The sequence below is a fragment of the Streptomyces sp. CRCS-T-1 genome, assembly GCF_024442335.1.
Taxonomy (GTDB): Bacteria; Actinomycetota; Actinomycetes; order Streptomycetales; family Streptomycetaceae; genus Streptomyces; species Streptomyces koelreuteriae.
In genome coordinates this window covers 1,024,372-1,139,714 of sequence record NZ_CP101651.1, presented here as the reverse complement: position 1 = coordinate 1,139,714, position 115,343 = coordinate 1,024,372, and the positions used below count along the sequence as shown (strand labels likewise).

Below are 115,343 nucleotides of genomic sequence, written 5' to 3'. Positions count from 1 at the left end.
ACGGCCGCGACCGGCGCGGCACCCAACGCCCGCACCCTGCTCGCCATCGGCTCCTCCCTCTGTCTCTACGAGGCCGGCATGGCCCTCAACGACTGGGCGGACCGCGCCATCGACGCCGTCGAACGCCCACACCGCCCCCTTCCCTCCGGCCGCATCAGCCCGGCCGCCGCGCTCACGGCGGCCTGCGCCCTCACCGGCGCCGGACTGGCCCTGGCCTCCCGCGCCGGCCGCCCCGCCCTGGCCGTCGCCGCGCCCCTCGCGGCAACCGTCTGGGCGTACGACCTCGGCCTGAAGCACACCCCCGCGGGCCCCGTCGCCATGGCCGCGGCGCGTGGACTCGACCTGCTCCTGGGAGCCGCCGCGACGACCGGCCGCACCCGACCCGCACTCCCCTCAGCGGCCCTCCTCGGCACCCACACACTGGCCGTCACGACGGTCTCCCGCCAGGAAGCCCAGGGCGGTACGCCTCTGGCCCCCTTGGCGGCCCTCGTGACGACCGCCTTGCTGACCCGTGTGGTGACGCACCGCCCTTCGGAGCGCCGGGGGACAACCGCTCTTGGTCCTCTCGGGCCAGGAGCGACTCGGCCTCCAGGACCTGTGCTCGGCCGGAAGCCCGCGGCACACCTCAGTCCCGCGAGGCCGCGGCAGGAGAGCGGCATGGCGGTCACCACCGCGCTCGCGGCCGCCTACGTCGCGGCCACCGCCCGCCCCTACTTCCACGCCACGCTCAACCCCTCACCTCCCCTCACCCAACGGGCCGTCGGCGCCGGCGTCCGCGCCACGATCCCCCTTCAGGCCACCCTGACCGCCCGCTCCAAGGGCACGGCCACGGCCCTCCTCATCGCGGCCCTGGCCCCGCTGGGAGCGAGGTTCGCGAAGAAGGTGAGTGTGACGTGACTCCGGAGAACTCTCCTCTCGACCCCCACCAGCCGCTCCACCCCTCTCAGCCGCCCCAATCCCGTAAGCCTCTGCAACCCCTCCAGCCCCTCCGCTTCGGCTACGGCACCAACGGTCTGGCCGACCTCCGGCTCGACGACGCGCTCTCCCTCCTCGCCGATCTCGGCTACGACGGCGTCGGGCTGACCCTCGACCACATGCACCTCGACCCCCTCGCCCCCGACCTCGCCGCCCGCACCCGACGGGTCGCCCGGCGGCTGGACGCGCTCGGCCTGGGTGTCACGGTGGAGACGGGCGCCCGCTATGTGCTCGACCCGCGCCGCAAGCACGGCCCCTCCCTCCTGGACCCGGACCCCGGCGACCGGGCGCGCCGGGCCGACCTCCTCGTCGCTGCCGTGCGGGTCGCCGCAGACCTCGGCGCCCACGCGGTCCACTGCTTCAGCGGCGTCCTCCCGGAGGGCACCGACCCGGACACCGCGTGGAAGCGTCTCGCAGACACCCTCACGCCCGTCCTGGACGCAGCCGCCTCCGCAGGCATCCCGCTCGCCGTCGAACCCGAACCAGGCCACCTCCTCGCCACCCTGGCCGACTTCCACCACCTTCGCCGCATACTCGGCGACCCCGAGCCGCTCGGTCTCACGCTCGATCTCGGCCACTGCCAGTGCCTCGAACCCCTCTCTCCCGCCGACTGCGTGCGCGCCGCCGCCCCCTGGCTGCGCCACGTCCAGATCGAGGACATGCGGCGCGGCGTCCACGAGCACCTCCCCTTCGGGGACGGGGAGATCGACTTCCCGCCGCTCCTGGCGGCCCTCGCCGCCACCGGCTACCAGGGCCTGACCGTCGTCGAGCTGCCCCGCCACTCCCATGCCGGGCCGCACTTCGCCGCCCACTCCCTCCCGTTCCTCCGCCACGCCGAGCAGGTCGCGGCCACCGCGTCGCCCCACCCCGCTCCGGCCCTCCAGCAGGCCGCGCCACCCCACGGCGCTCCCTCCGCCACCCCTGAAGGGAGCAGCAGATGACCCACCCCCGCGCCACGCCCGCGGCGAGAACCGAGAGCACCCAGGACGCCCCGAGCACCAGAACCCACACCGGCCGATCCACCCCCGGCACCGCCCTCACCACCCTCCCGTCACTTGCCGATCTCCACAGCGGCCTCATCACCCGACTCGACCCCGACGCCCGCACCTGGCTCGAGCACGCCCTCGACGAGGCCGCCGCCCACCCCGGCATCCACGGCCCCATTTCCCCCTGGGAGCTGCGTCTCGCCGAGGCCGGCCGCCGCTGCGGTGCCGAGCACGCCGACGCCGCCCGGGTGCTCGTCCTCCACGCGGCCCGCGCCGGTACCGACGCCCTGACCCGGGTGTACTTCCAGGGCACCGCCGACGAGCGCCGCGCCGTCCTGCACGCCCTGCCCCACCTCGTGTCCGGCCCCGGCGCCCTCCCGCTCGTCGAGGATGCCCTGCGCACCAACGACACCCGGCTCCTCACCGCCGCCGTCGGTCCGTACGCCGCCCGGCACCTGGCCGCGCACGACTGGCGCCACGCCGTGCTGAAGTGCCTGTTCACCGGCGTGCCCGTCGAGCACGTGGCCGACCTGCCCCGGCGCGCCCACGGCGACGGCGAACTCGCCCGCATGCTGGGCGACTACGCCGCCGAGCGCACCGCCGCCGGCCGCACCGTCCCCGAGGACCTGTATCGCGTCCTGGACCTGACCGAGTCCGTGACCCCGGCCCCCGGCACGGACCACCCCCACGGCAAGGAGTCCTGATGCGCATCTTCGACCCCCACATCCACATGACCTCCCGGACCACCGACGACTACGAGGCCATGTACGCCGCGGGCGTCCGCGCCGTCGTCGAGCCCTCCTTCTGGCTCGGCCAGCCCCGCACCTCGCCCGCCTCCTTCCGCGACTACTTCGACGCCCTGCTCGGCTGGGAGCCTTTCCGCGCCGCCCAGTACGGCATCGCGCACCACTGCACGATCGCCCTCAACCCCAAGGAGGCGAACGACCCGCGCTGCGCGCCCGTCCTCGACGAACTGCCCCGGTATCTCGTCAAGGACAACGTCGTGGCCGTCGGCGAGATCGGCTATGACTCGATGACCCCCGCCGAGGACACCGCCCTCGCCACGCAGCTCCAGCTCGCCGCCGACCACGGCCTGCCCGCCCTGGTCCACACCCCGCACCGCGACAAGCTCGCCGGACTGCGCCGCACCCTCGACGCCGTCCGGGAGTCCGCCCTGCCCCCCGAGCGCGTCCTGGTCGACCACCTCAACGAGACCACCGTCAAGGAGGCCAAGGACAGCGGCTGCTGGCTGGGCTTCTCCGTCTATCCGGACACCAAGATGGACGAGGAACGGATGATCGCGATCCTGCGCGCCTACGGCACCGAGCAGGTCCTGGTGAACTCCGCCGCCGACTGGGGAAAGAGCGACCCCCTCAAGACCCGCAAGGTCGGCGACCTGATGCTGGCCGAGGGCTTCACCGAGGACGACGTCGACCGGGTGCTGTGGCGCAACCCCGTCGCCTTCTACGGGCTGAGCGGCCGTCTGAACCTCGACGTCGCCGGCACGGAGCCCACCCATGAGGGCAACTCCATCCTCCGTGGCGCCCCGAAGGATCCGCACGAGCCGGATCCCGGCCCGGGAGGCGGCGACGAGCCGGCCCGCGTCCCCGTCGCGGAGGCGTGAACCATGCGCTTCCGCCACCCCGACGGTTCCACGGTCCACCTCGCCTACTGCACCAACGTCCACCCCGCCGAAACCCTCGACGGGGTCCTCGCCCAGCTCCGCGACCACTGCGAGCCCGTCCGCCGCCGACTGGGCCGCGACCGGCTCGGCATCGGGCTGTGGCTCGCCAAGGACGCCGCCCGGGTCCTCGTAAGCGACCCGTCCGCGCTGCGCGGCCTGCGCACCGAGCTCGACCGGCGCGGCCTCGAGGTCGTCACCCTCAACGGCTTCCCCTATGAGGGCTTCGGGGCCGAGGAGGTCAAATACCGCGTCTACAAGCCGGACTGGGCCGACCCGGAACGCCTCGACCACACCAGCGCTCTGGCCCGGGTCCTTGCGGGGCTCCTCCCCGACGACGTGGCCGAGGGCACCATCTCGACCCTGCCCCTCGCCTGGCGCACCGCGTACGACGACGAGCGCGCGGAGACCGCCCACACCGCCCTGCGCACCCTCGCCGAACGCCTCGACGCCATCGAGGAACTGACCGGGCGCTCCATCCGCGTCGGCCTGGAACCGGAACCCGGCTGCGTCGTCGAGACCACCCGCGACGCCATCGCCCCGCTCACCGCGATCGGCCACGACCGCATCGGCATCTGTGTCGACACCTGCCATCTCGCCACCTCCTTCGAAGATCCGGACACCGCCCTGGACGCCCTCACCGAGGCCCGTGTCCCCGTCGTCAAATCCCAGCTCTCCGCCGCCCTGCATGCCGAACACCCCCATCTGCCCGAGGTCCGCGAGGCTCTCGCCGCGTTCGCCGAACCCCGTTTCCTGCACCAGACCCGCACCGCCACCGCCGCGGGGCTGCGCGCCACCGACGACCTCGACGAGGCCCTGGCGGGCCACGCCCTGCCGGACGGCGCACCCTGGCGCGCCCACTTCCACGTCCCCCTGCACGCGGCCCCCGCCGCGCCCCTCACCTCCACACTTCCGGTCCTGAAGTCCGCACTGACCCGGCTCGTCGGCGGCTCGGCCCCGCTCACCCGCCACCTGGAGGTCGAGACCTACACCTGGCAGGCCCTCCCGTCCGAACTGCGCCCCCGGGGCCGCGCCCAGCTCACCGAGGGCATCGCCGCCGAACTCACCCTCGCCCGAGACCTGCTGACGGACCTCGGCCTGAAGGAGCTGCCGTGAGCACCCACGCTTCCGCCCCGGGCACCGGCCCTTCCGTCCCAGGCGCCGACGCCCCGGGCACCGGCCCTTCCGTCCCAGGCGCCGACGCCCCGGGCACCGCCCCATCTGCCCCGGGCATCCGCCCGACCCCGGCAGGCCCCACACCCCTCCTCGTCCTAGACGTCGTCGGCCTCACCCCCCGTCTCCTCGACCACATGCCCCGTCTCAAGGCGCTCGGCCAGTCCGGCTCCCGCGCCCCGCTGGGCACCGTCCTGCCCGCCGTCACCTGTGCCGCCCAGTCCACGTTCCTCACCGGCACCATGCCCTCGGAGCACGGCATCGTCGGCAACGGCTGGTACTTCCGCGAACTCGGCGATGTCCTCCTGTGGCGCCAGCACAACGGGCTCGTGGCCGGCGACAAGCTCTGGGACGCCGCCCGCCGTGCCCACCCCGGCTACACCGTCGCGAACATCTGCTGGTGGTACGCCATGGGCGCCGACACCGACTTCACCGTCACCCCCCGTCCGGTCTACTACGCCGACGGCCGCAAGGAACCCGACTGCTACACCCGGCCGGCCGCACTGCACGATGAACTCACCGAAAAGCTCGGCACGTTCCCCCTTTTCCATTTCTGGGGCCCCGGAGCCGACCTCGTCTCCAGCCGGTGGATCATCGACGCGACCCGCCATATCAACCGCACCCGGCACCCCGATCTGACGCTCTGCTACCTCCCTCACCTCGACTACGATCTGCAGCGCTTCGGCCCCGACGACCCGCGCTCCCTGAAGGCGGCCGCCGATCTGGACGCCGCCCTGGCCCCGCTCCTGGACGACGCCCGCGCCGAGGGCCGCACGGTCGTCGCGCTGTCCGAGTACGGCATCACCCGGGTGAGCCGGCCCGTCGACATCAACCGCGCTCTGCGCCGCGCCGGCCTGCTGGAAGTGCACACGCAGGAGGGCATGGAGTACCTCGACCCGATGGCGTCACGTGCCTTCGCGGTCGCCGACCACCAGATCTCCCATGTCTATGTGCGCCGCCCCGAGGACCTCGAAGCCACCCGGGCCGCCCTCGACGGACTGCCCGGCCTCGGCCAACTCCTCGACGACGAGGGCAAGAAGGCCCATCACCTCGACCATCCGCGCGCGGGAGAACTCGTTGCCGTGGCGGAAGCCGACGCCTGGTTCACGTACTACTACTGGCTCGACGACGCCCACGCGCCCGACTTCGCCCAGCTCGTCGAGATCCACCGCAAACCCGGCTACGACCCGGTCGAACTCTTCATGGATCCCCTCGACCCCTACGTCAAGGTCAAGGCGGCCACCGCACTGGCGCGCAAGAAACTCGGCATGCGCTACCGCATGGCGGTCGTGCCCCTGGACCCCTCACCTATTCGCGGCAGCCACGGCCGCCTCCCGGAGAGCGACGACGACGGTCCGCTCCTCATCTGCTCCACCCCCCGTGCTGTCGGTGACCGCGTCGCGGCCACCGATGTGAAGTCACTGCTGCTCGAACTCGCCGGTCTCGGCTGAGGAAAGAGCCTGAGTCCCGACTGGTCACAAGTGAAGCACTCACCACTGACAACGCCCCGCGATCACGAGGAGTTCCACGCATGAGCCGCTTCTCCCAGCCCGATCCCGAGCTCACCCACCGCCTCAGCAGACGCGGCATGCTCGGCGTGGCCGCCGGAGCCACCGCCGCCGCCCTGCTCGGCGCCGCGGCCCCCGCGACGGCCGCCACCGGCAGTGCGACCGCCACCACCGGCAACACAGGCGCCACCGGCACCGCGTCCGGAGCCAAGGGCCGGGGCCGCCCCGTCCTGCCGCCCGGCCGCCTCGGTATCCAGCTCTACAGCCTGCGCGACAAGGTCTCCACCCTCGGCTTCGGCCCCGTCTTCGCCGAGCTGGAGAGGTACGGCTACGACGAGGTCGAGTTCGCCGGCTACACCCAGGGCTCCGCGGGCCCCATCACGCTCGCCCAGCTCAAGCGGCTGGCCCGCAACCACGGCCTGAACCCGATCGGCAGCCATGTCGGCTACTACTCCAACGACCAGAACGCCTACACCTTCGCCCAGAACCTCACCAAGGTCCTCGACGACGCCCAGGCCCTCGGCCTCAAGCACATCGGCACGGCCTCGGGCCCGTTCCGCTACGGCTCCACCGTCGACGCCTGGAAGCGCGCCGCCGAGGACTTCAACACCTACGGCGCGGCGGCGAAGGCCCGGGGCATGAAGTTCTACCAGCACAACCACTCCGAGGAGTTCTCCTTCGCGACGGACAACCCCAAGGTCCGCCTCTACGACATCCTGCTCAAGGAGACCGACCCGGACCTCGTCTACCTGGAGATGGACATCTACTGGGCGTACGTCGGCCAGTTCCGCTTCTCCAAGCGGCCCGACGGCAAGCCTGCGCCCTTCGAACCGCTGAACTACGTCCTCAAGCGGCCGGACCGCTACCCGCTGTTCCATGTGAAGGACGGCGAGAGCGACCCGTCGAACCCCTACGGCTACAACATGACCGACGTGGGCGACGGCGACATCGACTACCAGCGCTTCATCTCCGCCGTCACCCGGCTGCGCGGCCACCGCATGGCCCACCACTGGCAGGCCGAGCACGACAACCCGGCCGAGTCGTTCACCTTCGCGCGCCGGTCCAGCGCGCACCTGCACTCCCTGAGAGAGAAGTGCTGAAAGCCGTAGTGGCATGAGGAGGCCCCTCCCGCATCGGGAGGGGCCTCCTCACGCGTGGGACGGCCAGCCCACGAGCCCTGTCCGGGCGCGTCACGATCAGGCCGTGTCCTCGCCGAGCGGTTGGGGATTGGGGACGACGCGGCTCTCTTCCTTGTCGCGTCCCGGCGGGGAGAGGAACAGGGCCACGCAGCCGGCGAAGAGCGAGATCGAGCCGGCCAGGATGAAGGCACCCGAGTGCCCCCAGGCACCGACGACCACGGCACCCATACCCGCGCCCAGACCGGAGACGAGCTTGGCGCTGTAGACCATGCCGTAGTTGGACGCGTTGTTGTTCTCGCCGAAGTAGTCCGCGGTGAGGGCCGCGAACATCGGGAAGATGGCGCCGCCTCCGAAGCCGGAGATCGCCGAGAAGATCAAGAACAGGGTCAGGTTCTTGCTGTCCGCCGACCAGAGGATGCCGAACTGGGCGAGGCCCAGGATGACGCACACGGCGAGCAGGCACCGCTTGCGGCCATAGAGGTCGGAGAGCCAGCCGATGACGCCGCGGCCGGTTCCGTTGACGATCGCCTTCAGGGACATGGCCGTGGCCACGATCCCGCCCGCGAACCCGGCCTCCTCGCCGATGTCCACCTGGAAGGCGATACCGAAGATGTTCACGCCGGACGTGCACGCCAGACAGAACCACATCAGGGCCACCCGGCCGGTCTTCCACGCCTCCTTGGGGGAGTACTGGTGGACCGCCGGCGGGTTCATCCGCAGCGAGCGGGCCGCACGCGGGTCGGCGGGCGGGTTCAGCGGGTCGATCGCCGAGGGCCACCAGTTCTTCGGCGGGTCCTTGAAGAAGTAGCCGGAGACCGCCACGATTCCGGCCAGGAACACGCCCACCGAGACCAGCACCCAGCGGAAGTTGGTCAGGTCCATGTAGCCGTTGAAGAGGAAGACGAAGGGCACCGAGCCGTAGGCGAAACCGCCGTTGACGAAGCCGGTCTTGCCACCCTTGCGCTCCGGATACCACTTGCCGACCATGTTGACGCAGGTGGCGTACACCATGCCCGCGCCCATGCCGCTGAACATGCTGAAGCCGATGTAGGCGAAGACGACGTGCGGCGCGAACGCCAGCGACAGATAGCCCAGCAGGGTGCCCGTCGCTCCGCACATCATCGCCCAGCGGGCCGGCAGCCTGCCGCTCTCACGCAGCTTGCCCGCCGGGAAGGCCACCGCGGCCTGGAAGAAGACCCAGACGGTCATCATCCAGAAGATGTGCATGCTGTTCCAGCTGTGCGCCGTGTGCAGGGTGTCCTCGGCGGACGCGAACGCGTACTCGGCGGAGGAGATGCCCATCATGCCGATCCAGGGCAGGATCACCATCCACTTGCGTTTGCGCCCCATGATGTCGATGTCGGACTCGCCGACGCGATAGACGCGTCCGTTCTTGTCGGTCAGCTCGCGATAGGCGGCGACCCGTGGAACGTCGGTGGTTGTCACGTGGATTGCACCCCTTGCGTCGAAAGATCTGGCCAGCGCCCCCTGTCCCATGCCTTTCGTGCGCGTACGGGTCCCGGGGCCGGCCGACGCGCACCGTCGGCCGGCCCCCGCTCCCTCACCTCATGTACCGCCCCCCAGCACCCCCGCCTCCCGCGCCCAGCGGTACTTGGCGCCGAGCACGGCCACCGGCTTCTCGGTCGTGTACGGGTACGCCACGACCCCGCGCTCGAAGAGGTACTGGCAGGCCTCCTCGACCTCCACATCGCCCGCGAGTGATGCCACGACGGGCTTCTCGATCCCGCGCTCCCGGAACTCGGCCACCACGCGCGCGGTGAGCTCCGCGAAGACCATCGGAGGAGTGACGATGGTGTGCCAGTAGCCGAGGACGAGCGCGTGGATGCGCGGGTCCTCCATGCCCAGCCGGATCGTCGCCTCGTACGTCGACGGCGGCTCGCCCCCGGTGATGTCCACCGGGTTGCCCGCGGCCCCGAAGGGCGGGATGAACTTCCGGAACGCCTCGTCCAGGTCGGGTGGGATCTCCATCAGCGACAGGCCGTTGTCCGTCACCGCGTCCGAGAGGAGCACGCCGCTGCCGCCGGCCCCCGTGATGATGACGACGTTGTCGCCCTGGGGGGCGGGAAGCACCGGCAACGCGCGCGCGTACTCCAGCATCTCGTTCAGCCCGGGGGCCCGGATGACCCCGGCCTGCCGCAGGATGTCGTCGTACACGGCGTCGTCGCCCGCCAGGGCACCGGTGTGCGAACCGGCCGCCTTCGCGCCTGCCGCCGTACGCCCCGCCTTGAGTACTACGACCGGCTTCTTCGGCACGGTCGCCCGCGCGGCCTCCACGAACGCGCGACCGTCCTTGAGGTCCTCCAGGTGCATCGCGATGCACTGGGTGTTGGGGTCCTCCCCGAACCACGTCAGCAGGTCGTCCTCGTCCAGGTCCGACTTGTTGCCGAGCCCGACGATCGCCGACACACCCGTCTTGGTGGTGCGGGCGAACCCCAGGATGGCCATCCCGATGCCGCCCGACTGCGACGTCAGAGCGACCCCGCCCTTGACGTCGTACGGCGTGCAGAACGTGGCGCAGAGGTCCTGCCAGGTGGAGTAGTAGCCGTAGATGTTCGGACCCAGCAGCCGTACGCCGTGCCGCTCGGCGATCTCCACGATCTCCGCCTGGAGTTCGTGCTCGCCGGTCTCGGCGAAGCCGGAGGGGATCAGCACGGCGTTCGGGATCTTCTTGCGTCCCACCTCCTCCAGGGCCGAGGCCACGAACTTGGCGGGGATCGCGAAGACCGCCACATCCACCTCACCGGGAACGTCCGTGACACTCTTGTACGCCTTGCGGCCCAGGATGTCATCGGCCTTGGGATTCACCGGGTGGATGTCCCCGGCGAAGCCCCCGTCGACGAGGTTGCGCATCACGGAGTTGCCGATCTTGCCCTGCTCGTTGGAGGCGCCGATCACGGCGACCGAGCTCGGCTGCATCAGCCGGCGCATGGACGTGAGGATCTCGTCCCTGGAGTACCGCCGGCGCGGCGGGGGCTGCGACTCGGCGAGGATCACCCGGATGTCGGCCGCGACGGCCCCCTCCGCCGTCGCGATCACCGGATTGAGGTCCACCTCGGCGATCTCCGGGAAGTCCGCGACGAGTTCGGACACCCGGCGGATCTGCTCGGCCACGGCCCACCGGTCCACACCCGCCTGGCCGCGCACCCCGCGCAGGATCTCCGCCGAGCGGATCGAGTCCAGCATCGACAGCGCCTCGTCGGCGTCCACCGGAGCGAGCCGGAAGGTGACGTCCTTCAGGACCTCGACGAGCACCCCGCCGAGCCCGAACGCGACCACCTTCCCGAACGTCGGGTCCGTGACCGCCCCGACGATGACCTCCTGCCCCTTCGGCAGCAGCTCCTGCACCTGCACACCGTCGATACGGGCAGCGGCGTCGTAGGCACGCGCGTTGTCGACAATGGTGTGGAACGCGGCCCGTACGTCCGCGGCGCCCTCGACGCCGACGACGACCCCGCCCGCGTCGGTCTTGTGCAGGATGTCCGGCGAGACGATCTTCATCACGACGGGCCCGCCGAAGCGCGCCGCGAACGCCACGGCCTCCTCGACGTCGGTCGCCAGCTCCTCGCCCGGTACGGCGATCCCGTACGCGTCGGCGATCACCTTGCCCTCGGGCGCCGTCAGCGCGGTCCGCCCCTCGGCCCGCACGGAGTCGAGGAGGCCGCGCACCCGCAGGAGGCGGTCTTCTGCCATCACGTCAGATCACTCCGTTCGACTTGAGCAGGCGTACTTCCTCGTCGCCGAGGCCGAGTTCGCCGACGTAGACCTCTTCGTTGTGCTCGCCGAGCAGCGGTGAACCGGTCACCTCGACGGGGGAGTCGGACAGCTTGAGCGGGCTGCCGACGGTCACGAACTCGCCCCGCTGCGGGTGCGGCACGGTGACGACCATCTCGTTGGCGACCAGCGACCGGTCCTCGATGATCTCCCGGGTGGACAGGATCGGTCCGCACGGGATGTTGTGCGCGTTGAGCCGCTCCAGCACCTCCCACTTGGGCAGCGTCGAGGACCACTCCTCGATCAGCTGGAACATCTTGTTCAGCTTGGGCAGCCGCGCCTCGGGCGTCGCCCACTCGGGGTCCTCGGCCAGTTCGGGCCGGCCGATGAGCTCGCTGATCGGCTGCCAGCCGACGGGCTGCACGATGACGTACACGTAGTCGTTCGGGCCGCCCGGCGCGCACTTGACCGCCCAGCCGGGCTGGCCGCCGCCGGACGCGTTTCCGGACCTGGGAACCTCCGTGCCGAAGTCGTCGTTGGGATATTCACGGAGCGGGCCATGGGCCAGCCGCTGCTGGTCCCTCAGCTTCACCCGGCAGAGGTTGAGGACGGCATGCTGCATGGCCACGTTGACCCGCTGACCGCGCCCGGTGTTCTCCCGCTGGAACAGCGCCGCGAGAATCCCCGCCACGGCGTGCACACCCGTCCCCGAGTCCCCGATCTGGGCTCCCGTCGCCAGCGGCGGCCCGTCCTCGAAACCGGTGGTCGACATCGACCCGCCCATGGCCTGCGCGACGACCTCGTACGCCTTGAACTTGGTGTACGGGCCTTCGCCGAACCCCTTGATGGAGGCATAGACGATCCGTGGATTGATCTCCTGGATGCGGTCCCAGGTGAAGCCCATCCGGTCGACCGCGCCCGGTCCGAAGTTCTCGACCATGACATCGGAGCGCCGGATCAGCTCGGTGAGGATCTCCTTGCCGCGTTCGGTCTTGGTGTTGAGGGTGATGCTCCGCTTGTTGCAGTTGAGCATCGTGAAGTACAGGGAGTCGACGTCCGGCAGGTCACGCAGCTGCTTGCGCGTGATGTCACCGGTCGGCGCCTCCAGCTTGACGACGTCCGCGCCGAGCCAGGCGAGCAGCTGGGTCGCGGAGGGCCCGGACTGGACGTGGGTCATGTCCAGGACGCGGATGCCTTCGAGGGCCTTGGTGGACGGAGCAGTCATCGGGGCACCTCACTTGTACATGGTCTGGTTCATGGTTCCGGGGGCGTACGCGTCGGGGTCGACCCAGACGTTGATCAGGGACGGCTTGCCGGACTCGCGGGCGCGCCGCAGGGCCGGGCCGATGTCGGCGGGGTCGCGGACCTCCTCGCCGTAACCGCCCAGCATCTGGGCGAACTTGTCGTAGTGGACGTCGCCGAGGGTGTTGCCGATCCGCTCGCGGTCCTTTCCGTACTTGGCGGACTGGCCGTAGCGGATCTGGTTCATGGAGGAGTTGTTGCCGACGATGCCGACGAAGGGGAGGTCGTAGCGGACGAGAGTCTCGAAGTCCCAGCCGGTGAGGGAGAACGCGCCGTCGCCGAAGAGCGCGACGACCTCCTTGTCGGGCCGCGCCTGCTTGGCCGCGAGCACGAAGGGGACGCCGACGCCGAGCGTGCCCAGGGGACCGGGGTCCATCCAGTGCCCGGGTGACTTGGGCTGCACGACCTGCCCGGAGAAGGTGACGATGTCGCCGCCGTCGCCGATGTAGATCGAGTCCTCGGTGAGGAAGTCGTTGATCTCGCTGACCAGGCGGTACGGGTGGATGGGCGAGGCGTCCGACCGCAGGCTCGGCAGCCGCTTCTCCAGAGCGGTCTGCTCGGCGGCGCGCAGTTCGTCCAGCCACTCCTTGCGCCTGGACGCACCGCCGTTGACGCGTCCGGAGGCCGCCTCGGTCACGGCTTTGAGCACCAGCCCGGCGTCGCCCACGATGCCGAGGTCGATGTCGCGGTTCTTGCCGACCGTGCGGTAGTCGAGGTCGATCTGCACGACGGTCGCCTCCGGCGAGAGGCGCTTGCCATAGCCCATGCGGAAGTCGAAGGGCGTGCCGACGATGACGATCACGTCGGCGTTGGAGAAGGCGTACCGGCGCGAGAGCTGGAAGTGGTGCGGGTCGCCGGGTGGGAGGGTGCCACGTCCGGCGCCGTTCATGTACGCCGGGATGTTCAGGGTGCGCACCAGGTCGATGGCCGATTCGGTGCCCCGGGTCGTCCACACCTGGCTGCCGAGCAGGATGGCCGGCTTCTCGGCGTGCACCAGCAGGTCGGCGAGCCTCTCGATCGCCTCGGGGTCACCGGACGAGCGGGTCGAGGCACGGTAGGCGCCGGACTGCGGCACCCGTGCCTTGGCCGCTGGCACCTTGGCGTCCAGTACATCGCGCGGGATCTCCAGGAAGGAGGGACCGGGCGCGCCGTGGAAGCACTCGCGGAACGCCATGGAGACCAGGTCCGCCGCACGCGCCGTGTCCGGCACGGTCGCGGCGAACTTGGTGATGGGGTTCATCATGTCGACGTGCGGCAGGTCCTGGAGGGACCCCATCTTGTGCTGGGTGAGGGCCCCCTGACCGCCGATCAGCAGCATGGGGGACTCGGCGCGGAAGGCGTTGGCGACGCCGGTGACGGCGTCGGTCGTGCCCGGTCCGGCGGTGACCACGGCGCAGCCGGGCTTGCCGGTGATGCGCGCGTAGCCGTCGGCGGCGTGGGCGGCGACCTGTTCGTGGCGTACGTCGACGACCTCGATGCCCTCGTCGACGCAGCCGTCGTAGATGTCGATGATGTGGCCGCCGCACAGCGTGTAGATGCGGTCGACCCCCTCGGCCTTCAGTGCCTTGGCTACGAGATGACCACCGGAAATCAGGTCCTGGGTGTCGTCGGGCATGGCGAAGTCCTGTCCCTTCGTAGGGGGTTGGAACGGCTCGCGGTACATTGCATACAGTCGACGAATACTGTATGAAGCTTGTTATCCCGCATCCGGTGGGTGGTGTCCAGGGGGCGTGCGGCACTTTCAGACAGGGAGCCGGAATGGACCTGTACGAACACCAGGCAAGGGAACTCTTCGAAGAACACGGCATCTTGGTGCCTCGGGCCGAGGTGACGGACTCGGCCAAGGAAGCCCGCGAGATCGCACGCCGCCTCGGCGGACGGGTCGTGGTCAAGGCGCAGGTGAAGACCGGAGGACGCGGCAAGGCGGGCGGTGTGAAGCTCGCCGCCGACCCGGCCGCCGCTGAGCTCACCGCCCGTCAGATCCTCGGCATGGACATCAAGGGCCACACGGTCGGAAAGGTGATGCTGGCCCAACCGGTCGACATCGATACCGAGTTCTACGTGTCCTATGTGCTCGACCGCGCGGCCGGCCGTTTCCTCGCGATCGCCTCGGCGGAAGGCGGCATGGACATAGAGGAGGTGGCGGCCCGTCGTCCGGAGGCCGTGGCCCGTATCCCCGTCGACCCCGCCGAGGGCGTCACCTCCGCGAAGGCGGGCGAGATCGCCCGGGCGGCCGGACTGCCGCCGCAGACCGTCGATGTCCTCGTACGTCTCTGGGACGTCCTGGTCCGCGAGGACGCCCTGCTCGTCGAGGTGAATCCGCTCGTCCGCACCCGACAGGGGCAGATCCTCGCCCTTGACGGCAAGGTCACCCTCGACGACAACGCCCGTTTCCGACAGGCGCGATGGGGTGCCGACGAAGGGGCACACGACGACGACATCGAGGCCGCAGCAGCCGCCAAGGGCCTCAACTACGTCAAGCTCGACGGCGAGGTCGGCATCATCGGCAACGGCGCCGGACTCGTCATGTCGACCCTGGACGTGGTCGCGGGCTGCGGCGCACGCCCCGCCAACTTCCTCGACATCGGCGGCGGAGCGAGCGCCCAGATCATGGCGGACGGACTGTCGCTGATCCTCTCCGACCCGGACGTGAAGTCCGTCTTCGTCAATGTCTTCGGCGGGATCACCGCCTGCGACGCGGTCGCCGACGGCATCGTCCGGGCCCTGGACACCGTCCACCTCACCAAGCCGCTCGTCGTGCGCCTCGACGGCAACAACGCGGCCCGGGGCCGTGCCGTCCTCGACGGGCACGCCCATCCGCTGGTCCAGCAGGTCACCACCATGGACGGCGCCGCCCGCCGCGCCGCCGAACTAGCCACCGCGGCCTGAGGAGAGGGAACGCCATGGCCATTTACCTCACCAAGGAGAGCAAGGTCCTCGTCCAGGGCATGACCGGCGGCGAGGGCATGAAGCACACCCGGCGGATGCTCGCGGCCGGCACGAACGTGGTCGGCGGCGTCAACCCCCGCAAAGCGGGCCGCACGGTCGACTTCGACGCCCGGGCTGTGCCGGTCTTCGGCTCCGTCGCCGACGGCATGCGTACGACCGGAGCGGACGTCACCGTCGTCTTCGTACCGCCCGCCTTCGCCAAGGCGGCCGTCGTCGAAGCCGCCGACGCGGGCATCGGCCTCGCGGTCGTCATCACCGAGGGCATCCCCGTCCACGACTCCGTCGCCTTCACCACGTACGCCAAGGAGAAGGGCACGCGAATCATCGGCCCCAACTGTCCGGGACTCATCACCCCCGGCCAGTCCAACGCGGGCATCATCCCGGCCGACATCACCAAGCCGGGCCGTATCGGCCTGGTCTCCAAGTCGGGCACGCTGACGTACCAGCTCATGTACGAGCTGCGCGACATCGGCTTCTCCACATGCGTCGGCATCGGCGGCGACCCGGTCGTCGGCACCACGCACATCGACTGCCTCGCCGCCTTCCAGGACGACCCCGACACCGAACTGATCGTCCTCATCGGTGAGATCGGCGGCGACGCGGAGGAACGCGCGGCGGCGTACATCCGCGAGCACGTCACCAAGCCGGTCGTCGGCTACATCGCCGGATTCACCGCGCCCGAGGGCAAGACCATGGGCCACGCGGGCGCGATCGTGTCCGGCTCGTCCGGCACCGCGCAGGCCAAGAAGGAGGCGCTGGAGGCGGTCGGGGTGAGCGTGGGAAGCACCCCGACCGAGACCGCGAAGCTGGTCCTCGCACGTCTCGACGGCCTCCCTCACAGCTGACATGAGCCCGCCCCCGACTGTGCACCGAGAGCGGAGCAACCCCATGCCACCCACCCTCACCCTCAAGTCCGGCACGTCCTGGCCCGACGCCTGGCGGCGCTGCCTCGCCGCCGCGCCCGAGGCCTTCCGCGACGACCGGGTCCTCAACCTCTGGAACTCCGCCTGGCAGGCTGACGGCAGGGTCCTGCCCGCCGTCAGCCCGGTCGACTGCAGCCCCATCGCCGGCCCGCCGCGCCTGGACGGGGCCACCGCCCGCCAGGCCGTGCGCGCCGCCCTCGACCAGCACCGAGCCTGGCGGCACGTCCCCCTGCCGGAGCGCAGGGCCCGCGTCGCCGCCACACTCGACGCCCTCACCGAACACCGCCGACTGCTCGCGCTCCTGCTCGTCTGGGAGATCGGCAAGCCCTGGCGCCTCGCCCAGGCGGACGTCGACCGGGCCATCGACGGGGTCCGCTGGTACGTCGACGGCATCGAACCGATGCTCGCCGGACGGGCCCCGCTGGACGGCCCCGTTTCCAACATCGCCAGCTGGAACTACCCGATGAGCGTGCTCGTTCACGCATTACTGGTACAGGCATTGGCAGGCAACGCGGTCATCGCCAAGACCCCGACCGACGGCGGTGTCGCCTGCCTGACCCTGGCCGGTGCGCTCGCCGCGCGCGAGGGGATCCCCCTGACCCTCGTCAGCGGCAGCGGAGGCGAGCTGTCCCAGGCGCTGGTGAGGGCGCCCGAGATCGGCTGCGTCTCCTTCGTCGGCGGCCGCGACACCGGCGCCGCGGTGGCCACGGCCGTCGCCGACCTCGGCAAACGACACGTACTCGAACAGGAAGGACTCAACACCTGGGGCATCTGGAACTACTCCGACTGGGACGCGCTCACCGCGCTGGTCCCGGGGCTCTTCGACTACGGCAAGCAGCGCTGCACGGCGTACCCGCGCTTCGTCGTCCAGCGGCACCTGTTCGACGCGTTCCTGGCGGCCTACCTCCCGGCGGTCCGTGACGTCAGGGTCGGGCACCCGCTCGCCGTCGAGAAGCCCGACGACCCGTACGCCGAGCTGGACTTCGGGCCGGTGATCAACGCCGCCAAGGCGAAGGAGCTCCAGGACCAGGTCGCCGAGGCGATCGAACGAGGCGCCGTGCCCCTGCACCGCGGCAGCCCGGCCGACGCCCGTTTCCTGCCCGGCCAGGACACCTCGGCCTACGTCCAGCCGGTCACCCTCCTCAACCCGCCCGCGTCCTCCCCGCTGCACCACGCGGAGCCGTTCGGCCCGGTCGACACCATCGTCCTGGTCGACACGGAGGCGGAGCTGCTCGCCGCCATGAACGCCTCGAACGGCGCGCTCGTGGCGACGCTGTCCACGGACGACCGGGCGACCTACGAGCGGCTCGCCCCGCACATCCGCGCCTTCAAGGTCGGCCATGGCCGGCCCCGCTCCCGCGGCGACCGCGACGAGCTGTTCGGCGGGCTCGGCGCGTCCTGGCGCGGCGCGTTCGTCGGCGGCGAGCTGCTGGTGCGCGCGGTGACACGCGGACCGGCGGGGGAGCGGCTGCCGGGCAACTTCCCGGAGTACCAGCTGCTGCCGTGAGGAGGGCGGTTGCGTCCGACGCCGGTTCGCCACGCGGGCAGGCACCGCGGGTTCCCGGCGTCGGACGTCTTCGAGGTGCCGGGGCAGCCGACGCCCGTCAGCCGATGCCCGTCAGCCGATGCCCTGCCGGTCCGGGCGCAGGGCGAACGCGCGGTCCGCGGGGGACGCTTCGGCCTGGTCGACCGCCTGGCGGAGCAGTTCGCGGTGGCGCAGCAGCGGCTCACGCCGTTCCGCCGGCACGAGCAGAAGCAGGTCGTCCAGTCCGGCCAGCATGCGCCGGGAGACCTGCGGGCTCCCGACGGCACACCCCCGTACCTCGGTGAACCCCAGATCCACCAGCTCGGTCCATCCCGGCACGGGCTGCACCAGCCGCACCGCACCGGCCCGGTCCCGGTGCAGGGCGGCGTCCAGCGGGCGTCGGCTCAGGGAGGCCAGGAACTGGATGATGCGGTCCAAGGCCTGGACGGCGGTCGTCGGGTCGTTGATCGCGGGCGACAGGGCGCGCAGCGCGATGTCGGACAACTGGCGCAAGCCGAAGCCGAGATCCTGGTGGTAGGTCCGCTCCACCCCGACCGAGGCCGTGTAGCGCAGCGCCCCGCGTGGCGGGGCCGGGCCGCCGTGGACGGCCAGTACGGGTGTACCGGGCACCACGAAGTCCCCGATCCGAGGGATCAGCCGCAGTACGACCCCGTGCTTGCGCGCCACCCGCACCAGCCGGGCGATGTGCACGTCCCGCAGCACACCCGCCCGGCCCTCGTGCGGAACCCACGCGGTCGCGGGACCGAGGAGCGCGGCGTCGTGCCCGTCGTGTCCGCCGGTCGGCACGGGCATCGAGGCGGCGACCCGGAAGGACTCCGTGGCGATCCGCGCGATGACATGGCTGATCCGCATCAGCCGCAGGGTGGTGTTCACGTACAGCACGAACAGGAACAGGCTCAGCGCGACCATGCAGAGCGTGAGGACCGACTGCACCAGTGGCACCGACGTCACGGCACGGGGATCGTCGGCGGTGTCGAAGGAGGTCAGGACCAGCAGGGTCAGCACGAAGGTCGCCAGGAACACCGCGAAGGTCGCCTTGGTGATCCGGCTCCGCACGAAGAGCCGCACCACGCGCGGGGTGAACTGCCCGCTCGCCATCTGCACGGCCACCAGCGAGATGCTGAAGACCACCCCGATGAAGGTCATCATCGCCGAGCCGACCGCGGTCACGACGGCCTTGGCGTCCTCCGCGAACCGCAGCAGCTCCTCGAGCGTCTCGTAGTCGCCGTCCTCCTGGAGCGCGTCGACGATGATCGTGTCGAGAACCTGCGCCCCCACCCAGACCACGAAGACGCTCGCCATGGCCAGGGTGGGAGCGAACCAGAACGTGTCCCGCAGATGCTCCCGGAGCGGCGACAGCGCACGCGGGCGGTGACCCGGAGCGGGGCTCTGCGTAACCATCCAGTCACTCATGGTGCGACCCTAGGGGTATCGGGCCGCGAGGTCCCGGACCCCCGCCAGGCGGACGGAAACGCAGGTGAAAGGCACTCCGAAACCTTGGTATTGTTGTCCATGTCGCCGCGGGGAGCACCCCTGGCCAGGCGGCAGACACCTTGTCCGGGTGGCGGAATGGCAGACGCGCTAGCTTGAGGTGCTAGTGCCCTTTATCGGGCGTGGGGGTTCAAGTCCCCCCTCGGACACAGACCAGCTCGGGCGGGTCGGGAGATTTCCCGGCCCGCCCGAGCTGTTTGTTCACTCCTTGTATCCCCGCAGCTTGCGGTACAGCGTCGCCCGGCCGATCCCCAGCGCGGCAGCCGCCCGCGCCTTGTTGCCGCCGTGACGGCGCAGCGCCTCCAGGATCGCGGCGCGCTCGGCGTGTTCCATCGGGCTGAGGGGCCGCGCGGCCGGGCCTTCGCGCACCGGGTCCGGGAGTTCGGCCCGGCGGACCGGGCCGAACATCCGCCGTTGCTCCGCCAGGGCCCGGACGACATGGGCCAGCTCGGTGACGTTCCCGGGCCACGGGTACAGCTCGAGCGCGCGCAGGGCGTCCAGGGTCCAGGTCAGCGGGGGCTGTCCGGGTGTCGGCCGGGGCGCGAGGACAGGCAGCAGTTCCCGGATGTCCTCGGGGCGTTCCCGCAGCGGGGGCAGGGTCACCGAGCGGGCGGACAGCTTGTCCAGCAGTCGCTGCAGGCAGGGGCCGACCTGGGCGCCGGGCGTGTAGGTGACCAGGACGCGCGTGTCGGGATGCGTGTCGAGCAGGGAGTTGAGGGCGGCCACGCCCGGCTGTGCGAGGCGCTCGGCGTGCCGCAGGAGGAGTGGCCGGTCGGCCTGCCACGCGGCCAGGGCCTCGTCGAGGCCGGTGTCCCGCGCCGCGTCGGCGACCCGGACAGCGCCTTCACCGAGCGAATCGAGCGAGCCGGGCGGACCAGACAGGCCGGGCAGGCCACGCAGGCCCAGCAGCTCCCGAGCCAGCGCGGACTTGCCGGTTCCGCGCTCGCCGGTCAGCAGCAGCGGCTCCGGGGAGCGCGCCAGTTCGACCGCACGTGCGACCGCGTGCCGCCAGGGGACCGAGGAACCCGTGAGAGTGACGGGAGGGCGGGGCGAGGCCGGCGTCGACGGCGGGGAATCGCCGAGCCGTTCCAGGACGGCGACGATCCCGAGGACCGTACCGTCGTCCAGGCGCACGGGCGTGATCCGGGCGGTGTATCCGAGGCCCTCGGTGACGGCTGCCGCTTCCACGGCGGTGTCCCCGCGCCGCGCGCTGACCGCCGTACGTTCCAGTGCTTCGAGCACTCCGGGGGTCAGCATGCGCTGCGCCGCGTCGCTGACCAGCCGATTGCGGCCGTCCAGGGCGACTACCGCCGGGTCGGCCTCGCACTCCGTGCCGGATGCAGCCCGTAGGTATGCGTCCAGCAGTACCCGCTCGGCCCGGCCCGCCCGGGTGCGCAGTTCCGTCTCGACCGCGGCCGCGGCGGCCTCGGCGAGGGCCGCCTGCGGATGGGGCGAACGGGTGGTGGACAGCCGGGCCGCCACGGTCACCGTGCCGAGCACCTGGGCACCCTTCGGGTCGAGCACCGGGACGGACACCGCGGACACGTCCTGCCATCGGTCGAGGAAGTGCTCCGGCCCGTGCGTCTCGGCCCGGCGCCGGGTGCGCAGCGCGAGAGCCGCGCTGTTGTTGCCGACCTCCGGTTCCGACAGCACGGGGCAGGTGTCGAGCCCGGGCAGATTCCCCGCCGTCCACAGCACACGCAGCCGCTCGTCGGTCAGCACGAGCAGCGACCCGTCCGCGCCCAGGGCTGGGACGATGCGGTCGAGCACCGGTCGGGCCGCCGCGAGCAGCGCCGACTCCACTGGCCGCGGCGGTCGGACCGCCGGTTCCGCCAAGTCGTGCGGCACTCCGTGGAACCGCGCCCGTCGCCACGCCGCCGCGACCTCCTCCGGTACGCCGTCGGGCAACGGGCGCCCCGCCAGGAAGCGTTCGCGGGCGTCGTACAGCGAGGGGAGGGCGGCGGTGGCTGCGGGGGTGTGCTCTGTGGTGGTCACGACATGTCCACCGTATCGGGTTCCGTTGAACGGACAACAACCGCCGTGTCCGGAACGTCCGGCGCACACGACGTCTCGTCCGGCGCGCACGATGTCTCGTACGGCGCACACGATGTCTCGTATTGAGACACCCGCCTCCCGCCGATCCCCTCCATGATCATGAGTGGCCGAAGTCCGATTCCCCCCGCAGGAGCGCCCCGTGTCCACCGTCGTCGAGACCGACGTCCTGATCGTGGGCAGCGGCCCGGCCGGTGCCTCGGCCGCGCTCGCCCTGAGCACCTACGGCGTGCCCAACCTCGTGGTGACCCGCTACGCGGGCCTCGCCGACACGCCCCGTGCGCACATCACCAACCAGCGCACCATGGAGGTGCTGCGCGACCTCGGCGTGGAGCAGGAGGTCGTCGCGCAGGCGACCCCGCAGCACCTGATGGGCAACACGACCTTCTGCACCAGCCTGGCGGGCGAGGAACTGGGCCGGGTGCGCTCCTGGGGCAACGACCCGCTCGTGCAGGCGGAACACGAACTCGCCAGCCCCACCCGCATGTGCGACATGCCGCAGCACCTCATGGAGCCGGTCCTCGTGGACGCGGCCATCGCCCGGGGCACCCGGCTGCGTTTCGAGACCGAGTACCTGTCCCACACCCAGGACGCGGACGGCGTCACGGCCACCGTCCGCGACCGGCTGCGCGGGGACACGTACGAGATCCGCGCCAAGTACCTGATCGGCGCCGACGGCGGACGGTCGAAGGTCGCCGCGGACGCCGGGCTGCCGATGGGCGGCCAGATGGGCGTGGCCGGCAGCGTCAACATCGTGTTCGAGGCGGACCTGACGCGGTACACCGCCCACCGCCCCTCCACCCTCTACTGGGTGCTCGCGCCCGGCGCGACGGTCGGCGGCATCGGCGCCGGTCTGGTGCGCTGCGTCCGGCCCTGGAACGAGTGGCTGATCGTGTGGGGCTACGACGTCACCGCGGGCGCCCCCGATCTGACCACCGCGTACGCCGAATCCGTCGTCCGCAAGCTCGTCGGCGACGACGACATCCCCGTGACCATCAAGTCGTCCTCCGCGTGGACGGTCAACGAGATGTACGCGGAGAGGTACGCGAGCGGCCGTGTCTTCTGCGCCGGAGACGCCGTGCACCGCCATCCTCCGTCCAACGGCCTCGGCTCCAACACCTCCATCCAGGACGCCTACAACCTGGCCTGGAAGCTCAAGCTCGTCCTCGACGGCACCGCCCACCCCAGGCTGCTCGACAGCTACACCGCCGAACGCGCGCCCATCGGCCGGCAGATCGTCACCCGCGCCAACCAGTCCATCCGCGAGACCGCCCCGGTCTTCGAGGCCCTCGACGGCCTCTCCCCGCAGACCCCCGAGCAGCTCTGGGCCAACATCGCCGCCCGCAAGGACGCCACCGAGGCCGCCGAGAAGCAGCGCGCTCAACTGCGCGAGGCGATCGCCTTCAAGGTGTACGAGTTCAACGCGCACGGCGTCGACCTCAACCAGCGCTATCCCGCCGAGAGCTCCGCCGCGATCGTCCCGGACGGCACGCCCGACCCCGGCTTCGCCCGCGACCCCGAGCTGCACCACCAGCCGTCCTCCCGCCCCGGCGCCCGGCTCCCGCACGCCTGGATCACCTCCGGCAGCCGCACGCTCTCCACCCTCGACACGGTCGGCCGGGGCCGCTTCACCCTGCTGACCGGCATCGGGGGAGAGGACTGGGTGCGCGCGGCCGAGGCCCAGGACATCGAGATCGCCACCGTGGTGATCGGTCCCGGGCAGGAGTACGAGGACCCGTACGGCGACTGGGCGCGGCTGCGCGAGATCACGGACAGCGGCGCCCTCCTCGTACGCCCGGACGGCTTCGTCGCCTTCCGGCACGCGTCCGCTGCTCCGGACGCCGGAGAACTGCTCGCGGACACGCTGCGGCGGATCCTCGGTCACGCTTGAACGCGCAATCATGGAGGAAGCGGACGCCTCATGGAGGAAGCGGACGTCGACGAAGGGGAGCCGACATGACCACCGACGCGACGGGGACCGGCGTCACCGAGCAGGCCCTCGCCAGCCTCCGCGGAACCGCCGACCCGCGGCTGCGTGAGCTGCTCACCGGACTCGTCCGCCATCTGCACGACTTCGCGCGGGAGACCCGGCTCACGCAGGAGGAGTGGGAGCGGGCGATCGACTTCCTGACGGCGACGGGGCAGGCCTGCACCGACACCCGGCAGGAGTTCATCCTGCTGTCGGACGTGCTCGGCCTGTCCATGCTGGTGGAGACCGTCAACGGCGACCGTGCGCCCGGGGCCACCGAGTCGACCGTGTTGGGGCCCTTCCACATGACCGAGTCGCCGGTCCGTGAACTCGGCGCCGACATCGACCTGGTGGGCGGCGGCGAGACGTGTGTGATCAGCGGCCGGGTACTGGCGCGGGACGGCACACCGTTGCCCGGTGCCGTCGTCGACGTCTGGCAGGCCGACGACAAGGGCTACTACGACGTCCAGCAGCCCGGCGTCCAGCCCGCGGGCAACGGACGCGGGCTGTTCACCGCCGACGCCGATGGCCGCTTCTGGTTCCGCACCTGCGTTCCGGCCGCGTACCCCATCCCCACCGACGGTCCGGTCGGCGGTCTGCTACACGCGACCGGTCGGCACCCCTACCGTCCCGCGCACATCCACTTCATCGCCGCGGCCGAGGGACACACGCCCGTCACCACCCATATCTTCGTGGCGGGCGGGGAGTACCTGGACACCGACGCGGTGTTCGCCGTGAAGCAGAGCCTGGTCAAGGACTTCGCGGAGACCGACGACCCCTCCCTGGCGAAGGAGTTCGGCGTGCCGAACCCCTTCCGGCTCGCCCGCTTCGACCTCGTCCTGGAGCCTGCCGCATGACGTTCCGGAACGAGTTCTCCTACGAGACCAGGCCCGTGCGAGTCGTCTTCCGGCCCGGCGCGGCCGTCACCGCGACCCCGGGCGAGGCCGCACGCCTGGGCCTGCGGCGGCTGCTCGTGGTGTGCGGCAGCAGGGGCGAGACGGTCGCCCGCGCGGTGGCGGACGCGCTCGGCGACGCCTGCGTCGGACTGCACGCCGAGGCCCGGATGCACGTACCCGCCGAGGACGCCGAACGGGCCGTGGAGGCGGTGCGCGCGGCCGGGGCGGACGGTTGCGTCGCGGTCGGCGGCGGCTCCGCCATCGGGCTCGGCAAGGCCGTCGCCCTGCGCACCGGGCTGCCGTTGATCGCCGTACCGTCGACCTACTCGGGCTCCGAGATGACGCCGGTCTGGGGCCTGACCGAGCACGGCGCCAAGCGCACCGGCCGCGACCCGGTCGTCCAGCCCCGCAGCGTCGTCTACGACCCCCGCCTCACCCTCTCCCTGCCCGTGCCGCTGACCGTGACCAGCGGCGTCAACGCGCTCGCGCACGCCGTCGAGGCGCTGTACGCCCCGGACGCCTCGCCGCTCGTCTCGGTCATGGCCGAGGAGGGCGTACGGGCGATGGCCGGGGCACTGCCGCACCTGGTCGAAGACCCACAGGACCTGGACGCGCGCGGCCGGGCGCTGTACGCGGCCTGGCTGTGCGGCGCGTGCCTCGGCGCGACCACGATGGGGCTGCACCACAAGATGTGCCATGTGCTGGGCGGCACCTTCGGGTTGCCGCACGCCGAGACCCACACCGTCGTGCTGCCGTACGCCCTGGTCTACAACGCCCCCGCCGCGCCGGAGGCGTTGACCGTACTGGGGCGGGCCCTCGGCACCGACGACGTGCCGCGCGCCCTGTGGGAGCTGGCCGGACGTCTCGGCGCACCGCGGTCCCTCGCCGAACTCGGCCTCACGGAAACCGACCTGGCACCGGCGGCGGCCCGGGTCGCGGGCGAGCCGTACGCCAACCCCCGCCCGGTGACGGCGGACGGGGCCCTGGCCGTGCTGCGGGCGGCGTACGAGGGAGGACCGCCGGAGCCCGTCCGGAGCCGGTAGGAAACCGAGTGCGGACTGTCGGTGCCGTGGTGTGTCATCGGGGCATGGCGATTGTCTTGGGCGAGCCGGAAGTCGACGGGCTGGGCGAGGCCGTGGGTGTGCTGCGGGAGTGGCAGTACGAGGGGGCGCCGATGCAACTGCATCCGGGCGACCTGGGATGGTTCTGGAGGTCGGGTGCGGAAGCGACCGCGGCGGCGGTCCGGACCTGGAGCCGTGACGGACGGATCCTCGCCGTCGGGCTGCTGGACGGCCCCGGGCTGCTCCGGCTGACGATCGCTCCCGCCGCTCATCGGGACGCAGAGCTGGCACGGCAGCTGGTCGCGGACGTGACAGACCCGGAACGCGGCGTTCTGCCCGAGGGAAAGGTGAACGTCGAGGCGCCGACGGGCGCACTGGTCCAGGACCTGTTGTCCGAGCACGGCTGGAACACCGACGAGCCGTGGACCCCGTTGCGGCGCGATCTCACGGAGCCGGTGAAGGATCCGGGCGTACGGATCGAGGTGGTCGGGCCGGAGCAAGCACATGTCCGGGCCGCCGTACAGCGGGCGTCGTTCGACGGGTCGACGTTCACGGACGGGCTCTGGCACGCGATGGCGGCCGGACCGCCGTACGCCGACGCCCGGTGTCTGATCGCCTACGACGACCAGGGCGACGCGGTGGCGGCGGTGACGGTGTGGTCGGCCGGTCCGGGAAGGCCCGGGTTGCTCGAACCGATGGGTGTGCACCGGGAACATCGCCGTCACGGCTACGGCAGGGCGATCACCGTCGCCGCGGCGGCCGCACTCCGGGAGCTGGGCTCCTCGAGCGCGCTCGTCTGCACCCCGAGCTCCAACGCCGGTGCCGTCGCCACGTACGAGGCGGCCGGCTTCCGGCAACGCCCCGAGGTCCGGGACCTGTACCGGCCCGCCTAGGTCGTGTCCGCAAAGTGGCGGCGTCGTTGGTTGGTTCGTGGTGCGTCGTCATGAGCTGACTGATGAGTCGTGGGCGGTGATCGAGCCGTTGCTGGCTCCTCCGCGGATGGGGCGTCCGGTGCGGGATCGTCGGCAGGTGGTCAACGGCATCCTGTGGAAGCTGTCCACGGGGGCGGCCTGGCGGGACCTGCCTGAGCGTTACGGCCCGTGGAAGACGGTCTACGAACGTTTCCGCCGCTGGTCGGCAGACGGCACCTGGGACCGGCTGCTGGCCCAGGTCCAGCAGCACTGCGATGCCGTGGGCGCCGTGGACTGGACTGTCGTCTGCGTCGACTCCACGACTGTGCGGGCTCACCAGCATGCGGCCGGGGCCCGAAAAGGGGGCTCTGGCCGGGCGAGGCGATCGGCCGGTCCCGTGGCGGGCTGACTACGAAGATCCACCTGGCCTGTGATGGGCAGGGCCGGCCGCTCGCCTTTACCCTGACCGCTGGGAACGTCAACGACTGCACCCAGTTCGAGCAGGTCATGGCCCGCATCAGCGTCAGCCGACGCGGGCCCGGCCGGCCCAGAACGCGGCCCGATCGGGTCGTCGCGGACAAGGGCTACTCGTCCACGAAGATCCGCTCCTACCTGCGTCGGCGGGGCATCAGAGCCGCGATCCCAGAGCGGATCGACCAGATCAACGGCCGCATCCGCCGAGGCGAAAGCCTCTGCCGACTCGACCGGACCACCTACCGGCGCCGCAACCTCGTCGAGCGCTGCTTCAACAAGCTCAAGCACAACAAGGCCCTGGCCACTCGCTACGACAAACGCGCCCGCCACTACCAAGCCATGGTCACCCTCGCCTGCCTACGCCTCTGGCTCCCCTGACTTTGCGGACACGACCTAGGCCCTCCGGTACGGGGCCGCTCTCCGCGCCGGACTCGGCAGGCGGTCGCGGACAGAAGCTGACCGCAAGGGTTCCTACGGTCGTGGCATGACGCAGACGCAGAAGATCCTTGTCACCGGTGCCACCGGAACCGTCGGCCGCCAGGTGGTCGCCGAACTGCTCGCCCGGGGCCACGCGGTCCGTGCCCTCACACGGGACGCCGCGAAGGCCGTCCTCCCGGACGGTGTCGAGGTCGTCGAGGGCGACCTGACCGACCCGGGCAGCCTGGCCCCCGCCCTGGAGGGGATCACCGGACTTCACCTGATCACCTTCGGCGGGGCGGCCTTCACCCCGTTGGAGACCGGCCCCCGGATCCTGGAACTGGCCCGCTCGGCAGGTGTCCGCCGGATCACCGTGCTGCACGGCGGCGGGCCCACCCCGCTGGAGGACGCGGTGCGCGGCGACGACGCGGTGAGCTGGACCGTGCTCATGCCCGTCGAGTTCATGGCCAACGCCCTGGAGTGGGCGGACGGGATCCGGTCGGCGGGCGAGGTACGGGAGCCGTTCGTCGAACGGCTGAGTGCCATGGTCCACGAGGGCGACATCGGAGCCGTCGCCGCGGTCACCCTCACGGAGGAGGGCCACGCGGGCCAGGAGTATGTGATCACCGGCCCCGAAGTGCTCACCGTAGGCGACAAGGTGAAGGCCGTCGCCGCCGCGGCCGGCCGGGAGATCGCCCTGGTCGAACTGACCGAGGAGCAGGCCGTCGCCCAGTGGCGGGCCGCGTACCTCCCCGAGGACGTGATCGGCTTCCTGCTGGAGGCGTACGGGAACACCCCCGAGGTGGGCCGTACGGTCTCCGGCACCGTGGAGAAGATCACCGGCCGCCCGGCCCGCACCTTCGCCCGATGGGCCGACGAACACGCCGACGTTTTCCGCAAACGCGCCTGACTGTCTCGTATTGAGACACCCGTCCCGCAGCCCGGTGCCGCAAGATCGAAAAGGGGGTGTGACCGCAACAGGGTGCGGCCGTCGGCGTGCGCTGAAACCGCCGCTCGTACGGCCGTGCCACCTGATGAAAGGTGAACATCATGGCCCTCGCACTGCTCCGGCGCCGGCGGCTCAAGGGCGCCTCCGCCGCGGCGGCGGGCCTCGCGCTCCCCCTTCCCTCCGGCGCGGGTGCCGTGGCCCGTGAGGTCGTGGACCCGATGGGCTCCCCCCTGGCGGCCGCGGACGTCACCGTCACCGCCCTGGACACCCACCGGGTGGCCGCCCGCGGGACGACCGACCCGTACGGCTACTTCCTCGCCGCGCTGCCGCCCGGCCGGTACAGCCTGATGGTCGCGGCGGAGGGCCTGCGGCCGCACCGCGAGACGATCGAGGTCGGCACCGGTACGCCGACGCCCACCGAGCGCGTCTGGCTGCAGCCGGCCGAGGCGCTCCAGCTGCCGGCGCCCGGAACGTGGCTCTTCGACCCGCCGCACACCGCGATCCGGTTCATCGCCAAGCACGTCGGCATGGCGAACGTCCACGGCCGGTTCGAACGCTTCGACGGCGGGATCATGGTCTCCCAGGACATGACCGAGTCCCGGGTGTCCGTCCGTATCGACGCCTCCAGCATCACTACCGGCAACACCACCCGCGACAATCATCTGCGGTCCGCCGACTTCCTCGACGTCGAACGCTTCCCGTACATCGACTTCAACAGCACCCGCTTCGCCTACCGCGGCGGCAGCAAGTGGTCCCTGCTGGGTTCCCTCACGATGCACGGCGTGAGCCGCTCCGTCTCGCTCGACACGACGTACCTCGGCACGGTCAACGGCGGCTACGGGCAGGAGCTGCGCTGCGCGGCCCTGGCGACGGCGGAACTGCATCGCGAGGACTACACCCTCAACTGGCGCACCATGCTGGCCCGGGGCATCGCGGTGGTCGGGCCGACGGTCCAACTGGAGCTGGACGTCCAGGCGATGTACCGGACCCACGACACCCCGACCCCGCCGGAATAAATCCCTGGCCCGATTCCACCCGCCCTCCCTACACTCACGGAGTACCCGGCGCCGCCCACGACGTGAGCGGCGCGCGCCGTCGTGACGAACGAAGGGAGACCGCCATGCGTGACCACACCGCTGTCGCCGTCTCCCTGCCGCGCTACGAGGTGATCCTCGTGTCCTCGTCGCTCCGGTGCCCGCTGCGCGGCGGACTCCGGATGACCGGGACGAACGTCTGAGAAGCGCCTGTTTCGGCCTGCCGACCTAGCGTCGGCAGGCCGAAACAGACGTGTGTCACCACACCTGCCTCGCCCCGAAATCGCGCTGCCCCCTCCTGATTCGCCTCGAAAGGCCATGGGCCGTGCGCACCCACCACAACCCGCTCGCCGTCGTCCGCAACCTCGGCATCCTCGCCCACGTCGACGCCGGCAAGACCACCGTCACCGAACGGATCCTGTTCGCCACCGGAACCACGCACAAGCGCGGCGAGGTCCACGACGGCACGACCGTCACCGACTTCGACCCGCAGGAGCGGGACCGGGGCATCACCATCTTCGCCGCGGCGGTGAGCTGCGCCTGGGACGGTCACCGGATCAACCTGATCGACACCCCGGGGCATGTCGACTTCGCCGACGAGGTGGAGCGTGCGCTGCGGGTGCTCGACGGCGCGGTGGCCGTGTTCGACGCGGTCGCCGGGGTGGAGCCGCAGAGCGAGTCGGTGTGGCGGCAGGCCGACCGGCACGGCGTACCGAGGATCGCGTTCGTCAACAAGATGGACCGCGCCGGAGCCGACCTCGACGCGGCCGTGGCATCGATCCGGGAGCGGCTGCACCCGGCACCGCTGGTCGTGCAGATGCCGGTCGGCGCCGAGGACACCTTCACCGGCGTCGTCGACCTCGTCCGCCTGCGCGCGCTGCTGTGGACCGACGGTGACACCTGCGAGGCGGCACCGGTCCCGGACGACCTCCGGGACGACGCCCTGGCACGCCGCCGGGCGCTGGAGGAAGCCGTGGCGGAACTCCATCCGGGCGCACTGGAGGAGTTCTGCGACACGGGCACGCTCGGCGAGCGGACCCTCTCCTCGGCGCTGCGGGACCTGACCAGGGACGGCGACGGCGTGGTCGTGCTGTGCGGTTCCGCGTACCGCAACCGCGGTGTCGAGCCGCTGCTCGACGCGGTCGTGGCGTATCTGCCGTCGCCGCTGGACGTGCCGCCGGTCCGCGGCACCGACGACGGTGAGGAGCGGGAACGGCCCGCCGACCCCGCAGCGCCACCGGCCGCCCTCGCCTTCAAGGTGCACGCCACCCCGACGGGCCGGCTGACCTACCTGCGGATCTACTCGGGAACGATCGAGAAGGGAGACACCCTGTGGGACGCGACCGCGCGGCGCACCGAGCGGATCGGCCGGATCCTGCGCGTGCAGGCGGACCGGCACGCACCGCTGGACCGAGCCGTGGCCGGCGACATCGTCGCCGTCGTCGGGCTGAAGTCCGCCCGCGCCGGCTCGACGCTGTGCGCGCCGGACGCCCCGCTGGTATTGGAGCCTCCGGGCGTGCCCGAGCCGGTGGTCTCGGTCGCGGTCGAGTCCCGCAGGACCGGCGACACGGACCGGCTGGCCTCCGGGCTCGCACGGCTGACCGAGGAGGATCCCTCCCTGGTCGTGCGGACCGACCCGGAGACCGGGCAGACGGTGCTGTCGGGCATGGGTGAACTGCACCTGGAGGTGGCGGTGGAGAAACTCCGGCGCGAGCTGGGACTGGACGTCAACATCGGCCGTCCCCGGGTCAGTTATCGCGAGACGGTGGGCCGGGGCGTGTCCGGACTGGCGTTCCGGCACGTCAAACAGGACGGTGGGGCGGGCCAGTTCGCCCACGTCGTCCTCGACGTGGAGCCATCTGACGACGGCTTCGCCTTCCGCTCGGCGGTCGTCGGCGGGCGGGTGCCGCAGGAGTACGTCCGTGCGGTCGAGGCCGGCTGCCGCGACGCCCTCGCCGAAGGGCCGCTCGGCGGTCACCCGGTGACCGGGCTGCGCGTCACGCTCACCGACGGGGCGACCCATGTGAAGGACTCCTCGGACACGGCGTTCCGCACGGTCGGCCGCCTCGGCCTCCGCGAGGCCCTGCGCGCCTGCGCGATGGTCCTGCTGGAACCGGTCGTCGAGGTCACGGTCACCGTGCCCGAGGACGCGGTGGGCGGCGTACTCGGCGACCTCGCCGCCCGACGCGGCCGCGTGACCGGCTCGGCCACCCGGGCGAACGCGGCGATCGTCACCGCGACGGTGCCGCTGGCCGAACTCTTCGGCTACGCGACCCGGTTGCGCAGCCGCACCCAGGGGCGCGGCACGTTCACGGCACGGCCGACCGGGTATGCGGCGGCGCCGGTTGTGACGGCGGTGCGGTAGCGCACGGTCGGGCCTCTCCCCCTCCTCGCCGGAACGGGAGGGGCCCGGTCCGCTCGGCGGCGAAGTGGCTGGTGTCGCGCCGGTTCTGCCCCCTTTCCCTGCGGGACCCAGAACCCTGGAGGAGTGCAGTAGTCGCCGATCCCGCGAAGCCGATCAGTTCCCCACGCGGCCTGTTTCACGCGATCGGATGATGCTGCGGAGAGGCGGGCACGGGCCGGCTCCGCGGGCCGTTCGAGCTGGTGACGGGGGGATTTCCCGTCCATCGTCATCACGGCAACGGGAGCACATCATGGGCCTGCACTTCCACCGCAACCCCGACGGCACGACGACCGGGCGCAACGAGGCGAACGGCTTCACCGTGACGCATGCCGAAGAGGAAGAGGTGAAGCGGCGGTTGTACGAGGACGCCGGGTGGGAGTACACGCCTCCACCTCCTCCGGTTCCGCCCGGGTTCCATCAGTTCTCCTTGGTGCACGACGAGTTCCGTGCCACCGGGTTCGGGGACGAGCGGTATGCGGGGCTGCGGGCGCGTCCGCCGCAGGGGTGCGTGCCCGTCGACCGGGGGTGCTTCGCCCTGGAGTGCGAGCGGCCGGGGAAGACGCTCATGGACGCGGTCGCCGCCACGGTCGCGGAGGTCCGCCGAGAGCATGGGCTGGTGATGAACAGCCTGGGTGTGGAGAAGCCTCAGGAATGGTTCGACGCGGACAACAAGAACGGATACGCGGCGCAGATCGTCGCGCACGTGGTGCTGATGGCCGCCGACCGCGCCCGACTGCTCGGGTACGGGCGAAAGGACGTGGTCCGGCTACTCGATGCCACGGGGATCGAGTAGCCGGTGGGGTGAGTCAGCGGTCGTGGGTGTCTTCACCCCGTGCAGGGTGCGCCTCAGGACAGGGCGGCCGGCCCCGGGACGAAGTCCGGATCCACCTGCGCCGCCAGATCCTCTCCCGTGCGCGCGTCCGCCCACGCCCGGACATTGCGCAGGTGGAACTCCACGGCGTGCCGGTGCAGCCGGTCCCAGTCGCGGGGGTGGGAGTCGACTGCCTCGTGGAGGAGGGAGAGGGCGTGGCGGTTGTGCGGTTCCAGGGATGCCAGGGGGTCCGGGTCGTCCTGTGCGCGGCCCTGTTCGGCCGCGCGGACCCAGGGGGAGTGGTTCAGGTGGGTCAGGAGGTCGTCCCCTACCTCCTCCTTGAGGAAGAGCAGGTCCTCCTCGCACGTCACCTTGTTGCCGACGACCGCGACGCGGATGCCGAACTCGCGGGCGTGGTCGCGGTACTGGCGGTAGACCGAGACGCCCTTGCGGGTGGGTTCCGCCACCAGGAAGGTGAGGTCGAAGCGGGTGAAGAGGCCGGAGGCGAAGGCGTCCGCGCCTGCCGTCATGTCGACCACGACGTACTCGCCGGGGCCATCCAGCAGGTGGCCGAGGTAGAGCTCGACCGCGCCGAGCTTGGAGTGATAGCAGGCCACTCCGAGGTCGGACTCGTCGAACTCGCCCGTGACCATCAGGGGGACGCCGCCCGCGCGGCCGACGTGCCGGGTGTGCAGTTCGTCGTCGCCGAGCGGGCGCAGGAGGCGGGAGCCGCGGCCCGGGGGAGTGGTCTTGATCATCGCCTCGGGGGAGGGGACGCGGGGGTTCGTGCCGCGCAGCAGGTCCTTGATGGAGGACAGGTGGGCGCCCAGGGGAGGGGCGGACTTCTCCAGCCCGCCGAGCGCCTCGGCCAGGTGCTGGTTGATGTCGCCGTCGATGGCGAGGACCGGGGCGCCGGAGCGCGCCAGGTGGCGGGAGAAGAGTGCCGACAGCGTGGTCTTGCCGCTGCCGCCCTTGCCGACGAACGCGATCCTCACGAACGCTCCACCTTGTTGAAAATGGATGTCATGTGGCTAGGTTTAGGGAGTGATCGTCATCACTGTCAAATTGGTTAGGCCGTATGGGACTTCTTCCTTCGTCCCGAGTGTGGTTCACCCGGCCCGTCGGGCTCGTCCGGCCGGTGCATATGCTGTGCAAGTGCGTCCCCACAGCATCAAGAGCCGTCCCCGGTTCCTCGCCGCCCTCGTCCTCGTCCCGTGCCTGGCCGGCTGCTTCGCCTCCCCGGGAGGGGAGTCGTCGTCGAACGGCGGGCAGTCGGGCTCCCGGCTGCGTGTCGCCCTCGCCTTCCCGCCCGCCGAGAACTTCTCGCCGTACGGGGCCGACGCCACGCTCCTCAGCCGCCTCGGCGTCACCGAGGGGCTGACCGCTCTCGACGCCAACGGCGCCGCGGCCCCCGCGCTCGCCGAGTCCTGGCGCCGGGAGGACGACCGCACCTGGCGGTTCACCCTGCGTGAGGCCACCTTCCAGGACGGCGCGGACGTCACCCCGTCCGCCGTGGCCGCGGCGCTCACCCGCGCCACGAAGGCGAAGCCCGCTCCCGCCGCCCTCGCCGGTGTCTCGTTCGAGGCGAAGGCCGACGGCGACCGCGGTCTGCGCATCACCACGGCCGCCGCCGACCCCGTCCTGCCCATGCGGCTGTCCAGCCCGAGCCTCGCGATCCTCTCCCCGAAGGCGTACGGCGAGAAGGGCAACCCCGACCCGGTCGGAACCGCCACCGGGCCCTTCGAGATCGCCAAGGTCAACGGCGGCGGGTCCGCCACCCTCGACCGGTTCGACGACTACTGGGGCGGCCGCGCCCAGGCCTCCGGCATCGACGCCCGCTTCATCAAGGACGGCACCGCACGCGCCAACGCGGTCCGCACCGGCGACATCGACATCGCCGAGGCGATCCCCGTCGCCCAGGCCGCCACCCTCGACAAGGCGACCCTGAAGGAAGCCGGCACCGCGCGCACCACCAGCCTGCAGCTCAACACCAAGACCGGGCCCTTCAAGGACCCGAAGCTGCGCGCCGCCGCCCGTGAGGCGGTCAACTCCTCCACCATCGTCAAGGGCGTCTTCGAGGGGTACGCCGACCCGGGCGCGGGCATCTTCGGCCCCGCCGTCACCTGGGCCGAGAGCAAGCGGGTGAAGCCGACCGGGCGCGCGGACGCCGCCGAGCCCGACGGTGAGCAGATCGCCCTCGCCACCTACGACAACCGGCCCGAGCTGCCCGAGACCGCCCAGGTGGTGCAACAGCAGCTTCAGAAGGCCGGCTTCAAGGTGAAGCTGGAGGTGCGCGAGTACTCACGGCTGGAGAGCGACGCCCTCGCCGGGAAGTTCGACGCCTTCATCGGCGCCCGCAACAGCCTCCTCGACACCGGCGACCCCGTCGGCGTCCTCGGCAGCGACTACACCTGCGACGGCAGCTACAACCTGGCCCTGCTGTGCGACAAGGGTGTCGACCGCGCGGTCACCAAGGCCGACGGGACCGACGGCACCGGTGAGCGGCAGGACGCCGCCATGGCCGCCGAGGCCGCGATCCTCGGCACCGACGCCGTCGTGCCGCTGGCCCACCAGCAGATCATCGTCGGCGTCTCCACCAAGGTCCAGGGCGTCGTCCTCGACCCGTACGAGCGGACGCTGGTGGGTATCGGGACCCGTCGCTGAGCCCTCTCACGCGGGCAGCTTGGTGTCGATCACACAGCTGATCTCGACCAACTGCCCGGGAAAGGTCAGCTCGGTGACGCCGAGGGCCGTGGCGACCGGGCGGTGGCTGCCGAAGTACGCCCGGTTGGCCTTCGCCACCACCTCGGCGTGGCGCACCAGGTCCACCGCGTACAGCGTCTGCGAGACGACCTGGTTGCGTGTGACGCCGTAGTGGGCCAGGACCTTGTCGATGTTGACGTAGGTCAGCTCGAGCTGGCCGGCCGCGTCGTCCTCGGGGTGGAAGTCGCCCGCCTCGTCGAACGCGAGCTGCCCGGAGACATGGATCAGGTCGCCGGACCTGATCGCCTGCGCATAGCCGAAGTAGGTCTCGGCCGGGATGGCGTGGTCGTAGACATCGGGAGTCGTCACAGTTCCTGTCCTTCCGTTCCTTCCGCCGAGCACGCGCACACGTGCTCTCTTGCGGTTACTCGGGAACTGTAGGAGAGTGACCGCCGACCTGGAAGAACGCACTTTTCGGTGACTGGGGAACCAGATGGTGACCAAGCAGGAGTTGAGCGGTCTGCCCGAGGACGCGGATCTGCGGCGGGCGGACTCACTGGCGCGTGAGATCTTCTCGGACGTCGCCAACAAATGGGCCCTGCTGATCATCGAAGCCCTCGGCGAACGCACCCTGCGCTTCAGCGAGTTGCGCGACGAGGTCGAGGGCGTCAGTCACAAGATGCTCACCCAGAACCTGCGGATGCTGGAGCGCAACGGCCTGGTCGACCGGAAGGTGCACCCCACCGTGCCGCCGAAGGTCGAGTACACGCTCACCGAGCCGGGCCGGGCCCTGCGGGCCACGGTCGACCTGCTCTGCGGCTGGACCCAGCAGCACCTCGGTCATATCGAGGCGGCGCGAGGGCGGTTCGACGCCTGACCGGCCGCGGCCGCGGAGTTCAGCTCGCGACCAGTTCCCGCACCTGCCGCCCGGCCGGGGTCTCCTCGATCCGCGAGGTCCGGTACAGCCACAGCACGTCCCGCCCGAACGACCACACCAGCAGGCCCAGGGCCAGAGCGGCGACCCCGAAGTTGCCCGCGTACGGCAGCAGATCGGCGCCCGCCACCAGCAGCAGCACACCCTGGAGCGCGGCCACCGTCTTGCGGCCGGTGCTCGGCGGGAGGGCGGCGGTCAGCCAGGGCCAGACCCGCGCGGCGGCGACGAAGACGTAGCGCATACCGCCGATGAGCAGCACCCACGGGCCCAGCTCCATCGACACGTACACGCTCAGCACCAGGATCAGGAACGCGTCGACCTCCATGTCGAAGCGCGCGCCCAGCGCCGTCGAGGTGCCGGTGCGGCGGGCCACCTTGCCGTCGACGCCGTCGAGGATCAGGGCGACCGCCGTCAGACCGACGAACAACGACACGGGCGGCGAACTCTGGAAGGAGTCCGCGACGAGCGCGGTGACCCCGCCGACGAGGGTGGCACGGCCGAGGGTGACCCGGTTCGCCGCGCCGAAGGAGCGCAGCCGTGAGCGGTGCAGGGCCCGGGAGAGCACCGCCCAGGTGGCGAGGGCGAACGCGAGGCCGGTCAGCCAGCCCGCCGGGCCCATCCCGATCGCCGTACCGATCAGGGCGAGCAGCAGGACCTGCACTCCCGCCCCCAGGGCGGTCTCCTGCTGGACGAGCCTAGCGTCGTAAGTGTTGTTCAGGGCCACCGAACACCCTCCGGCCGTGTGACAGAGTCGATCAACGCCGCTACCTTGTGCGCGGCCTGTGCACCCCTCGGTACGCAAGCAGCTTCCCGATCGTTCAGGAGGACTTCGATGAAGCACACCGCACGGGCGTTCTGGATCGACTCGCCTGGACGAGGCGGCATCCGGGACGTCACCCTGCCGGAACCCGGCGAGGACGAGGTGCTGGTCCGAGCGCTGTACTCCGGCGTGAGCCGCGGCACCGAGACGCTCGTCTTCCGCGGCGGTGTGCCGGCCAGCCAGCACACCGCCATGCGGGCACCCTTCCAGGAGGGCGACTTCCCGGGCCCCGTGAAGTACGGCTACCTCAGCGTCGGCGTGGTGGAGGAAGGGCCCGAGGAGCTGGCCGGGCGCACGGTGTTCTGCCTGTATCCCCACCAGAGCCGGTACGTCGTCCCGGCCCGGGCCGTCACCCCCGTACCGGACACCGTGCCGGCCGAACGGGCCGTGCTCGCCGGGACCGTGGAGACCGCCGTCAACGCCCTGTGGGACGCCGCGCCCCTGGTCGGCGACCGGATCGCGGTGGTCGGCGGCGGCATGGTCGGCTGCTCGGTGGCCGCCCTGCTCGCCCGCTTCCCCGGCGTCCGCGTCCAGCTCGTCGACGCCGACCCGTCCCGCGCCGCCATCGCCAAGGCCCTGGGCGTCGGCTTCGCCACCCCCGCGGATGCCCAGGGCGAGTGCGACCTGGTCGTCCACGCCAGCGCCACCGAGCAGGGCCTCGCCAGGTCCCTGGAACTCCTCACCGCCGAGGGGACCGTGCTCGAACTGAGCTGGTACGGCGACCGGCAGATCAGCCTGCCGCTCGGCGAGGCCTTCCACTCCCGGCGGCTCGTCATCCGCTCCAGCCAGGTCGGCACCGTCTCCCCGGCCCGCCCGAACCGCACCTACGCCGACCGGCTCGCCGTCGCCCTCGACCTGCTCGCCGACCTGGCGCTCGACGCCCTCGTCACCGGCGAATCCGCCTTCGAGGAACTGCCGGACGTGCTGCCGAGGCTCGCCTCGGGCGAGATCCCCGCGCTGTGCCACCGCGTCCGCTACGGCGAGAACGAGTGACACGTACCACCTCAGCGAGTCCCCCGTACGACGAGAGCGATTGACGCATCGGCTGACGATTCGTTCCATCCGGTACGACATCGGTACGACAAGAGCGCCTGACCTGAGAAAAGACGTAGCGGAGGCTGAACAGGGGAAGGCAAGGAGCCGTATTACCCGGCATCCCCGGCAGCCAACAGCGGGGGAGCAGACGCGCCGCACCTGGAGGGTCGTCCGTTGTTCAGCATCACCGTCCGCGATCACATCATGATCGCCCACAGCTTCCGTGGCGACGTCTTCGGACCGGCGCAGCGCCTGCACGGGGCCACATTTCTCGTGGACGCCACGTTCCGGCGCGAAGCGCTGGACGAGGACAACATCGTCGTCGACATCGGGCTGGCCACCCAGGAACTCGGAGCCGTTGTCAGCGAGCTGAACTACCGCAACCTCGACAACGAACCCGACTTCGCCGGGGTCAACACCTCGACGGAGTTCCTCGCCAAGGTCATCGCCGACCGGCTCGCCGAGCGCATTCACAAGGGCGCGCTGGGCGAGGGGGCCAAGGGCATCGCGGGCCTGTCCGTCACCCTGCACGAGTCGCACATCGCCTGGGCGAGTTACGAGCGTGCGCTGTGACCGACACGACCATCGAGCGGCCCGGCCAGACCGGACCGGCGCGCCTGAACTATGTTCCGGTGCAGCACGCCGCCCTGAAGAACGCCGAGATCATCCCCATGTCCCTGCGCACCGTGCACTTCGTGCTCCCGGGCGGCATCGACGACCCGGCGGCACCCAGCGGCGGCAACGCCTACGACCGGCGAGTCTGCCTGGACCTGCCCGGCTTCGGCTGGCAGGTCACCAAGCACGCCGTCGCCGGTGACTGGCCCCGCCCGGGAGCCGCGGCCCGTACGGAACTGGCCCGCGCCCTGAGCGCACTGCCGGACGGCGCCGTCGTCCTGCTCGACGGCCTGGTGGCCTGCGGCGTCCCGGAGATCGTCGTCCCGGAGGCGGAACGGCTGCGCATGGCCGTCCTCGTCCATCTCCCGCTCGGCGACGAGACCGGGCTCGACCCGGTCGTGGCCGCCGAACTGGACGCCAAGGAGCGGGCGGTGCTGCGGGCCGTGCCGTCGGTCATCGCCACCAGCGACTGGGCGGTCCGCCGTCTGGTCTCCCACCACGGCCTGCCCCCGGAGCGCGTCCACGTCGCCGCCCCGGGCGCCGACATCGCGCCCCTCGCACCCGGCACCGACGGTGTCTCGCGACTGCTGTGCGTCGCCGCCGTGACCCCGCGCAAGGGCCAGCACCGGCTGGTGGAGGCACTGGCGGCGGTAAAGGACCTGCGGTGGAGCTGCGTCTTCGTCGGCAGCCTCACCCAGGAGCCCGAGTACGTCGCCCACTTGCGGTCCCTCATCGCCGAGCACGGCCTGGAGGACCGGCTGGAGCTGGCGGGCCCGAAGTCCGGCGCCACCCTCGACGCCAGTTACGCCACCGCCGACCTGATGGTCCTCACCTCCTACGCCGAGACCTACGGCATGGCCGTCACCGAGGCACTGGCCCGGGGCATCCCGGTCATGGCCACGGACGTCGGCGGGCTCCCCGAGGCGGTCGGCCGCGCCCCCGACGGCGGCGTGCCCGGCATCCTCGTCCCGCCGGAGAACCCCGCCGCCATCGCCGCCGAACTGCGCGGCTGGTTCGGCGAGGCGGACGTACGGCGTCGCCTCAAGGCCGCCGCCCGCAGCCGCCGCGCCTCCCTCGACGGCTGGGCCACGACCGCACAGAGCCTGGCGGCGGTACTGCGCCGGCTTCCGAACGAACCCCGGAGGGCCGCATGACGAACCCGGCGACGACCCAGCAGAGCGGGGCGATTCCGACGCAGCCCGGACCGAGAGAAGTTACTGAGCTGGCGGACGCCACGGCTGCGAAGCCGGGAGACTCGGTGATCGCGTGGGCGGGTGACGCCGTCGTGGCGGGCGCCGTCATCCCGGGCGCGGGTCCCAGCGGCGCGCCCGGCTCCCGGCCCACCGTGAAGCTGCGCGAGGCCGACCCCGACGATCCGCCCCGCTACGCGCCCGAGTGGCTGGAGCTGCGGGAGCCGGCCGACGCCGCCGCGCGGTCGCACGACCTGCTCGACCCGCTGCGCATCCGGCTCGCCAACCTGCCGGGCAAGTCGGGCGTCGCCATCCACGACCTGGGCTGCGGCACCGGTTCGATGGGCCGCTGGCTCGCCCCCCGCCTGGACGGCGCCCAGCACTGGGTCCTGCACGACCGCGACCCCTATCTGCTGCACTTCGCCGCCGTCGCCTCACCCCGCTCGGCCGCCGACGGCAGCCGGGTCTCGGTGGAGACGCGGCGCGGTGACGTCGCCCGCCTCACGCCGGACGCCCTGAAGGGCGCGTCCCTGGTGACGGCGTCCGCGCTGCTGGACGTCCTCACCCGCGACGAGATCGACACCCTCGCCGCCGCCTGCGCCGGAGCCGGCTGCCCCGCCCTGCTGACCCTGTCCGTCGCCGGGCGCGTCGAACTGACCCCGTCGCACCCGCTGGACGCGGAGATCGCCCAGGCGTTCAACGAACACCAGCGCCGCGACGGCCTGCTCGGCCCGGACGCCGTCACGGCGGCGGCCGAGGCGTTCTCCGAGCACGGCGCGACCGTACGGCTGCACCCGAGCCCCTGGCGGCTCGGCCCCGAGCAGGCCGCGCTCACCGAACAGTGGCTGCGCGGCTGGGTCGGCGCCGCCGTCGAACAACGCCCCGAGCTGCGCGACCGCGCCGACGCCTATCTGGCCGAACGCCTGGCCGCCTGCGCCGCCGGCGAGTTGCGCGCCACCGTCCACCACACCGACCTCCTGGCCCTGTGCCGTCCGGCGGGCGGAGCGTCATGAGCCCCCAGGCGACGGGGACACGTCCGCGGCCGATGCCCGTCGAGAGCGACCGGCTGCCCCGGAGCGGCGACAGCGGGAGCCCGCTCGGGGAACCCGACGCTCCGGCACCGGAGGCCTCCGGCCCCGCCGGTTCCCCGTCGCCCGGCCCCGTGCGGGCCGTCCTGGCCCGGCTCGGCTCCCGCAGAGCCCGTACGCATCTGGGCACCCTCGCCGGAGTCGCCATCCTCGGCGTGCTGTCGTGGCGGCTCGGCACCGGTGTCCTCCTGGACGGGCTGAGCCGGATCGACGGGACGTCGTTGCTGCTGGCGCTCGGGATCGGACTCGTCACCACCGTGTTCAGCGCGTGGCGTTGGGCGCTGGTGGCCCGGGGGCTCCGGATCCGGCTGCCGTTCGGACCGGCCGTCGCCGACTACTACCGCGCGCTGTTCCTCAACGCGGCGCTGCCCGGCGGCGTCCTCGGCGATGTGCACCGGGCCGTCCGGCACGGCCAGAGCGAGGGCGACCTGGGCCGGGGCGTGAAGGCGGTCGTCCTCGAACGGGCCGCCGGGCAGATCGCGCTGTTCGCCGTCGGGGCCGTGGTGCTGCTGACGATGCCGTCCCCGGTGCTGTCCGAGGCAAGGCACATCGCCCCGCTCGCGGCCCTGGCCGCGGTGGGCGCCCTCGCCGTCGTCCTCGCCGTGCGCATGAACCGGGCGGCGCCCTCACGCCGGGGCAGGAAGCTGCGCGGGGTCCTCGCCGAGGCACGCGAAGGGCTGCTGTCCCGCCGCAACGCACCCGGGGTCATTGTCTCCTCCGTGGTCGTTCTGGCAGGTTACGTGGCCATGTTCGTACTCGCCGCCCACGTCGCCGGGGCCGCCGCCTCCGTGGCCGTCCTGCTGCCGCTCGCGGTCCTCGCGCTGCTGGCGATGGGACTGCCGCTGAACGTCGGCGGCTGGGGACCGAGGGAGGGCGTCACCGCCTGGGCGTTCGGCGCCGCTGGGCTGGGCGCCGGCCGGGGACTCGCCGTCGCGGTCGTCTACGGGGTGCTCAGCCTCGTGGCGAGCCTGCCCGGCCTGATCGTCCTCGTCGCCCGCTGGTACACGGGCCTGCGCGCCCGGTCCCGGGCGCGCTCGGCCGCGAACGACTACCCGTCAGCCCCGTCCGCCCCCTCGGCCGCGGAGGTCAGCATCGAGAAATACGCCCCGAAGGAATCCGCGAGGCTCGCCAGGAGTTCCTTCCCCTTTTCCGCCGAACCCAGCGAAGCCCGGCCGATGACACCGGAATCGGTATAGCCGGACATGCCGAGGGTGAGCAGATGACGCCGGTCGTCAGCGACGAAATCGGAGGTCTCATAACCGGGTCGGAGCAATTCGGGATGAGCGTGCAGAAGGATGGAGGTTTCAATTTCCCCCGCGTGCATGTCGGTGAGCAGCGAGGTCACCACACCCGCCCGCTCACGAGCCTCCTCCCAGTCCTCCGGGGCCGGGAAGAGGGCCATCCGCTCACCGCGGGCGGAGGCTTCCTGAACCACGTTGCCCAGTACGTAGTTTCCGCCGTGCCCGTTGACCACCACCAGGGCCTCGACGCCGGACCGGCGGAGCGAATCCGCAATGTCCCGTACCACCGCATGAAGGGTCACCGAGGAGATGCTGACGGTCCCCGGCCAGGCCGCGTGCTCGTGCGAGCACGAGATCGTCACCGGAGGAAGGAGGTGCACCGGGTACGCGCCGGCTATCTCCCGCGCGACGGCACACGCGACGAGCGTGTCGGTCGCCAGCGGAAGAAACGCACCGTGCTGCTCGAAGCTCCCCACGGGAAGCACCGCGACCTGCCGTGAGACACCGGCGCCCCGCGTCCGTACGTCTTCCGTGGTGTCCGCCGGCACCAGATCACTCATAACGTCACGGCCTTTCGTCTCTGCTTAGGAACTCGAGAATCATGACAGAAAAAATTGGCGTACTCGGCAAGAAGTCACCGCAGCGGACCGGCGTGGAACGCGTCGTGAATGCCCCCTTGCCCACCGTGTACGGGAAATTCGAGGCCGTCGGCTACCTGGACCACGACCGCGGTGACGAACAGGTGGCGCTGGTCTACGGCGAGCTCGGCACGGACGACGTCCTCATCCGGCTGCACTCGGAGTGCCTGACCGGCGACGCCTTCGGCTCCCAGCACTGCGAGTGCGGCGACCAGCTCGACGCCGCCCTGCGCGCGGTCGTCGCCGAGGGCGCCGGTGTCGTCGTCTACCTCAGAGGGCATGAAGGCCGCGGCATCGGCCTGCTCGCCAAGCTGCGCGCCATGGCCCTGCAGGCGGAGGGCCTGGACACCGTCGAGGCCAACCTCGCCCTGGGCCTGCCGGTCGACGCCCGTGACTACGGGGTGGCCGCCCGGATCCTGGAGGACCTGGGTGTGCGGTCCGTGCGCCTGATGTCCAACAACCCGCGCAAGCGTGACGCGCTGGTGAGCCACGGCATCACGGTCGCCGAGCAGGTGCCGCTGCTGATCCCGCCGTGCGAGAACAACATCACCTATCTGCGCACGAAGCGGGAGCGTCTCGACCACCACCTGCCCCATCTGGACGCGGTGGTCAGCTCCTCCTGAGGCATCGGGTGCCCGCCCGTGCGGGCTCCGGTTCTCCTCGGCGTGACCTGGGCGCATTCGTGCGCGACCCGAAGGCGGGCCGCGTACGCTTCGTGGACGTCAGCCCCTTGAGCGTCGGCCCTCAGCGGCCGACGCCTCACGCCGGAGGCCCACCTGGTATGACCGAGCTCCATCTGTGGCTGCGCCACGAGGCCCGAACGACCGAGCGACGCACACCGATCGTGCCCGACGACGCCCGGCGGCTCGTCGGGAACGGAGTGGAACTGACCGTCGAGGAGTCCCCGCAGCGGGTCTTCCCGATCGAGGAGTACGAGGCGGCCGGCTGCCGCGTGGCGCCCGCGGGCTCCTGGGTGACGGCGCCGCCCGACGCCGTCGTGCTCGGCCTGAAGGAACTGCCCGCCGACCCCGCGGAACTGACACACCGGCACATCTTCTTCGGCCACGCCTACAAGGGCCAGCCCGGAGCGGCCGACCTGCTGGGCCGGTTCACCGCCGGGGGCGGGACGCTGTTCGACCTGGAGTACCTCGTCGACGACACCGGGCGGCGCCTCGCCGCCTTCGGCTTCTGGGCCGGCTATCTGGGCGCCGCCCTCGCGGTGCTCCAGCACCGGGGCCGGCTGCGGGCCCCGCTGACGCCGACCACCAAGGAAGAGCTCGACGAGACCCTCAAGCCCGCCGCCGACGACGCCGAGTTCACCGGCCTGGTCATCGGCGCCCTGGGCCGCAGCGGCCGCGGTGCCCGGGTGGCGTTCGCCGCCGCCGGTGTCGACCCGACCTGCTGGGACCTCGCCGAGACCCGCGACCTGGACCGCCGCGCCCTGCTGGAGCACGACGTGATGGTGAACGCGGTGCTCGCCACCACCCCCGTCCCGCCCTTCCTCCGGGACCAGGACCTCGACACCCCGGACCGCCGGCTGCGCACCCTGTGCGACGTGACCTGCGACGTCGGCTCCCCGCTCAACGTCCTCCCGGTGTACGACGACACCACCGACTGGGACGCGCCCGTACGCCGGCTGCGCGACGCACCCCCGCTCGACCTGATCGCCATCGACAACCTGCCCTCCCTGCTGCCGCTGGAGTCCAGCGCCGACTTCTCGGCCGCCCTGTATCCGCAGCTCCTCGACTTCGGCGTCGCCGGGCCCTGGGGGCGCTGCCTGGACCGGTTCCGTCAGGCCTGCCGTGCACACGGACTCGACAAGGGGGAGTTCCATGACCACTGACCCGGTACCCGCGAGCGGCACCGTCCACTGGATCGGCGCCGGCCTCTCCACCGGCAGCGGACTGGCCGCGCTGTGCGACACCGCCGAGCGCGTACGGCTCTGGCACCGCACCGAGAGCCGCGCGGCCGACGCCCTCGGCCGACTGGGCCTCACCGGACGGGCCGAGCCCCGTACGTACACGCCGGACGCGCTCGCCGCCGAACTCGCCCCCGGCGACGTCGTCGTGTCGATGCTGCCCGCGCCGGAGCACGCGCCGCTGCTCGCCGAGTGCGTACGGCGGGGAGCGCACTTCGCCTGCTCCAGCTATGTGTCCCAGGCGGTGCTGGACCAGCTGCCCGCCGCCGAGAAGGCCGGGGTCGTCGTCCTGACCGAGTCCGGGCTCGACCCGGGCATCGACCACCTTTTCGCGCACGCCCTCGTCGCCCGGGCCCGGGACGCCATCGGCGACGGGACGCCCGCCTCGTACACCCTCACCTCGTACTGCGGCGGTGTCCCCGCCGTCCCGAACGACTTCACGTACCGCTTCAGCTGGGCACCTGCGGGCGTCCTCAACGCCCTGCGCTCCCCGGCCCGTTACATCGAGGACGGTGCCGAGACCGTCGCCGACCGTCCCTGGGAGGCGACCCGGCGGCATGTCGTCGAAGGGGAGACGTTCGAGGTCTATCCCAACCGCGACAGCGTCCCCTTCGTCGCGCAGTACGAGCTTCCCGACGCCTGGACACCGCGGACGTTCGTACGCGGCACCCTGCGTCTGGAGGGCTGGCTGCGGGCCTGGGACGGTGTCTTCGAGGAGCTGAAGAGGGGCGACGACACCCGGATCGCCGCCCTGGCCCAGGAGCTGGCCGCCACTTACCCCACGACGGACGAGGACCGGGACCGGGTCGTTCTCGCCGTGTCACTGGAGGTACGCGCCGAGACGGGGCATTCCTGGGCCGGCGGCTATCTCCTGGACCTGGTGGGTGACGCGGGGGAGAGCGCGATGGCCCGCTGCGTCTCACGCACCCTCGCCCTGGGCGTCCGCCACGTCCTGGACGGCTCCCTGCCGCCGGGCCTGAACCGGGCCGCCGAGACGGCGGCCCGGTCGGAACAGTGGCTGCGTGAACTCGCCCAGGAGGGAATCGAGTTCACACTGCGCGTCGACCGGTAGCGGGGCTCAGCCCGCCAGGGCCTCGTGGACCAGCCTCTTCAGGTCCCGGAACACCGAGTGCGAGGACCGGGGCCGCACCTGTGTCATGAACTGCACCGTCAGGTCGCGGCCCGGGTCCACCCAGAACGTCGTCGTCGCCACCCCGCTCCAGCCGTACGCGCCGAGCCCGGACGGCACGAGGGTGCGGGACGGGTCGATGACGACGGAGCAGTTGAGGCCGAAGCCGACCCCGTCGTTGCCCGGCTCGTCGTGGGCGGGACGGCTGCCGAAGGCGCGCAGGTCGGCGCCGTCGGGCAGATGGTTGCGGGTCATCAGGTCCACGGTCCCGGGCGCGAGGAGCCGGACGCCGTCCAGTTCGCCGCGGCGGCGCAGCAGTTCCATGAAACGGTGGTAGTCGTGGGCGGAGGCCACCATGCCGCCGCTGCCCGACAGAAACCGCGGCCGGCCGCGCAGCGGCAGCCCCGGGATCGGTTCGATGCCGCCGCCGCCCTCCTTCTCGCCGTACATCTCCGACAGCCGGGGCGCCTGCTCGTCCGTGACGTGGAAACCCGCGTCCGTCATGCCGAGAGGGCCGAAGACCCGCTCCGCACAGAACACGTCGAGCGGCTGCCCCGACACGACCTCGATGATCCGGCCCAGGACATTGCTGGCCACCGAGTAGTTCCACTGGGTGCCCGGCTCGAACTGCAGCGGCAGACTCGCGTACACCTCGATGGTCTCGGCCAGGTCCGCGCCCGGCGGCACGGACGACTCCAGGCCGGCCGCGCGGTACAGGGCGTCGACGGGGTGGGTGTGGTAGAAGCCGAAGGTCAGCCCCGAGGTGTGGGTCATCAGATGCCGGACGCGTATGGGGCCGTCGGCCGGGCGGGTGCGTACGTCGGACCCGGAGCCGCCGACGTACACCCGGGGCTCGGCGAAGGCCGGGAGATGGTCGGCGACCGGGTCGTCCAGCGACAGCCGGCCCTCCTCCACGAGCAGCAGTGCGGCGACCGCGGTGACCGGCTTCGTCATGGAGTAGACCCGCCACAGGGTGTCGGGCTCGACCGGGAGCCCGGCCGCGATGTCGCGCAGTCCGTGCGTGGCCAGGTGTGCGACGCGTCCGGCCCGGGCGACGGACACGAGGAAGCCCGGCAGCCGCCCCTCGTCGACCAGTCGGGCGAAGTGCCGGTCCATGTCGTCCAGCGCCCGCGGGTCCAGCCCCGCCTCACCGGGATCGGCCTCTTGCCGCAGCTGTGCCATCGTTCATCCTCCGTCGCGCTCGTCGAGGTGAGATCCGGCATACCCCGCACGGACCGCGCAGGAACAGGTGAATGTCACAGGTCACCGGTACCGTCGGATCGAGACGGCCGCAGACTGGTCGAGATCAGGTCCGACACTCCGGAGAGCGCCTCATGAGGATCCACATCACCAGTGTCTTCGTCGACGACCAGGAGAAAGCCCGGAGCTTCTACACCGACGTGCTGGGCTTCGTGAAGAAGCACGACGTCCCGGTGGGGACGGACCGCTGGCTGACCGTGGTCTCGCCGGAGGACCCCGACGGGACCGAGCTGCTCCTGGAGCCCTCGGGCCATCCGGCGGTGCAGCCGTACAAGACGGCGCTGGTCGAGGACGGCATCCCGGCCGCCTCCTTCGCCGTGGACGACGTCACTGCGGAGTACGAGCGGCTGCGCGGACTCGGGGTGCGGTTCACGCAGGACCCCCTGGAGATGGGCCCGCTCACCACCGCGGTCCTGGACGACACCTGCGGCAACCTCATCCAGATCGTGCACACCAAGTCCTGAGGGCCGTGGCCTAGGTCGTTTGGTGCAGGGCGGATGGCCGATGACTCCGTGGGGGTCGGCTTCCTAGGCTGCGAGGCGGCTCGCTGTCGCGGACCGACGCCACGAGAAGAGGTCGCCATGCCCTTGAACGGTCGCAGCCACATCCGTATCGCCCGCCCTTCCCGCGACCTCGCCGCGGCTGAGCGGTTCTGGCGCGAGGGGCTCGGGCTGGACGTGGTGTGGCGGGCCGAGGGCGGGAGCGAACCAGGGGAGCACGATCTGCTGATGCTCGGCTGGCCCGACGCCGACTGGCATCTGGAGCTCGTGCACGAGGCCGCCAGGCCGGTCGAACCCCGCCCCACCGAGGAGGACCTGCTCGTGATCTACGCCGACGGCCCGGTCCCGGACGATCGGATCGCCCGCCTGGAGCAGCACGGCGGCAAGCGGGTGGAATCCCCCAACCCCTACTGGAACGAGTGGGGAGTCACGATCGAGGACCCCGACGGCTATCGGCTCGTGCTGTGCCGCCGAGCCTGGTCCAACAGCTGAACAGGCGACCCGAAGGGGCGCGGGGAACTGCGCGACCAGCCCCCACGCGCCCGCACCCGGCACCCAAGGGGTCAGGCCGTCACCTTCTCCGGCTGAACGGTCCCACCAGCGGCACGCTCACCCAGCTCCTCCGTGGGAACCCGGTTCGTCTCACGCGCGGACAGCGCCCCGATCACCGGCGGCACGCACAGCGCCGCCGTGAACAGCGCCACCGCCGACCAGTCGTCGCCGCCCGGCCCGGCGATCTGCGCGGCGAACGTCACCGCGAAACCGGCCGCGGCGAAACCGATCTGCGTGCCGATGGCCACGCCGGACAGCCGGACCCGGGTCGTGAACATCTCGCCGTAGAAGGCGGGCCAGACACCGTTCGCGGCGCTGTAGACGACGCCGAAGCAGAGGATGCCCGTCAGGAACGTCAGCGGGTAGGAGCCCGTGGAGACGGCCCACAGGTACAGGAACATCGTCACCGCGCTGCCGACCGCTCCGATCAGGAACACCGGGCGGCGGCCGATCCGGTCGGACAGCGTGGCCCACAGCGGGATCGCGGCGAGCGCGACGACATTGGCCAGGGCGCCCACCCACAGCATGGCGGTACGTGACATGCCGACCGCGTCGCTGGTGGCGTAGGCCAGCGCCCACACCGTGAAGATCGTGCTGACGGAGGCGATGAGCGCACACGCGATCACCCGCAGCACATCGGCCCAGTGCTCGCGCAGCAGCACGACCAGCGGCAGTTTGACGACGCCCTCCTCGGAGGCCTGCTGTTCGAAGGCCGGGGTCTCGTCCAGCTTGCGCCGGATGACCCAGCCGACGACGGCGACACCGACGCTCAGCCAGAACGGCACCCGCCAGCCCCAGGACAGCAACTGCTCCTCGGGCATCGCGGCGACCGGGATGAAGACCAGCGTGGCCAGCAGCTGGCCGCCCTGGGTGCCGCTGAGGGTGAAGCTGGTGAAGAAGCCGCGCCGGCCCGGTGGCGCGTGTTCCAGCGTCATGGAGTTGGCGCTGGCCTGCTCGCCCGCCGCCGAGATGCCCTGGAGCACCCGGCACAGCACCAGCAGGACCGGGGCGAGGGTGCCGACCTGGTCCCGGGTCGGCAGACAGCCGATCAGGAACGTCGACAGGCCCATCAGCATCAGCGTGAAGACCATGATCTTCTTACGGCCGAGCTTGTCCCCGAAGTGCCCGAGGACCAGCGCGCCGACCGGGCGGGCGGCGTACGCGACGCCGAACGTGGCCAGCGACAGCAGGGTCGCGGTGGCCGGGTCGGACTCGTCGAAGAACACGGCGGGGAAGATCAGCGCGGCGGCGCTGCCGTAGATGAAGAAGTCGTAGTACTCCAGTGCGCTGCCGATCCAGGCGGCGGTCGCGGCTTTCTGCGGCTGACCGGGTGGGGCTGCGGCCCCTTGGGGCGTGGCGGGGACGGACACGGCGGCTCCTTAGCGGGCTCCACCCTAGGCGGAGTGAGACGAACGGCGAGCAGAGAGGGCGGGCCGGATCGCGGCTAATTAACCCACTGGGTAGTTAGTAGGGGATGGCCAGTGATGCTGCGCCCGCCCGCCGCTGGTGTCAAGAGGTTGCGCGCCGGACGTTCAGCCCGCGGTGCGCTCCGCCGTGAGATACGCGATCACCATGTCGCCGAGCATGGTGCGGTAGTGCGCGCGCTGGGCCCGGTCCAGCAGGTCGCGGCCGAACAGGGCTCCGAAGGTGTGCCGGTTGGAGACCCGGAAGAAGCAGTAGGAGGAGATCATCGCGTGCAGGTCGACGGCGTCGACGTCGGCCGTGAACAGGCCCGACTCCTTGCCCGACGCCAGGATCCGGCGGATCACGTCCAGGGCGGGGGAGCCGATCTTGCCGAGCTTCTCGGAGGCGGCGATGTGCTGCGCCTCGTGGATGTTCTCGATGCTGACCAGGCGGATGAAGTCCGGGTGCTGCTCGTGGTGGTCGAAGGTCACCTCGGCCAGCCGCCGGATCGCCGCCACGGGATCCAGATGGTCGACGTCGAGCTGCTGCTCGGCCTCCCGGATCACGCCGTACGCCCGTTCCAGCACGGAGGTGAAGAGCTGTTCCTTGCCGCCGAAGTAGTAGTAGATCATCCGCTTCGTGGTGCGGGTGCGGGCGGCGATCTCGTCCACCCGGGCCCCGTCGTAGCCGGCCCGGGCGAACTCCTGGGTGGCGACGTCGAGGATCTCGGCCTGGGTGCGGGCGGCGTCACGGATGCGCTCGCCAGGACGTGCCGGTTCTTCGACGCTGGTCATCAGGTTCCTTCGGGCGGAGGGGCCGGTGCCGGTGATTGTAGAAGCAGGGGCCCGTCCGTCTGCGGGGTCTTCCCGGGCCCGTCCTCGGCTGATATAGCTAACGTACTGGTTCGTACATTAGGTAGCTGCTCGGGAGGCCCGTGTGCCCAAGGACTCGTATCTCGTCGGACTGATCGGTTCCGGCATCGGCCCCTCACTCAGTCCGGCGCTGCACGAGCGGGAGGGCGACCGCCAGGGCCTGCGCCTGCTGTACCGGCTCATCGACATCGATCCGCTCGGGGTGCCGCCCGAGGCGGTGGGCGATCTGGTGCGGGCCGCCCGCGACCTGGGCTTCGACGGGCTCAACATCACGCATCCCTGCAAGCAGCTCGTCATCGAGCATCTGGACGCGCTCGCCCCGCAGGCGGAGGCGCTGGGCGCGGTCAACACCGTCGTCTTCGAGGACGGCCGCGCCACCGGCCACAACACGGACGTCACCGGCTTCGCCGCGTCCTTCGCGCGCGGACTGCCCGACGCACCGCTGGAGCGGGTCGTGCAGCTGGGCGCGGGCGGTGCGGGCGCGGCCGTCGCGCACGCCACGCTCACCCTCGGCGCCGAGCGGGTCACCGTCGTCGACGCGCTGCCCGAACGGGCCGCCGCCCTGGCCGGCTCCCTGAACCGCGCCTTCGGTGAGGGCCGTGCGGCCGCCGCGCCCCCGGAACGGCAGGCCGAGCTGCTCGCGCACGCCGACGGCATCGTCCACGCCACGCCCACCGGCATGGCCGCCCACCCCGGCCTGCCCCTGCCGGCCGACCTGCTCCACCCCGGGCTGTGGGTCGCCGAGGTGGTCTACCGCCCGCTGGAGACCGAACTGCTGCGCACCGCCCGCGCGCTGGGCTGCGCCACCCTCGACGGCGGCGGTATGGCCGCCTTCCAGGCCGCCGACGCGTTCCGCCTGTTCACCGGGCGGGAACCCGACGCCGCGCGGATGCTGACGGACCTGACCGAACTGGCCGGGGCCGTCGGGGCACCGAACTAAAGGGCCCGGGTCCGAACGACACGCCCAGAGAAGAGGTACCGACGTGCGTACGTCCATCGCCACCGTCTCCCTCAGCGGATCCCTCACCGGGAAACTCGACGCCGCGGCCCGGGCCGGCTTCGACGGGGTGGAGATCTTCGAGAACGATCTGCTGGCCGGCCACCTCACCCCCGAGGACATCCGCGCCCGCTGCGCCGATCTCGGCCTGAGCATCGACCTCTTCCAGCCCATGCGGGACATCGAGGCCGTGCCCGAGGCCGAGTTCGCCCGGAACCTGCGGCGGGCCCGGCACAAGTTCGAGCTGATGCGCAGGCTCGGCGCCGACACCGTCCTGGTCTGCTCCAGCGTCTCCCCGCAGGCGGTGGACGACGACGCCCTCGCCGCCGAGCAGCTCAGCCGGCTCGCCGACCTCGCGCGGGAGTCCGGCGTCAGGGTGGCCTACGAGGCGCTCGCCTGGGGACGGCACGTCAGCACGTACGACCACGCCTGGCGCATCGTCGAGGCGGCCGGGCATCCGGCGCTCGGCACCTGCCTGGACAGTTTCCACATCCTCTCGCGCGGCTCTGACCCCAAGGGCATCGAGGACATCCCCGGCGAGAAGATCTTCTTCCTCCAGCTCGCCGACGCCCCGCTGCTCGCCATGGACGTCCTCCAGTGGAGCCGCCACTACCGCTGCTTCCCCGGCCAGGGCGGCTTCGACGTCGCGGGCCTGGTGCGGCACGTCCTGAGCACCGGCTACGACGGCCCGCTCTCCCTGGAGGTCTTCAACGACGTCTTCCGCCAGGCCGACGCCGGCCCGACCGCCGTGGACGCCCGGCGTTCCCTGCTGGTCCTCCAGGAGAGCGTCGGCCGGGCCGCCCTGCCCGACCCCGTCGTCCCCACCGGCGTCGCCTTCGCCGAGCTGGTCACGCCCGACGCCGAGCCCCTCACCGCCCTGCTCGGCTCCCTCGGCTTCACCCGCACCGCCCGGCACCGCGGCAAGCCCGTCGCCCTCTGGGAGCAGGGCGAGGCCCGCATCCTCGTCAACACCGGGCCGGCCGTCCGCCGTGACGGCACGCAGCTCGCCGCGATCGGGCTGGAGTCACCCGACCCGGCCGCGGCGGCCCGGCGTGCCGAGGCGCTGCTGGCACCCGTCCTGCCCCGCCGCCGCGGCCCCGAGGACGTCCCGCTGGACGCGGTCGCCGCCCCCGACGGCACGGAACTCTTCTTCTGCGCCACCGGCCGCCCCGGCCTGCCCGACTGGCGGGCCGACTTCGAGGACACCGGCCCGGCCCCCGCCCCCACGGGCATCCGCCGTATCGACCACCTCGCGCTCACGCAGCCCTGGCACCACTTCGACGAGGCGGCCCTCTTCCACCGCGGGGTGCTCGGACTGCACGCCCAGGAGAGCGTCGACGTCGCCGACCCCTACGGACTGCTGCGCAGCCGGGCCGTCACCAACCCCGACGGCAGCGTCCGCATCGCCCTCACCGTCGGCGCCGCGCCCACGGACGACACCGGCCGGGCCCAGCACATCGCCCTCGCCACCGACGACGTGGTCGCCGCGGCCCGCCGCTTCCGCGAGGCCGGCGGTCGGCTGCTGCCCGTCCCCGCGAACTACTACGACGACCTCGCCGCCCGCTTCGAGTTCGCCGACGGCGAGCTGGAGACCTACCGCGACCTCGGCATCCTCTACGACCGCGACGCGCACGGCGTCTTCCGCCACTGCTACACCCGGACCATCGGCCGCGTCTTCTTCGAACTGGTCCAGCGCGACGACGGCTACCGGGGTTACGGCGCCGCCAACGCCCCGGTACGGCTGGCCGCCCAGCACGCGGTGCGGGCCCTCACTGGCGGCTGACGGTCCTGGTGATGCCGGTGACGACCGTGGTGGCGAGGATCCAGCCGGTGAGGACCAGGGCGTAGGACAGCCACTGGTAGCCGTCGGCGGGGGCGAACGCCCCCTCCTGTCCGAAGGAGATCACGGGCAGGAGCAGATCCAGCGTGTAGAACACCGGGTTGAACTGCGGGGCCTCGTCCGTCTTCAGCGGCTGGGGGTGGTGCAGCGCGTAGGCGACGGAGCCGATCACGAGCAGCGACACCAGCCAGCCCGCGGCCCGCAGGGGGCGGAAGCCGTAGCCGACGGTGGCGTCCTGGACATAGCCCCACAGTCGGCCGTACCAGGGGAGGGTGCCGCGGTGGCGGCGCTGCTTGGCGAGCTGGACCTGGCGGGCGGCGTGGTCGTCGCCGATGCGCCGGTAGGCGGCGGTCAACTGCTCGTAGGCGTGCGGGACATAGCCCTCGCCGTCCCGCTCCAGCATCGCGAGCCGGCGTTCGGCGGGCGCGTGCGGGGTGAGGGAGGTGTAGACGAGGCTGTCGAGCAGGACCTCCTCCGGGACCACGTCCGGCTCCAGCCACAGCACGTCCACCTGGGCGCGCCGCAGATTGAGGGTGCCCTCCATGGGCGGGCTCTTGCGCAGCCAGACCTCTCCTATGGTGCAGCTGCTGGCCCGCAGCGCCGCGTCACCGGGGTTCGACAGGCGCGCGTGCGACAGGTCCAGGCGGCCCCCGATCCGGGCGCCGCGCAGGCCGATCCAGCCGTGCACGTCCACGCCGCGCAGCAGGACGTCGCCCTCCACCGCGGCCAGCTCCGCGTCGAGGACGACCTCGCCCCTGCCGCCTTCCAGCCGGGCCTGGCCCAGGTCGACGGACCCGGCGACCGACGCGCCCGTCAGACGCACCCCGCCCAGCGCCCGCAGGCCCGCCGCCGACAGGCCGTCCCCGACGGTCACATGGTTGAGCTGGAGCGCCGGCTGACCGGCGGACCGTGCGCCGATGTCGGCGCGGTCCAGGAACAGCGCCCCGGCGATCTGCGCGCCGCCGAGCCGCACGGGCCCGTCGAACAGACAGTCCGACATGCGCAGGACGCCGTCCACCCGCAGGGTTGCGGCGTCCAGGCCGGGCAGGACGGAGTCGCGCAGGTTCAGCTGGCGCAGACGCGCCGCGTACAGCACGGGGACGTTCTCGAAGTAGCAGTGACTCAGGCGCACGGCGTGATCGATTTCGCTGTACTTGAGGTCGAGCACCCCGGTGATCCGCGCACCCCCGAGCCTGAGGGTGGCCGTCTCGCCGTCCTCCTGCGGAGCGCTCAGCAGCAGGGCCCGCAACACGGCCGCGCGTACGGTCCGTTCGGGCCCCCAGTCCGCGCCCCGCTCCGGATCCTCGTCCGCCGACTCACGGAAGTCCACGTCCTGGCCACGCGCGAAGGCACGCCACACCCGCTCCTCGGCGGATGTCATATTGTCGATCTCCATCAGCGGGGACTCTGACGTCCCGGCCGGGGGCTGTCAACCCAGCGTCAACTCACCCCCGGCCGACGTCCGTTACGCCCGCGCGTTCCACTCCGCGATCACGGGCCGTCCGTGCTCGGTCGACAGCCGGCTGACCGTGCCCGTCTCCAGCCGGAACAGGCGTCCCTCCGCCGCTGTCAGGCCCAGGCGGCGGGCCGTCAGGGCGCGAAGGAAGTGGCCGTGGGCCACCAGCATCACATCGCCCTCGGGCAGCGCCCCCGCCACCCGGGACAGCACCCGGTCGGCGCGCACGCCGACCTCCTTTGGGGACTCGCCCGGCGCGCCGTCGGCACCGGCCGGGCCCCCGTCGGTCCACAGGTCCCAGTCCGGGCGGGTGCGGTGTATCTCGTCGCTCGTGACGCCCTCGTAGGCGCCGTAGTACCACTCGTGCAGGTCCGGGTCCCGCACGGCCCCCGTCAGGCCCGCGAGTTCGGCGGTGCGCACCGCGCGGGTGAGGGGGCTCGTGAGGACCAGCGCGAAGGGGCGGCCCGCCAGCAGCGGAACCAGCGACTTGGCCTGTTCCTCACCGCGCGCGGTGAGGGGCAGGTCGGTGAAGCTGGTGTGCTGTCCGCTCCGGCTCCACTCCGTCTCGCCGTGACGGACCATCAGCAGATCGCCCACGGTGCTACGCCTTCTTCACGGACTCGACGGCGTGGCCGCCGAACTGGTTGCGCAGTGCCGCGATCATCTTCATCTGCGGCGAGTCGTCCTGACGGGAGGCGAACCGGGAGAAGAGGGAGGCGGTGATCGCGGGCAGCGGGACGGAGTTGTCGATCGCGGCCTCCACGGTCCAGCGTCCCTCGCCGGAGTCCTGGGCATAGCCCCGGAGCTCCTCCAGGTGCTCGTCCTCGTCCAGGGCGTCCACCGCCAGATCCAGCAGCCAGGAGCGGATGACGGTGCCCTCCTGCCAGGAGCGGAACACCTCGCGGACGTTGTCCACCGAGTCCACGGCCTCCAGCAGCTCCCAGCCCTCGGCGTAGGCTTGCATCATCGCGTACTCGATGCCGTTGTGGACCATCTTCGCGAAGTGCCCGGCGCCCACCTTGCCCGCGTGGACGAAGCCGTACGGACCCTCCGGCTTGAGCGCCTCGAAGATCGGCCGCAGCGGGTCGACGTACTCCTTCTCGCCGCCGACCATCAGGGCGTAGCCGTTCTTCAGGCCCCACACGCCGCCGGAGACACCGGCGTCGACGAAGCCGATGCCGCGCTTGCCCAGCTCCTCGGCGTGCTTCTCGTCGTCCGTCCAGCGGGAGTTGCCGCCGTCGACGACCGTGTCGTACGGCTTGAGGAGGCCCGCGAGCTGGTCGATGACGTGCTGGGTGGCGTCGCCGGCCGGGACCATGACCCAGACCGTGCGCGGCGCGTCGAGCTGGTTGACGAGGTCGGCCAGGCTGTCGGCGTCCGACTTCTCGGGGTTGGTGTCGTAGCCGATGACGGTGTGGCCGGCGTTGCGCAGGCGCTCGCGCATGTTGCCGCCCATCTTGCCGAGACCCACAAGTCCGATCTGCATGTCAGTTCACTTCCCGAAGATTGCGGTAGGCGGCCACCAGCGCGGCCGTGGACGGGTCGAGACCGGGGACATCGGCGCCCTCGGTCAGGGCGGGCTCGACGCGCTTGGCGAGGACCTTGCCGAGCTCGACGCCCCACTGGTCGAAGGAGTCGATGTTCCACACCGCGCCCTGCACGAACACCTTGTGCTCGTAGAGGGCGACCAGCTGGCCGAGGACCGACGGGGTCAGTTCGCCGGCCAGGATCGTCGTGGTCGGGTGGTTGCCCCGGAAGGTGCGGTGCGGCACCTGCTCCTCGGGCACGCCCTCGGCCCGCACCTCCTCGGCGGTCTTGCCGAAGGCGAGCGCCTGCCCCTGCGCGAACAGATTGGCCATCAGCAGGTCGTGCTGTGCCTTCAGTCCGTCGCTCAGTTCGGCGACGGGCCGGGCGAAGCCGATGAAGTCCGCCGGGATGAGCTTGGTGCCCTGGTGGATGAGCTGGTAGTAGGCGTGCTGCCCGTTGGTGCCGGGCGTGCCCCACACCACCGGCCCCGTCTGCCACCGCACGGGCCGGCCCTCGCGGTCCACCGACTTGCCGTTGGACTCCATGTCGAGCTGCTGGAGGTAGGCGGTGAACTTGGACAGGTAGTGGCTGTAGGGCAGCACCGCGTGCGACTGGGCGTCGTGGAAGTTGCCGTACCAGATGCCGAGCAGGCCCAGCAGCAGCGGGGCGTTGGCCTCGGCGGGGGCGTTGCGGAAGTGCTCGTCGACGATGCGGAAGCCGTCGAGCATCTCCCGGAAGCGGTCCGGGCCGATGGCGATCATCAGGGACAGGCCGATCGCGGAGTCGTACGAGTAGCGGCCGCCGACCCAGTCCCAGAACTCGAACATGTTGTCGACGTCGATGCCGAACCCGGCGACCTTCTCGGAGTTCGTCGAGAGCGCCACGAAGTGCTTCGCGACCGCCTTCTCGTCGCCGCCCAGGCCCTTGAGCAGCCAGGAGCGCGCCGAGGTCGCGTTGGTGATCGTCTCGATGGTGGTGAAGGTCTTGGACGCGACGATGAACAGCGTCTCCGCCGGGTCCAGGTCGCGCACGGCCTCGTGGAGGTCGGAGCCGTCCACGTTCGACACGAAGCGGAACGTCAGCTCCCGGTCGGTGAACGGCCGCAGCGCCTCGTACGCCATCGCCGGGCCCAGGTCGGAGCCGCCGATGCCGATGTTGACGACGTTGCGGATGCGCTTGCCGGTGTGGCCGGTCCACTCCCCGGAGCGGACGCGGTCGGCGAAGCCGGCCATCTTGTCCAGCACCGCGTGCACACCCGGGACGACGTTCTCGCCGTCGACCTCGACCACCGCGTCCCGCGGGGCGCGCAGCGCGGTGTGCAGCACGGCACGGTCCTCGGTGACGTTGATCCGCTCGCCGCGGAACATCGCGTCGCGCAGCCCGAACACGTCGGTGGCGGCGGCCAGCTCCTGGAGCAGGGCCAGCGTCTCGTCGGTGACCAGGTGCTTGGAGTAGTCGATGCGCAGATCGCCCACGCGGACGACGTAGCGCTCGGCGCGCCCCGGGTCGGCCGCGAACAGCTCACGCAGGTCGGGCTGCGGCAGGGCGTCCTTGCGGTGGTCCTCCAGGGCGGTCCACTCGGGCCGCCGGGTGAGCTCGGGGGAGCCGGAGGGGGAGTCAGACATGAGCGGGGGTCTCCTCGGTTGCCTCGCCGTTCAGGGCGATGGCGTACATCTCGTCGGCGTCGAGGCGCCTGAGCTCCTCGGCGATGAGTTCGGAGGTGGCACGGACCTTCAGTGCCAGGGTGCGGGAGGGCTGGCCCGGCAGGGTCAGCGTGGCCAGCGGGCCCTCGGGGCGGTCGATGACGATCTCGCCGTTCTCGGTGCCCAGACGCACGGCCGTGACGACCGGCCCGGCGGTGACCACCCGGTCGACCGAGACGTGCAGCCGGGCCTCCAGCCAGCGGGCCAGCAGCTCGGCGGCCGGGTTCTCGGCCTCGGCCTCCACGGCCGCCGAGGTGATCCGCGCCCGGGCCTGGTCCAGCGCCGCCGCCAGCATCGAACGCCAGGGCGTCAGCCGGGTCCAGGCGAGGTCGGTGTCGCCGGGCGCGTAGGAGCGGACCCGGGCCCGCAGCGTCTCCAGGGGGTTCTCCACGGCGTACAGGTCGGTGATCCGCCGCTGGGCCAGCGCCCCCAGCGGGTCCTTGGAGGGCACCTCGGGGGCGTCCACCGGCCACCACACCACCACCGGCGCGTCCGGCAGCAGCAGCGGCAGCACCACCGAGTCGGCGTGGTCGGACACCTCGCCGTAGGTCCGCAGGATCACCGTCTCGCCGGTGCCCGCGTCGGCGCCCACCCGGACCTCGGCGTCCAGCCGGGAGGACTGGCGGTCGCGCGGGGTGCGGGCGTGCCGCTTGATGACGACCAGGGTGCGCGAGGGGTGCTCGTGCGACGCCTCCTCGGCCGCCTTGATCGCGTCGTAGGCGTTCTCCTCGTCCGTGACGATCACCATCGTCAGGACCATGCCCACGGCGGGAGTGCCGATGGCCCGGCGCCCCTGCACCAGCGCCTTGTTGATCTTGCTTGCCGTGGTGTCGGTCAGGTCGATCTTCATGGCCTGCGCCAGCTCCGTCCGTCTCGTGCGAGCATCTCGTCGGCTTCCGCGGGTCCCCAGCTCCCCGAGGCGTACTGCGCCGGCCTGCCGTGCGTGGCCCAGTAGCGCTCGATCGGGTCGAGGATCTTCCAGGACTCTTCCACTTCCTGGTGACGGGGGAACAGATTGGCGTCGCCCAGGAGGACGTCAAGGATCAGCCGTTCGTACGCCTCCGGGCTCGATTCGGTGAACGACTCGCCGTAGGCGAAGTCCATCGTCACGTCCCGGATCTCCATCGACGTACCCGGCACCTTGGATCCGAACCGGACCGTCATGCCCTCGTCCGGCTGTACGCGGATGACGATCGCGTTGGCGCCGAGCTCCTCGGTCGCGGTGGAGTCGAACGGGGAGTGCGGGGCCCGCTGGAACACCACGGCGATCTCCGTCACCCGGCGGCCGAGCCGCTTGCCGGTGCGCAGGTAGAACGGGACGCCCGCCCAGCGGCGGTTGTCCACCTGGAGCCTGATCGCGGCGTAGGTGTCGGTCTTCGACGAGGCGTCGATGCCGTCCTCGTCCAGATAGCCGCCGACCTTCGCGCCGCCCTGCCAGGCCGCCGCGTACTGCCCGCGCACGGTGTTCTTCCCGAGGTCCTCCGGCAACTGCACGGCCCGCAGCACCTTGAGCTTCTCGGTGAGCAGCGACGCCGCGTCGAAGGCGGCCGGCTCCTCCATCGCGGTGAGCGCCATCAGCTGGAGCAGATGGTTCTGGATGACGTCACGGGCGGCGCCGATCCCGTCGTAGTACCCCGCGCGGCCGCCGATGCCGATGTCCTCGGCCATGGTGATCTGCACATGGTCGACGTACGACCGGTTCCAGATCGGTTCGAACATCTGGTTGGCGAAGCGCAGCGCCAGGATGTTCTGGACGGTCTCCTTGCCCAGGTAGTGGTCGATCCGGAAGACCTGCTCCGGGTCGAACACGTCGTGCACGATCGTGTTCAGCTCCTCGGCCGACTCCAGATCGTGCCCGAACGGCTTTTCGATGACCGCGCGGCGCCAGGAGCCGTCGGGGGCGTTCGCCAGCCCGTGCTTCTTGAGCTGCTGGGCGACCTTCGGGAAGAACTTCGGCGGCACCGAGAGGTAGAAGGCGTAGTTGCCGCTGGTGCCCCGGGAGGCGTCCAGCTCCTCGACGGCGGAGCGCAGCTGCTTGAACGCCATGTCGTCGTCGAAGTCGCCCGGGATGAACCGCATGCCCTCGGAGAGCTGCTGCCAGACCTCCTCGCGGAACGGGGTCCGGGCGTGCTCACGGACCGCGTCGTGCACCACCTGCGCGAAGTCCTGGTCCTCCCAGTCCCGGCGGGCGAAGCCCACCAGCGAGAAGCCCGGCGGCAGCAGACCGCGGTTGGCCAGGTCGTACACGGCCGGCATCAGCTTCTTGCGGGACAGGTCGCCGGTCACGCCGAAGATGACGAGCCCGGACGGGCCCGCGATCCTCGGCAGTCGGCGGTCGCGCGCGTCGCGCAGAGGGTTGACGAAGTCGGCCTCGGTGAACTCCGTGGGCGGGACGACGGCCCGGGCCGCGCCGTCCACCCCGGTCGGCTCGACCCCGGCCGCCTCCTGGGCCGCCACGGCCTCCTTCTCCTCCTTGGTCCCCTTGGTCTCCTGTTCGGCCGTCTGGGGGATGGCCGTCTGGGGGATGCCCTCGCTCATTCCGCGTCAACTCCCTTGTCGTTCAAGGACTTGGTGACCGCGTCCAGCAGGTCCTGCCAGGCCACCTCGAACTTGGCCACGCCCTCGTTCTCCAGTTGCCGCACCACCTCGTCGTACCCGATGCCGAGCCGCTCGACGGCCGCCAGGTCGGCGCGGGCCTGGGCATAACCGCCGGTGACCGTGTCGCCCTGGACGTCACCGTGGTCGGCGACGGCGTTCAGCGTGGCCTCCGGCATGGTGTTGACCGTGCCGGGGGCGACCAGATCGTCCACGTACAGGGTGTCCTTGTATGCCGGGTCCTTCACACCGGTGGAGGCCCAAAGGGGGCGCTGCCGGTTCGCGCGGGCCCCGCCCAGCGCCTGCCAGCGGGCCCCGGCGAATACCTGCTCGTACGCCTCGTAGGCGAGCCGCGCGTTGGCCAGGGCCGCCCGGCCCTTCAGCGCGAGGGCCTCGTCCGTGCCCAGCAGCGTCAGCCGCTTGTCGATCTCGGAGTCGACGCGGGAGACGAAGAAGGAGGCCACCGAGTGGATGTCCGACAGGTCGAGACCGGCCGCCTGGGCCTTCTCCAGGCCGGCGACATAGGCGTCCATGACCTCGCGGTAGCGCTCCAGCGAGAAGATCAGCGTCACGTTCACGCTGATGCCCGCGCCGATCACCTCGGTGATGGCCGGCAGGCCGGCCTGCGTCGCCGGGATCTTGATCATCACGTTCGGGCGGTCCACCAGCCAGGCCAGCTGACGGGCCTCGGCGACGGTCGCCGTGGTGTCGTGGGCGAGGCGCGGGTCGACCTCGATGGAGACCCGGCCGTCCCGCCCGCCGGTGGCGTCGTACACCGGCCGCAGGATGTCGGCGGCGGAGCGGACGTCGGCGGTGGTCATCATCCGGACGGCCTCGTCGACCGTGACGCCCCGCACCGCCAGGTCGGCGAGCTGCGCCTCGTAGCCCTCGCCCGAACCGATGGCGGCCTGGAAGATGGACGGGTTGGTGGTGACGCCGACGACGTTCCTCGTGGCGACGAGCTCGGCCAGGTTGCCGGACTCGATCCGCCGGCGCGACAGGTCGTCGAGCCAGATCGACACGCCCTCGTCGGAGAGGCGCTTGAGTGCTCCCGCGCTCGCGGTCGCTTCGCTCACAGTGATCATCTTCTTTCGGGCGTTCGGGTCAGCCACGCGCGGCGGCGAGGGACTCGCGGGCCGCGGCGGCGACGTTCTCGGAGGTGAAGCCGAACTCGGCGAACAGGGTTCCGGCGTCGGCGGAGGCGCCGAAGTGCTCCAGGGAGACGATGCGTCCCGCGTCCCCCACGAACCGGTGCCAGGTCAGGCCGATCCCGGCCTCGACCGCGACCCGGGCCTTCACGGACGGCGGCAGCACCCGCTCGCGGTACTCGCGCGGCTGCTCCTCGAACCACTCCACCGACGGCATCGACACCACCCGGGTGCCTACCCCCTCGGCCTCCAGGGCCTCACGGGCGGCGACGGCGAGCTGCACCTCGGAGCCCGTGGCGACGATCACCACGTCCGGCACCTCGGTCGAGGAGTCGGCCAGGACGTAGCCGCCGCGCGCCGCGTCCGGGTTCGGCGCATACGTGGGCACGCCCTGGCGGGTGAGTGCGAGGCCGTGCGGGGCGGGATCGGTGGTGTGCCGCCTGAGGATCTCGGCCCAGACGGTCGCGGTCTCGTTCGCGTCGGCCGGGCGTACGACGTTCAGGCCCGGGATGGCCCGCAGCGCGGCCAGGTGCTCGACCGGCTGGTGGGTCGGGCCGTCCTCGCCCAGACCGACCGAGTCGTGCGTCCACACGTAGGTCACCGGGAGCTGCATCAGGGCCGACATCCGCACCGCGTTGCGCATGTAGTCGGAGAACACCAGGAAGGTGCCGCCGTAGATCCGGGTGTTGCCGTGCAGGGCGATGCCGTTCATCTCCGCGGCCATGGAGAACTCGCGGATGCCGAAGTGGATCGTCCGGCCGTACGGGTCGGCCTCCGGCAGCGGGTTGCCCTTCGGGAGGAACGACGACGTCTTGTCGATGGTGGTGTTGTTCGAACCGGCCAGGTCGGCCGAGCCGCCCCACAGCTCGGGGACGACCGCGCCGAGCGACTGGAGGACCTTGCCGGACGCGGCACGGGTGGCGACCGCCTTGCCCGGCTCGAACACCGGCAGGGCGTCCTCCCAGCCCTCGGGCAGCTCGCCCTTGCTGACGCGGTCGAAGGTGACGGCCCGCTCGGGGTTGTCACCGCGCCAGGCGGCGATCCGCTTGTCCCAGGCGGTACGCGCCTCGGCGCCCCGGTCCAGGGCTCCGCGGGTGTGGGCCAGCACCTCGTCGGCGACCTCGAAGGTCTGCTCCGGGTCGAAGCCGAGGAGGCGCTTGGTGGCGGCGACCTCGTCCTCGCCGAGCGCCGAGCCGTGGGAGGCCTCGGTGTTGCGGGCGTTGGGGGCGGGCCAGGCGATGATCGTGCGCATCGCGATGATCGAGGGGCGCCCGGTCTCGGCCTGAGCCGCCCTCAGGGCCGTGTGCAGCGCCCGTACGTCGACGTCGCCGTCCTCCTGCGGCTCGATCCGCTGCACATGCCAGCCGTAGGCCTCGTACCGCTTCAGCACGTCCTCGGAGAAGGCGGTCGCGGTGTCGCCCTCGATGGAGATGTGGTTGTCGTCGTAGAGGAAGACCAGGTTGCCGAGCTTCTGGTGCCCGGCGAGGGAGGAGGCCTCGGCGGAGACGCCCTCCTGGAGGTCGCCGTCGGAGACGATCGCCCAGACGGTGTGGTCGAAGGGGGACTCGCCCTCGGGGGCCTCCGGGTCGAACAGGCCGCGCTCGTAACGGGCCGCCATCGCCATGCCGACCGCGTTCGCGACGCCCTGGCCGAGCGGGCCGGTCGTGGTCTCCACGCCCGCGGTGTGCCCGTACTCGGGGTGGCCCGGCGTCTTCGAGCCGTGCGTGCGGAACGCCTTCAGGTCGTCCAGCCCCAGCTCGTAGCCCGCGAGGTACAGCTGCGTGTACAGCGTCAGCGAGGTGTGGCCGGGGGACAGGACGAAGCGATCACGGCCGGCCCACTCCGGGTCGGCGGGGTCGTGCCGCATCACCTTCTGAAAGATCGTGTAGGCGGCCGGCGCGAGGCTCATCGCGGTGCCGGGGTGGCCGTTGCCGACGCGCTGGACGGCGTCCGCCGCCAGAACACGGGCGGTGTCGACGGCACGCCGGTCGAGTTCGGTCCATTCGAAGCGGTCCGCTGTCTGCGTGCTCATCTTCAAGAAGTCCTCGATAGGAGCGAAGTGGCTGGTCTGACGTGTTCAAAATTAAAAGTCTGACTTTTTCGACGGAAGGTCGCCGTGTGCCAGGGTGTGGTGAAAGTGGGACACCCGGAGGCGGCGCGGGGCGCGAACGGGGCGGCGCGAGGCGGACATGGCGGACAGGGCAGACATGGTGGGCAGAACCATCGAGGACGGCGACGGGATCAGAACGTTCCCCTTTCCGGTCGAGCTGAGCGTCGGCGGTGTCGGCATGCAGGTCGGCCCCATGGGCACCGGCCGCACCTGGCACGCCGACGCGCCGCTGGAGCGCGTGCACCGCATCGACTTCCATGTCGTGATGCTGTTCGCCGAGGGCCCGGTCCGGCACATGGTCGACTTCACCGAACACGAGGCCGGGGCCGGTGACCTGCTGTGGATCCGCCCGGGGCAGGTCCACCGCTTCTCGCGGACGAGCGAGTACCGCGGAACGGTGCTCACCATGCAGCCGGGCTTCCTGCCCCGCGCGACTGTCGAGGCCACCGGCCTGTACCGCTACGACCTGCCGCCGCTGCTGTGTCCCGACCCGGCCGAACTCGCCGGACTGCGCGCCGCGCTCGACCACCTGCGACGCGAGTACGAGGACACCGCCACCCTGCCGCTCAGCCTGCACACCGCCGTCCTGCGCCACTCGCTGACGGCGTTTCTGCTGCGGCTCGCCCATCTCGCCGCGAGTTCGGCGGAGTCGGTACGCCGGCGGTCGGACTCCACCTTCACCCTCTTCCGGGACGCCGTGGAGCGGGACTTCGCCACCAACCACAGCGTCAGCGCCTACGCCGACGCCCTCGGCTACTCCCGCCGCACCCTGGTCCGCGCGGTCCGCGCCGCCACCGGCGACACCCCCAAGGCCTTCATCGACAAGCGCGTCGTGCTGGAGGCCAAGCGGCTCCTCGCCCACACCGACCTGCCGATCGGCCGGGTCGGCGCGGCGGTCGGCTTCCCCGACGCCGCCAACTTCTCCAAGTTCTTCCACCAGCACACGGACCAGACCCCGGCGGCGTTCCGGGCGGATCTGCGCTGAGGGCGAGCAGCTGAGGGCGAGCAAGGCAAAAGGGGCTCCACGCGCGCGTGGAGCCCCTGCCGAGAATCGGGTCAGCGCCCGAAGGTGAACCAGTTGACGTTGACGAAGTCCTGCGGCTGACCGCTGGTGAAGGTCAGATACACATCGTGCGTGCCCGTCACGGAGCTGATGTTCGCCGGGATCGTCCGCCAGGACTGCCAGCCCCCGGTGCTGCCCACCGCGAAACTCCCGACCGGCGCGCTGCTGCGGCTGTCCAGCCGCACCTCGACCAGCCCGCTGACGCCGCCCGCCGCACCGCTCGCGACCCGGGCGCTGAACTGCCGGGCAGCGGAGGAGCCGAAGTTGACGCCCTTGAAGTGCAGCCAGTCGCCGTTGGCCAGCGAGCCCACGTTCTGCCCGCCGCCGGAGTCGGTCGTCGTCTCGGTACTCACCCCGGACTGGCCGTCGTAGGACTCGGCCTGGACGGCGGAGTAGGCGTCGCGGTTGCCGGTCGGCGGGGGCGTGGTGCCGCCGCCGGACGACAGCACCTGGACGTAGTCGACGACCATCGCGTGGCCCGGCTGCGTCCCGGCGTCCGGGCCGCCGCCGAAGGCGTCCGGGAAGCCGCCGCCCATCGCGACGTTCAGGATGACGAAGAAGCCGTGGTCGGTGGCGTTCTTCCAGGTCGTCGCGTCGACCTGGTTGGCGCGCACGGTGTGGAAGTTGACGCCGTCGAGGTAGAAGCGGATCTCCTCGACGCTCGTCGAGCGGTCCCACTCCATCCGGTAGGTGTGGAAGCCGGCCTGACAGGTGGTGCCCTGGCAGGTCGTCGAACTGCCGATACCGCTGGTCTCGTTGCAGGGGCCGCCCGGCGAGGTGCCGCAGTGCATGGTCGCGAACACCGTGTTCATGCCCTGGGTGTTCTCCATGATGTCCAACTCGCCCACGGCCGGCCAGTTCCAGTAGTTGCCGCGGTAGGGGGCGCCCAGCATCCAGAACGCGGGCCAGTAGCCCTTCGCCGCCGCCCCGGTGACGTTCGGCACCTGGATGCGCGACTCGACGCGGAGAGTGCCGCCGGCCGGGGGCTGGAAGTCGGTGCGGTTGGTCTCGACGCGGCCGGAGGTCCAGTTCCCGGCGGCGTCCCGCCGGGGGGTGATGCGGAGGTTGCCGTTGCCGTCGAGGGAGACGTTGTCCGCGCTGCTCGTCATGGTCTCGATCTCGCCGGTGCCCCAGTTGGCCGGGCCGCCCGGGTAGCCCTTGCCGGTCGCGTACTGCCAGTTGGAGGTGTTGACGCCGCTGCCCGCGGCGCCGTTGAAGTCGTCCACGAACAGCTGCGTCCAGCCCGACGGGGGCGGCGGAGCGGAGGCGTTCGCGGCCGGTGCGGAGGCGGTGGTGGCGGCCGCCGCGAGGCCGAGCGTGCTGAGGACGGCGACCAACGCCCGCCGCACGGGGCGGCGTCTGTGGGAGGTGCGGGAGGTATCGCTCATGGGGGGATGCCTCTCGAGTGGAGGGGTGAGAGCGCTCTCAAAGTGCCGCCAATGTGCTCCACGTCACCCGGGTCGTCAAGAGGTAAAGCCGGGAAAACTGAGCGCCGGTCGATGAGTGCACAGCTTGAACGGGGCGTCAGGTGAAAGCCGGATCGTAGAGGCCGTACCACCGGCGCTCGGGGTCGAGGGCGAAGCCGAAGTAGTTCCGGTAGAAGGCCAGATGCCTGCCGAAGCCCCGGTTGACGTGCATGAGCGGCCGGGAGCCGGTGGTGTCGCGCTCGGCGTAGGTGCCGAGGAGTCCGCCGTAGGTCTTCCGCCCGGAGTGGACCGCGAGGGCGTGGCAGTACCCGGCCAGGATGTGCCTGCGGACGAACCACTTCAGCTCGCCGAAGGTCACCTCCACCTTCCGGTGGTCCGGGAAGGTCCTGCCCAGATGATCCCCGAGCAGCAGAGCTTCGTCCGCGTCGAAGTTCCGGAAGACCAGGACCTTGCCGTCGGAGAGGCCCGAGGACCGGTACTCGGGGTGAAACTCCAGCTTGGTCAGGATGTGGTGGTAGGACTTCTGGAAGTGGCATCCCCAGCTCCAGTTGATGCCGTCGGGGTGATAGGCGGCCTGGAAGGCGGAGAGCTCCGCGGGCGGCATGTTCGCGCTGTGGAAGTCCTTCGGGCGCGGATCCAGGTCGCCCGGATCACGGAGCATCTCGCTGGTCTGCCGGTAGTCGAAGCTGTCGACCAGGACCGGGCCGTCGTAGCCGTGGGAGAAGAAGCTGAGCTCCATCAGGGTGCCGGGGGCCGTCACTCCGATGGTCCGCACCGCCGCGTAGACCTCCAGGACCGACATCACGCCGCGCACGTCGTTCTGGAAGGCGTTTCCGTCGTAGTGGGCGGGGGTGACACGAACGAAGGAGCGGACCGCGGCGACCGACTCGGTCCGTCGGCCCGCCGGATAGGTGAACGTCCGGGCGACGACTTCCCCGCTCCCCACGTCGAAGATCTGGAAGACCAGATCCTCCATGGCCTTGTTGGCCGCCACATGCTGGCGGACCCGGTTCTCGCAGTAGGCACGGAACGGCAGCTGACGGGGCGGCTTTCCATAACCCGCCACCAGGACGAAGTGCTTCATCGTCTCAGTCCTCGACCCACTCGCCCTCGGAGTTCTGCACCCAGCGGGGCAGCCGGTCGTCCTCGCGCAGCCGCACCAGGCTGGTGGGGATGCGCACGGTCCACGGATCGCCCTGGGGGATCTCGTCGCCCGGGCGGTCGAGACGCTCGGCGATCTCCTCGGCGATCGGCAGATACAGAGGGCTGGAGACTGCGGGGAGCGGGCCGCCCTGCCACAGTTCGCCGAACTGCATGAAGTGGTCGACGGCGCCCTCGAATCCGAGCCGCGCGGGGACCGTGACCCGGCAGTACCCGGCCTTGAGGAACTGGTTGAACAGCGGGTCGGGGTCGTCGTAGGCGAGACGCTCGTCCCACTCGCTCTTCCGTCCCCAGAAGTACGGATACGCGACCCACGTCAGATGCTCCCACTCGAAGGCCTGCTCGAAGAAGCGGACGTAGGCGCCTTCCGCCGCGGCCTCGTCGACATCGAGCTGCGGGACCTGGCCGGCCCCGCCCTTCATCGCGTCGAAGAGGTCGAAGTGCTGCCTGGTCAGGATGCTGACGCAGCTCTTGCGCAGCTCGTGGGCGATCAGCTCCTGGTTGGCCAGCGGGTTGCGGCCCTCGATGGCCACTCCCGCGTCGAAGGTCAGCGCGGCGAGCTTCTCCTCGTACTCCGCGAGCCGGGCGCGGTAGGCGGTGGTCAGCTTGGCGTGGGTCTCCGCCCGCCACTTCTCCATCGCGCGCTCGGTGCGCCGGCACTTGATCTCGATGCCCACCGCCACCTGGGAGAGGCGGAAGCTGTCGACGGCGACCGGGATCGATCCCTGCTCCTCGTCCAGCATGGTGATCCACACCCAGCCGTCCTCAGGGCCGAACCGATGGGTCCGGCGGCCCACGGCGACATCCAGGGAGTACGTCCCCTCCCAGATGTTGCACAAGCGGGCCACGGACGCCTGGAACGCCTGATAGCCCTCGTCGAGAGTCACCTGGCCCGAGTGGTTGTAGTTGGTCCTGCTGTCCCCGCCGCCCGCCTTGAAGTCGAAGGACCTGGTCACATACATCTCGGGCGGCGGCGTGACATCCGTCGCCTGGTACACCTGCACCCAGTAGTGGTAGTTGGTCTCGTCGATCTTGTTCGCCTGGAGGGTGAACGCCGGCGGCTTGTCCACCTGGACGGCTCCCGCGTGGGCCGACTGGAGGGTGTGGATCAGGAACGCGGCGGGTTCCGGGATCATGAAGTCGAACATGGTGCGCAGCCCGTAGTTGAACATCTGCGCCCGGTAGACCTTGTTGACCCACTGGTAGACCCCGGAGATGTGGTCGATGCCGGGGCTGTTGTCGAGGGTGTGGGTGTTCTTCTCGGTGACCTCGGTGGTGATCCGCAGGGTGGTGCGCTGGAGCACCCGCTCGGAGATCTTGGAGGCGCTGCGCTGGGTGACGTCCTGGGAGAAGGTCGACGCCGACTTGGTCGCCTCCTCCTTCGACCGGGAGACGGACCCCTCCGCGGAGGCCGAGAACTCCACCGTGGGGCCGTACTTGCCGGTGACGGTCAGCCCTGCCTTCAGGGCCGCGTCCTCCTTGATGACGGCACTGGCCTCCCGGCTCATCTCGAACCGGTCCGTCGACTCCAGCTCCCGTTCCTCGGAGGTGATCGTCTCCGTCTCGGTCACGGTGGTCTGCTCGGTCTCCTCGCGCCGGATGTGCTCGCGCTGCTTGGTCTCGCCCTTGAGGACGTTCTCGATATGGGCGACGTCGGCACCCTCGTAGCCGGTGAGCTGCTGGCGGACCACGAGAAGGTCCGCGACGCCGGACGGCTTCACGCTGCCCTGCGTGGTGGGGATGGGGTCGGCCTCCAAGGGGATCTGCTCGACAGGGTCCAGGTCCCCGATGCTGATCGCGTTCCACACGGACGGCACCGGAGTGGAGGTGGTGACCAGCGTGTCGCCGAGCCGCCGCACGCTGCGCCTGGCCGGCCTGCCGAACAGTTTCTCCAGCTCCGCGGCCGTCCCGTCGGCCTCGCTCTGGAGAAGGGCGACGACCCGGTCCAGGGGCGTGGCCGTGACGTCGATGCCGCGTGCCGTCAGCAGGGCCCGGGTGGCCTCGGACAGCTGTTGCACCGCCCCCGGCAGGAGCCGGAAGCCGAGGTCCTCCAGCAGGGCCGGGACGAAGCCGGGCGTGCCGGCGAGGAGGTCCGGCGTGGCGCCGAACACCTGCCCGGCGAGTTGCGCGGCACCCGCCACGGCGGTGGGCTCCGGGGGGCTCGGAACGGGTTCCTCGACCGCCGCGCGCCCGGCGCCGCCTTGTGCTTCGGGCCCTGCCTCGCCGATCGCGCCTCGGCTGCCGCTGCCTGCGGCGCGGCTTGTTCCGGTGCCGCTGCCCGTGGTGCCGCCTTCCGTTTCGGGCCCTGTCTCGCCGTGAGCGCCTCGGCTGCCGCTGCCTGCGGCGCGGCTTGTTCCGGCCCCGGCGTCTGTGGCGCGGCTTGTTCCCGTGCCGCTGCCCGTGGTGCCGTCTTCCGTTTCGGGCCCTGTCTCGCCGTGAGCGCCACGGCTTCCGCTGCCCGCGGCGCGGCTTGTTCCGGCCCCGGCGTCTGTGGCGCGGCTTGTTCCCGTGCCGCTGCCCGTGGTGCCGCCTTGCGCTTCGGGCCCTGCCTCGCCGAGAACTCCACCGCTTCCGCCGCCCGCGGCGCGGCCTGTGTCGGCCCCACCGCCCGTGAAGCCGCCCGTTCCAGCCCCACCCCCCGTACCGCCGCCTCCTCCACCACCCCCGGCCAGGGCCCGCAGGTTGGCTGCCGAGAGTTGGCTGTGGAAGGTGATCTGGCGGGCCAGTTCGGCGGGCGGGGTGTACTCGGGTGGCGGGAGCACCTGGTCCGACCGGTTCTGCGGGGAGACGCTGAAGTGCTCGCCGCCGAGCCCCGTGAGTTCACCGATGGCGGTGCGCAACTGCCGGAAGACGGTGAGCAGTCGCTCGGCGCGCTGCCGTCGCTCCCCGGCCGCCTCGGCCTCCTTCTCCCGGCGCCGGCGCTCGGCCTCGACGGTGGACAGTACGGGTTCCAGGCCCGTGGCACCCGGCAGCCGCACCGGGCGCCTGCGGGCGCGCCGCAGGTCCCGCGCGGCGGCGGGGAAGGCGGTGTGCGTCACGAGGCGGGCGACGATCTCCAGGTGGCGCAGCCGGCGGACCAGTTCCTCCAGAGGCCTGGTGTGCTCGGCGGGCAGGTATTTGACGGCCAGCACGCTGTCCCGGAGCCGGGCCACCGCGTCCTTGTACGGCGCGCCCTGCACCACCTCGGCCGGGGCCGCGCCGAACGCGTCCCGGACGGCGGCGATCACCGTGTCCCGCAGCGAGGGCGGGTGAGGCGCGGCGGCTCCCGGACGGGTGTCGACAACAGCCCTCGTCGGCGCGGGCAGCCGGTCCAGCCCGGCCATGAACCTCGCCGTCTCCTTGGCCAGCGGAGCCTGCTCGGGCCGTCCGACGAACAGCGGTCCGGCGACGTACTCGCCCACCACGCGCCGCAGTTCGGTGCGCGGGTCCGCCGCACCGGCCGCGGCGGTCAGGGCACGCTGGAAGTCGGTCTGCTGAGCCAGTTCGATGCCGGCGTCGTCCGGATCCTGTGCGATCGCGGGGCGCAGCAGGGCAAGGCGGAAGAGCGGTTCCATGGTGACCCCCCGGTCGGGAGGGCGGGGCACTGGTCGGGTACCGATTCCGCGCCTCCCTTTCACATCACTATGCGGTCGTTCGCCCCTGAACAGACGGAAGTTCACTCTCACGAGTGCTTTCTCCGTCATCGCGGCGCACTCCGCCACGGGCTCGCTCCGGCTGCCACCCCAGGGCCCGTGAGATCCCCCGCGCCGCCACCCGCACCGCGGGGGCCAGCACCGGCACCTGGGCGTCGGCCTGCGGCACCACGATGGACACGGCGGCGGTCACCGTGCCGTCCGCCGCCCGTACCGGCGCGGCCACGGACAGGGCGTCCTCGGTGATCTGACGGTCGCTCACCGCGACGCCGGTGCGGCGCACTTCGGCCAGCTCCCGCCGCAGCCGCGCCGGTTCGGTGATCGTGTACGGCGTGAAGGAGGCGAGTCCGCCCGCGCAGTACTCCTGCTGGAACTCCGGGTCGCCGTGGGCGAGCAGGGCGAGTCCGACGCCGGTGGCGTGCAGCGGCCAGCGGGCGCCGACGCGTATGTGCACGCCGACCGCCGACCGGCCCGAGAGCCATTCGATGTAGACGACGTCGGACCCGTCCCGCACGGCCAGTTGCACGTTCTCGTGCGTGGCCTCGTACAGGTCCTCCAGATACGGCAGCGCGATCTGCCGCAGGGCGAGGCCGCGCGGCGCCAGCGCGGCCAGCTCCCACAGCCGGAGCCCGACGTGGTAGACGCCGGACTCGTCCCGCTCCAGGGCGCCCCACTCGGTGAGCGCGCCCACCAGCCGGTGGGCGGTGGTCAGGGTCAGCCCGGCCCGCCGGCTGATGTCCGTCAGACACAGCGCCGGGTGCTCGTGGTCGAAGGCCGCGAGCACGGACAGCAGCCGGTCGGGCGCGGTGGGGCCGGTCATGGCCGGTTGTCTCCCGGGTGGGCGAGGTCGTGGGGGCGGGGGTAGGCGGACGGGCGGTAGGGGACGTAGCGGGCCGCGGTCGTCGGGTCCTCCTGCCCCGCACGGGAGTTGAGCGCGCCCGGCGACACGTCCCAGCGGCCCGTGTCCAGACGGTCCTCCAGGGTGTCCAGGGCGGCCAGGGTCTCGCCGGTGGTGAAGGTGCAATGGCCCGGTCCGTCGACGTACGCCTGGCGCAGCAGCCCCGCGGAGCCCCCGGCCGTGGCCGCCCGCCGATAGGCGCTCTCGGCCTGCACCGGGATCAGCGCGTCACCCGTGGTGTGGATGGTGAGCTGGGGGTCGGAGAGCCGGCCGGACAGCACGCTGGTCTTCCGCATCCACCCCACGGCCGAGGGGTCGGCGGAGATCCGGGGTGCCCGGCCGAGGGCCGAGAGGTCGCCGCGCAAGGACAGTCCCGCCTCCTTGTAGAGCTCGGTCACCTCTTTGTACAGCGGGGACCGGCCGAGCAGGGCGGTGTAGTCGACGCCGGTGTTCCAGGACGGGTTGCCGCCCGCCCGGCTCTCCGCCTCCTGCCGCCAGCTGAAGGCGGGCATCTGCAGCAGCCCCCGGACGGCGGTGAACTGGTTGGACTGCTGGGTCCCCCAGTCGGTGGGGCCCGGCTTCTGCTGTGAGGCGTCGTTGTAGCCGGGGATGTTGTGCAGCGCGGCGGCGAGGGCGATCCGGGCCCGGCCCTGCGGGGTCTGCTGGGCGGCGTCGACCTTCGTGGTGAGCGACTTGGCGGCGGCGACCGCCTCCGCCTGGTCGGCGAATCCCGCCAGCCGGATGCCCGAGCCCGGGGCGAGCAGTGTGCGCAGCGCGAACACCGGGTCCAGGGTGCTGTTCCAGTTGGCGACGCCGCCCTGCACCAGCCCGCACATCGACAGTGAGCCGTCGAAGCGGTCGGCGTGCCGCTCGGCGAGCATGGTCGTGACGAAACCGCCGTAGGAGGTGCCCCAGGCGAGGGTCCGCCGGGCCGCCCCGAACTTCTCGGTGAACAGGTCCAGGGTGGCGAGCTGGTCGGGCACCGCCTCGGTGATCGCCCAGCCGTTCGTCGCGTACGAGGAGCCGATCAGGGCGTAGCCCTCGGCCAGCAGCTTGTCGCGGACCGCCGGACGCGGCGTGTTCTGGGCCGGGTTGGGGGCCCCGGCCGGGGAGTAGCCATGGCTGTACAGCAGCACCGTGCCGTTCCAGGACGCGGGTACGTCCATCATGTACGCGGCGCCGGAGGGGAGTTTGCCCTCCAGATGGCTGTCGTCGGCGCCGGCGGCCTGCGCGGGCAGGGCCGTCGCCAGGGACAGGCAGGTGGTCAGCAGAGCGAGGCGGATCCTCAACGAGGGGTTCCTTCCAGAGTGGGGGTGGCGGCGGGGGAGTCCAGGGCGTCGGTGTGCGTCTCGCGCAGCCGCCACACGGTGACGGCGGTGATCGCCGCGCCGGCGCACAGCAGCAGCGAGACCGGCGTGCTGCCACCCCCGTAGGAGGCGAGGAGGCTGCCGGCGATCAGCGGGGAGAATCCGGCGCCGATCAGGGTGGCGGCCTGGTAGCCGAGGGAGGCGCCGGTGTAGCGGACGCGGGTGCCGAACATCTCGGTGAGCAGCGCGCCCAGCGGCCCGTACATCGTGGACTGGGCGACACCGTGACCGAGGGCGAGCGCGAGGATGAGCAGGCCGGGGGAGCCCGAGTCGACCAGGGCCAGCACGGGGAAGGCGAGCGCGGCCGAGGCGAGGGCGCCGGCGAGCACGACGGGCCGGCGGCCGACCCGGTCCGACAGCGCGGACGCGGCGGGCAGGACGGCGAGGGCCACGCAGGAGGCGACGGTCACCGCGGTCAGCACCTGCGGCCGGGTGTACCCCTCGCCGACGGCGTAGGAGATCATGAAGCTCGTCAGCAGCGACTGGGTGGTGAACGCGCCGATGCCGACGCACGCGGCGAGCAGCACGGGCTTCGGGCGGCGCAGCACCTCCACGATCGGCGGCTTGTCCACCGGCTCGCGCCTGGCCTGCGCGAACAGCGGGCTCTCGGCGACCTTCAGACGTACGAACAGCCCGACGGCCAGCAGCACGATGCTCAGCAGGAACGGCACCCGCCAGCCCCAGGAGCGGAAGTCGTCGTCGGGCAGTGAGGCGACGAGGGTGACCACACCGGCCGACAGCACGGAGCCGAGCGGGGCGCCGAGCTGGGTGAAGCTGGACCACAGGCCGCGCCGGGAGCCCTGCGTCTTCTCGGCGTGCTCGACGACCATCAGCATCGCGCCGCCCCACTCGCCGCCGATCGCGATGCCCTGCACGACGCGCAGCGCGACGAGCAGGATCGGCGCCCAGACGCCGATCGCGTCGTAGGTGGGCAGCAGGCCGATGAGGAAGCTGCCCAGGCCCATCAGGACCATGGTCGCCAGCATCATCGACTTGCGCCCGATCCGGTCGCCGAAGTGGCCGAAGACGATGCCGCCGAGCGGGCGGGCGAGATAGCCGGCGGCGAAGGTCCCGAACGCCGCGATGGTGCCGACGGCCGGGTCGGCCTGGGGGAAGAACAGGTCGCCGAAGACGAGCGCGGCGACCGTGCCGTAGACGAGGAAGTCGTAGAACTCGACGGTCGTGCCGAGCAGGCCGGAGACGGCCACACGGCGCAACTGCCTTGAATCCGGGGTGGTTCGGTCGGCTGAGGGGGATGGCTGCACGGGGAGCTCCCTGGGGACGGGTCTCGGATAGCCCGTGAAGTTATGCATCCATCGTGCAGCAGTCAATCATTTGCACAACATCAGTTCAGGCCGTCCTCCGCGATCCGCAGCAGCAGCGCGTGCAGCGTCTCCCGCTCGGCGTCCTCCAGCGGGCCCAGCAGTTCGTTGGTCACCCGCAGTCCGGCCTCGTCGGTGTCGCGCAGGAACGCGCGGCCGTTCTCGGTCAGGACGACGATCCGGCTGCGGCGGTCATCGGGGGAGGGGCGGCGCTCGGCGAAGCCCTGCTTCTCCAGGTCGTCGACCAGGCCGACGATCGCGCTCGGGTCGTAGCCGAGCCGGGTGCTCAGCTCGCGCTGGAGGGCGCCCTCGGTGGTGGCGAGGAAGCGCAGCACCGCGTAGTGGCGCAGTCGCACGCCCGACTCCTGGAGGCAGGCGTTGAAGAGCTGCCCGGAGCGCAGGCCCAGGCGGTACAGCAGATAGCCCGTGTCGGCGTGCAGCCCGCGCATCCACGGCTCGTGCGCGTCGATGGGCTTCGGGGTGACGTTCTGGCGTGCGATGACGGGCTCCCTGTGCTCGGTGCTTCCTGGGATCCCCAGCATCTCGCACCCGTGGGTCATCAACAACTATTGACGTCAACAATTATTGCTCTTAGCTTCGATCTCGAAGCAGCGCCACCCGCATCAGCTCGTGAAGGGACCCACCCGTGCCCAGCATCGATCTCTCCGGCAAGGTCGCCGTCGTCACCGGTAGCGGCCGGGGCCTCGGCCTCGCCTACGCCCATGCCCTGGCCGCCCACGGCGCCTCCGTGGTGGTCAACGACGTCGACGAGGCCGTGGCCGAGGCGGCCGTGAAGTCCATCGCCGAAGCGGGCGGCAAGGCCGTCGCCGAGGTCGTCCCGGTCGGCACCTCCGAGGCCGCGGAGCGGCTGGTGAACCGCGCGGTCGAGGAGTTCGGCCGGCTGGACGTCCTTGTCACCAACGCGGGCATCCTGCGCGACAAGGTGCTGTGGAAGATGACCGACGAGGACTTCGACGCGGTGATCACCACCCACCTCAAGGGCACCTTCACCTGCGCCCGCGCCGCCGCCGTCCGGATGCGCGAGCAGGGCGAGGGCGGCTCCCTGATCCTGGTCGGCTCCCCGGCCGGGCAGCGCGGCAACTTCGGCCAGACGAACTACGCCGCCGCCAAGGCCGGTATCGCCGCGATGGCCCGCACCTGGTCCATGGAGCTGGGCCGCGCCAACATCACCGTCAACGCGATCGTGCCGGTCGCCGCGACCGCGATGACCGAGACCATCCCGGCCTTCGCCCCGTACATCGAGGCCATGCGCGACGGCGAGCCGCTGCCGGACTTCCTGCGCAAGGGCGAGGGCTTCGGCACCCCGGAGGACTGCGCGGCCCTGGTCCCCTTCCTCGCCTCCGAGGCGGCACGCGGGGTGACCGGCCAGGCCATCGGCATCGGCGGCGACAAGGTGGCACTCTGGTCGCATCCGCAGGAGATCAGGGCGGCGTACGCCGACGGCGGCTGGACCCCCGGCGCCCTGGCCGACGCCTGGCCCACCTCGGTCGGTGCCGAACCCCAGTCGGTCGGCATCCCGGCGCCGAAGTTCCCGGAGGCGTGATGGCCCCCTCGATGAACGCAGACGACCTCGTCGCGATCGACGTCCACACCCACGCGGAGGTGTCCTCCAAGGGCCACTCCTCCCTGGACGACGACCTGCACGACGCCTCCTCCGCCTACTTCAAGGTCGAGGGCAAGCGGAAGCCGACCCTGGAGGAGACCGCCGCGTACTACCGCGAGCGGAAGATGGCAGCCGTGATCTTCACGGTCGACGCCGAGTCCGCCACCGGCACCCCGCCCGTCCCCAACGAGGAGGTCGCCGAGGCGGCCGCCGCCAACGCCGACGTCCTCATCCCCTTCGCCTCCATCGACCCCTTCCGGGGGAAGGCGGGCGTCAAGCAGGCCCGCCGCCTGGTCGAGGAGTACGGGGTGAAGGGCTTCAAGTTCCACCCCAGCATCCAGGGCTTCTTCCCCAACGACCGCTCGGTCGCCTACGACCTCTTCGAGGTCATCGAGGAGACCGGCACCATCGCCCTGTTCCACACCGGCCAGACCGGCATCGGCGCCGGTGTGCCCGGCGGGGGCGGCATCCGCCTCAAGTACTCCAACCCCCTCCACGTGGACGACGTCGCCGCCGACTTCCCGCATCTGAAGATCATCCTGGCGCACCCGTCCTTCCCCTGGCAGGACGAGGCCCTGGCCGTCGCCACGCACAAGCCGGGCGTCCACATCGACCTCTCCGGCTGGTCGCCCAAGTACTTCCCGCCGCAGCTCGTGCAGTACGCGAACACCCTGCTGAAGGACAAGGTCCTCTTCGGCTCCGACTTCCCCGTCCTCACCCCCGACCGCTGGCTCGCCGACTTCGACAAGCTGACGATCAAGGAAGAGGTCCGGCCGAAGATCCTCAAGGAGAACGCCGCCCGCCTGCTCGGGCTGACGAAACCGTAAGGGGCGTGACATGCGCAACGAGGGACTGGGGTCATGGCCCGCACGCCGGGCCCGCAAGACCCCGCACCGCACCGCCCTGATCCACGGCGACACCACCCGCACCTACGCCGCCCTGTACGGGCGCACCACCCGCCTCGCCCACGCCCTGCGCGAGCGGGGCATCCGGCGCGGCGACCGCATCGCCTACCTCGGCCCGAACCACCCCTCCTATCTGGAGACCCTGTTCGCGGCCGGCACGCTCGGCGCGGTCTTCGTCCCTCTCAACACGCGCCTGGCCGGCCCCGAGATCGCCTACCAGCTCGCCGACTCCGGCGCCAAGGCCCTCGTCTACGGCCCCTCGCACTCCGGCCTGGTCGCGGGCCTGCCGGGCAGCACGGATGTGCGTACGTACGCCGAGGTGGGCGCCGAGTACGAGGAGGCGCTGGCGTCGGCCTCCGAGGAGCCCATCGACACACCGGTCGCTCCGGACGACACCTGCATCATCATGTACACCTCGGGCACGACCGGCCGTCCCAAGGGCGCCATGCTCACCCATGGCAATCTCACCTGGAACGCGGTCAACGTCCTCGTCGACACCGACCTGATCGCGGACGAACGCGCCCTGGTCTCCGCCCCGCTGTTCCACACCGCCGGCCTGAACATGCTGACGCTGCCGGTCCTGCTGAAGGGCGGCGCCTGCGTCCTGGTCGAGGCCTTCGACCCGGACGCCACCTTCGATCTGATCGAGCGGCACCGGATCACCTTCATGTTCGGCGTGCCGACGATGTTCGACCAGGTGGCCAGGCACCCGCGCTGGCCGGGGGCGGACCTCTCCTCGCTGCGGATCCTGACCTGCGGCGGCTCCCCGGTCCCCACCCCGCTGATCGCGGCCTACCAGGAGCGCGGCCTCACCTTCCTCCAGGGCTACGGCATGACCGAGGCGGCGCCCGGCACGCTGTTCCTCGACGCCGAGCATGCCGTCAGCAAGGCGGGTTCGGCGGGCGTGCCGCACTTCTTCAGCGACGTACGCGTCGTACGGCCCGACCTCGCGCCGGTCGACGTCGGCGAGGTCGGGGAGGTCGTGGTGCGCGGACCGCACGTCATGCCCGGCTACTGGGGGCTGCCCGAGGAGACGGCCGCGTCCTTCGCGGACGGCTGGTTCCGCAGCGGCGACGCGGCCCAGGTCGACGAGGACGGCTACGTCCACATCGTCGACCGCATCAAGGACATGATCATCTCCGGTGGGGAGAACATCTACCCCGCCGAGATCGAGGACCGGCTCCTCGCCCACCCGGACATCGTCGAGTGCGCGGTCATCGGCGTCGCGGACGACAAGTGGGGCGAGGTGCCGCGCGCGGTCGTCGTCCCCCGCGAGGGCGCCGCGCTCGACCCCGACGAGGTGCTCGCCTCGCTCGCGGGACATCTCGCCAAGTACAAGATCCCGAAGTCGGTCGTCGTCGCGGACGCACTCCCGCGCACCGCCTCCGGAAAGCTCCTGAAATCCCGTGTGCGCAAGCGCTACGGCACCGACTCCTAGCGAAGGACAGCTGAATGAGCATCACCGTCAACGGCCTCGACGAACTGAAGAAGCTCGCGGGCAGCGACCTCGGCACCAGCGAGTGGATCGAGGTCACACAGGAGCGGGTCGACACCTTCGCCGACGCCACCGGTGACCACCAGTGGATCCACGTCGACCCCGAGAAGGCCAAGGAGGGCCCCTTCGGCGCTCCCATCGCCCACGGTTACCTCACGCTCTCGCTCTTCATCCCGCTCTTCACCGAGCTGCTGGACGTCCAGGGCGTGACGACGAAGGTCAACTACGGCCTCAACAAGGTGCGTTTCCCCTCACCCGTGAAGGTCGGCTCCCGCATCCGGCTGACGGCCGGGCTCGCCGAGGTCGAGGAGGTGCCCGGCGGCGTACAGATCACCGTCGAGGGCGCCATCGAGATCGAGGGCGGCGCCAAGCCGGCGGCGGTGCTGCAGAGCCTGTCGCGGTTCTACGCCTGAGGCCGCGCCGGCACCAGGTCGAGCAGGCGTTCCGAGGCGTCACGCGCGAGCGGTGACAGCCGGTCGTGCACGGACCGGAACGTCTTCTCGGCCTGGTCCGCCGGCCAGTCGTCCGGAAGGTGCCTGACGGGCAGGCGCGGGTCGCGCCGGACGATGCGCAGCCACTCGGTCTGGAGCCGCAGTCGGAGGACCAGGGCGTCGTCGGCGTCGGGCAGGTCGTCCTCCCAGGGCTGCCAGCGCCGGACGAACCCCTCGTAGAGCCCGGCCAGGTCGGACAGCTCCCAGGTCTCCTCGATCATCTGGCCGATGTCCATGCCGGTGTCCGCGTGGGCCCGGAAGACCTTCACATGGGCGGACAGGCCCAGCTCGGCGACCAGCGCCGACACGTCGACCTCGCCCGGGGCGATCCACAGGCCGTTGAACAGCGGCCCGAAGCCGCTCCAGGTCAGCTGGGAGCGCAGGTCGTGGCGCTGGCGCTGCCAGGACTCGGGCAGGGAGAAGCCGAGCAGGGTCCAGGTGCCGTCCCAGTGCCGGTTGACGGCGCCGGTCTGCCAGATGCGCCGCTCGCCGTCGCGCAGCACCGCCGCCGAGCGCTCGGTCAGCCCGAAGTACATCCGGCGGCCCTCACGCTGGCGGCGCAGCAGGTCACGGCCCACCATGCGGGTCAGCGTCGAGCGGGTCGCCTGCTCGCCGATCCCGGCCCGGGCGAACACGTCGATGACACTGCCCGAGTACACGCACACGTCGCGCCCGAGCACCTGGTCGCCCAGGAACGTCAGCATCAGGGACTGGGGCCGCAGCGACTCTTCACCGGTCACGCGGCCCACCGTACCTCCGCCGGATCACTCCGTGACCTGCTGGTACCCGGGGTCAGGACCCCACGACGTCGACGAACACCGGGTTCGCGTAGAACCACGTGTCCGCCCACGGGTCACCGTCCCCGGGCGCGTGCGGGACCGGCCCGTGCGGGTCGACCGAGGCGCCCAGGTAGCCGGTGCCGTTCCGCTTGCCGTCGCTGCCGCGCAGCCGGACGTAGAAGGACTCGTCCCCGGCGGTGAGCGGGACGCGCAGGGTGTAGGTGCCCTTGCGGCCGGAGACGTCCTGCGTCCGGACGACCCGGGTGTCCGGGGCCTTCCAGGTGTCGCGGTCGGTGACCGGGCCGCGCACCGCGCCCCGGATGACGTCCACATGCGCCAACTCGGGCAGGATGCCCTGCGGGTTGGGCCGCGAGGCGGTCGTCACGGTGATGTGCAGCGTGAGCTTCTCGCCCTTGCGCACGCGCAGCCGCCCGCCGAGCGTCACGCCCCGCCCCCGGTCGCGCTCCCGGGTCAGCCGTACGTCGAGTCCGTCGAGCAGATGCCCGTGGTCCAGCCAGACCCGGCCCGCGCGCAGGCCCGCCATGACCGCGCCGTAGCCGTAGCGCGTCACGCCCACGTGGGTGCGGCTGAACTGGCCGGGCCAGAAGTCGCTGCCCGGCTGCGGGGTGTCGGTGTTCACCGGGTCGGGCAGCTTGCCGGTGCTGTCGAAGGTCTGCCCGGCCGGCCAGTCGCCGTTCTTCCAGGTGTCGAAGACGATCCGGTGGGCGTCGGAGTTGGTGGTGACCGAGAACAGCCGCCCCTCGGCGAGCATCGAGTCCCACAGACCGCCGACGGTCGCGGTCGCCCAGTCGAAGCCGCCGTACGTCAGATAGGCCTCCGCCGGGTAGCCGGGCCAGGACTGCGCGGACGGCTTGTTCTCGTACTCACCGCGGATCGAGGTGGCACCCCGCCAGCCGGGTATGGCGGCGCCCTGGGCACCGGGCGCGCCCTCCATGCCGATCATGATCTCGGGCGCGGCGTCCCGCCAGGCGCGCATCTCGTGCGGGGAGTCGATGCCCAGGCGCAGGGGGTGGTTGGCGAGGACCAGGATGTCGTCGACATGGCCCGAACGACGCTGCTGGGAGAGCCACTTGAGCGCCTTGACGGCATGGGCCTCGTTGCGCGCGGTGTCCGCGTCGGCGGGGCCGCCCTTGTCGTAGCCGAGCAGCTTGCCGTCGTAGGCGCGCTCGAAGCGGGTGAGCAGATCGACCTCGTGCCGTCCGGGCGTGGTGAACACCGTGCAGTGCTCGGCGGCCGGGATGTACCACTCCAGGCCCTGGAAGATCAGCTGACGCGGGTTCTCGGCACGCGCCTTCAGGATCTCCTTGTGCTCCAGAGCGGCACCGTAATCGGCGTGGCCGAAGTTGGAGTGCTCGGTGAACACCATCCAGTCCAGGCCGTACTTCGCGCCCGCGGCGGCCAGCTGGGAGAACGTGTACTTGGCGTCGTGGCTGTACACGGAGTGGACGTGGTGGTCGCCGACGAGATAGGCGAGGCGGGGATCCTCGCCGCCCGGCCGTCTCTCACCGGCGGCCAGGGCGGGGGTCTGCGTGGTCGCCGCCGAACCCAGGGCGAACGCGGTGCCCAACAGGCCCGCGCGGCGCAGGAGCCCGCGGCGGGAGACGCCCTGCGCATCGAGGGCGGCGGGGGAGACGGACGGATCGGCCCAGGCGGGGAGCTGCTGCTCGGTCATGATCGACAAGCCCTTCGGGATCTCAGTGGTTCATGAAGGAGGTGACGGGCAGCGCCCGGGCGACGATCCGGACGTCGCCGAGCCGGCCGTGGAAGATCTGGTCGATCCTGCCGCCGTACTCGTAGCCGCCCAGCAGCCACGGCAGCCCCACGGAGGTGATGCCGACGGAGGCCGCCCTGGGGTTGCGGAGCACCGGGCAGCCCTCGACATACAGCGTGCTGTGCCTGCCGTCGTTGACGACCGCGAGGTGCCACCAGGTCTCCAGCGGGGTCTCCTGGGCCCAGTTGGTGGCGATGCCCTGCTGGTTGAGCGGGCGCATCGCCCACTGCGGCTCACGGTCGTTGGACAGCGACAGGGTGGCCAGCGGCTCGTCCGGGTCGTCGGCGGTCTTGCCGGCGGCGCCGCCCGTGCCCGTGCGCGAGACCAGACCCGACCAGGCGTTGTGGTCCGGGTCCCAGTCGGCGGGCAGCCGGTAGAACGCCTCGATGGTGTAGCCGTCCTTGAAAGTCGCCGAGTTGAGCGGGGCGCCGTCGACCGTGCGCAGGTAGGCGCCCTTCAGCGGCGACTTGAACCCCTGGAACTCCAGGCTGCCGTGGCCCGGCTGGTCGGGGTGGTGGTCCGCCGACCAGCCGAGCGCGCCGCCGCCCACCGTGACGAGCGAGAGGTCGTTGCCCCGCCCCGACAGGTCGCGGACGGTGCCGTCCACCGGCTTCTCGAAGCGCCAGTACGCCATCGTGCCCGGCAGCAGCAGCTTCGCGGCGGGCCTGGCAGGCCGGGCGGGCACCGGGGCGAAGCCCGAGAAACGCTGCTCGAAGTCGATCTCGACGGAGAACCGGTCGGCGTCGCCGCTCAGCTCCATCTCCTGCCGCTCCAGCTCGTTGAGCCCCTTCCCCGCCCGGCCGAGGATCCACGGGGAGACCGTCTCCACGTCGATGACGTTCCGGTCCAGGTCGAAGCGGTAGAGGCGGATCATCGCTGCGCCGCCGAAGTAGCGGTTCTGGTAGTTCGTCAGATGCAGATGGACGTCGTGCCCGGCGGCGTTCTTCCGCGTCGCGCGGGCGGCGGGCCAGTAGTGGCCGCCCAGGGCGAGGAAGATCTGGTCGTGCTCCTCGACGAGCTGGTCCCAGAGCTGCTGCCCGTACTCCGACAGGGAGTCGTCCTCGACGACCAGTTCGTGCGTCGTGAGGATCACCGGCGTCTTCGGATGCTTCGCCAGGACCTCCTTCGCCCACGCGTATCCCTGCGGCGACAGCCGCCAGTCCAGCGCCAGCACCAGCCACTCCCGGCCGCCCGCCGTGAACAGGTGGAAGGTGTTGTAGCCGTCGGGGGAGGCGCCGCCGAACGTCGGCTTCCCCTGGAAGCGCCGCGGACCGAAGGCGTCCAGATAGGGCGTCGCCCCGCGCTGGTCGGTCGTCGAGGACTTCACATCGTGGTTGCCGGCGAGGACGCTGTAGCCGACGCCCCGCCGGTCCAGCAGCTCGAACGCCTCGCCGATCGCCGCGAACTCCTCCTTCGCGCCGTTCTGCGTGAGGTCCCCGAGATGCGACAGGAAGACGAGGTTCTCCTCCTTGCCGTGCTCCAGCAGATAGCGCAGTGACGCCTCCACCGGCGCCTTGTCGATGCTCGGCCCGTCGAAGAGGTACTGGGTGTCCGGCATCACGGCGAGTGTGAAGCGGCGGCTGCGCGGATCGGGACGCCGGCCCGACGGCGCCGCCCCGGCGGTGACGGCCGGCAGCGCGGCCACCGCCCCGGCGGTCACGCCGAGCAGCGCCGTGGCGCGAAGGAAACCGCGTCTGCCGGCTCCGGCCTGGGGCGCCTCGCCCGGGTCGTGGTCATGCGAAGTGCACACGGGTGCTCCGTAAGGGGTGACAGGGAGGAAGTGTCAGAGAACGCGCAGCGTCCAGCTCCAGCGATGGACGCCGGCCGCGACGAGATAGGAAGCGAAGGTGTCGGGGCCGCACGACGCCGTGCCCAGCCCGCGGTGCGCCGCGTCGATGTGCACCACGCACCCGGCACGCGGCACCAGTTCGTCGTGATGAGCGGCCGAGGCGAGGTCGGCCGCGCGATGGCGGGTCACGGACACCTGGCAGGGCCGGTCCAGCCGCACCGACAGCCCCGTGGCGTCCGGCGCGGACAGCGTGAACCGCCGTACGCCGTGCCGCCCGCCGCTCTCCTGCGGCCGCAGATAGGGCGTGAACAGCTCGTCCACCGGCAGACCGTGATGGCCGACGGGCGCGCCCGCGCCCCGGTCCGGATACGACTCCCAGGGGCCCTGCCCGAACCACTCCAGCAGATTCAGCCCGGGTGCCGTCTCGAAGACCGACCCGACCCGGGCCACGTCGTCCAGCGCCTCGGGCAGCTCGGCGCTCTCCTCCACCAGCAGCCCGCCCTCGACGGCCGTGAACACCTGCTCGTGCCGGACGGTCCCGCCCGGGCAGAGATGGTCGGTGACGACGGCCACCCGTCCCGGGTCACGCCGTACGGCGACGACCTTCCGGGTGGGCGCGTCCAGCCCCCAGTCCCGCCAGCGGCCCGCCATGCCGCCGAGTTCGTCGTTGTCGGTGGGCGCCCGCCACAGGGACAGCGTGGGCGCGGCCGCCAGCAGCGGATGGACCAGCAGCCCGTCCTCGTCGACGTCGACCGGGCGGTTCGCGACCGGGGTATGCCGCACCGGTTCCGCGGCCCGCAGCCGCACCTGCGGCAGGCACACCACCGTGCCGCGCGGCGCCCAGGCCTCGTCCCGGGCCGTCGTGACCCGCAGCGTCAGCCAGGCCTCGCCGCCGTCGTCCGGCAGCTCGAACGGCAGCGGTACGGCGGCCGTCTCGCCCGGCCGCAGATCGGGCAGCTCGGCGGGTGCGGTCAGGGTGCCGCCGTCGGCGAGGGACAGCTCCCACTCGCCGGACAGCCAGTCCAGGCCGCGGAAGTGCTGGTGGTTGCCGAGGACGATGCCCTCGTGCCGGAAGCACTCGATCCGCACCGGCGCGGCGATCTCCCGGTGCTCGAACATCACGGGCTTGGGGGTGCGGTCGGGGAAGACCACCCCGTCGGCGATGAAGGCGCCGTCGTGGTCGCTCTCCCCGAAGTCGCCGCCGTACGCCCAGCGATGCCCGGGCGCGGCGACACCGTTGTCATAGAGCCCGGCGCCCCCACGCCCGGCCGGTCTGCCGTCGTTCACACGCTGGAGGATGCCGTGGTCCCAGAACTCCCAGATGAACCCGCCCTGAAGACCCGGGGTGGCCTCGATGGCCTCCCAATGGTCGGCCAGCGTGCCGTTGCTGTTGCCCATGGCGTGCGAGTACTCGCACTGGATGAGCGGCTTGGTCTGGGTCCCGGACATGGCGTGCGCCAGGCACTCCTGCAGCGGCGCGTACATCGGGCAGGCGATGTCCGAGGCCAGGTCCGGATCGGCCCAGCCGAGCTTGGCGGCGCCCTCGTACTGCACCGGCCGCCGGGCCGGGTCGTGCCGGCGGACCCAGCCCGCCGCCGCGTCGTGGCCCGCGCCGTAGTCGGACTCGTTGCCCAGCGACCAGATGATGACCGACGGGTGGTTCTTGTCGCGCAGCACCATCCGCGCGACCCGGTCGACGAAGGCGCCCAGATAGCGCGGGTCGTCGGCGATCTCGTGCGCGTGGTCGTGGGACTCGATGTCCGCCTCGTCGACGACGTAGAAACCCAGCTCGTCGGCCAGGTCGTACAGGGACGGGTCGTTCGGGTAGTGCGCGGTGCGGATCGCGTTGAAGCCGAACCGCTTCAGCAGGACGAGGTCGGCGCGCATGTCGTCGTACGACACCGTCCGGCCGGTCAGCGGATGGAAGTCGTGCCGGTTGACGCCCCGGATGAACACGCGCTCGCCGTTGACCAGCAGGTCCCGGCCGGAGATCTCGACGTCACGGAAGCCGATCCGGTGGTGCGAGGTGTCGGCGACGGTGCCGTCGGCGCGGTGCAGCCGTACGGTCAGCCCGTACAGCTCGGGCGTCTCGGCGGTCCAGGTGCGCACGTCCGGTACGGCCGCGCGCAGCCGGGCCTCGCCGAGGAAGGCGGAGACGCGCTCGTCCTCGGCGTTCGCGCGGTCGAACTCCGTGTCCTGGGTGAGCAGCTGCCCGTCCAGTTCCCCGCTGACGTACCAGCCTTCGGGCAGCGCCCCGTCCGTGTCCCGCACCCGGCAGTCCACGCGCAGGTCGCCGTCCCGCCGGGCCCGTACCGCCACGTCCGCGAGATGCAGCGGGTCGCGCGCGTACAGCAGCACCGAGCGGGTGATCCCGCCGTGCCACCAGTGGTCCTGGTCCTCGATGTGCGAGGCGTCCGACCACTTCACGACGGTCAGCCGCAGGCCGGCCAGCTGCCCGGGGCGCAGCACCGGCGTCAGATCGAACTCGGCGGCCAGATGGGAGTCCTTGGAGATGCCGACGGGCCGCCCGTCCACATGCACCAGCAGCACGCTCTCGGCGGCCCCGACCTGGAGCACGATCCGCCGCCCGGCCCACTCGGCGGGCACGTCCACCGCCCGCTCGTACACGCCGGTCGGGTTGGCCGCGGGCACCTCGGGCGGGAACTCGGCGAACGGCATGCGGATGTTCAGGTACCGGGGCAGGTCGTCCGTGCCCTGCATGGTCCACACGCCGGGCACGTACGCCGACGACCAGACCTCCCCGAGCGGGGCGTCCGGCGCGGGCAGCAATTGGAAGCGCCAGTCGCCGTCGAGGGAGACGGCCCCGGCCCGCCGGTCGACGGCGTTCATCGGCAGACGCCGCCAAGAGGTGACCTCGGGCGCCTCCCAGGGGCGCAGGGCGAGCAGGGGATCGAGAGATGCGTCGGTCATGACCATTCCGGATTCGGTGCGGTGGGGCGGGGCAGAACACGGCCCGCCAGGCCCCGGGCGGGGTCGGCGGGGATGCCGAGACGGTCCAGGACCGTGGGGGCGATGTCGACGAGGCGGGGCGAGTCGAGCCGGACGCCTCCGGGCCCGCCGGGCTCGGCGAGGACGACGAAGACCTCCCGCTCGGCACGCGTGTCACCGCCGTGGCCGCCGGAGTCGAGATGACCGTGGTCCGTGGTCACCAGCACGGTCCAGCGCTCCTCGGCGCGTGCCGGGTCCGAGCGCCGGGCGTCGATCGCCTCCAGCAGCCGTCCGAGGTGCGCGTCCTGGGCGAGGAGCGCGTGAGCGTAGGCGGGGGAGAGGGGGCCCGTGGCGTGGCCCGCCTCGTCGGTGGCGCCGAAGTACACGAACACCACGTCCGGGTCGTCCTGGGTGAGCCAGCCCGCCGCGGTGTCGGCTACGCGGCGGTCCGCGCTCGCGTAGCCGTCGGTTTCGCCGTCGTAGTGGACCCGCCGGCCGATCGCGGGGCCGAGGACTCCGCGCCGGACCAGCTCCGGCCAGGACACCGCGGCCGCGGTGCGCAGACCCGGCCGGGCCGCCACGGCGCGGCTGAGGAAGTCGGGGTACCGGGTGTAGTCGGCGCCGGTGAAGTCGTTGCCGGTCACGCCGTGACGGTCGGGCCACACCCCGGTCAGCACGCTCGACCAGCCGGGCCCGGAGTCGGTGTAGGCCATGCTGGTCGACGGCCCGTCCTCGGCCTGGCCGTCCGCCTCGCCGTACGGCAGCAGGCTGGTGCCGACGGCGCCCGCGGCCATCAGGGCGTGCAGCACGGGTGCCGCGGACGCGGAGCGGGCCAGCCGGTCGTAGCGCAGTCCGTCCATGCCGACGACGAGGACCTTGGTGCGTGGGGCCTCGGAGCTGACGTCCGTCACTGGGTGCCTCTCTTTTGTCCTGAGAGCTCGGGACCGGCTGCCGGTTCTCGGCTGCGCGTCCGCTGTGGCTGGTCGCGCCCACGCGGCGGAGCCGTATATAGACACAGCCCCGCGCCCCTTGGGGCGCGTCAACTCCCCTGGACCGCTCCCTCCGTGGCGCCCGCGATGAACCCGCGGGCGAACAGGGTGAAGACGATGACCAGCGGAAGGGACGCCATGAGCACACCGGCCATGACCATGCTGTAGTCGGTGGTGTGGCCGACGTGGAGCTGGGCGAGCACCACCTGCAGCGTGAGATGGCCCGGGTCGGTGAGCACGACGAGCGGCCAGATGTAGTCGTTCCAGGCACCGACGAAGGCGTAGATGGCCAGGAAGGACAGCGCGGGCTTGATCATCGGCAGCACGATGTTCCAGTACTGCCGGAAGAACCCCGCCCCGTCGATCCGCGCGGCGTCGAGGAGTTCGTCCGGCACCCCGTTCTCGATGTACTGGCGCAGCCAGAAGATGCCGAAGGCGTTGGCGAGGGCGGGCAGGGCCAGCGCCTTGAGCGTGCCGACCCAGCCGATGTCCGACATCAGGATGAACTGCGGCAGGACGGCCAGCTGAAGCGGCAGCATCATGAACCCCACCAGCATCGCGAACAGCACCTTGCGCCCGGGGAAGTCGAACTTGGCGAAGGCGAACGCGGCCAGGGAGTCCACGAACAGGACCAGGACGGTGGTCACGGAGGCGACGAGGAGCGTGTTCAGCATCGACCCGAAGAAGTCGATGGTGTCGAGCACATGCCGGATGTTCTCCAGCAGATGGGAGCCGAAGGTCAGCTTCGGCGGGCTCTTGTAGATGTCCTCGGTGGTGTTCGTCGCCATGACGATCGTCCACACGAACGGGAAGATCGAGATCAGCACGGCAAGGGCGAGGACGATGTGCGCGGTGAGGCCCTTGGGGCGCCGTGACCGCCTCTTGACCACTGCGGTCATGACTTCCTCCCGCGCTGCACGACGCGCCAGTTGATGACGACCAGCACCATGATCAGTACGAAGAAGGCCCATACGATGGCCGCGCCGTAGCCGTAGTCGTTGTTGACGAAGGCGGATTGGTAGAAGTACAGCAGCGTGGTCAGGCCCGCCTGGCCGGGACCGCCGAGGTTCGGGTTGGCGGCGTTGCTGCCGAACAGGACCTGGGGTTCGCTGAAGCTCTGCAGGCCGTTGATGGTCGAGATGATGACGGTGAACAGGATGATGGGCCGCATGATCGGCATGGTGATCTGGAAGAACGTGCGGATCGGACCGGCGCCGTCCAGCTTGGCCGCCTCGTAGATCTGGGTGGGGATGGCCTGGAGGCCGGCCAGATAGATGATCATGTTGTAGCCGGTCCACATCCAGGTCATCAGCAGCGCGATGACCAGCTTGATCAGCCACGGATTGCTCAGCCACGGCACGGGTGAGATCCCGACCGTGCCCAGAATGGCGTTGACCAGGCCGAAGTTGTTGCTGAACACCGCGCCGAAGAAGATCGACACGGCGACGATCGAGGTGACGTTCGGTATGTAGAGGGCGATGCGGTAGAAGCCCTTGAAGCGCCGCACCGAGTGCAGCAGCGTCGCCAGCACCAAGGCGCCGAACAGCGTGGGGACGGTGGACAGGACCCAGATCACCAGGGTGTTGCGGATCGACATCCAGAAGACCGGGTCGTCCCAGAGGAAACGGAACTGCTGCAGGCCGACGAACTGGATGGTGCCCATGCCGTCCCAGCGCTGGAAGGCCAGGTACAGCGAGTAGAAGACCGGGACGAACGAGAAGATGCCGAAGATCAGGAAGAAGGGCGAGATCGCCAGGTACTGCCGCCAGTAGGACAGCACACCGCGACGTCTCGGCGCTGCGGCGCCCGTCGGCGGGGTGCGCCGGGGGCGGAAGCGGGCCGGGCCCGGCCCGCCGTGGCGCCGGGGCACCGCGGCGGGACCGGTGACCGGAGGTGAGGCCATCGCTCAGCTCACCCCCTGGCGGCGGGCGATCTGCTTGGCCTGGCTGACAGCGTCGTGCCAGGCGTCGTCGGGCTTCTTGCCCTTGGACTCGATGCTGGTCAGCTCGGTCATGAAGGGGGCCATGACGGCGGCGTCCGCGGGTGCCTCGTAGCTGGCCGGTATGGACTTGGCGGCCGGGCCGAACACCTCGATGATCTTCTGCCCGCCGAAGAAGGGGTCGCCGCCCGTCATGGCCGGCATGGCGTACGCCGCCGGCGCGGCCGGGAAGATCGCGGCGTCGGCGAAGCCGCGGGCGTCGTTCTCCGGGCTGAGGATCCAGCTGATGATCTTGAATGCCTCTTCGGGGTTCCGGCACTGCTTGGGCAGGGCCAGATAGGAGCCGCCCTGGTTGGCCGGCCCGCCGGGCATCGCGCAGACCCGCCACTTGCCCTTGGTCTTCGGGGCCGCCTGCTCGATGTCCAGCGCGTGCCAGGCGGCGCCGAGTTCGGTGCTCAGGCTCTTGCCGACGGCCGCGTTCCAGCTGTTGTCGTTGATCTTGGCGTCGAGACCGAGGGTGTAGGGGCGGACCGCGGTGGTCCACGCCTTGCGGATGTGGTCCTGGTCGCCGATGAAGCGGTTGTCCTTGTCGATGAACCGCTCGGTGCCCTGCCCGACCGCCATGTTGAACACCGAGCCGATGTTGTTGACCAGGTAGGTGCCGGGCACCTTCTCCTTCAGCTCGGTGCCGAGCGCGAAGTAGTCGTCCCAGGTCCCCGCCCGGGCCGCGACCTTGTCGGGGTCGGTGGGCAGCCCGGCCTTGTCGAACAGGTCCGCCCGGTAGAACAGCGCGGTGGGGCCGATGTCGATCGGGAAGCCGATCTGCTTGCCGTCCTCGGTCCGCGCGAGCTTGGTCTTCCAGTCCAGGTACTGCGACGAGATGTCCTTGAAGCCCAGGTCGTTGAGGTCGAGGAAGCGGTTCGCGTTGGGCAGGAAGGACGCCATGTCCTCGCCCTTGATGCCGGTGATGTCGGGCACGGAGGTGCCCGCGGCGAGGGTGGTGGTGAGCTTCGACTTGAAGTCGCCGCCGATGGAGGCGGCGGTCAGCTTCACCTCCTTGGCGAAGTGCGTCTTCGCCTCGGCGACCACCTTGTCGCTGAGCGCGCCTCCCCAGTACCACAAGGTGAGGCTCTTGCCGTTCTTGCTGCCGGCCGATCCTGAGCCGTTGCCGCATGCCACGGTCAGACCGGAGGCGGCCGCGGTGAACGCGGCGGCCTGGAGGAAGCGTCTGCGGGAAAGGTCCACGGGTCACTCCTGTTGTTCATGTTCGACGTGGAGAGGGGTGCGGGGATCAGTGCCGCCGTTCGGAGGCGCGTGGGCCGACGGACGTGTGAGGGGCCGGCGGGGTGAGGGGGGCGTACGCGAGAGCCGGCCCGGGGTCCACCGGGAGCCGGTCGGCCAGGAAGCCGTACGACCGCTTCAGTTCGGGGTCGGTCAGGGAGTGCCACCAGCGGTGCACGCCGTACCAGCCGGGGGCCGCGAGGGCTCCGCCGTGGTGCCCGACGGACAGCCCGGCCGCGAGCACCGCGAACCGCAGCCGCTCCGCCAGCGGCCAGCCGCCGAGCGAGGCGGTGACGAAGGCGGCGCCGAAGACGTCCCCGGCGCCCGTCGCGTCGAGCACGTCGACGTCGAGGGCGGGCACGTCCGCGTACTCGCCGGTGATCTGGTCGACGGCCAGGGCGCCGTCCCCGCCCCGGGTGACCACGGCGACCGGCACCAGCTCGGACAGTGTGCCGAGCGCGGCCACCGCGCTGTCGGTGCGGGTGTAGGCCATGGCCTCCGTCTCGTTCGGGAGGAAGGCGTGGCACAGCGCGAGCTGCTCCAGGAGAGCCGTCGGCCACTCCTGGGTGGGGTCCCAGCCGACGTCGGCGTAGACCTGCGTGCCGTTCGCGGCGGCCTTGGCGAGCCACTCGCGCGGCTCGGCCTCGAGGTGCACCAGGGCGGTCCGCGCGCCGGGCGGGTCGCCCATCAGCGCGTCCTGCGAGTACGGCGGCTCCTGGCCATGGGTGAGCAGGGCGCGGTCGTGGCCGAAGGCGACGGAGACGGTGACCGGGGTGGGCCAGCCGTCCGCCGTCCGGGAGAGCGAGAGGTCGACGCCCTCCTGGTCGCACAGGACGTCACGGCAGTGCTCGCCGTAGAAGTCGTCGCCGAACACGGTGGCCAGGGAGGTCTTCAGGCCGAAGCGGGAGGCCGCCACCGCGAGGTTCGCGATGCCGCCCGGGCCGCAGCCCATGCCCTCGGTCCAGATCTCCTCGCCGGGTGTCGGCGGCTTGCCGAGCCCCGTGAGGACGAGGTCGTAGAAGAGCAGCCCGGTCAGCAGCACATCGGGCCGGTCGTCGTCCACGGATGTGTCCTCTCGCTCGAGTTCGACAGAGATCGTCAAAACTCTTCATTTCCGTGACCGGAATCGTGCGCTGCTCCGAGAGATTGGTCAATACCCGAGCAGAACTGAGCATGGAAATGATTGAAGATGACGAGTAGTGTTCCGGCCGTGCTGGCAGAACGACGACACCAACTCATCCTGCGGGCCCTTCGCTCAGGAGGCCCCGCGGCTGTGACCGACCTCTCCGAGCGGCTGGGTGTGAGCCCCGCCACTATCAGGCGTGACCTGGTCAAACTGGAAGAAGACGGTCTTCTCACCCGCGTCCACGGCGGCGCCGTCGTCGAGGAGGGCGACCAGCCCTTCGCCGAGGTCGCCGAGGTGCGCGTCTCCGAGAAGGACGCCATAGCGGAGCGCGCCGCGGCGCTCATCGAGGACGGCCAGTCGGTCCTGCTGGACATCGGGACGACCGCCTACCGCCTGGCCCGGCAGCTGCACGGCCGCCGGCTCACCGTGATCACCAGCAACCTGGTGGTCTACGAGGAACTCGCCGACGACGAGGGCATCGAACTGGTCCTGCTCGGCGGTATGGTCCGCCGCGAGTACCGCTCCCTGGTCGGCTTCCTCACCGAGGACAACCTGCGCCAGCTCCACGCCGACTGGCTCTTCCTCGGCACCAGCGGTGTACGGCCCGGCGGACAGGTCATGGACACCACGGTCGTGGAGGTGCCGGTCAAGCGGGCCATGATCAAGGCCAGTGAGAAGGTCGCCCTGCTCGCCGACACGGCGAAGTTCCCCGGACACGGGATGGCGAAGGTCTGCGGTCCTGAGGACCTGGACGTGGTGGTGACGAACGCGCCGGTCGACACGGCGACGCGGGCCTCCTTGCAGGAGGCGGGCGTCGAGGTCGTCGTGGCGGGAAAGGTGCAGACGTGAAACTGACGATTCTGGGCGGCGGAGGATTCCGCGTGCCGCTGGTGTACGGGGCGCTCCTCCAGGACCACGCCGAGGGCCGGGTGACCCACGTCGTCCTGCACGATCTGGACGCCGGACGGCTGTCGGCGGTGACCCGGGTCCTCGCCGAGCAGGCGGCCGGTGTCCCCGACGCGCCCGAGGTGAGCGCCACCACCGACCTCGACGAGGCCCTGCGCGGCGCCGACTTCGTGTTCTCCGCGATCCGCGTCGGCGGCCTGGAGGGCCGCGCGAACGACGAGCGGGTGGCCCTGGCCGAGGGCGTCCTCGGCCAGGAGACGGTCGGTGCGGGCGGCATCGCCTACGGCCTGCGCACGGTCCCGGTCGCCGTCGACATCGCCCGGCGGGTGGCCCGGCTCGCGCCCGAGGCCTGGGTCATCAACTTCACCAACCCGGCCGGCCTGGTCACCGAGGCCATGTCCCGCCACCTCGGCGACCGCGTCATCGGCATCTGCGACTCACCCGTGGGCCTCGGCCGCCGCATCGCCCGCGTGCTCGGCGGGAACCCCAGGGAAGCCTGGATCGACTACGTCGGTCTCAACCACCTCGGCTGGGTGCGCGGCCTGCACATCGCCGGCCGCGACGAACTCCCGCGGCTGCTCGCCGACCCCGACCTGCTCGGCTCCTTCGAGGAGGGCAAGCTCTTCGGCACCGACTGGCTGCGCTCCCTCGGCGCGATCCCCAACGAATATCTGCACTACTACTACTTCAACCGTGAGGCCGTACGGGCCTACCAGCAGGCCGAGAAGACCCGCGGCGCCTTCCTGCACGACCAGCAGGCCCGCTTCTACGCCGAGATGCGGAACCCGGACGCCCCCGCCCTCAAGGTCTGGGACGACACCCGCGCCGAACGCGAGGCCACCTACATGGCCGAGAACCGCGAGACGGCGGGCGCCGGCGAACGCGACGAGGACGATCTGTCGGGCGGCTACGAGAAGGTCGCCCTCGCCCTGATGCGGGCCATCGCCCGGGACGAGCGCACCACCCTGATCCTCAACGTCCGCAACCGGCGCACCCTGTCGGTCCTGGACACCGACGCCGTCATCGAGGTCCCCTGCCTCGTCGACGCCAACGGCGCCCACCCCGTCACCGTCGAGCCGCTCCCCGACCACGCCACCGGACTGGTCTGCGCGGTCAAGGCCGTCGAGCGCGAGGTGCTGTCCGCCGCCGACTCCGGCTCCCGGGCGACGGCGGTGAAGGCCTTCGCGCTGCACCCGCTCGTCGACTCCGTCAATGTGGCCCGCCGGCTGGTCGAGGGCTACACCGAGGTCCATCCCGGGCTGGCGTACCTTAGGTGAACGCCGTCCGGTAAGCGCTTTCCCCCACCGCTTCCCGCCTGCTCGCTCGTTCCGCTTCCTGGAGACATCTCATGCATGACGAAAGCCGCCGGATCGAAGAGCGCGTCCAGCGCCTCCACGACCAGCGCATCAAGACCGCGATCTACGCGGCCACCGTCCCCTTCGAGGTGGAGGCCTGGCAGGCACCGGGGGAGCCGGTCTCCTTCGAGGAGGCCGCCGCCGCCTCGTACGAGCCGTTCGCCATGGGCACCCCGTGGGGCCCGCCCTGGGGCACCACCTGGTTCCGCATGCGCGGGCAGGTCCCCGCCGAGTGGGCCGGCCGGCGGGTCGAGGCCGTCATCGACCTCGGCTTCGTGGGCGACTGGCCCGGCAACCAGGCCGAGGCCCTCGTGCACCTCACCGACGGCACCCCGCTGAAGGCTGTCAACCCGCTCAACCAGTACGTGGCGATCGCCGACCCGGCGACGGGCGGGGAGACGATCGACTACCTGGTCGAGGCCGCCTCCAACCCGGACATCCTCGCGGACAACTTCTCGAAGGTCACCCCGCTCGGGGACAAGCTGACCGCGGGCGACAAGCCCCTCTACACCTTCCGCAGCGCCGACATCGCGATCCTCGACGAGGAGGTCTGGCACCTCGACCTCGACGTCCAGGTGCTGCGCGAGCTGATGCTGGAGCTGGGCGAGCACGACCCCCGCCGGCACGAGATCGCCCACGCGCTCGACCGGGCGATGGACCTGCTCGACCTGGACGACGTCTCCGGCTCCGCCTCCGCCGTCCGCGAGGCGCTGAAGCCGGCCCTCGCCCGCCCCGCGCACGCCAGCGCGCACACCGTCTCCGGCGTCGGCCACGCCCACATCGACTCCGCCTGGCTCTGGCCGATCCGCGAGACCAAGCGCAAGACGTCCCGCACGTTCTCCAACGTCACGTCCCTGGCCGACGAGTACGACGACTTCATCTTCGCCTGCTCCCAGGCCCAGCAGTACGAATGGGTGCGCGACAACTACCCCAAGGTGTGGGCCCGCATCCAGGAGTCGGTCAAGAAGGGCCAGTGGGCGCCGGTCGGCGGCATGTGGGTCGAGTCTGACGGCAACCTGCCCGGCGGCGAGGCCGTCGCCCGCCAGTTCATCCACGGCAAGCGGTTCTTCATGGACCACTTCGGCATCGAGACCAAGGGCGTCTGGCTGCCGGACTCCTTCGGCTACAACGCGGCCTACCCGCAGATCGCCAAGCTCGCCGGGAACGAGTGGTTCCTCACCCAGAAGATCTCCTGGAACCAGACCAACAAGTTCCCCCACCACACCTTCTGGTGGGAGGGCATCGACGGCACCCGCATCTTCACCCACTTCCCGCCGGTCGACACCTACAACGCCCGCTTCAGCGGCGAGGAGATGTCCCGCGCGGTCCGCAACTACTCGGAGAAGGGCGGCGCCTCCCGCTCCCTGGCCCCCTTCGGCTGGGGCGACGGCGGTGGCGGCCCCACCCGCGAGATCATGGAACGCGCCCGCCGGCTGGCGGACCTGGAGGGCTCCGCCAAGGTCGTCGTCGAACACCCCGACGCGTTCTTCGCCAAGGCCCGCGAGGAGTACCCGGACGCGCCCGTCTGGGTCGGCGAGCTCTACCTGGAGCTGCACCGCGCCACCTACACCTCCCAGGCCCGCACCAAGCAGGGCAACCGCCGCTCCGAGCACCTCCTGCGCGAGGCAGAGCTGTGGGCGACGACCGCCGCGCTCCACGCGCCCGGGTACTCCTACCCGTACGAGAAGCTGGACCGGCTCTGGAAGACGGTGCTGCTGCACCAGTTCCACGACATCCTGCCCGGCTCCTCCATCGCCTGGGTGCACCGCGAGGCCGAGGCCGAGTACGCCCGAGTCGCCGGTGAACTGCACACGCTGACCGCCGAGGCGGTGGCCGCGCTCGGCGCCGGCGGGACCCGCGCCTTCAACACCAGCCCCTACGCCCGCGCCGAGGTGATCCGCACCGCCGACGGCGCACCGGTCTACGTGGAGGTCCCCGCCGGCGGCTCCGCGCCCCTCGCCGACGCCCGCCCCGCGCAGCCCGTGACCGTGAACGGCCGGGTGCTCGACAACGGGCTGGTCCGCGTGGAGATCGCCGAGGACGGCACCCTGTCGTCCGTGCGGGACCTGCGCGCGAACCGCGAGGTCCTGGCCGACGCGGGCAACCTGCTGCGCCTGCACACCGACCTGCCCAACTACTGGGACGCCTGGGACATCGACAAGCACTACCGGAACCGCTACACGGACCTCCTCGACGCCTCGTCCGTCACGGTCGTCGAGCAGGACCCGCTGATCGGCGCCGTCCGCGTCGAGCGGACCTTCGGCAAGGGCTCCACGATCACCCAGACGATCACCGTCCGCGCCGGCAGTCCCCGCATCGACATCGAGACGGACATCGACTGGCACGAGACCGAGAAGATCCTCAAGGCGGCCTTCCCGGTCGACATCCGCGCCCCGCACTCCTCCGCCGAGATCCAGTTCGGCCACATCCAGCGGCCCACCCACACCAACACCAGCTGGGAGGCGGCCCGCTTCGAGGTCTCCGGCCACCGCTGGGTGCACCTCGGCGAACCCGGCTACGGCGTCGCGGTCATCAACGACTCGACCTACGGCCACGACGTCTCCCGCACGGTCCGCGAGGACGGCGGCACCACGACCACCGTCCGCCTCAGCCTGGTGCGCGCCCCGCGCATCCCGGACCCCGAGGCCGACCAGGGCCGCCACCGCTTCACCTACGCGCTGCTGCCCGGCGCGAGCATCGAGGACGCCGTCGCCGAGGGCTACGCCCTCAACCTGCCGCTCCGCGTGGCCGAGGCGGCGGGCGCCCCCGAAGCGGTCGTCTCCGTCGAGGGCGAGGGAGTGACCGTGGAGGCGGTCAAGCTCGCCGACGACACCTCGGGCGATGTCGTCGTACGGCTCTACGAGTCGCGCGGCGGCCGCGCCGAGGGCGTCCTGCGCACCGGCTTCCCGCTCGCCGGCGCGCAGATCACCGATTTGCTGGAGCGGCCGACCGAGGAAGCGGATATCACCGACGCCGGTGTCCCCGTCACCCTGCGGCCCTTCCAGATCCTCACCCTGCGTCTGCGCAGGGGCTGACCCATGGCCGTACAACCCTGGTTCAGCGACGCCAAGCTTGGGATCTTCATCCACTGGGGCATCTACGCCGTCGACGGCGTGCAGGAGTCCTGGTCGTTCTACGACGACATCGTCCCCTACGACCGGTACATGTCCCAGTTCGACCGCTTCACGGCCTCCCGCTACGACCCGCGCGACTGGGCACAGCTCTTCGCGCGGGCCGGCGCCCGGTACGCCGTGCTGACCAGCCGCCACCACGACGGAGTCGCCCTCTGGGACAGCGCCCACGGCGACCTCAACGTGGGCCGCGATCTGATCGCCGGCTACGCCGACGCCCTGCGCGAGCAGGGCCTCAAGGTCGGCCTCTACTACTCGCACTCGGACTGGAGCCACCCCGACTACGCCTCCACCCGCAAGCCCGGCCGCCCGCCGGAGCTGGAGGACAACCGCTACTCCGAGGTCGCCGTCGAGTTCGAGGACCCGGCCGCCTGGGAACGCTTCCTCGCCTACCGGGACGGCCAGCTGCGGGAGCTGGTGTCCCGCTACCGGCCCGACCTGCTGTGGTTCGACGGCGAGTGGGACCGCAGCGAGGAGCAGTGGCGCATCCCCGAACTCGCCGCCCTCATCCGCTCCGAGGTCCCGGACGTCGTCTTCAACGCCCGCATGCTGAGCGAGGGCGACTACGCCACCCCCGAACAGGGCGCCCCCGTCATCCCGCCGGAGGGCCCCTGGGAGCTGTGCCTCACGATCAACGACTCCTGGGGCCATCAGCACCACGACCACAACCACAAGTCGGTCGATCAGCTGATCCGCTACTTCACCGAGACCATCGGCGGCGGAGGCAATCTGCTCCTCAGCGTCGGCCCGCGCGAGGACGGCACCATCCCGGCCGAGCAGGCGGAGCGGCTGGAAGGACTCGGCACCTGGATCGCCCGGCACGCGGAAGCGGTGTACGGCACCGTCCGGGGACTCCCGCCGGGTCACCACTACGGCCCGAGCACCCTCTCCCAGGACCGCCGCACCCTCTATCTGACCCTGTTCGACGCCCCACGCGCCGAGATCAACGTCCGGGGCCTGCTCAGCGCGGTGCGCCGGGTGACGGTCCTCGGCAGCGGCACGGAACTGTCCCACCGCGTCACCGGCGGCCTGCACGAGACGCCGGGCGTCCTCTGGATCGAACCCCCCGCCGCGGCGGACCTCGACCCGTACGCAACGGTGCTGGCCGTCGAACTCGAAGGGGAACTGGAGCTGTACCGGGGCGCCGGCCGGTTCTGACGAAAGTTTAAGAATGCGGAGAAAGGCCTGCTCACGGGCGGTATGTGGACGCCCGTGAGCAGGCCGGTTCGTCTCTGCGACACCTGCGGTTCGCCCGGTCCCCCTGGGATCGGTGCGCACAGCGAAAGAAAGGTGTCACCGTGCGAGACCCGCGCATGTCCGCCCTCGGCAAGGGACTCAAGCGTCGCGGAAGGCTGGTGATAGAGGCGGTCAGTCCACCGCGCCGGAACCTCGAAGCCATCCCCGGCCCCCGCCCGGACGCCGACACCTACACCGCCCCGACCGCTCCCCGGCTGGTGGACTCGCCTGTCTTCGTGCTGTCGTCGGTGCGCTCCGGCTCGACCCTGTTGCGGGTCCTGCTCAACAGCCACAGCCGCATCCGGGCCCCGCACGAGATGCATCTGCGCACCGTGCACGTCAGCCTCTCCCGCGACTTCACCGCGGACGCCATGCGGGCGCTCCACCTCGACAAGGACGAGCTGGAACACGTGCTGTGGGACCGGGTGCTGCACCTCGAACTCACCCGCAGCGGCAAGGACGTCATCGTCGACAAGACCCCGCCGAACACCCTCATCTGGCCCAGGCTGCGCCGATGCTGGCCGAACGCCCGCTACATCCTGCTGCTCCGCCACCCCGGCGCGGTCGTCGCCTCCCTCACCAGCCGCCGCACCGACCCCGACCACGAGGCCGTCCGCGCCGAGGTCCTCGAATACAGCGAGAAGCTGGAGGAGGCCCGCCGGAACCTCGACCCGCACGTGATCACGTACGAGGACCTCACCGCCGAGCCGGAGAAGGTCACCCGCGGCATCTGCGACCACCTCGGTGTGCCCTGGGAGCCCGGCATGCTCGACTACGGCAGCAAGGACCACGGCACCTTCCGCCCCCAGCTCGGCGACTGGTCCAGCACCATCAAGTCCGGCCGCATCCAGACGGCCCGCACCGCCGACCCGGACGTGGAACTGCCCCCACGCCTGAAGGAACTGGCCCAGGCGTGGGGGTACGGGACCTAGCGGGACCTAGAGGGGCAGGGCCTCCACCGAGGCCTGCGGGGCCTGCGGGGCTTGCTGGGTCTGCGGGGCCTGCGGGGCCGTCCCGACGGAGTCGACCGGCACCGGCAGCGGCTCGGCCGCCTCCGCCCGCTGCTGCGGCAGCGTCACCGGACGCAGCGGGCGCGGCCCCGACACCACCGCGTAGTCCTGGCCCAGGAACGGCGGAACCACCTCGCCCGGGTCCTCGCCGAGCGCCAACTGCACCGCCGCCCAAGGGGCGTTGATCCCGCACAGCGACAGCTGGTGCAGGCCGCCGGCCGGGCGGGTGTTGACGTCCATGAGGACCGGCCGGTCGCCGAACATCCGGAACTGGATGTTGGACAGGTAGTGCAGACCGAAGGCCTCCGCGAGCCGCCGGGCCGGGTCCAGCCACTGCTCGTGCAGCGTGAAGCCCCGGCGGCGGCCGTTCTTGGTACGGCCCACGGCCATCCGGACCCGGTTGTCCGGACCGGTCAGACAGTCCACCGACACCTCGGGCTGCTCCAGACGCGGCATCACCAGCCAGTCCACCGGCTCCTCGGCCTGCCGCAGCGCCTCCAGCACCAGATCGAGCGGCACGTACGGGCTGGGGAACCCGTCGAGTTGCGACAGCGAGAAGGGCGAACGGGTGATCACCCGGAAGCCCACCCCGCCCGCCCCGGACGCCGGCTTGAAGCAGGCCTTGTGTCCGCCGGCCTCCAACTCCTCCACGGCGGCGATCAGTTCACCGTCCGAGCGGACGCGGTACCACGGCGGCACCGGCACGCCGATCGCCTGGACCGCCTCGTAGGCGATCACCTTGTCGTGGAAGACGGCCACCGCCTCGGGCGGCGGCGCCAGCACCGCCGTACCGGCCGCCTCGAACTCGGCGCGGTGCGCCACGACCGCCGACTGGTGCAGCCGGGGCACGAACACATCGATGCCGCGCCGCGCGCACTGGGCCAGCGCGTACTCGACGTACCCCGCCGGGGACAGGCCCTCGGGCTCCAGCTCGGCGGTGTCGGCGGCGGCCAGCACGGGGGAGTCGGGGTCGCCGTGGGTGGCATGGATCTCGACGGCCCGGTCGCTGGGATTTCTCCGCAGCTGATCCATGAAGAACACGTTCTCCGCGTACGTGCGGTTGAGCCAGACGCGTACGCGAGAGACCATGCAGGCCGCCTTTCACGGTTCGCGGGCAGGGCTGAGCAGCCCGTGCCCGGGCAGAAAGAATGTGGGTACACCAAACCGCCCCTGTGAAAGGGAGTTCTCAGCGGTGGTGTTGCGGCCGATCATACGGCTTCGGCGGGCACTCTCGTGCAACGCGCGTGTGAAGGATTCCTCCCGTCGCGGCGGCCCGGCCGGTCTTGTCCCCGAACGCCGAGATGTGATCTCTTGGTGGCGTTCGTGTGTGCGGAGGGGGCGAAGGGTGACATCGACGGCCGGCGGTGCCGGACAGCTGCTGGCCATCAGCGATCTGCACATCGGCTACCCCGAGAACCGCGCCCTGGTCGAACGCATGGCGCCCGTGACGGAGAACGACTGGCTGCTCGTCGCCGGTGACGTCGCGGAGACCGTGGCCGACATCCGCTGGACCCTCGAGACGCTCGCGGGCCGCTTCCGCAAGGTCGTCTGGGTGCCCGGGAACCACGAGCTGTGGACCCATCCGAGCGACGCCGTCACCCTGCGGGGCGTCGCCCGATACGAGTACCTGGTCGAGCTGTGCCGGGAACTCGGCGTGACGACACCCGAGGACCCCTACCCCGTCTGGGACGGCCCCGGCGGCCCCGTCGCCGTCGCCCCGCTGTTCCTGCTGTACGACTATTCGTTCCTGCCGGCCGGGTGCACGACCAAGGAGCAGGGCCTGGAGTACGCCCACGGCACGGGGATCGTGTGCTCCGACGAGTATCTGCTGCACCCCGACCCGTACCCGAGCCGGGAGGCCTGGTGCCGGGCCAGGGTCGCCGAGACCGAACGCAGACTCGCCGAGCTGCCCGGCGACCTGCCCGTGATCCCCGTCAACCACTATCCGCTGCACCGGCATCCGATGGACGTCCTGTGGCACCCCGAGTTCGCCATGTGGTGCGGCACCGACCTGACCGCCGACTGGCATCGCAGGTTCCGCGTCCACACCATGGTCTACGGCCATCTGCACATCCCCCGCACCACCTGGCACGAGGGCGTGCGCTTCGAGGAGGTGTCGGTGGGTTACCCCCGCGAGTGGCGCAAGCGGTCCGGGGACCCGGGGCGGCTGCGCCGCATCCTGCCGAGGGAGGGCGAGGACAGGTGATCGAGGAACTGCTGCCCGCGAGCGTGGTCACCGTCGAGGCCTACGGCCAGGACGGCGCCGACACCCCGCTGTACCCCGAGGAGGCGGCGCTCGTGGCGCGGGCGGTCGCCAAGCGCCGGCGGGAGTTCGCCGTCGTACGCTCCTGCGCCCGCCGCGCCATGGAGAAGCTCGGTGTGCCGCCGCAGCCGATCCTGCCCGGGGAGCGCGGCGCCCCGGGCTGGCCGGCCGGGCTGGCCGGCAGCATGACGCACTGCGACGGCTACTGCGCCGCCGCCCTGGTCCGCGCCGCCGACCTGGCCTCCCTCGGCATCGACGCCGAGGTCCACGGGCCGCTGCCCGAGGGGGTTCTGCCCTCGGTGTCCCTGCCGTCCGAGGCGGAGCGGCTGCGCCGGCTGGCGGCACAGCACCCCGACATCCACTGGGACCGGCTTTTGTTCAGTGCGAAGGAGTCGGTCTACAAGGCGTGGTTCCCCCTCACCGGCAAGTGGCTGGACTTCATGGAGGCGGACATCGACATCTCCGCCGACGGCACCTTCCGCGCGACACTCCTCGTCCCCGGCCCTCTGGTGGGCGCCCACCGCGTCGACCGTTTCGAGGGCCGCTGGACGACATCCCGAGGCCTGGTCGCAACGGCCGTCGCGCTACAGCACCCCTGAGGCGCAACGCCCCTCAGGGGCGCGGGGAACTTGCGCGACCAACCCCGAACGGCCCGCACCTGCTACGACTCGGGACACCAATCCCGCAGCAACCGGAAGAACTCCTCCTCGTTCCCGGTCAGCCCGGCCCGTTCAAGCGCCGCCTCCGCCTCGGCGAGAACGCCGGGCGGCACCATCGCCGGACGGCTGCCGGTCTCCAGATCGAACGCGGCCCGAACAGTGTGCAGCAGCCGCAGATACGCCTGGACGGCGGCGCGCTCACGGTCGGTCAGTACGGCGGTCTGCATCGGTCGGCTCTCCCCGTGTCGGCGTCATGGGTCCCGCGCCATCTGGCACGCACGCCCCGCACAGAAAAGGGGCGCACCTCCAGCTTGCCGTCCACCACTGACAATCCGGCTTCGCCGCCCCCCGGTTCGCCCGCTCGGCGGAAGAACCGGACGGCCCGTCAGCCCTGCGGACCCCGATACCCCAGCGACGCCTCGATCCGCCCCGCCAGATGATCACGCTGCACCGGCCCCCGCGAAGACGAACCGGCCAGCCACGCCCGGCACTTGCTGGCCAGCAGCAGGCCGAAGCTCTCGGCCTCCCTCTCGTCGTCCTGGTCGAAGCGGGTGCGCGCCGCCACCTTCAGGACCGTCGCCTGGAGATCGGCGGTGTCGTCGAGCAGCCGGGCCGCGACCGCCGCGCCCTCGACGTGATGGGAGCAGTGCCCGGCGTTCATGTGCCACAGCTCATGGCCCAGGATCACCAACTGGTGGTCCGGCGCGGTGCGTTCCTCGATCACGACGAGATCCTGCTCGGCCATGTCGAGCCACAGCCCGCTGGCGGTCCCGATCGGGAAGGCGGCCGTACGGAAGTGGACGGGGCGGCCGCGGCGTCTGCTCATGCCGTCGCACAGCGCGGCGTACAGCTCGTCGGGCCGCGCCGGCGCGGGGAGGGTCAGCTCCGCGACCAGCTCGCCGCACAGGCGGCGCATTTCCTTACCGATGCCCACAGTTCTCCCCACGGTCACGAATCGGGCCGCTTGACGCTCTCCAGGAGCATGTCCAGCCACTCCGCGACCTTGTCACGGTGCTGGTCGGTGGGCAGCTGCGCGGCCCGCCAGGCGATGCCGCGCACGCCGTGGTCCTGCAACAGCCGCTCCAGCGGGTCGTCGGCCGCCGCGGCCGCCTCCCGCTCGCGGTCGGCGAGCTTCTGCAACAGCTCCTGCTCGATGTGCTGGAGGGCGCTCACCAGCGCCTCGGGGTCCTCCGCCGTGAGGAAACCGGCGTGCACGCGGAAGAACCGCTGGAGGGCGTCGCAGTGCTCCATGGTCGGCCGCCGGTCGCCGTTGATGAGGGCGCCGGCCTGCTGCCGGGACATGCCCGCGCCGTCGGCGATCTCCTGCTGGGTGTACTTGCGGCCGGTGGGCTTGAGCCGGGTGCGGCGCAGCAGGTCCAGGCGTTGCAGGAACCGTGCCTGCACATCGGGCTCGCCCGCGGGCCTGCCGCAGAGCAGGGCCTTCACCACTGGCTCCGGAACCCCGGAGGCGACGGACAGCCGGCCGATGCCGAAGACCTCGGCGTGCGGCACGCCGAGCCGGTCGGCGAGCGCGGTGACACGGGAGACGACGGCCGGTAGTACGGCCGTCTGCGTGGCGCCCGGACTTTCGACGAAGCCACCCGTCACCGACAGATCTCCTACGTCTCTCACAGGCTTCTCACAAGTGGATGCCGTGACTTTCCCCGGCGTGAACTTCCCGGAGCGTAGCCGGTGCTTCGAACTCACATCCAGGTCTCGCCACAACTGTGGCCAATTTCAGCCGTCAACAGGCACGAAATGCCACGATAGTTGACACGCCTCAGCTCTGGGCAGCAGGATCGGGGCGCCGCGTCAAGGCCGCACAGGCAAGAGGGGTGACCTCCCGATGGCATACCAGGCAGGAGGGCAGCGGCCGGCACCGCGGCCCGTCGCCGAGACTCCAGAGGCCCAGGCCTATCTGGAGGACTACGCCGGGCTACTGGAGGCCGTCTCCTCCCCCTCGCTCGTCGTCGACCACTGCTGGGACGTGGCGCTGACCAATAGCGCGTTCCGGTCACTTTTCAGCGGCGTGGGTCCGCATCCGACGGCCATGCCGGGAGACAACTTCCTCAGGTTCGTGCTCTTCCACCCCGACGCCCCCACGGTGCTCGGTGAGCACGAGTCGCGCTGGTGTCTGCCGATGCTCGCGCACTTCGCGCGCACCGTGGAGAGCCACGGCCCCGACCACGGGCTCCAGGCCGTCCGCCGGGACATCGCCCAGGACCCGATCATGGAGGCCGCCTACCGGCAGGGCCTGCCGCACTGGATCCGCTCGGTCGGCGAGGACGCCGTCGAGCACGACGGTGCCGTACGCCCGCTGCTGCACCCGGACCCGCGCCGCGGCGCCATCGAGTGCCGGATCGTCGTCGAGACGTCCAGGACGCTGGAGGAACTGGGCTGCACCCGGCTGACGTTCGTGCTGCGCGAGGCCCGCCGCACCCCGTCCAGGGAGCGCGGGGCGCGTCGCAACGCCTCCCACCTGAGGGTCGTGCCGTCGGCCGACTGACCGCTCTCCCATGAAGCGCGGAGCCCTTGTCCGCCCCATTCCCAGCAGCTGTGGTGTGTGACATAGTACTGGCGTGAGCGAGTCGCTGACCTGCGATGTCGTGGTGGTCGGCGCCGGAGTGGTCGGCGCCGCCTGCGCCTTGTACGCGGCCCGGACCGGCCTCGATGTCGTCGTGGTGGACCGGGGCGCGGTGGCCGGCGGTACGACCGGCGCGGGGGAGGGGAACCTCCTCGTCTCCGACAAGGAGCCCGGACCCGAGCTCGAACTCGCCCTGCTGTCCGCCCGGCTGTGGGCCGAACTGGCGGGGGAGGGGCTGGGGAAGCCCGTCGAGTACGAGGCCAAGGGCGGTGTCGTCGTGGCCGGTACCGAGAAGGCACTGGCCGGTCTCCAGGAACTTGCCGCCGGGCAGCGCGCGGCGGGGGTCGAGGCCGTCCCCGTGCCGCCCGACCGGCTGCCCGACCTGGAGCCGTACCTGGCCCCCGGTCTCGCGGGCGGCATGCACTACCCGCAGGACGCCCAGGTGATGCCCGCCCTCGCGGCGGCGCACCTGCTGCGTGCCTCCAACGCCCGGCTGCTCACCGGCCGGGAGGTGACCGCGGTGCTGCGGGAGCGGGGAGGCGTGGTGCGCGGGGTGCGGACCGACCGGGGCGACCTCCACGCCCCGGCCGTCGTCAACGCGGCCGGCACCTGGGGCGGCGAGATCGCGGCCCGCGCGGGCGTGTCCCTGCCCGTGCTGCCCCGGCGCGGCTTCGTCCTGGTCACCGAGCCGCTGCCGCCCCGAATCCGGCACAAGGTGTACGCCGCCGACTATGTGGGCGATGTCGCGAGCGACTCGGCGGCGCTGCAGACCTCCCCGGTGGTGGAGGGCACGCCCGCCGGGCCGGTCCTGATCGGCGCCAGCCGTGAACGGGTCGGCTTCGACCGGTCGTTGTCGCTCCCGGCGCTGCGCGCCCTGGCGGCGGGAGCGACGGACCTCTTCCCCTTCCTCGCCGATGTCCGGGCCCTGCGCACCTACGTGGGCTTCCGGCCGTATCTGCCGGACCATCTGCCTGCGATCGGCCCGGATCCCCGGGCACCCGGACTGCTGCACGCCTGCGGGCACGAGGGCGCGGGCATCGGCCTCGCCACCGGCACGGGGCGTCTGATCGCCCAGGCGCTGACCGGGCGGACGTCCGAACTGGACCTCACCCCCTTCCGGCCCGACCGCTTCACCGAGGAGGCCGAGTGAATCCCCGCCGAGTGAATCCCCTGGAGCTGGCGGGAGCCAGGCCCGGTCCCGCCTTCACGGTCACCTTCGACGGGCGCCCCGTCGAGGCGCTGCCCGGGCAGACGGTCGCCGCCGTGCTGTGGGCGGCGGGCATCACCTCCTGGCGCGCCACCCGGGGCGAGGGCCGTCCGCGCGGGGTGTTCTGCGGGATCGGCGTCTGCTTCGACTGCCTGGTGACCGTCAACGGCCGCCCCAACCGACGCGCCTGTCTGGTGCCGGTACGGCCGGGGGACGTGATCGGCACCCAGGAGGGGACCGGCCATGAGGAGGTGCGCCGTGCGGACTGACCTGGTCGTGATCGGGGCCGGACCGGCCGGTCTCGCCGCCTCCCTCGCGGCGGCCGCTCGGGGCACGCGGGTCGTGCTCGTCGACGGGGCGACGGAGCCGGGCGGACAGTTCTACCGGCAGCCCGCCGCCGGGCTCGGCGCCGGGCGGCCCGAGGCACTGCACCACGAATGGCGGACCTGGGAACGGCTGCGCGACGGACTTGCCGCCAGTTCCGTACGCGTGCTGACCGATCATCATGTGTGGTGCGTCGAAAAGGTGTCCGACGGCTTCGTGGTGCACGCGCTGCTCGGGCCGGAGCAGGAGGAGCCGGTTGAGGTGCGTGCCCGTGCCGTGCTCCTGGCCACCGGCGGCTACGAGCAGGTGCTGCCCTTCCCCGGCTGGACCCTGCCGGGCGTCGTCACGGCCGGGGGCGCCCAGGCCATGCTCAAGGGCGGGCTGGTGGTTCAGGGGCGCCGAGCCGTCGTGGCCGGGACCGGGCCGCTGCTGCTGCCCGTGGCGACCGGGCTCGCGGCGGCCGGGGTGGAGGTCGCCGCGCTCGTCGAGTCCGTTGACCCGGGGCGCCTCGCCCGCCACGGCCGTGCCTTGGCCGGCAAGCTCCCCGAGGGCGCCGGGTACGCCGCCCGGCTGCTGCGCCACCGCGTGCCGTTCCTCGCCCGGCACACCGTCCTCCGCGCCCACGGCGACGACCGGCTGACCGGCGTCACGGTCGCCGCCCTCGACAGCGACGGACACGTCAGGACCGGCACCGAGCGGCAGCTGCCCTGCGACACCCTGGCCGTCGGCCACGGGATGCTCCCGCACACCGACCTGGCGGAGGGCCTCGGCTGCGGCCTCGACGGACTCGCCGTGGCCGTCGACACCGAGCAGCGCACCGACGTACCCGGCGTGTGGGCGGCCGGTGAGGCCACCGGCATCGGCGGCGCGGCCCTCGCCCTCGCCGAGGGCCACATCGCCGGGTGCTCCGCCGCCGCGCACCTGCACGGCACCGCCCCCGACCCGGCGCCCGCCGCCCTCAAGGCCCGTACGAAGCTCGGGAGATCCGCCGCCGCTCTCGACACCGCCTACGCGCCGCCCGCGCACTGGCCCGAGCGGATCACCGACGACACCGTGGTCTGCCGCTGCGAGGAGGTCACCGCCGGGGCCGTGCGCGACGCCCTGGACCTCGGCGCGGGCGACGTACGCACCGTGAAGCTGCTGACCCGGGCCGGGATGGGCTGGTGCCAGGGCCGGATGTGCGCGGGCGCGGTCGCCGGTCTCGCCGGATGCCCGCCCACCCCGGCCAGAAGGCCCCTCGCCCGTCCCGTACCGCTCGGCGTCCTCGCACGGCAACACCCCCAGGAGGGACAGTCATGACCGATCACCGCCCCTGGCGCGGCGTCCTCGTCGCCACCGCGCTCCCCCTGAACGACGACCTCTCCGTCAACCACGACCGGTACGCCGAGCACTGCGCCTGGCTCGTCGAGAACGGCTGCGACGGTGTCGTACCGAACGGCTCCCTCGGCGAGTACCAGGTGCTCACCCCCGAGGAGCGCGCCCGGGTCGTCGAGACGGCCGTCGCCGCGATCGGCGGACAGCGTGTGATGCCCGGGGTCGCCGCCTACGGGTCCGCCGAGGCCCGGCGCTGGGCCGAACAGGCGGGCGAGGCGGGGTGCGGGGCGGTGATGCTGCTGCCGCCGAACGCCTACCGCGCCGACGAGCGGTCCGTCGTCGCCCACTACGCCGAGGTCGCGAAGGCGGGCCTGCCGGTCGTGGCGTACAACAACCCGATCGACACCAAGGTCGACCTGGTGCCGGAGCTGCTTGCCCGGCTGCACGGCGAGGGGCACATCCGGGGGGTGAAGGAGTTCTCCGGCGATGTCCGCAGGGCCTACCGGATCGCCGAACTCGCCCCCGAACTGGACCTGTTGATCGGCGCGGACGACGTCCTGCTGGAGCTGGCCGTCGCGGGCGCCAAGGGCTGGGTCGCGGGCTACCCGAACGCGCTGCCGCAGGCCTCGGTCGAGCTGTACCACGCGGCCGTCGACGGCGACCTCGACACCGCGCGGGGCTTGTACCGGCAGCTGCATCCACTGCTGCGGTGGGACTCGCGGGTGGAGTTCGTCCAGGCCATCAAGCTGTCCATGGACCTCGTCGGCCGGCACGGAGGCCCCTGCCGCCCGCCGCGTGTGCCGCTGCTGCCCGAGCAGGAGGCCGCCGTCCGGGCCGCCACGGAGAAGGCCGTAGCGGCCGGATTGGCCTAGGGACCATGCGTAGCGGACTCGTCCTGCACGCCGTCGACTCGCACACCGAGGGCATGCCCACCCGGGTGATCACCGGCGGCATCGGCACCATCCCGGGCGCCACCATGAACGAGCGGCGGCTGTGGTTCCGCGAACACCGCGACGACATCAAGCAGTTGCTGATGAACGAACCGCGCGGCCACTCCGCCATGAGCGGCGCGATCCTCCAGCCGCCGACCCGCCCCGACTGCGACTGGGGCGTCGTCTACATCGAGGTCTCCGGCTATCTGCCGATGTGCGGGCACGGCACGATCGGCGTGGCGACCGTGCTCGTCGAGACCGGCATGGTCGAGGTCACCGAGCCGGTCACCACCATCCGCCTCGACACACCGGCGGGCCCCGTCGTCGCCGAGGTGGCGGTCGAGGACGGCGTCGCCAAGGCGGTGACGCTCCAGAACGTGCCCTCCTTCGCCGTCGCCCTCGACCGCAAGACCACCCTCGCCGACGGGCGGACGGTGACGTACGACCTCGCCTTCGGCGGGAACTTCTACGCCATCCTGCCGCTGGAGCAATTCGGCCTGCCCTTCGACCGGACCCGCAAGGACGAGATCCTCGCCGCCGGCCTGTCCCTGATGGCCGCCGTCAACGCCGAGGACCCGCCCGTCCACCCGGAGGACCCCTCCATCCACGGCCTCCACCACGTCTACCTGGCCGCCCCCGGCTCCACCGCCCGCCACTCCCGGCACGCCATGGCCATCCACCCCGGCTGGTTCGACCGCTCGCCGTGCGGTACGGGCACCAGCGCCCGCATGGCACAACTCCACGCGCGCGGTGAACTCCCGCTGCACACCGAGTTCGTGAACGAGTCCTTCATCGGCACCCGGTTCACCGGGAGACTGCTCGGCACGACCGAGGTGGCCGGTCGCCCGGCCGTCATGCCCAGCTTCACCGGACGCGCCTGGATCACGGGCACCGCCCAGTACCTGCTGGACCCCGAGGACCCGTTCCCGGCGGGATTCGTCCTATAGTCCGCACCCGAGTCGACTACGAGAGAGGCCCCCGACCGTCATGACCCCGCGGCACACCCCCGCCCTGCCCCTGCTGGGCAGCAGGAAGCCCAGCCACCGGGAGCGGGTCGGGGACGCGCTGCGGGCCGCTCTGATCGCCGGGGAACTGCGCCCCGGCGAGGTCTACTCGGCCCCCGGCCTCGCCGCCCGCTTCGGCGTCTCCGCCACGCCCGTGCGCGAGGCCATGCTCGACCTCGCCAAGGAGGGCCTGGTCGACACCGTGCCCAACAAGGGCTTCCGCGTCACCGCCGTCTCCGAGCGGCAACTCGACGAGTACACCCAGATCCGGGCGCTGATCGAGATCCCCACGACGGCGGGCCTGGCGACCACGGCCGACCCGGTGACGCTGGAGGCCCTGCGCCCGGTCGCCCAGGAGATCGTCACCTCCGCGGCGGCCGGCGACCTCATCGCCTACGTCGAGGCCGACCTGCGTTTCCACCTCGGCCTGCTGGCCCTCGCCGGCAACGACCATCTCGTCGACGTCGTACGGGACCTCCGACGCCGCTCCCGGCTGTACGGGCTGACCGCGCTCGTCGAGCAGGGGCGGCTGGAGGCGTCGGCGGAGGAGCACCTGGAGATCCTGGACGCGCTGCGGGCCCGGGACGAGGAGGCCGTACGGGCGGTGATGACTCGTCACCTCGGGCATGTCCGGGGCCTGTGGGCAGCGCGCTGACCGTCCGGGTCACAGGTCCAGCACGAGCCGCTTCCCACGGCAGCGGGACACACAGATCAGCATGGTCTCGCCCGTCGCGCGTTCGTCGTCGGTGAGCACCGAGTCGCGGTGGTCAGGGTCGCCCTCCAGGACATCGGTCTCGCACGTACCGCAGGTGCCCTCGGTGCAGGAGTACAGCACCTCGACCCCGGCGGCGCGTACGGTGTCGAGCACCGACACCTCCGGCGCCACGGTCAGCGTCCTGCCGCTCCGGGCCAGCTCCACCTCGAACTCGGTGTCGCCGCCCGTCTCCCGCTCCTTCGGCCGGAACCGCTCGACGCGCAGCACCCCGGACGGGCTCCGGGCCTCCACCGCGTCCAGCAGCGGGCCGGGTCCGCAGCAGTAGACGAGCGTGCCGTCGGGTACGTCGTCCAGCACCGAGGGCAGGTCCAGCAGCCCCGTCTCGTCCTCGGGCGCGATCGTCACCCGGTCGCCGTACCGGCCCAGTTCCTCGCCGAACGCCATAGACCGGCGGCTGCGACCGCCGTAGAGCAGCGTCCACTCGGCGCCCGACGCCTCGGCCGCCGCCAGCATCGGCAGGATCGGGGTGATGCCGATGCCGCCCGCGACGAACCGGTAGCGCGGGGCGGGCTCCAGGCCGAAGTTGTTCCGGGGCCCGCGCACCCGGACCTTGTCGCCCGGCCCCACCCGCTCGTGCACATGGGCCGATCCGCCCCTCCCGTCCGGCTCGCGCAGCACCGCGATCCGCCAGGCCGACCGGTCCGCCGGATCGCCGCACAGCGAGTACTGCCGCTCCAGACCGGGACCGAGCACCACATCGATGTGGGCGCCCGGCTCCCACTCCGGGAGCGGCTCGCCCAGCGGGTGGCGCAAGGTGAGGGCGAGCACGCCGTCGGCGGCGGACTCCCGCCGCTCGACGACGAGTTCGGTTTCGTACACGCTCATGAGCTGTTCCCTCGCGGCTCGTGGACGGAGTGCCCCTGCGGGTGGGCGAGCATCCACTCCCACATCTCGACCGGGTCCTGCGCGGTGTGCTCACGGCCGCAGTGGCAGGTGCCGTGCAGGACGTCGGTGCCGGGCAGCCAGTCGATGCGGTAGACCTCGCCGGTCCTGAAGGTCCTGGACGAAGAGGGTGACGTCACTGGACCTTCTCCAGGGGCTTGTCGCCCTCCTCGACCAGCCGGGCGAGGATACGGCGGGCGGCCAGACCACCGGTGTCGATGTTGATGCTGAGCTCCTGGTAGCCGGTGCGCTCGGTGCCGAGCGTCTTCTGCAGCAGGTTGAGCGCGGTGACGTCCTGCATCACGACCGTGTGGTTGTTGCCCCGCAGGAACTCGGTGACCTCGGCGTCGTCCGTCGCCCAGTCGCGCGAGACGGCCCAGAAGTCGTACACCTTGCCGTCGCCGGACGGAGTGATCGCGTATGTGATCTCCGTGTGGAAGCCGTTCGGGTCGCTGCCGTCCGGCTCGGGCACCACCCCGACCGGGGCGATGCGGCTGTGCAGCAGATACAGGCAGGGCGTGTGGTACTCGATGTCCTGCCAGCGGGTGATCCGGCCCGCTATGCCGGTGGACTTGGCGTAGAACGGCGGGCACTCGGCGTCGTCCATGTGCCGGCTCACCCGGACGATCCCGGCGCCCTCGTCGACCTCCGTGGTGATCGGCGTCTCGGCTACCTCGGGGGTGCCGATGTACCCGCCGTGCAGATACGTCTCGTGGGACAGGTCGAGGAGATTGTCGACGAGCAGGCCGTAGTCGCAGTCGATGGGTTCCATGCCGCGCACGGTCACCCAGCCCGGGGAGTCCAGGTGCCGGGCCCGGGGGATGGCCTGCGGGTCGGCGAGCGCCGGGTCGCCGACCCACACCCAGATCAGGGAGTCCTGCTCGACGACGGGGTAGGAGGCGACCCGGGCGGTGCGCGGCACCCGTTTCTGCCCCGGCACATACACACACGTACCGCTCGTGTCGTACGTGAACCCGTGGTACCCGCACACGATCCGGTCCCCGTCGAGCCGCGTCGGCGCCTCCGACAGCGGGTACCTGCGGTGCACACACCGGTCGTGCAGCACGACCGGCGTGCCGTCCTCCTCGGTCCGGTACAGCACGAGCGTCTCACCGAGAATCGTCCGCCCGAGCAGCTCCCGCCCGACCTCGTGACTGTAGGCGGCGACGTACCACTGGTTCCTGGCGAAGGCGGTCATGTGAGGCATGGATGCGGCTCCCGTCTCTGGTGGGTGGTCGCATCGTCCGAGAGGGCGTCAACGGGGCGCAACACGGCTTCCGTCTCACGGAAGAGCTTTGATGAACGGCCTGCTCAGGGCGCATTTTCAGCCATGATCCATGGCGCCTTGCCGGGGGTCGGTGAGCGCGCGGTCAGAACCAGTGCAGGCAGTGCGGGGAGCGCTCGGCGCGGAAGAGGGCGTCGGCGAGGGTGACCGCGTCCGGCTGGTGGGCTTGGATGTGCCCGGCGCGCACGAGCGTGCTCGGGGCGGTGCCGCCGAGGTAGACCGAGCCCAGGTCTCTGATGTCCAGGGACAGGCCGGGCTCCCGGTCCGTCGGGACGCAGTCGGCCTTGCCGTCCCGGACGGTCAGCAGGTAGCGGGCGTGCTCGCCGAGGAACGGGTCCTCGACGTCGAGCACGAGCTCGCCGTCCGTGAACCAGCCGCGCGCGGTCAGAGCACCCGGGACGTCCAGCAGCCGCACCCAGAGCCAGTCCATGACGCCGCTCACCTCACCGGCGCGGAGGTCCGCGAGCTGCCGGCGCAGCGGATGCTCGGGCGGGACGTGCTTGAACACGACCCGGGAGACCAGGTCGTGGCCGAGCGCGTACCGGGCCAGGGCCGTGAAGACGGCGTCGTCGGTGGCGATGGTCTCGTCGACCGTCAGCGTGCCGGAGTCGATCGAGTAGCTGGCGTACCCGTCCGGGAGGCCGTCGGCGTCCCGGTGCACGGCGATGTAGCGCGGCGCCGGCGAGATCGGGGGCTGCCCCGCGCGCAGGTCCCACCAGCGGTGCGGCCGGGACAGCGCGCCGGGCTGGGTGCGGCGGTACCGGTCGTAGACCTCTTCCAGGATCTCGCCGCACCCGTCCCGCCGCAGCACCTCGATCGAGCCGTCCGCCGGTGCGTCGGCTGTCCTGCGCGCCCGGGGGCGGGCGAGGGCGGCCCGGTGCCGCGGCACCCTCAGCTCCGCTGTAGAGGTCGCCGGTCCGTAGCCGAACCTGCCGTAGATCGTGGCCTCGGAGGCCAGCAGCACGGAGAGGAACTCCCCGCGGGCCCGCAGCCCGGCGAGCTGATGCCGCATCATCGCGCTGAGCATGCCCCGACGGCGGTGCGAGGGCAGCACGCCCACGGCGGTCACCCCGGAGACCGGGACGAGGGCCTCACCGGGCAGCGTGAGTTCGAAGGAGTGCGCGGCGGCAGTACCGACGGCCCGCCCGTCCGCCGCCAAGGCAAGCAGACAGCGGTCGATCTCGAGCGCCGACCACCAGAGCCCGCCACCGTCCACCGGGGTTTCCGGGAAGTGCCCGAACGCGGCATGGACGGTGTCGACGAAGACCTCAAGGTCCTCATCGCTCGTGGAACGGATCTCCATCGCTGCCGCCGCCTCCTCGGGATTCCGGCACCACGACGCGTGGTGTCCGGCCACAGTGCAGCGGTGACCTGCGGCGAGGGCAAGCGAATTACGAGGTGAAGAGGTGCGTCACCGTCGAAGCGGTGTGTGCGCCGTCTCCGGCAGTCGCAGATACACCAGCGACGACAGCAGGCACAACACGGCGACGTACCACGGGAACAGCCCCGAGTGTCCCAGCTCCTTGAACAGGGTGCCGACGTACGGAGCCGTGCCGCCGAAGAGGGCGACCGTCAGGGAGTAGGGGAAGCCGATGCCGGCCGCGCGGACCCGGGGCGGGAAGATCTCCGCGTTGACGGCCGCGCTGATCGAGGTGAAGCCGGTCAGCAGCACCATGCCCGCGCACTGCACGAGCAGCAGTACGGCGAACGAGTCGCGCAGGCTGTGCAGCAGCGGCACCGAGAGCAGGGCGAAGCCCAGGCCGAAGAAGAGCAGCAGGGGGCGGCGGCCGAAGCGGTCCGAGAGGAGGCCGCCGAGCGGCTGCAGCAGGGCGAAGAAGGCCAGGGAGATGGTGCCCGCGAGCAGCGCGTCCGACTTCGAGATGCCCGCGTTGAGTTCGGCGTAGGTCGGCAGGTACGACGTCCAGGTGTAGTAGGCGATGGTGCCGCCCGCGGTGATGCCGCAGATCAGGAGCGACTCGCGCGGATGCCGGCGCAGTGCCTCGAACAGGCCCGGGCGCGGGGCCTCCCGCTGCTCGGCGCTGCGGGTCTCCTGCGCGCCCCGCCGGATCCAGAAGCCGACCAGGCTCAGCAAGGCCCCGAGCACGAACGGGACCCGCCAGCCCCAGCTGTCCATCTGCCCGACGCTCAGCGTGCCCACGAGCAGCGCGGCGATGCCGGAGGCGACGAGCTGCCCCACGGTCGTCGACACGTACTGGAAGCTGGAGAACAGCCCGCGCCGGCCCGGGCCCGCCGATTCGACCAGGAAGGTCGTCGAGGCCGCGAACTCGCCGCCCACGGACAGGCCCTGCAGCAGCCGGGCGAGGACGAGGGTCACCGGCGCCAGCACGCCCACCGAGGCATAGGTCGGGGTGAGGCCGACCAGCAGGCTGCTGCCGCCCATCAGCAGGATGGTGACCGTCAGCGCGGCACGCCGCCCGTGCCGGTCCGCGACCGCGCCCATCAGCAGCCCGCCGACCGGCCGCATGAAGAAGCCCACCGCGAACACGGCGAACGTCGACAGCAGCGGCACCAGCGAGTTGTCCGCGCTCTTGGGGAAGACCTGGGCGGCGATGAACGTCGCCAGGAACGTGTAGGCGTACCAGTCGTACCACTCCACGGCGTTGCCCACGGAGGCGGCGAGGAGCTGGCGGACGGGCCGTTTCGTCGGCGGGGAAACCGTCTGCGTCTCTGTCACGCCCCTCACCCTCCCCGGGCATGGCCCCGCCACACCTGCCGTACCCGCGACTTTCACATGAGTGTCACCAGCCCCTTCCTTGGCGTTTGGTGTC

The 115,343-nt window shown here is 71.5% G+C and carries 97 protein-coding genes, 1 tRNA gene and 1 pseudogene (1 of these 99 running past the window's edge); 53 read left to right on the top strand and 46 right to left on the bottom strand.

Annotated elements, in window-relative coordinates; translation table 11 throughout:
- The 7 genes from NNW99_RS05080 to NNW99_RS05050 form a co-directional block, all read left to right on the top strand.
- Positions 1–897, top strand: partial view of an SCO3242 family prenyltransferase gene (locus NNW99_RS05080; protein WP_215117493.1) — the 3' portion only. The gene continues 180 nt to the left of window position 1, outside the view; only the last 897 of its 1,077 coding nucleotides appear in the window; the start codon falls outside the window, past its left edge; the stop codon is at positions 895–897.
- Positions 898–968: 71 nt separating this feature from the next.
- Positions 969–1,916, top strand: a complete 948-nt coding sequence (locus NNW99_RS05075) for a sugar phosphate isomerase/epimerase (RefSeq protein ID WP_215124153.1) — start codon at positions 969–971, stop codon at positions 1,914–1,916.
- Complete coding sequence (locus NNW99_RS05070) at positions 1,913–2,665, top strand: EboA domain-containing protein (protein ID WP_215117492.1); 753 nt, start codon at positions 1,913–1,915, stop codon at positions 2,663–2,665. Before NNW99_RS05075 ends, NNW99_RS05070 begins: the two co-directional genes overlap by 4 nt.
- Positions 2,665–3,585 (top strand): TatD family hydrolase, encoded by a 921-nt coding sequence (locus NNW99_RS05065; RefSeq protein ID WP_215117491.1) that lies wholly within the window; start codon positions 2,665–2,667, stop codon positions 3,583–3,585. Before NNW99_RS05070 ends, NNW99_RS05065 begins: the two co-directional genes overlap by 1 nt.
- 3 nt (positions 3,586–3,588) lie before the next feature.
- Positions 3,589–4,758 (top strand): metabolite traffic protein EboE, encoded by a 1,170-nt coding sequence (gene eboE / locus NNW99_RS05060; RefSeq protein WP_215117490.1) that lies wholly within the window; start codon positions 3,589–3,591, stop codon positions 4,756–4,758.
- Between the two features lie 116 nt (positions 4,759–4,874).
- Positions 4,875–6,266 (top strand): nucleotide pyrophosphatase/phosphodiesterase family protein, encoded by a 1,392-nt coding sequence (locus NNW99_RS05055; protein ID WP_215124152.1) that lies wholly within the window; start codon positions 4,875–4,877, stop codon positions 6,264–6,266.
- Between the two features lie 80 nt (positions 6,267–6,346).
- Positions 6,347–7,423 (top strand): sugar phosphate isomerase/epimerase, encoded by a 1,077-nt coding sequence (locus NNW99_RS05050; protein WP_215117489.1) that lies wholly within the window; start codon positions 6,347–6,349, stop codon positions 7,421–7,423.
- Between the two features lie 96 nt (positions 7,424–7,519).
- On the opposite strand, the gene NNW99_RS05045 is transcribed toward NNW99_RS05050, so the two are convergent.
- The 4 genes from NNW99_RS05045 to NNW99_RS05030 form a co-directional block, all read right to left on the bottom strand.
- Positions 7,520–8,908, bottom strand: a complete 1,389-nt coding sequence (locus NNW99_RS05045) for an OFA family MFS transporter (RefSeq protein ID WP_215117488.1) — start codon at positions 8,906–8,908, stop codon at positions 7,520–7,522.
- Between the two features lie 120 nt (positions 8,909–9,028).
- Positions 9,029–11,173, bottom strand: a complete 2,145-nt coding sequence (locus tag NNW99_RS05040) for an acetate--CoA ligase family protein (RefSeq protein WP_215117487.1) — start codon at positions 11,171–11,173, stop codon at positions 9,029–9,031.
- 4 nt (positions 11,174–11,177) lie between these two features.
- Positions 11,178–12,419: a formyl-CoA transferase gene (gene frc, locus NNW99_RS05035; RefSeq protein ID WP_215117486.1), complete on the bottom strand. Its 1,242-nt coding sequence runs from the start codon at positions 12,417–12,419 to the stop codon at positions 11,178–11,180.
- 9 nt (positions 12,420–12,428) lie between these two features.
- Complete coding sequence (locus NNW99_RS05030; RefSeq protein WP_215117485.1) at positions 12,429–14,111, bottom strand: thiamine pyrophosphate-binding protein; 1,683 nt, start codon at positions 14,109–14,111, stop codon at positions 12,429–12,431.
- 143 nt (positions 14,112–14,254) lie between these two features.
- On the opposite strand from NNW99_RS05030, the gene sucC reads away from it, so the two are divergent.
- Genes sucC through NNW99_RS05015 form a run of 3 tightly spaced genes read left to right on the top strand, consistent with a single transcriptional unit; the run spans position 14,255 to position 17,875 of the window.
- Positions 14,255–15,385 (top strand): ADP-forming succinate--CoA ligase subunit beta, encoded by a 1,131-nt coding sequence (gene sucC / locus NNW99_RS05025; protein WP_215117484.1) that lies wholly within the window; start codon positions 14,255–14,257, stop codon positions 15,383–15,385.
- Positions 15,386–15,399: 14 nt separating this feature from the next.
- Positions 15,400–16,290, top strand: coding sequence for a succinate--CoA ligase subunit alpha (gene sucD, locus NNW99_RS05020; RefSeq protein ID WP_215117483.1), 891 nt, complete (start codon positions 15,400–15,402; stop codon positions 16,288–16,290).
- 43 nt (positions 16,291–16,333) lie between these two features.
- Positions 16,334–17,875 (top strand): aldehyde dehydrogenase family protein, encoded by a 1,542-nt coding sequence (locus tag NNW99_RS05015; protein ID WP_215117482.1) that lies wholly within the window; start codon positions 16,334–16,336, stop codon positions 17,873–17,875.
- A 111-nt stretch (positions 17,876–17,986) separates the two neighbouring features.
- Here NNW99_RS05015 and NNW99_RS05010 read toward each other — a convergent pair whose 3' ends face one another.
- Positions 17,987–19,327, bottom strand: coding sequence for a DUF2254 domain-containing protein (locus tag NNW99_RS05010; RefSeq protein ID WP_215117481.1), 1,341 nt, complete (start codon positions 19,325–19,327; stop codon positions 17,987–17,989).
- Positions 19,328–19,469: 142 nt separating this feature from the next.
- On the opposite strand from NNW99_RS05010, the gene NNW99_RS05005 reads away from it, so the two are divergent.
- Positions 19,470–19,554, top strand: a tRNA-Leu gene (locus NNW99_RS05005).
- Positions 19,555–19,606: 52 nt separating this feature from the next.
- Here the strand turns inward: NNW99_RS05005 and NNW99_RS05000 are convergent.
- Positions 19,607–21,400, bottom strand: coding sequence for a sigma-54-dependent Fis family transcriptional regulator (locus NNW99_RS05000; RefSeq protein WP_215117480.1), 1,794 nt, complete (start codon positions 21,398–21,400; stop codon positions 19,607–19,609).
- A gap of 199 nt (positions 21,401–21,599) precedes the next feature.
- Between NNW99_RS05000 and NNW99_RS04995 the strand changes: the two genes are divergently transcribed.
- From NNW99_RS04995 to NNW99_RS04955, 9 genes are all read left to right on the top strand, one after another.
- Entirely contained in the window at positions 21,600–23,348 is a 1,749-nt protein-coding gene (locus tag NNW99_RS04995; RefSeq protein WP_215117479.1) for an FAD-dependent monooxygenase, read from the top strand.
- A gap of 65 nt (positions 23,349–23,413) precedes the next feature.
- Positions 23,414–24,283, top strand: a complete 870-nt coding sequence (locus tag NNW99_RS04990; RefSeq protein ID WP_215117478.1) for an intradiol ring-cleavage dioxygenase — start codon at positions 23,414–23,416, stop codon at positions 24,281–24,283.
- Positions 24,280–25,365 carry a maleylacetate reductase gene (locus tag NNW99_RS04985; protein ID WP_215117477.1) on the top strand — a complete coding sequence of 362 codons (1,086 nt, stop codon included), beginning with the start codon at positions 24,280–24,282 and terminating at the stop codon, positions 25,363–25,365. Before NNW99_RS04990 ends, NNW99_RS04985 begins: the two co-directional genes overlap by 4 nt.
- A 44-nt stretch (positions 25,366–25,409) precedes the next feature.
- Complete coding sequence (locus NNW99_RS04980) at positions 25,410–26,276, top strand: N-acetyltransferase (protein ID WP_215117476.1); 867 nt, start codon at positions 25,410–25,412, stop codon at positions 26,274–26,276.
- Between the two features lie 40 nt (positions 26,277–26,316).
- A protein-coding gene (locus NNW99_RS04975; protein WP_251058078.1) for an IS5 family transposase occupies positions 26,317–27,146 on the top strand; the annotation gives its coding sequence in 2 pieces (ribosomal slippage) (positions 26,317–26,665 and positions 26,665–27,146; 831 coding nt in all).
- A gap of 106 nt (positions 27,147–27,252) precedes the next feature.
- On the top strand, positions 27,253–28,095 hold the full coding sequence (locus NNW99_RS04970) for an NAD(P)H-binding protein (RefSeq protein ID WP_215117475.1): 843 nt from the start codon (positions 27,253–27,255) through the stop codon (positions 28,093–28,095).
- A 140-nt stretch (positions 28,096–28,235) separates the two neighbouring features.
- The gene (locus tag NNW99_RS04965; RefSeq protein ID WP_215117474.1) at positions 28,236–29,150 is read left to right on the top strand and encodes a YceI family protein; all 915 of its coding nucleotides are present in this window, start codon (positions 28,236–28,238) and stop codon (positions 29,148–29,150) included.
- Positions 29,151–29,493: 343 nt separating this feature from the next.
- Complete coding sequence (fusA, locus tag NNW99_RS04960; RefSeq protein WP_215117473.1) at positions 29,494–31,533, top strand: elongation factor G; 2,040 nt, start codon at positions 29,494–29,496, stop codon at positions 31,531–31,533.
- A 289-nt stretch (positions 31,534–31,822) separates the two neighbouring features.
- Positions 31,823–32,365: a hypothetical protein gene (locus NNW99_RS04955; protein ID WP_215117472.1), complete on the top strand. Its 543-nt coding sequence runs from the start codon at positions 31,823–31,825 to the stop codon at positions 32,363–32,365.
- Between the two features lie 53 nt (positions 32,366–32,418).
- Here the strand turns inward: NNW99_RS04955 and NNW99_RS04950 are convergent, their stop codons facing one another.
- Positions 32,419–33,378, bottom strand: coding sequence for an ATP-binding protein (locus NNW99_RS04950; RefSeq protein WP_215117471.1), 960 nt, complete (start codon positions 33,376–33,378; stop codon positions 32,419–32,421).
- 154 nt (positions 33,379–33,532) lie between these two features.
- On the opposite strand from NNW99_RS04950, the gene NNW99_RS04945 reads away from it, so the two are divergent.
- Positions 33,533–35,047 carry an ABC transporter substrate-binding protein gene (locus NNW99_RS04945; protein ID WP_215117470.1) on the top strand — a complete coding sequence of 505 codons (1,515 nt, stop codon included), beginning with the start codon at positions 33,533–33,535 and terminating at the stop codon, positions 35,045–35,047.
- 6 nt (positions 35,048–35,053) lie between these two features.
- Here NNW99_RS04945 and NNW99_RS04940 read toward each other — a convergent pair whose 3' ends face one another.
- A complete protein-coding gene (locus tag NNW99_RS04940; RefSeq protein ID WP_215117469.1) occupies positions 35,054–35,455 on the bottom strand; it encodes a RidA family protein in 402 nt (133 codons plus the stop codon).
- 124 nt (positions 35,456–35,579) lie between these two features.
- Between NNW99_RS04940 and NNW99_RS04935 the strand changes: the two genes are divergently transcribed.
- On the top strand, positions 35,580–35,963 hold the full coding sequence (locus NNW99_RS04935; protein ID WP_215117468.1) for a helix-turn-helix domain-containing protein: 384 nt from the start codon (positions 35,580–35,582) through the stop codon (positions 35,961–35,963).
- Between the two features lie 19 nt (positions 35,964–35,982).
- On the opposite strand, the gene NNW99_RS04930 is transcribed toward NNW99_RS04935, so the two are convergent.
- Positions 35,983–36,744 carry a CDP-alcohol phosphatidyltransferase family protein gene (locus tag NNW99_RS04930; protein WP_215117467.1) on the bottom strand — a complete coding sequence of 254 codons (762 nt, stop codon included), beginning with the start codon at positions 36,742–36,744 and terminating at the stop codon, positions 35,983–35,985.
- 108 nt (positions 36,745–36,852) lie between these two features.
- Here NNW99_RS04930 and NNW99_RS04925 point away from each other — a divergent pair, with 108 nt between their 5' ends.
- The 5 genes and pseudogenes from NNW99_RS04925 to NNW99_RS04905 all read left to right on the top strand — a co-directional run.
- A complete protein-coding gene (locus NNW99_RS04925; RefSeq protein ID WP_215117466.1) occupies positions 36,853–37,833 on the top strand; it encodes a zinc-binding alcohol dehydrogenase in 981 nt (326 codons plus the stop codon).
- A gap of 216 nt (positions 37,834–38,049) precedes the next feature.
- On the top strand, positions 38,050–38,448 hold the full coding sequence (locus NNW99_RS04920; protein WP_215117465.1) for a 6-carboxytetrahydropterin synthase: 399 nt from the start codon (positions 38,050–38,052) through the stop codon (positions 38,446–38,448).
- Positions 38,445–39,644, top strand: a complete 1,200-nt coding sequence (locus tag NNW99_RS04915; RefSeq protein ID WP_215117464.1) for a glycosyltransferase family 4 protein — start codon at positions 38,445–38,447, stop codon at positions 39,642–39,644. The genes NNW99_RS04920 and NNW99_RS04915 overlap by 4 nt, the downstream gene beginning before the upstream one ends.
- A complete protein-coding gene (locus NNW99_RS04910; protein ID WP_215117463.1) occupies positions 39,641–40,693 on the top strand; it encodes a class I SAM-dependent methyltransferase in 1,053 nt (350 codons plus the stop codon). Before NNW99_RS04915 ends, NNW99_RS04910 begins: the two co-directional genes overlap by 4 nt.
- Positions 40,690–41,685: pseudogene (locus NNW99_RS04905) on the top strand (YbhN family protein); the annotation flags it as partial. The gene NNW99_RS04910 and the pseudogene NNW99_RS04905, both read left to right, overlap by 4 nt.
- A 131-nt stretch (positions 41,686–41,816) precedes the next feature.
- Here NNW99_RS04905 and NNW99_RS04900 read toward each other — a convergent pair.
- On the bottom strand, positions 41,817–42,569 hold the full coding sequence (locus tag NNW99_RS04900) for a creatininase family protein (protein WP_215117462.1): 753 nt from the start codon (positions 42,567–42,569) through the stop codon (positions 41,817–41,819).
- Between the two features lie 41 nt (positions 42,570–42,610).
- Between NNW99_RS04900 and ribA the strand changes: the two genes are divergently transcribed.
- The 3 genes from ribA (at position 42,611) to NNW99_RS04885 (ending at position 45,637) form a co-directional block, all read left to right on the top strand.
- Positions 42,611–43,270, top strand: coding sequence for a GTP cyclohydrolase II (gene ribA / locus NNW99_RS04895; RefSeq protein ID WP_215117461.1), 660 nt, complete (start codon positions 42,611–42,613; stop codon positions 43,268–43,270).
- Between the two features lie 158 nt (positions 43,271–43,428).
- A complete protein-coding gene (locus NNW99_RS04890; protein WP_215117460.1) occupies positions 43,429–44,490 on the top strand; it encodes a saccharopine dehydrogenase in 1,062 nt (353 codons plus the stop codon).
- A complete protein-coding gene (locus NNW99_RS04885) occupies positions 44,480–45,637 on the top strand; it encodes a saccharopine dehydrogenase family protein (protein WP_215117459.1) in 1,158 nt (385 codons plus the stop codon). The genes NNW99_RS04890 and NNW99_RS04885 overlap by 11 nt, the downstream gene beginning before the upstream one ends.
- 6 nt (positions 45,638–45,643) lie before the next feature.
- Here the strand turns inward: NNW99_RS04885 and NNW99_RS04880 are convergent, their stop codons facing one another.
- On the bottom strand, positions 45,644–46,876 hold the full coding sequence (locus NNW99_RS04880) for a serine hydrolase (protein WP_215117458.1): 1,233 nt from the start codon (positions 46,874–46,876) through the stop codon (positions 45,644–45,646).
- Between the two features lie 152 nt (positions 46,877–47,028).
- Between NNW99_RS04880 and NNW99_RS04875 the strand changes: the two genes are divergently transcribed.
- Positions 47,029–47,418, top strand: coding sequence for a VOC family protein (locus NNW99_RS04875; RefSeq protein ID WP_215117457.1), 390 nt, complete (start codon positions 47,029–47,031; stop codon positions 47,416–47,418).
- Positions 47,419–47,535: 117 nt separating this feature from the next.
- Positions 47,536–47,946 (top strand): VOC family protein, encoded by a 411-nt coding sequence (locus NNW99_RS04870; RefSeq protein ID WP_215117456.1) that lies wholly within the window; start codon positions 47,536–47,538, stop codon positions 47,944–47,946.
- A 71-nt stretch (positions 47,947–48,017) separates the two neighbouring features.
- Here the strand turns inward: NNW99_RS04870 and NNW99_RS04865 are convergent, their stop codons facing one another.
- Both NNW99_RS04865 and NNW99_RS04860 read right to left on the bottom strand, forming a co-directional pair.
- A complete protein-coding gene (locus NNW99_RS04865) occupies positions 48,018–49,376 on the bottom strand; it encodes an MFS transporter (RefSeq protein WP_215117455.1) in 1,359 nt (452 codons plus the stop codon).
- A gap of 162 nt (positions 49,377–49,538) precedes the next feature.
- Positions 49,539–50,204: a TetR/AcrR family transcriptional regulator gene (locus NNW99_RS04860; protein WP_215117454.1), complete on the bottom strand. Its 666-nt coding sequence runs from the start codon at positions 50,202–50,204 to the stop codon at positions 49,539–49,541.
- A gap of 142 nt (positions 50,205–50,346) precedes the next feature.
- On the opposite strand from NNW99_RS04860, the gene NNW99_RS04855 reads away from it, so the two are divergent.
- A complete protein-coding gene (locus NNW99_RS04855; RefSeq protein WP_215117453.1) occupies positions 50,347–51,222 on the top strand; it encodes a shikimate dehydrogenase in 876 nt (291 codons plus the stop codon).
- Between the two features lie 43 nt (positions 51,223–51,265).
- Positions 51,266–53,062: a bifunctional sugar phosphate isomerase/epimerase/4-hydroxyphenylpyruvate dioxygenase family protein gene (locus tag NNW99_RS04850; protein WP_215117452.1), complete on the top strand. Its 1,797-nt coding sequence runs from the start codon at positions 51,266–51,268 to the stop codon at positions 53,060–53,062.
- Here NNW99_RS04850 and NNW99_RS04845 read toward each other — a convergent pair.
- The 8 genes from NNW99_RS04845 to tkt all read right to left on the bottom strand — a co-directional run bounded on the left by NNW99_RS04845 (position 53,049) and on the right by tkt (position 63,580).
- Complete coding sequence (locus NNW99_RS04845) at positions 53,049–54,515, bottom strand: membrane-associated oxidoreductase (protein ID WP_215117451.1); 1,467 nt, start codon at positions 54,513–54,515, stop codon at positions 53,049–53,051. The two genes, NNW99_RS04850 and NNW99_RS04845, sit on opposite strands and share 14 nt — an antisense overlap.
- 69 nt (positions 54,516–54,584) lie before the next feature.
- A complete protein-coding gene (locus tag NNW99_RS04840; RefSeq protein WP_215117450.1) occupies positions 54,585–55,172 on the bottom strand; it encodes a histidine phosphatase family protein in 588 nt (195 codons plus the stop codon).
- 4 nt (positions 55,173–55,176) lie between these two features.
- Positions 55,177–56,061, bottom strand: a complete 885-nt coding sequence (gene gnd, locus NNW99_RS04835) for a phosphogluconate dehydrogenase (NAD(+)-dependent, decarboxylating) (RefSeq protein ID WP_215117449.1) — start codon at positions 56,059–56,061, stop codon at positions 55,177–55,179.
- Between the two features lies 1 nt (position 56,062).
- Positions 56,063–57,727, bottom strand: a complete 1,665-nt coding sequence (gene pgi / locus NNW99_RS04830; protein ID WP_215117448.1) for a glucose-6-phosphate isomerase — start codon at positions 57,725–57,727, stop codon at positions 56,063–56,065.
- Complete coding sequence (gene opcA, locus NNW99_RS04825; RefSeq protein WP_215117447.1) at positions 57,720–58,655, bottom strand: glucose-6-phosphate dehydrogenase assembly protein OpcA; 936 nt, start codon at positions 58,653–58,655, stop codon at positions 57,720–57,722. The genes pgi and opcA overlap by 8 nt, the downstream gene beginning before the upstream one ends.
- Entirely contained in the window at positions 58,652–60,343 is a 1,692-nt protein-coding gene (zwf, locus tag NNW99_RS04820) for a glucose-6-phosphate dehydrogenase (protein ID WP_251057706.1), read from the bottom strand. The genes opcA and zwf overlap by 4 nt, the downstream gene beginning before the upstream one ends.
- On the bottom strand, positions 60,340–61,485 hold the full coding sequence (gene tal / locus NNW99_RS04815; protein ID WP_215117446.1) for a transaldolase: 1,146 nt from the start codon (positions 61,483–61,485) through the stop codon (positions 60,340–60,342). Before tal ends, zwf begins: the two co-directional genes overlap by 4 nt.
- Before the next feature lie 19 nt (positions 61,486–61,504).
- On the bottom strand, positions 61,505–63,580 hold the full coding sequence (gene tkt, locus NNW99_RS04810) for a transketolase (RefSeq protein WP_215117445.1): 2,076 nt from the start codon (positions 63,578–63,580) through the stop codon (positions 61,505–61,507).
- Positions 63,581–63,737: 157 nt separating this feature from the next.
- Here tkt and NNW99_RS04805 point away from each other — a divergent pair, with 157 nt between their 5' ends.
- A complete protein-coding gene (locus NNW99_RS04805; protein ID WP_370869115.1) occupies positions 63,738–64,643 on the top strand; it encodes a helix-turn-helix domain-containing protein in 906 nt (301 codons plus the stop codon).
- A gap of 71 nt (positions 64,644–64,714) precedes the next feature.
- On the opposite strand, the gene NNW99_RS04800 is transcribed toward NNW99_RS04805, so the two are convergent.
- The 7 genes from NNW99_RS04800 to NNW99_RS04770 form a co-directional block, all read right to left on the bottom strand.
- A complete protein-coding gene (locus NNW99_RS04800) occupies positions 64,715–66,109 on the bottom strand; it encodes a glycoside hydrolase family 16 protein (RefSeq protein WP_215117442.1) in 1,395 nt (464 codons plus the stop codon).
- Positions 66,110–66,245: 136 nt separating this feature from the next.
- Positions 66,246–67,232 carry a hypothetical protein gene (locus NNW99_RS04795; RefSeq protein WP_215117441.1) on the bottom strand — a complete coding sequence of 329 codons (987 nt, stop codon included), beginning with the start codon at positions 67,230–67,232 and terminating at the stop codon, positions 66,246–66,248.
- A gap of 4 nt (positions 67,233–67,236) precedes the next feature.
- Complete coding sequence (locus tag NNW99_RS04790) at positions 67,237–70,863, bottom strand: hypothetical protein (protein WP_215117440.1); 3,627 nt, start codon at positions 70,861–70,863, stop codon at positions 67,237–67,239.
- 67 nt (positions 70,864–70,930) lie between these two features.
- Positions 70,931–71,761, bottom strand: a complete 831-nt coding sequence (locus NNW99_RS04785; protein ID WP_251057705.1) for an IclR family transcriptional regulator — start codon at positions 71,759–71,761, stop codon at positions 70,931–70,933.
- Entirely contained in the window at positions 71,758–73,128 is a 1,371-nt protein-coding gene (locus tag NNW99_RS04780; protein WP_251057704.1) for a S9 family peptidase, read from the bottom strand. The genes NNW99_RS04785 and NNW99_RS04780 overlap by 4 nt, the downstream gene beginning before the upstream one ends.
- Positions 73,125–74,414, bottom strand: a complete 1,290-nt coding sequence (locus tag NNW99_RS04775; protein WP_251058074.1) for an MFS transporter — start codon at positions 74,412–74,414, stop codon at positions 73,125–73,127. Before NNW99_RS04775 ends, NNW99_RS04780 begins: the two co-directional genes overlap by 4 nt.
- Before the next feature lie 137 nt (positions 74,415–74,551).
- Positions 74,552–74,977, bottom strand: coding sequence for a MarR family winged helix-turn-helix transcriptional regulator (locus NNW99_RS04770; protein ID WP_215124150.1), 426 nt, complete (start codon positions 74,975–74,977; stop codon positions 74,552–74,554).
- A gap of 197 nt (positions 74,978–75,174) precedes the next feature.
- Between NNW99_RS04770 and NNW99_RS04765 the strand changes: the two genes are divergently transcribed.
- Genes NNW99_RS04765 through NNW99_RS04750 form a run of 4 tightly spaced genes read left to right on the top strand, consistent with a single transcriptional unit; the run spans position 75,175 to position 78,965 of the window.
- Positions 75,175–76,092 carry an SDR family NAD(P)-dependent oxidoreductase gene (locus NNW99_RS04765; RefSeq protein WP_215117437.1) on the top strand — a complete coding sequence of 306 codons (918 nt, stop codon included), beginning with the start codon at positions 75,175–75,177 and terminating at the stop codon, positions 76,090–76,092.
- Positions 76,093–76,103: 11 nt separating this feature from the next.
- A complete protein-coding gene (locus NNW99_RS04760; protein ID WP_215117436.1) occupies positions 76,104–76,979 on the top strand; it encodes an amidohydrolase family protein in 876 nt (291 codons plus the stop codon).
- Between the two features lie 10 nt (positions 76,980–76,989).
- Entirely contained in the window at positions 76,990–78,495 is a 1,506-nt protein-coding gene (locus tag NNW99_RS04755) for a long-chain fatty acid--CoA ligase (protein WP_215117435.1), read from the top strand.
- 14 nt (positions 78,496–78,509) lie between these two features.
- Positions 78,510–78,965, top strand: a complete 456-nt coding sequence (locus NNW99_RS04750) for a MaoC family dehydratase (protein WP_215117434.1) — start codon at positions 78,510–78,512, stop codon at positions 78,963–78,965.
- On the opposite strand, the gene NNW99_RS04745 is transcribed toward NNW99_RS04750, so the two are convergent.
- From NNW99_RS04745 to NNW99_RS04705, 9 genes are all read right to left on the bottom strand, one after another.
- A complete protein-coding gene (locus NNW99_RS04745; protein ID WP_215117432.1) occupies positions 78,956–79,783 on the bottom strand; it encodes a PaaX family transcriptional regulator C-terminal domain-containing protein in 828 nt (275 codons plus the stop codon). The two genes, NNW99_RS04750 and NNW99_RS04745, sit on opposite strands and share 10 nt — an antisense overlap.
- 52 nt (positions 79,784–79,835) lie before the next feature.
- Positions 79,836–81,515 (bottom strand): PHP domain-containing protein, encoded by a 1,680-nt coding sequence (locus tag NNW99_RS04740; protein WP_215117431.1) that lies wholly within the window; start codon positions 81,513–81,515, stop codon positions 79,836–79,838.
- 22 nt (positions 81,516–81,537) lie between these two features.
- Positions 81,538–83,364: a LamG-like jellyroll fold domain-containing protein gene (locus NNW99_RS04735; RefSeq protein ID WP_215117430.1), complete on the bottom strand. Its 1,827-nt coding sequence runs from the start codon at positions 83,362–83,364 to the stop codon at positions 81,538–81,540.
- A 33-nt stretch (positions 83,365–83,397) separates the two neighbouring features.
- On the bottom strand, positions 83,398–86,334 hold the full coding sequence (locus tag NNW99_RS04730; protein ID WP_215117429.1) for a glycoside hydrolase family 2 TIM barrel-domain containing protein: 2,937 nt from the start codon (positions 86,332–86,334) through the stop codon (positions 83,398–83,400).
- On the bottom strand, positions 86,331–87,212 hold the full coding sequence (locus NNW99_RS04725; RefSeq protein WP_215124149.1) for an alkaline phosphatase family protein: 882 nt from the start codon (positions 87,210–87,212) through the stop codon (positions 86,331–86,333). Before NNW99_RS04725 ends, NNW99_RS04730 begins: the two co-directional genes overlap by 4 nt.
- A gap of 179 nt (positions 87,213–87,391) precedes the next feature.
- Positions 87,392–88,240, bottom strand: a complete 849-nt coding sequence (locus NNW99_RS04720) for a carbohydrate ABC transporter permease (protein WP_215117428.1) — start codon at positions 88,238–88,240, stop codon at positions 87,392–87,394.
- Entirely contained in the window at positions 88,237–89,121 is an 885-nt protein-coding gene (locus tag NNW99_RS04715; protein ID WP_215124148.1) for a carbohydrate ABC transporter permease, read from the bottom strand. The genes NNW99_RS04720 and NNW99_RS04715 overlap by 4 nt, the downstream gene beginning before the upstream one ends.
- A 126-nt stretch (positions 89,122–89,247) precedes the next feature.
- Positions 89,248–90,525, bottom strand: coding sequence for an ABC transporter substrate-binding protein (locus tag NNW99_RS04710; RefSeq protein WP_215117427.1), 1,278 nt, complete (start codon positions 90,523–90,525; stop codon positions 89,248–89,250).
- Positions 90,526–90,571: 46 nt separating this feature from the next.
- The gene (locus NNW99_RS04705; protein ID WP_215117426.1) at positions 90,572–91,624 is read right to left on the bottom strand and encodes a carbohydrate kinase family protein; all 1,053 of its coding nucleotides are present in this window, start codon (positions 91,622–91,624) and stop codon (positions 90,572–90,574) included.
- Between the two features lie 147 nt (positions 91,625–91,771).
- Between NNW99_RS04705 and NNW99_RS04700 the strand changes: the two genes are divergently transcribed.
- The 5 genes from NNW99_RS04700 (at position 91,772) to NNW99_RS04680 (ending at position 99,247) form a co-directional block, all read left to right on the top strand.
- Positions 91,772–92,536 carry a DeoR/GlpR family DNA-binding transcription regulator gene (locus NNW99_RS04700; RefSeq protein ID WP_215117424.1) on the top strand — a complete coding sequence of 255 codons (765 nt, stop codon included), beginning with the start codon at positions 91,772–91,774 and terminating at the stop codon, positions 92,534–92,536.
- Positions 92,533–93,870: a 6-phospho-beta-glucosidase gene (locus NNW99_RS04695; RefSeq protein WP_215117423.1), complete on the top strand. Its 1,338-nt coding sequence runs from the start codon at positions 92,533–92,535 to the stop codon at positions 93,868–93,870. Before NNW99_RS04700 ends, NNW99_RS04695 begins: the two co-directional genes overlap by 4 nt.
- 71 nt (positions 93,871–93,941) lie before the next feature.
- The gene (locus NNW99_RS04690) at positions 93,942–96,983 is read left to right on the top strand and encodes a glycoside hydrolase family 38 C-terminal domain-containing protein (RefSeq protein WP_215117422.1); all 3,042 of its coding nucleotides are present in this window, start codon (positions 93,942–93,944) and stop codon (positions 96,981–96,983) included.
- A 3-nt stretch (positions 96,984–96,986) separates the two neighbouring features.
- Entirely contained in the window at positions 96,987–98,237 is a 1,251-nt protein-coding gene (locus NNW99_RS04685) for an alpha-L-fucosidase (RefSeq protein WP_215117421.1), read from the top strand.
- A gap of 140 nt (positions 98,238–98,377) precedes the next feature.
- Positions 98,378–99,247: a sulfotransferase gene (locus NNW99_RS04680; protein WP_251057702.1), complete on the top strand. Its 870-nt coding sequence runs from the start codon at positions 98,378–98,380 to the stop codon at positions 99,245–99,247.
- A gap of 6 nt (positions 99,248–99,253) precedes the next feature.
- On the opposite strand, the gene NNW99_RS04675 is transcribed toward NNW99_RS04680, so the two are convergent.
- Entirely contained in the window at positions 99,254–100,414 is a 1,161-nt protein-coding gene (locus NNW99_RS04675; protein ID WP_251057701.1) for an ATP-grasp domain-containing protein, read from the bottom strand.
- 256 nt (positions 100,415–100,670) lie between these two features.
- On the opposite strand from NNW99_RS04675, the gene NNW99_RS04670 reads away from it, so the two are divergent.
- Positions 100,671–101,531, top strand: coding sequence for a metallophosphoesterase (locus tag NNW99_RS04670; RefSeq protein WP_215117420.1), 861 nt, complete (start codon positions 100,671–100,673; stop codon positions 101,529–101,531).
- Positions 101,528–102,187 carry a 4'-phosphopantetheinyl transferase gene (locus NNW99_RS04665; protein ID WP_215117419.1) on the top strand — a complete coding sequence of 220 codons (660 nt, stop codon included), beginning with the start codon at positions 101,528–101,530 and terminating at the stop codon, positions 102,185–102,187. Before NNW99_RS04670 ends, NNW99_RS04665 begins: the two co-directional genes overlap by 4 nt.
- A gap of 62 nt (positions 102,188–102,249) precedes the next feature.
- On the opposite strand, the gene NNW99_RS04660 is transcribed toward NNW99_RS04665, so the two are convergent.
- The 3 genes from NNW99_RS04660 to NNW99_RS04650 all read right to left on the bottom strand — a co-directional run bounded on the left by NNW99_RS04660 (position 102,250) and on the right by NNW99_RS04650 (position 103,855).
- Positions 102,250–102,474, bottom strand: a complete 225-nt coding sequence (locus NNW99_RS04660; RefSeq protein ID WP_215117418.1) for a hypothetical protein — start codon at positions 102,472–102,474, stop codon at positions 102,250–102,252.
- Between the two features lie 158 nt (positions 102,475–102,632).
- Positions 102,633–103,163 carry a toxin-antitoxin system, toxin component gene (locus NNW99_RS04655; RefSeq protein ID WP_215124146.1) on the bottom strand — a complete coding sequence of 177 codons (531 nt, stop codon included), beginning with the start codon at positions 103,161–103,163 and terminating at the stop codon, positions 102,633–102,635.
- 32 nt (positions 103,164–103,195) lie between these two features.
- Positions 103,196–103,855 carry a helix-turn-helix transcriptional regulator gene (locus NNW99_RS04650; protein WP_215117417.1) on the bottom strand — a complete coding sequence of 220 codons (660 nt, stop codon included), beginning with the start codon at positions 103,853–103,855 and terminating at the stop codon, positions 103,196–103,198.
- Between the two features lie 238 nt (positions 103,856–104,093).
- Here NNW99_RS04650 and NNW99_RS04645 point away from each other — a divergent pair, with 238 nt between their 5' ends.
- The 7 genes from NNW99_RS04645 to NNW99_RS04615 all read left to right on the top strand — a co-directional run bounded on the left by NNW99_RS04645 (position 104,094) and on the right by NNW99_RS04615 (position 110,267).
- A complete protein-coding gene (locus tag NNW99_RS04645) occupies positions 104,094–104,753 on the top strand; it encodes a hypothetical protein (protein ID WP_215117416.1) in 660 nt (219 codons plus the stop codon).
- A 73-nt stretch (positions 104,754–104,826) separates the two neighbouring features.
- Entirely contained in the window at positions 104,827–105,981 is a 1,155-nt protein-coding gene (locus NNW99_RS04640; RefSeq protein WP_215117415.1) for an FAD-binding oxidoreductase, read from the top strand.
- An 11-nt stretch (positions 105,982–105,992) separates the two neighbouring features.
- Entirely contained in the window at positions 105,993–106,307 is a 315-nt protein-coding gene (locus NNW99_RS04635) for a (2Fe-2S)-binding protein (RefSeq protein WP_215124145.1), read from the top strand.
- Positions 106,282–107,661, top strand: a complete 1,380-nt coding sequence (locus tag NNW99_RS04630; RefSeq protein ID WP_215117413.1) for an NAD(P)/FAD-dependent oxidoreductase — start codon at positions 106,282–106,284, stop codon at positions 107,659–107,661. Before NNW99_RS04635 ends, NNW99_RS04630 begins: the two co-directional genes overlap by 26 nt.
- On the top strand, positions 107,658–108,548 hold the full coding sequence (locus NNW99_RS04625; protein WP_215117412.1) for a dihydrodipicolinate synthase family protein: 891 nt from the start codon (positions 107,658–107,660) through the stop codon (positions 108,546–108,548). Before NNW99_RS04630 ends, NNW99_RS04625 begins: the two co-directional genes overlap by 4 nt.
- 5 nt (positions 108,549–108,553) lie before the next feature.
- Positions 108,554–109,555, top strand: a complete 1,002-nt coding sequence (locus tag NNW99_RS04620) for a proline racemase family protein (protein ID WP_215117411.1) — start codon at positions 108,554–108,556, stop codon at positions 109,553–109,555.
- A gap of 40 nt (positions 109,556–109,595) precedes the next feature.
- Positions 109,596–110,267 (top strand): GntR family transcriptional regulator, encoded by a 672-nt coding sequence (locus NNW99_RS04615; protein WP_215117410.1) that lies wholly within the window; start codon positions 109,596–109,598, stop codon positions 110,265–110,267.
- Positions 110,268–110,276: 9 nt separating this feature from the next.
- Here NNW99_RS04615 and NNW99_RS04610 read toward each other — a convergent pair whose 3' ends face one another.
- From NNW99_RS04610 to NNW99_RS04590, 5 genes are all read right to left on the bottom strand, one after another.
- Positions 110,277–111,212, bottom strand: a complete 936-nt coding sequence (locus NNW99_RS04610) for a PDR/VanB family oxidoreductase (protein ID WP_215117409.1) — start codon at positions 111,210–111,212, stop codon at positions 110,277–110,279.
- A complete protein-coding gene (locus NNW99_RS04605) occupies positions 111,209–111,409 on the bottom strand; it encodes a hypothetical protein (protein WP_215117408.1) in 201 nt (66 codons plus the stop codon). The genes NNW99_RS04610 and NNW99_RS04605 overlap by 4 nt, the downstream gene beginning before the upstream one ends.
- Positions 111,406–112,476: an aromatic ring-hydroxylating dioxygenase subunit alpha gene (locus NNW99_RS04600; protein WP_215117407.1), complete on the bottom strand. Its 1,071-nt coding sequence runs from the start codon at positions 112,474–112,476 to the stop codon at positions 111,406–111,408. Before NNW99_RS04600 ends, NNW99_RS04605 begins: the two co-directional genes overlap by 4 nt.
- Positions 112,477–112,639: 163 nt before the next feature.
- Positions 112,640–113,857 carry a GNAT family N-acetyltransferase gene (locus tag NNW99_RS04595; RefSeq protein ID WP_215117406.1) on the bottom strand — a complete coding sequence of 406 codons (1,218 nt, stop codon included), beginning with the start codon at positions 113,855–113,857 and terminating at the stop codon, positions 112,640–112,642.
- Between the two features lie 108 nt (positions 113,858–113,965).
- Positions 113,966–115,249, bottom strand: a complete 1,284-nt coding sequence (locus NNW99_RS04590; RefSeq protein WP_215117405.1) for an MFS transporter — start codon at positions 115,247–115,249, stop codon at positions 113,966–113,968.
- Positions 115,250–115,343: the final 94 nt, after the last annotated feature.

Coding starts and splice junctions, on each gene's coding strand:
- NNW99_RS05070 (WP_215117492.1), top strand. CDS start 1,913: ATGACCCACCCCCGCGCCACGCCCGCGGCGAGAACCGAGAGCACCCAG.
- NNW99_RS05065 (WP_215117491.1), top strand. CDS start 2,665: ATGCGCATCTTCGACCCCCACATCCACATGACCTCCCGGACCACCGAC.
- eboE (WP_215117490.1), top strand. CDS start 3,589: ATGCGCTTCCGCCACCCCGACGGTTCCACGGTCCACCTCGCCTACTGC.
- NNW99_RS05050 (WP_215117489.1), top strand. CDS start 6,347: ATGAGCCGCTTCTCCCAGCCCGATCCCGAGCTCACCCACCGCCTCAGC.
- NNW99_RS05040 (WP_215117487.1), bottom strand. CDS start 11,173: ATGGCAGAAGACCGCCTCCTGCGGGTGCGCGGCCTCCTCGACTCCGTG.
- frc (WP_215117486.1), bottom strand. CDS start 12,419: ATGACTGCTCCGTCCACCAAGGCCCTCGAAGGCATCCGCGTCCTGGAC.
- NNW99_RS05030 (WP_215117485.1), bottom strand. CDS start 14,111: ATGCCCGACGACACCCAGGACCTGATTTCCGGTGGTCATCTCGTAGCC.
- sucC (WP_215117484.1), top strand. CDS start 14,255: ATGGACCTGTACGAACACCAGGCAAGGGAACTCTTCGAAGAACACGGC.
- sucD (WP_215117483.1), top strand. CDS start 15,400: ATGGCCATTTACCTCACCAAGGAGAGCAAGGTCCTCGTCCAGGGCATG.
- NNW99_RS05015 (WP_215117482.1), top strand. CDS start 16,334: ATGCCACCCACCCTCACCCTCAAGTCCGGCACGTCCTGGCCCGACGCC.
- NNW99_RS05010 (WP_215117481.1), bottom strand. CDS start 19,327: ATGAGTGACTGGATGGTTACGCAGAGCCCCGCTCCGGGTCACCGCCCG.
- NNW99_RS04990 (WP_215117478.1), top strand. CDS start 23,414: ATGACCACCGACGCGACGGGGACCGGCGTCACCGAGCAGGCCCTCGCC.
- NNW99_RS04985 (WP_215117477.1), top strand. CDS start 24,280: ATGACGTTCCGGAACGAGTTCTCCTACGAGACCAGGCCCGTGCGAGTC.
- NNW99_RS04980 (WP_215117476.1), top strand. CDS start 25,410: ATGGCGATTGTCTTGGGCGAGCCGGAAGTCGACGGGCTGGGCGAGGCC.
- NNW99_RS04970 (WP_215117475.1), top strand. CDS start 27,253: ATGACGCAGACGCAGAAGATCCTTGTCACCGGTGCCACCGGAACCGTC.
- NNW99_RS04965 (WP_215117474.1), top strand. CDS start 28,236: ATGGCCCTCGCACTGCTCCGGCGCCGGCGGCTCAAGGGCGCCTCCGCC.
- NNW99_RS04955 (WP_215117472.1), top strand. CDS start 31,823: ATGGGCCTGCACTTCCACCGCAACCCCGACGGCACGACGACCGGGCGC.
- NNW99_RS04935 (WP_215117468.1), top strand. CDS start 35,580: ATGGTGACCAAGCAGGAGTTGAGCGGTCTGCCCGAGGACGCGGATCTG.
- NNW99_RS04925 (WP_215117466.1), top strand. CDS start 36,853: ATGAAGCACACCGCACGGGCGTTCTGGATCGACTCGCCTGGACGAGGC.
- NNW99_RS04910 (WP_215117463.1), top strand. CDS start 39,641: ATGACGAACCCGGCGACGACCCAGCAGAGCGGGGCGATTCCGACGCAG.
- NNW99_RS04900 (WP_215117462.1), bottom strand. CDS start 42,569: ATGAGTGATCTGGTGCCGGCGGACACCACGGAAGACGTACGGACGCGG.
- ribA (WP_215117461.1), top strand. CDS start 42,611: ATGACAGAAAAAATTGGCGTACTCGGCAAGAAGTCACCGCAGCGGACC.
- NNW99_RS04890 (WP_215117460.1), top strand. CDS start 43,429: ATGACCGAGCTCCATCTGTGGCTGCGCCACGAGGCCCGAACGACCGAG.
- NNW99_RS04885 (WP_215117459.1), top strand. CDS start 44,480: ATGACCACTGACCCGGTACCCGCGAGCGGCACCGTCCACTGGATCGGC.
- NNW99_RS04880 (WP_215117458.1), bottom strand. CDS start 46,876: ATGGCACAGCTGCGGCAAGAGGCCGATCCCGGTGAGGCGGGGCTGGAC.
- NNW99_RS04875 (WP_215117457.1), top strand. CDS start 47,029: ATGAGGATCCACATCACCAGTGTCTTCGTCGACGACCAGGAGAAAGCC.
- NNW99_RS04870 (WP_215117456.1), top strand. CDS start 47,536: ATGCCCTTGAACGGTCGCAGCCACATCCGTATCGCCCGCCCTTCCCGC.
- NNW99_RS04860 (WP_215117454.1), bottom strand. CDS start 50,204: ATGACCAGCGTCGAAGAACCGGCACGTCCTGGCGAGCGCATCCGTGAC.
- NNW99_RS04845 (WP_215117451.1), bottom strand. CDS start 54,515: ATGGAGATCGACAATATGACATCCGCCGAGGAGCGGGTGTGGCGTGCC.
- gnd (WP_215117449.1), bottom strand. CDS start 56,061: ATGCAGATCGGACTTGTGGGTCTCGGCAAGATGGGCGGCAACATGCGC.
- pgi (WP_215117448.1), bottom strand. CDS start 57,727: ATGTCTGACTCCCCCTCCGGCTCCCCCGAGCTCACCCGGCGGCCCGAG.
- opcA (WP_215117447.1), bottom strand. CDS start 58,655: ATGAAGATCGACCTGACCGACACCACGGCAAGCAAGATCAACAAGGCG.
- zwf (WP_251057706.1), bottom strand. CDS start 60,343: ATGAGCGAGGGCATCCCCCAGACGGCCATCCCCCAGACGGCCGAACAG.
- tal (WP_215117446.1), bottom strand. CDS start 61,485: ATGATCACTGTGAGCGAAGCGACCGCGAGCGCGGGAGCACTCAAGCGC.
- tkt (WP_215117445.1), bottom strand. CDS start 63,580: ATGAGCACGCAGACAGCGGACCGCTTCGAATGGACCGAACTCGACCGG.
- NNW99_RS04805 (WP_370869115.1), top strand. CDS start 63,738: ATGGCGGACAGGGCAGACATGGTGGGCAGAACCATCGAGGACGGCGAC.
- NNW99_RS04800 (WP_215117442.1), bottom strand. CDS start 66,109: ATGAGCGATACCTCCCGCACCTCCCACAGACGCCGCCCCGTGCGGCGG.
- NNW99_RS04795 (WP_215117441.1), bottom strand. CDS start 67,232: ATGAAGCACTTCGTCCTGGTGGCGGGTTATGGAAAGCCGCCCCGTCAG.
- NNW99_RS04790 (WP_215117440.1), bottom strand. CDS start 70,863: ATGGAACCGCTCTTCCGCCTTGCCCTGCTGCGCCCCGCGATCGCACAG.
- NNW99_RS04785 (WP_251057705.1), bottom strand. CDS start 71,761: ATGACCGGCCCCACCGCGCCCGACCGGCTGCTGTCCGTGCTCGCGGCC.
- NNW99_RS04770 (WP_215124150.1), bottom strand. CDS start 74,977: ATGCGCGGGCTGCACGCCGACACGGGCTATCTGCTGTACCGCCTGGGC.
- NNW99_RS04760 (WP_215117436.1), top strand. CDS start 76,104: ATGAACGCAGACGACCTCGTCGCGATCGACGTCCACACCCACGCGGAG.
- NNW99_RS04755 (WP_215117435.1), top strand. CDS start 76,990: ATGCGCAACGAGGGACTGGGGTCATGGCCCGCACGCCGGGCCCGCAAG.
- NNW99_RS04750 (WP_215117434.1), top strand. CDS start 78,510: ATGAGCATCACCGTCAACGGCCTCGACGAACTGAAGAAGCTCGCGGGC.
- NNW99_RS04740 (WP_215117431.1), bottom strand. CDS start 81,515: ATGACCGAGCAGCAGCTCCCCGCCTGGGCCGATCCGTCCGTCTCCCCC.
- NNW99_RS04730 (WP_215117429.1), bottom strand. CDS start 86,334: ATGACCGACGCATCTCTCGATCCCCTGCTCGCCCTGCGCCCCTGGGAG.
- NNW99_RS04725 (WP_215124149.1), bottom strand. CDS start 87,212: ATGGACGGACTGCGCTACGACCGGCTGGCCCGCTCCGCGTCCGCGGCA.
- NNW99_RS04720 (WP_215117428.1), bottom strand. CDS start 88,240: ATGACCGCAGTGGTCAAGAGGCGGTCACGGCGCCCCAAGGGCCTCACC.
- NNW99_RS04690 (WP_215117422.1), top strand. CDS start 93,942: ATGCATGACGAAAGCCGCCGGATCGAAGAGCGCGTCCAGCGCCTCCAC.
- NNW99_RS04685 (WP_215117421.1), top strand. CDS start 96,987: ATGGCCGTACAACCCTGGTTCAGCGACGCCAAGCTTGGGATCTTCATC.
- NNW99_RS04675 (WP_251057701.1), bottom strand. CDS start 100,414: ATGGTCTCTCGCGTACGCGTCTGGCTCAACCGCACGTACGCGGAGAAC.
- NNW99_RS04660 (WP_215117418.1), bottom strand. CDS start 102,474: ATGCAGACCGCCGTACTGACCGACCGTGAGCGCGCCGCCGTCCAGGCG.
- NNW99_RS04655 (WP_215124146.1), bottom strand. CDS start 103,163: ATGCGCCGCCTGTGCGGCGAGCTGGTCGCGGAGCTGACCCTCCCCGCG.
- NNW99_RS04645 (WP_215117416.1), top strand. CDS start 104,094: ATGGCATACCAGGCAGGAGGGCAGCGGCCGGCACCGCGGCCCGTCGCC.
- NNW99_RS04630 (WP_215117413.1), top strand. CDS start 106,282: ATGAGGAGGTGCGCCGTGCGGACTGACCTGGTCGTGATCGGGGCCGGA.
- NNW99_RS04625 (WP_215117412.1), top strand. CDS start 107,658: ATGACCGATCACCGCCCCTGGCGCGGCGTCCTCGTCGCCACCGCGCTC.
- NNW99_RS04620 (WP_215117411.1), top strand. CDS start 108,554: ATGCGTAGCGGACTCGTCCTGCACGCCGTCGACTCGCACACCGAGGGC.
- NNW99_RS04615 (WP_215117410.1), top strand. CDS start 109,596: ATGACCCCGCGGCACACCCCCGCCCTGCCCCTGCTGGGCAGCAGGAAG.
- NNW99_RS04610 (WP_215117409.1), bottom strand. CDS start 111,212: ATGAGCGTGTACGAAACCGAACTCGTCGTCGAGCGGCGGGAGTCCGCC.
- NNW99_RS04600 (WP_215117407.1), bottom strand. CDS start 112,476: ATGCCTCACATGACCGCCTTCGCCAGGAACCAGTGGTACGTCGCCGCC.
- NNW99_RS04595 (WP_215117406.1), bottom strand. CDS start 113,857: ATGGAGATCCGTTCCACGAGCGATGAGGACCTTGAGGTCTTCGTCGAC.